This window comes from Pantoea sp. CFCC18179 (genome assembly GCF_059412405.1).
This window is the reverse complement of sequence record NZ_JBNBPM010000010.1, coordinates 57,444-148,370: the sequence shown is the minus strand read 5'-3', so window position 1 is coordinate 148,370 and position 90,927 is coordinate 57,444. Positions and strand designations below refer to the sequence as shown.

Annotated in this window: 79 protein-coding genes and 2 pseudogenes (1 of these 81 cut by a window edge); 24 read left to right on the top strand and 57 right to left on the bottom strand. The window is 54.5% G+C overall.

Features of this window, described 5'->3' with window-relative positions; translation table 11 throughout:
* Positions 1–156 precede the first annotated feature (156 nt).
* The 3 genes from purC to dapA all read right to left on the bottom strand — a co-directional run bounded on the left by purC (position 157) and on the right by dapA (position 2,936).
* Positions 157–870, bottom strand: coding sequence for a phosphoribosylaminoimidazolesuccinocarboxamide synthase (gene purC / locus ACPUC7_RS18385; RefSeq protein ID WP_007884822.1), 714 nt, complete (start codon positions 868–870; stop codon positions 157–159).
* Positions 871–1,014: 144 nt separating this feature from the next.
* Positions 1,015–2,043 carry an outer membrane protein assembly factor BamC gene (gene bamC / locus ACPUC7_RS18380; protein WP_343552468.1) on the bottom strand — a complete coding sequence of 343 codons (1,029 nt, stop codon included), beginning with the start codon at positions 2,041–2,043 and terminating at the stop codon, positions 1,015–1,017.
* A 14-nt stretch (positions 2,044–2,057) separates the two neighbouring features.
* Entirely contained in the window at positions 2,058–2,936 is an 879-nt protein-coding gene (gene dapA / locus ACPUC7_RS18375) for a 4-hydroxy-tetrahydrodipicolinate synthase (protein ID WP_494923977.1), read from the bottom strand.
* Positions 2,937–3,079: 143 nt separating this feature from the next.
* Between dapA and ACPUC7_RS18370 the strand changes: the two genes are divergently transcribed.
* On the top strand, positions 3,080–3,646 hold the full coding sequence (locus tag ACPUC7_RS18370; RefSeq protein ID WP_343552466.1) for a glycine cleavage system transcriptional repressor: 567 nt from the start codon (positions 3,080–3,082) through the stop codon (positions 3,644–3,646).
* Between the two features lie 144 nt (positions 3,647–3,790).
* The gene (gene bcp, locus ACPUC7_RS18365; RefSeq protein ID WP_343552465.1) at positions 3,791–4,258 is read left to right on the top strand and encodes a thioredoxin-dependent thiol peroxidase; all 468 of its coding nucleotides are present in this window, start codon (positions 3,791–3,793) and stop codon (positions 4,256–4,258) included.
* A gap of 32 nt (positions 4,259–4,290) precedes the next feature.
* On the opposite strand, the gene ACPUC7_RS18360 is transcribed toward bcp, so the two are convergent.
* From ACPUC7_RS18360 to ACPUC7_RS18315, 10 genes are all read right to left on the bottom strand, one after another.
* Positions 4,291–5,361: an AI-2E family transporter gene (locus ACPUC7_RS18360; protein ID WP_494923976.1), complete on the bottom strand. Its 1,071-nt coding sequence runs from the start codon at positions 5,359–5,361 to the stop codon at positions 4,291–4,293.
* 66 nt (positions 5,362–5,427) lie between these two features.
* Positions 5,428–7,020 carry a sensor domain-containing diguanylate cyclase gene (locus ACPUC7_RS18355; RefSeq protein WP_494923975.1) on the bottom strand — a complete coding sequence of 531 codons (1,593 nt, stop codon included), beginning with the start codon at positions 7,018–7,020 and terminating at the stop codon, positions 5,428–5,430.
* A gap of 165 nt (positions 7,021–7,185) precedes the next feature.
* Positions 7,186–8,004, bottom strand: coding sequence for a phosphodiesterase (locus ACPUC7_RS18350; RefSeq protein ID WP_494923982.1), 819 nt, complete (start codon positions 8,002–8,004; stop codon positions 7,186–7,188).
* Between the two features lie 115 nt (positions 8,005–8,119).
* Complete coding sequence (locus ACPUC7_RS18345; protein ID WP_494923974.1) at positions 8,120–9,103, bottom strand: ABC transporter ATP-binding protein; 984 nt, start codon at positions 9,101–9,103, stop codon at positions 8,120–8,122.
* Positions 9,100–9,912: an ABC transporter permease gene (locus ACPUC7_RS18340; RefSeq protein ID WP_494923973.1), complete on the bottom strand. Its 813-nt coding sequence runs from the start codon at positions 9,910–9,912 to the stop codon at positions 9,100–9,102. Before ACPUC7_RS18340 ends, ACPUC7_RS18345 begins: the two co-directional genes overlap by 4 nt.
* Positions 9,909–10,766, bottom strand: a complete 858-nt coding sequence (locus tag ACPUC7_RS18335; RefSeq protein ID WP_494923972.1) for an ABC transporter permease — start codon at positions 10,764–10,766, stop codon at positions 9,909–9,911. The genes ACPUC7_RS18340 and ACPUC7_RS18335 overlap by 4 nt, the downstream gene beginning before the upstream one ends.
* Positions 10,766–11,788, bottom strand: coding sequence for an ABC transporter substrate-binding protein (locus ACPUC7_RS18330; RefSeq protein WP_494923971.1), 1,023 nt, complete (start codon positions 11,786–11,788; stop codon positions 10,766–10,768). The genes ACPUC7_RS18335 and ACPUC7_RS18330 overlap by 1 nt, the downstream gene beginning before the upstream one ends.
* Positions 11,785–12,801 carry a LacI family DNA-binding transcriptional regulator gene (locus ACPUC7_RS18325; protein ID WP_494923970.1) on the bottom strand — a complete coding sequence of 339 codons (1,017 nt, stop codon included), beginning with the start codon at positions 12,799–12,801 and terminating at the stop codon, positions 11,785–11,787. The genes ACPUC7_RS18330 and ACPUC7_RS18325 overlap by 4 nt, the downstream gene beginning before the upstream one ends.
* 125 nt (positions 12,802–12,926) lie before the next feature.
* A complete protein-coding gene (locus ACPUC7_RS18320) occupies positions 12,927–13,535 on the bottom strand; it encodes a DsrE family protein (RefSeq protein ID WP_343552456.1) in 609 nt (202 codons plus the stop codon).
* A gap of 23 nt (positions 13,536–13,558) precedes the next feature.
* Entirely contained in the window at positions 13,559–14,164 is a 606-nt protein-coding gene (locus ACPUC7_RS18315) for a DsrE family protein (RefSeq protein ID WP_343552455.1), read from the bottom strand.
* 637 nt (positions 14,165–14,801) lie between these two features.
* Here ACPUC7_RS18315 and bepA point away from each other — a divergent pair.
* Positions 14,802–16,265 (top strand): beta-barrel assembly-enhancing protease, encoded by a 1,464-nt coding sequence (gene bepA / locus ACPUC7_RS18310; protein ID WP_494923969.1) that lies wholly within the window; start codon positions 14,802–14,804, stop codon positions 16,263–16,265.
* Positions 16,266–16,375: 110 nt separating this feature from the next.
* Positions 16,376–16,723, top strand: a complete 348-nt coding sequence (gene arsC / locus ACPUC7_RS18305; protein ID WP_494923968.1) for an arsenate reductase (glutaredoxin) — start codon at positions 16,376–16,378, stop codon at positions 16,721–16,723.
* Here the strand turns inward: arsC and hda are convergent.
* From hda to upp, 3 genes are all read right to left on the bottom strand, one after another.
* Positions 16,720–17,421 carry a DnaA inactivator Hda gene (gene hda, locus ACPUC7_RS18300; protein WP_343552513.1) on the bottom strand — a complete coding sequence of 234 codons (702 nt, stop codon included), beginning with the start codon at positions 17,419–17,421 and terminating at the stop codon, positions 16,720–16,722. The two genes, arsC and hda, sit on opposite strands and share 4 nt — an antisense overlap.
* A 93-nt stretch (positions 17,422–17,514) precedes the next feature.
* Positions 17,515–18,798 carry a uracil permease gene (gene uraA, locus ACPUC7_RS18295; RefSeq protein WP_343552453.1) on the bottom strand — a complete coding sequence of 428 codons (1,284 nt, stop codon included), beginning with the start codon at positions 18,796–18,798 and terminating at the stop codon, positions 17,515–17,517.
* A 72-nt stretch (positions 18,799–18,870) separates the two neighbouring features.
* On the bottom strand, positions 18,871–19,497 hold the full coding sequence (upp, locus tag ACPUC7_RS18290; protein WP_008108331.1) for a uracil phosphoribosyltransferase: 627 nt from the start codon (positions 19,495–19,497) through the stop codon (positions 18,871–18,873).
* Positions 19,498–19,736: 239 nt separating this feature from the next.
* Here upp and purM point away from each other — a divergent pair, with 239 nt between their 5' ends.
* The 3 genes and pseudogenes from purM to purN (ACPUC7_RS18275) form a co-directional block, all read left to right on the top strand.
* Positions 19,737–20,777 (top strand): phosphoribosylformylglycinamidine cyclo-ligase, encoded by a 1,041-nt coding sequence (gene purM, locus ACPUC7_RS18285; protein WP_008108330.1) that lies wholly within the window; start codon positions 19,737–19,739, stop codon positions 20,775–20,777.
* A pseudogene (gene purN, locus ACPUC7_RS18280) lies at positions 20,774–21,337 on the top strand (phosphoribosylglycinamide formyltransferase); the annotation flags it as partial. The gene purM and the pseudogene purN (ACPUC7_RS18280), both read left to right, overlap by 4 nt.
* Positions 21,338–21,457: 120 nt before the next feature.
* A pseudogene (purN, locus tag ACPUC7_RS18275) lies at positions 21,458–21,535 on the top strand (phosphoribosylglycinamide formyltransferase); the annotation flags it as partial.
* A gap of 102 nt (positions 21,536–21,637) precedes the next feature.
* Here the strand turns inward: purN (ACPUC7_RS18275) and pstB are convergent.
* From pstB to ACPUC7_RS18260, 3 genes are read right to left on the bottom strand one after another with little or no spacing between them, the layout of a single operon-like run.
* A complete protein-coding gene (gene pstB / locus ACPUC7_RS18270; RefSeq protein WP_494923967.1) occupies positions 21,638–22,405 on the bottom strand; it encodes a phosphate ABC transporter ATP-binding protein PstB in 768 nt (255 codons plus the stop codon).
* Positions 22,406–22,417: 12 nt separating this feature from the next.
* Positions 22,418–24,016, bottom strand: a complete 1,599-nt coding sequence (gene pstA, locus ACPUC7_RS18265; protein ID WP_494923966.1) for a phosphate ABC transporter permease PstA — start codon at positions 24,014–24,016, stop codon at positions 22,418–22,420.
* Positions 24,013–26,106, bottom strand: a complete 2,094-nt coding sequence (locus ACPUC7_RS18260) for an ABC transporter permease subunit (RefSeq protein WP_494923965.1) — start codon at positions 26,104–26,106, stop codon at positions 24,013–24,015. The genes pstA and ACPUC7_RS18260 overlap by 4 nt, the downstream gene beginning before the upstream one ends.
* A gap of 182 nt (positions 26,107–26,288) precedes the next feature.
* Here ACPUC7_RS18260 and ppk1 point away from each other — a divergent pair, with 182 nt between their 5' ends.
* The 6 genes from ppk1 (at position 26,289) to ACPUC7_RS18230 (ending at position 32,655) form a co-directional block, all read left to right on the top strand.
* Positions 26,289–28,349, top strand: coding sequence for a polyphosphate kinase 1 (ppk1, locus tag ACPUC7_RS18255; protein WP_343552448.1), 2,061 nt, complete (start codon positions 26,289–26,291; stop codon positions 28,347–28,349).
* 5 nt (positions 28,350–28,354) lie between these two features.
* Entirely contained in the window at positions 28,355–29,878 is a 1,524-nt protein-coding gene (gene ppx / locus ACPUC7_RS18250; protein WP_343552447.1) for an exopolyphosphatase, read from the top strand.
* Positions 29,879–29,905: 27 nt separating this feature from the next.
* On the top strand, positions 29,906–30,508 hold the full coding sequence (gene tehB, locus ACPUC7_RS18245) for a tellurite resistance methyltransferase TehB (protein ID WP_494923964.1): 603 nt from the start codon (positions 29,906–29,908) through the stop codon (positions 30,506–30,508).
* A 152-nt stretch (positions 30,509–30,660) separates the two neighbouring features.
* Entirely contained in the window at positions 30,661–30,846 is a 186-nt protein-coding gene (locus ACPUC7_RS18240) for a YfgG family protein (RefSeq protein WP_343552445.1), read from the top strand.
* A gap of 120 nt (positions 30,847–30,966) precedes the next feature.
* Positions 30,967–32,400, top strand: a complete 1,434-nt coding sequence (gene mgtE, locus ACPUC7_RS18235) for a magnesium transporter (protein WP_494923963.1) — start codon at positions 30,967–30,969, stop codon at positions 32,398–32,400.
* A gap of 75 nt (positions 32,401–32,475) precedes the next feature.
* Positions 32,476–32,655, top strand: a complete 180-nt coding sequence (locus tag ACPUC7_RS18230) for a GDFGVC terminal motif YodC-like protein (protein ID WP_343552441.1) — start codon at positions 32,476–32,478, stop codon at positions 32,653–32,655.
* Positions 32,656–32,683: 28 nt separating this feature from the next.
* Here the strand turns inward: ACPUC7_RS18230 and ACPUC7_RS18225 are convergent, their stop codons facing one another.
* The 3 genes from ACPUC7_RS18225 to guaB all read right to left on the bottom strand — a co-directional run bounded on the left by ACPUC7_RS18225 (position 32,684) and on the right by guaB (position 36,731).
* On the bottom strand, positions 32,684–33,460 hold the full coding sequence (locus ACPUC7_RS18225) for a DUF3750 domain-containing protein (protein ID WP_494923962.1): 777 nt from the start codon (positions 33,458–33,460) through the stop codon (positions 32,684–32,686).
* A 151-nt stretch (positions 33,461–33,611) separates the two neighbouring features.
* The gene (gene guaA, locus ACPUC7_RS18220; protein ID WP_343552439.1) at positions 33,612–35,192 is read right to left on the bottom strand and encodes a glutamine-hydrolyzing GMP synthase; all 1,581 of its coding nucleotides are present in this window, start codon (positions 35,190–35,192) and stop codon (positions 33,612–33,614) included.
* A 72-nt stretch (positions 35,193–35,264) separates the two neighbouring features.
* Positions 35,265–36,731 (bottom strand): IMP dehydrogenase, encoded by a 1,467-nt coding sequence (gene guaB / locus ACPUC7_RS18215; RefSeq protein ID WP_343552438.1) that lies wholly within the window; start codon positions 36,729–36,731, stop codon positions 35,265–35,267.
* Between the two features lie 169 nt (positions 36,732–36,900).
* On the opposite strand from guaB, the gene xseA reads away from it, so the two are divergent.
* The 4 genes from xseA to ACPUC7_RS18195 all read left to right on the top strand — a co-directional run bounded on the left by xseA (position 36,901) and on the right by ACPUC7_RS18195 (position 39,984).
* Positions 36,901–38,283: an exodeoxyribonuclease VII large subunit gene (gene xseA / locus ACPUC7_RS18210; RefSeq protein WP_494923961.1), complete on the top strand. Its 1,383-nt coding sequence runs from the start codon at positions 36,901–36,903 to the stop codon at positions 38,281–38,283.
* 78 nt (positions 38,284–38,361) lie between these two features.
* Positions 38,362–39,375: a M4 family metallopeptidase gene (locus ACPUC7_RS18205; protein WP_494923960.1), complete on the top strand. Its 1,014-nt coding sequence runs from the start codon at positions 38,362–38,364 to the stop codon at positions 39,373–39,375.
* Positions 39,372–39,698: a protealysin inhibitor emfourin gene (locus tag ACPUC7_RS18200; protein ID WP_343552435.1), complete on the top strand. Its 327-nt coding sequence runs from the start codon at positions 39,372–39,374 to the stop codon at positions 39,696–39,698. The genes ACPUC7_RS18205 and ACPUC7_RS18200 overlap by 4 nt, the downstream gene beginning before the upstream one ends.
* 103 nt (positions 39,699–39,801) lie before the next feature.
* The gene (locus ACPUC7_RS18195; RefSeq protein ID WP_343552434.1) at positions 39,802–39,984 is read left to right on the top strand and encodes a con-10 family general stress protein; all 183 of its coding nucleotides are present in this window, start codon (positions 39,802–39,804) and stop codon (positions 39,982–39,984) included.
* Positions 39,985–40,071: 87 nt separating this feature from the next.
* On the opposite strand, the gene ACPUC7_RS18190 is transcribed toward ACPUC7_RS18195, so the two are convergent.
* From ACPUC7_RS18190 to ACPUC7_RS18130, 13 genes are all read right to left on the bottom strand, one after another.
* Positions 40,072–42,510, bottom strand: coding sequence for a glucose/quinate/shikimate family membrane-bound PQQ-dependent dehydrogenase (locus tag ACPUC7_RS18190; protein ID WP_494923959.1), 2,439 nt, complete (start codon positions 42,508–42,510; stop codon positions 40,072–40,074).
* A 328-nt stretch (positions 42,511–42,838) separates the two neighbouring features.
* Complete coding sequence (locus ACPUC7_RS18185; protein WP_494923958.1) at positions 42,839–43,066, bottom strand: zinc ribbon domain-containing protein; 228 nt, start codon at positions 43,064–43,066, stop codon at positions 42,839–42,841.
* A gap of 127 nt (positions 43,067–43,193) precedes the next feature.
* The gene (gene der / locus ACPUC7_RS18180) at positions 43,194–44,687 is read right to left on the bottom strand and encodes a ribosome biogenesis GTPase Der (protein WP_343552431.1); all 1,494 of its coding nucleotides are present in this window, start codon (positions 44,685–44,687) and stop codon (positions 43,194–43,196) included.
* A gap of 178 nt (positions 44,688–44,865) precedes the next feature.
* The gene (bamB, locus tag ACPUC7_RS18175; RefSeq protein ID WP_343552430.1) at positions 44,866–46,047 is read right to left on the bottom strand and encodes an outer membrane protein assembly factor BamB; all 1,182 of its coding nucleotides are present in this window, start codon (positions 46,045–46,047) and stop codon (positions 44,866–44,868) included.
* A 19-nt stretch (positions 46,048–46,066) separates the two neighbouring features.
* Positions 46,067–46,684, bottom strand: coding sequence for a YfgM family protein (locus tag ACPUC7_RS18170; protein WP_494923957.1), 618 nt, complete (start codon positions 46,682–46,684; stop codon positions 46,067–46,069).
* 39 nt (positions 46,685–46,723) lie between these two features.
* Complete coding sequence (gene hisS / locus ACPUC7_RS18165) at positions 46,724–47,998, bottom strand: histidine--tRNA ligase (protein WP_494923956.1); 1,275 nt, start codon at positions 47,996–47,998, stop codon at positions 46,724–46,726.
* Positions 47,999–48,103: 105 nt separating this feature from the next.
* Positions 48,104–49,225, bottom strand: coding sequence for a flavodoxin-dependent (E)-4-hydroxy-3-methylbut-2-enyl-diphosphate synthase (gene ispG / locus ACPUC7_RS18160; RefSeq protein ID WP_007884889.1), 1,122 nt, complete (start codon positions 49,223–49,225; stop codon positions 48,104–48,106).
* A gap of 38 nt (positions 49,226–49,263) precedes the next feature.
* Positions 49,264–50,289: a cytoskeleton protein RodZ gene (rodZ, locus tag ACPUC7_RS18155; protein WP_494923955.1), complete on the bottom strand. Its 1,026-nt coding sequence runs from the start codon at positions 50,287–50,289 to the stop codon at positions 49,264–49,266.
* Positions 50,279–51,013, bottom strand: coding sequence for a type IV pilus biogenesis/stability protein PilW (gene pilW, locus ACPUC7_RS18150; protein ID WP_494923954.1), 735 nt, complete (start codon positions 51,011–51,013; stop codon positions 50,279–50,281). Before pilW ends, rodZ begins: the two co-directional genes overlap by 11 nt.
* 75 nt (positions 51,014–51,088) lie before the next feature.
* Positions 51,089–52,258: a dual-specificity RNA methyltransferase RlmN gene (gene rlmN / locus ACPUC7_RS18145; protein ID WP_494923953.1), complete on the bottom strand. Its 1,170-nt coding sequence runs from the start codon at positions 52,256–52,258 to the stop codon at positions 51,089–51,091.
* A 187-nt stretch (positions 52,259–52,445) separates the two neighbouring features.
* Complete coding sequence (gene ndk, locus ACPUC7_RS18140) at positions 52,446–52,877, bottom strand: nucleoside-diphosphate kinase (RefSeq protein ID WP_013510085.1); 432 nt, start codon at positions 52,875–52,877, stop codon at positions 52,446–52,448.
* Positions 52,878–53,043: 166 nt separating this feature from the next.
* Positions 53,044–55,368: a peptidoglycan glycosyltransferase PbpC gene (pbpC, locus tag ACPUC7_RS18135; protein ID WP_494923952.1), complete on the bottom strand. Its 2,325-nt coding sequence runs from the start codon at positions 55,366–55,368 to the stop codon at positions 53,044–53,046.
* 6 nt (positions 55,369–55,374) lie between these two features.
* A complete protein-coding gene (locus ACPUC7_RS18130) occupies positions 55,375–60,255 on the bottom strand; it encodes an alpha-2-macroglobulin family protein (RefSeq protein WP_494923951.1) in 4,881 nt (1,626 codons plus the stop codon).
* A 151-nt stretch (positions 60,256–60,406) separates the two neighbouring features.
* Here ACPUC7_RS18130 and sseA point away from each other — a divergent pair, with 151 nt between their 5' ends.
* Positions 60,407–61,249, top strand: coding sequence for a 3-mercaptopyruvate sulfurtransferase (gene sseA / locus ACPUC7_RS18125; protein WP_494923950.1), 843 nt, complete (start codon positions 60,407–60,409; stop codon positions 61,247–61,249).
* A gap of 50 nt (positions 61,250–61,299) precedes the next feature.
* Here the strand turns inward: sseA and sseB are convergent, their stop codons facing one another.
* The 5 genes from sseB to trmJ form a co-directional block, all read right to left on the bottom strand.
* Positions 61,300–62,067 carry an enhanced serine sensitivity protein SseB gene (sseB, locus tag ACPUC7_RS18120; protein WP_494923949.1) on the bottom strand — a complete coding sequence of 256 codons (768 nt, stop codon included), beginning with the start codon at positions 62,065–62,067 and terminating at the stop codon, positions 61,300–61,302.
* A gap of 46 nt (positions 62,068–62,113) precedes the next feature.
* Entirely contained in the window at positions 62,114–63,400 is a 1,287-nt protein-coding gene (gene pepB / locus ACPUC7_RS18115; protein ID WP_494923948.1) for an aminopeptidase PepB, read from the bottom strand.
* Between the two features lie 62 nt (positions 63,401–63,462).
* Positions 63,463–64,629 carry an IscS subfamily cysteine desulfurase gene (locus ACPUC7_RS18110; protein WP_494923947.1) on the bottom strand — a complete coding sequence of 389 codons (1,167 nt, stop codon included), beginning with the start codon at positions 64,627–64,629 and terminating at the stop codon, positions 63,463–63,465.
* Between the two features lie 88 nt (positions 64,630–64,717).
* Complete coding sequence (gene iscR, locus ACPUC7_RS18105) at positions 64,718–65,215, bottom strand: Fe-S cluster assembly transcriptional regulator IscR (RefSeq protein ID WP_343554276.1); 498 nt, start codon at positions 65,213–65,215, stop codon at positions 64,718–64,720.
* Between the two features lie 135 nt (positions 65,216–65,350).
* Positions 65,351–66,094, bottom strand: a complete 744-nt coding sequence (gene trmJ / locus ACPUC7_RS18100; RefSeq protein WP_494923946.1) for a tRNA (cytosine(32)/uridine(32)-2'-O)-methyltransferase TrmJ — start codon at positions 66,092–66,094, stop codon at positions 65,351–65,353.
* A 120-nt stretch (positions 66,095–66,214) separates the two neighbouring features.
* Between trmJ and suhB the strand changes: the two genes are divergently transcribed.
* Positions 66,215–67,018: an inositol-1-monophosphatase gene (suhB, locus tag ACPUC7_RS18095; RefSeq protein WP_494923945.1), complete on the top strand. Its 804-nt coding sequence runs from the start codon at positions 66,215–66,217 to the stop codon at positions 67,016–67,018.
* Between the two features lie 41 nt (positions 67,019–67,059).
* Here suhB and ACPUC7_RS18090 read toward each other — a convergent pair whose 3' ends face one another.
* Complete coding sequence (locus tag ACPUC7_RS18090; protein ID WP_494923944.1) at positions 67,060–68,040, bottom strand: nickel/cobalt transporter; 981 nt, start codon at positions 68,038–68,040, stop codon at positions 67,060–67,062.
* Positions 68,031–68,657, bottom strand: a complete 627-nt coding sequence (locus ACPUC7_RS18085) for a DUF1007 family protein (RefSeq protein ID WP_494923943.1) — start codon at positions 68,655–68,657, stop codon at positions 68,031–68,033. Before ACPUC7_RS18085 ends, ACPUC7_RS18090 begins: the two co-directional genes overlap by 10 nt.
* A 155-nt stretch (positions 68,658–68,812) precedes the next feature.
* Here ACPUC7_RS18085 and csiE point away from each other — a divergent pair, with 155 nt between their 5' ends.
* Positions 68,813–70,081 (top strand): stationary phase inducible protein CsiE, encoded by a 1,269-nt coding sequence (gene csiE, locus ACPUC7_RS18080; RefSeq protein ID WP_494923942.1) that lies wholly within the window; start codon positions 68,813–68,815, stop codon positions 70,079–70,081.
* Here csiE and ACPUC7_RS18075 read toward each other — a convergent pair.
* Together ACPUC7_RS18075 and glyA are read right to left on the bottom strand one after the other, a co-directional pair.
* Positions 70,078–71,217: a 3-phenylpropionate MFS transporter gene (locus tag ACPUC7_RS18075; protein WP_494923941.1), complete on the bottom strand. Its 1,140-nt coding sequence runs from the start codon at positions 71,215–71,217 to the stop codon at positions 70,078–70,080. The two genes, csiE and ACPUC7_RS18075, sit on opposite strands and share 4 nt — an antisense overlap.
* A gap of 130 nt (positions 71,218–71,347) precedes the next feature.
* Positions 71,348–72,601, bottom strand: coding sequence for a serine hydroxymethyltransferase (glyA, locus tag ACPUC7_RS18070; protein WP_494923940.1), 1,254 nt, complete (start codon positions 72,599–72,601; stop codon positions 71,348–71,350).
* Between the two features lie 339 nt (positions 72,602–72,940).
* Between glyA and hmpA the strand changes: the two genes are divergently transcribed.
* Positions 72,941–74,125: an NO-inducible flavohemoprotein gene (gene hmpA, locus ACPUC7_RS18065; protein ID WP_494923939.1), complete on the top strand. Its 1,185-nt coding sequence runs from the start codon at positions 72,941–72,943 to the stop codon at positions 74,123–74,125.
* A gap of 51 nt (positions 74,126–74,176) precedes the next feature.
* On the opposite strand, the gene glnB is transcribed toward hmpA, so the two are convergent.
* The 5 genes from glnB to purL form a co-directional block, all read right to left on the bottom strand.
* Positions 74,177–74,515 carry a nitrogen regulatory protein P-II gene (gene glnB, locus ACPUC7_RS18060; protein WP_007886217.1) on the bottom strand — a complete coding sequence of 113 codons (339 nt, stop codon included), beginning with the start codon at positions 74,513–74,515 and terminating at the stop codon, positions 74,177–74,179.
* A 77-nt stretch (positions 74,516–74,592) separates the two neighbouring features.
* A complete protein-coding gene (gene glrR / locus ACPUC7_RS18055) occupies positions 74,593–75,924 on the bottom strand; it encodes a two-component system response regulator GlrR (RefSeq protein ID WP_494923938.1) in 1,332 nt (443 codons plus the stop codon).
* Between the two features lie 2 nt (positions 75,925–75,926).
* The gene (gene qseG / locus ACPUC7_RS18050; RefSeq protein WP_494923937.1) at positions 75,927–76,598 is read right to left on the bottom strand and encodes a two-component system QseEF-associated lipoprotein QseG; all 672 of its coding nucleotides are present in this window, start codon (positions 76,596–76,598) and stop codon (positions 75,927–75,929) included.
* A 3-nt stretch (positions 76,599–76,601) separates the two neighbouring features.
* Positions 76,602–78,029, bottom strand: a complete 1,428-nt coding sequence (locus ACPUC7_RS18045; RefSeq protein WP_494923936.1) for a sensor histidine kinase — start codon at positions 78,027–78,029, stop codon at positions 76,602–76,604.
* Positions 78,030–78,623: 594 nt separating this feature from the next.
* Positions 78,624–82,514 carry a phosphoribosylformylglycinamidine synthase gene (gene purL, locus ACPUC7_RS18040; protein WP_494923935.1) on the bottom strand — a complete coding sequence of 1,297 codons (3,891 nt, stop codon included), beginning with the start codon at positions 82,512–82,514 and terminating at the stop codon, positions 78,624–78,626.
* A 270-nt stretch (positions 82,515–82,784) separates the two neighbouring features.
* Here purL and mltF point away from each other — a divergent pair, with 270 nt between their 5' ends.
* On the top strand, positions 82,785–84,242 hold the full coding sequence (mltF, locus tag ACPUC7_RS18035) for a membrane-bound lytic murein transglycosylase MltF (protein ID WP_343554458.1): 1,458 nt from the start codon (positions 82,785–82,787) through the stop codon (positions 84,240–84,242).
* Here mltF and tadA read toward each other — a convergent pair.
* Both tadA and yfhb read right to left on the bottom strand, forming a co-directional pair.
* Positions 84,239–84,733: a tRNA adenosine(34) deaminase TadA gene (tadA, locus tag ACPUC7_RS18030; protein WP_494923934.1), complete on the bottom strand. Its 495-nt coding sequence runs from the start codon at positions 84,731–84,733 to the stop codon at positions 84,239–84,241. The two genes, mltF and tadA, sit on opposite strands and share 4 nt — an antisense overlap.
* 64 nt (positions 84,734–84,797) lie before the next feature.
* Complete coding sequence (gene yfhb, locus ACPUC7_RS18025; RefSeq protein WP_494923933.1) at positions 84,798–85,436, bottom strand: phosphatidylglycerophosphatase C; 639 nt, start codon at positions 85,434–85,436, stop codon at positions 84,798–84,800.
* Between the two features lie 168 nt (positions 85,437–85,604).
* Between yfhb and ACPUC7_RS18020 the strand changes: the two genes are divergently transcribed.
* Together ACPUC7_RS18020 and ACPUC7_RS18015 are read left to right on the top strand one after the other, a co-directional pair.
* Positions 85,605–86,444 (top strand): MurR/RpiR family transcriptional regulator, encoded by an 840-nt coding sequence (locus ACPUC7_RS18020; protein WP_494923932.1) that lies wholly within the window; start codon positions 85,605–85,607, stop codon positions 86,442–86,444.
* A gap of 55 nt (positions 86,445–86,499) precedes the next feature.
* Positions 86,500–86,748, top strand: coding sequence for a YfhL family 4Fe-4S dicluster ferredoxin (locus ACPUC7_RS18015; RefSeq protein ID WP_343554454.1), 249 nt, complete (start codon positions 86,500–86,502; stop codon positions 86,746–86,748).
* Here the strand turns inward: ACPUC7_RS18015 and acpS are convergent.
* The 6 genes from acpS to lepB all read right to left on the bottom strand — a co-directional run.
* Positions 86,745–87,125 (bottom strand): holo-ACP synthase, encoded by a 381-nt coding sequence (acpS, locus tag ACPUC7_RS18010; protein WP_007886180.1) that lies wholly within the window; start codon positions 87,123–87,125, stop codon positions 86,745–86,747. The genes ACPUC7_RS18015 and acpS overlap by 4 nt on opposite strands.
* Complete coding sequence (pdxJ, locus tag ACPUC7_RS18005; RefSeq protein ID WP_343554453.1) at positions 87,125–87,856, bottom strand: pyridoxine 5'-phosphate synthase; 732 nt, start codon at positions 87,854–87,856, stop codon at positions 87,125–87,127. The genes acpS and pdxJ overlap by 1 nt, the downstream gene beginning before the upstream one ends.
* Positions 87,857–87,927: 71 nt before the next feature.
* Positions 87,928–88,656: a DNA repair protein RecO gene (gene recO / locus ACPUC7_RS18000; protein ID WP_494923931.1), complete on the bottom strand. Its 729-nt coding sequence runs from the start codon at positions 88,654–88,656 to the stop codon at positions 87,928–87,930.
* Positions 88,657–88,660: 4 nt separating this feature from the next.
* On the bottom strand, positions 88,661–89,566 hold the full coding sequence (gene era, locus ACPUC7_RS17995; RefSeq protein WP_343554451.1) for a GTPase Era: 906 nt from the start codon (positions 89,564–89,566) through the stop codon (positions 88,661–88,663).
* A gap of 49 nt (positions 89,567–89,615) precedes the next feature.
* Positions 89,616–90,296, bottom strand: a complete 681-nt coding sequence (gene rnc, locus ACPUC7_RS17990) for a ribonuclease III (protein ID WP_036620136.1) — start codon at positions 90,294–90,296, stop codon at positions 89,616–89,618.
* Positions 90,297–90,416: 120 nt separating this feature from the next.
* On the bottom strand, positions 90,417–90,927 hold the 3' portion of the coding sequence (gene lepB / locus ACPUC7_RS17985) for a signal peptidase I (protein ID WP_494923930.1). Its footprint extends 461 nt past the window's final position; 511 of the gene's 972 nt are visible here — the last part of the coding sequence; its start codon lies off the right edge, out of view; it ends in the stop codon at positions 90,417–90,419.

Here is a 90,927-nt window from a genome sequence, read left to right as displayed (position 1 = left end):
CGGCATCGAGAGCCTGACTGAGTAACATAAAAAAATCCGTAATCCCTGATAGATTACGGATTCTTGCAGAACTGCCGGATCGTTCAACCGATCATTTTTGGCTTAACTGATCGGCATTACGTCATAAATGACGACCCTACGAGAAAGGTGTGGAAATTAATCCAGTTTCACGCCCAAACGCTGCGCCACTTCTTCGTACGCTTCAACCAGGCCGCCGAGGCTCTGACGGAAACGGTCTTTATCCATTTTGTCCATGGTGTTTTTGTCCCACAGACGCGCGCCATCTGGCGAGAACTCATCGCCCAGCACCACTTCGCCGTTGAACAGACCGAACTCCAGTTTGAAATCGACCAGAATCAGGCCCGCATCATCAAACAGCTTGCTCAGCACGTCGTTGGCTTTGAAGGTCAGCTCTTGCATACGCGCCAGGTTGGCTTTGCTGACCCAACCGAAGGTTTCGCAATACGATTCGTTGACCATCGGGTCGTGTTTGGCGTCATCTTTCAGGAAGAGATCAAACAGCGGTGGATTGAGCACGATGCCCTCTTCCACGCCCAGACGTTTTACCAGCGATCCTGCCGCACGGTTGCGCACCACGCACTCAACCGGCACCATCTCCAGCTTTTTCACCAGCGCTTCGTTATCCGACAGCAGCGCTTCCATCTGGGTCGGAATGCCCGCTTCCTGCAATTTGGTCATGATGAAATGGTTAAACTTGTTGTTGACCATTCCTTTGCGATCAAACTGCTCGATTCGTGCACCGTCTCCTGCTGACGTATCGTTGCGGAATTCAAGTACCAGCAGATCCGGATTATCGGTGCTGTATACGGTTTTCGCTTTACCGCGATACAACTCAGCTCGCTTTTGCATCTTGTTAACTCCAAACATGAAAGAACCCGTGTTCAGCGGTGTTTCACCGCGCGCCGACTGCGTGACGCAATCGTTTACTTCGCCGGGCGCTATTATGCCAAATCCAAAACAAAAAGGCCGGAGAATCTCCGGCCCTTTGGCAATTTATTTCAGCGCGCCTTGCATCACGCCGACCAACGCATCGTTTTGCGCCTGCGTTAGCACGTGACCTTTCGGATCGATGAACTGCAGACTGCTGCGGTTATCCAGATCGCCAACCTGCAATTTGTAATCGCCGTTTGGTAATTCAGGATCTTTCGCACCAATCGCATCAAACGCGCCGCTGCCCGGCTGTTTGTAAGTGACTTTCAGGCTGCCCTGCGAGCGGTTGTCATCGGTCACTTCCATGCCGATACGCTTCAGCGCCGCTGGCAGACGCTGCCAGGTGACGTTGAACGGTGCACGCAGCACCAGCAACGGTAAACCGGTATCATCCGCGCCGCTCTGGACGTCAATTTGTCCGGTTGCACGGCTAGCAGCAGCATCCTGGCTGGCTGAATCCACTTTATCCAAACCAGTGCTGATGTCGTTCAACATCTGGCCGGTGTAGCGTTGGATCTGCGCCGGAGACGTTACCGCCTGGCCTGACTGTTGCAACTCAAGCAGACGCACGGTCAGCACTTGCTGATAGCTCTGATTCTGTACGCTGATCTGATAACGACCACGATACTGGTTATCTTCGTCAGCACGGTTCCACTGCACCCAATCGGTGGTCAGTTGCTGTGCAGCATCATCACGTTGAGCGATTGGGAACTTGTAGGATTGAATCACGCCAACCACTTGTGACCAGATCGAACCACGGCTGCTTTCTACTGCCAATACGCCGGTGTTGCCAGTGAACTGAGCACGCGTGCCGTTCAGCAGCGCCAGAGGCTGAGCGGGCGGACGAATATCCAGCTCTTTGCCGACTGCGCCTTTCGCCACGTTATGTGGCACATCGTAATCACCGTTTTGCAGCGGCAAAATCATGCCCGCTGGTGCTTTTAAATCATGCAGTTCAGGTGCTTGCAGATAAGATTCATCACCGCTGACCTGGCGCTTATAACGCTGATCGCTAGAACACGCTGTGAGCAGCATCAGGGTGGAAAGGCCCACTACCGTTGCCAGCGTCGAGCGCTTAACTGAATAACTCATTGATTCTCCCTAAATTATCGCAGACCCGCTTTAATCAGCGCTTGCGCCGTTTTCGCCTGACCGGCTTCGGTCAGTGGCGTCATTGGCAAACGCAGCGTGTCATCCGCGATTAATCCTAGCTGTTTTGCTGCCCATTTCACCGGGATTGGATTGGGTTCACAGAAAAGAGTCTGGTGCAGGTGCATCAGACGCTGGTTCAGGCGACGCGCTTCGGCAAATTTGCCTTGCTGCGCTAAGGCACAAAGCTCAACCATTTCGCGGGCGGCAATGTTTGCCGTAACCGAAATGACGCCTTTGCCGCCCAGCTGCATGGAGTCCAGCGCTGTGGCGTCATCGCCGCTAACGATAATGAACGCATCATTAACCAGCTCTTGGATCTGTGAGATGCGTGATAAGTTCCCGGTGGCCTCTTTGATTCCGATAATATTTTTAATTTCGGCCAAACGCGCGACGGTTTCCGGCAGCATGTCGCAACCGGTACGCGAAGGAACGTTATACAGCATCTGTGGCAGATCGGTACTTTCGGCAATGGCTTTAAAGTGCTGGAACAACCCTTCCTGAGTTGGACGGTTGTAATAAGGCGTGACCGTCAAACAACCGACCACACCGCTGCCGGTGAAGCGTTTGGTCAGAGAGATGCCTTCAGCAGTGGCATTGGCGCCGGTGCCCGCGATAACCGGGATACGGCCATCCGCCAGTTCTAGCGTCTGCATTACCACATCACCGTGCTCTTCATGGCTGAGCGTGGCGGATTCGCCGGTGGTGCCAACAGAAACAATCGCCGCGGTGCCGCTGGCAACATGATAATCAATCAGTTTTTTCAAACTTTCGCGGCAGACATTACCTTTTTCATTCAGTGGCGTAATGAGCGCAACAATACTTCCGGTGAACATGGGCTATCCCCTCGACAAACAAGTGCCTCATGTTACGTTTTACATCGAAAGAAAAGCAAGCGAGCCACGCCATTCCTGCCCTTGTCAGCAGTTTTTTTTATGTTTACCTTATGGTTATTAGCGAACGTACAGGAAATGCCATTTTGCCGCAGTCACAGCCCCACCATCTGGTGATCACCGCACTGGGCGTTGATCGTCCGGGAATCGTCAATACCATCACCCGTCACGTGAGTAGCTGCGGCTGCAATATTGAAGACAGCCGTTTGGCGATGTTGGGTGATGAGTTCACCTTTATCATGCTGTTATCCGGCAGTTGGAACGCCATCACGTTGATTGAATCCACGCTGCCAATGAAAGGTGCCGAACTGGAGTTGCTGATTGTGATGAAGCGCACCAACGCGCGCGTCACGCCGCCAATGCCCGCCACCGTGTGGGTACAAGTTGAGGTGCCGGATTCACCGCATATCATTGAACGCTTTACCGATTTGTTCGATAAACATCAAATGAACATCGCCGAACTGGTTTCACGCATTAAACCGGCGCAAGACGATGTTGCGCCCACGCTCTATATTCAAATGACAGCACACAGCCCGGCCAATCCTGTTAGCGCGCCGATTGAGCAGGCGTTCAATCAGCTGTGTGAAGAACTGCATGCACAAGGCTCAATTCGTCTTTATAGTGTGACCGACAGTGCCAACAGCACCGTTTAATCTGGCTCCGGGTTATTTCGCCACACACTCTGCCCCACGCGGCAAACCGTGTAGTGAAATAACCCTGACGGTAAACACAACCTGGCACTCCCGCTCAGGATGGTGTATTACCCACAGCATTGAAGAAAAAAATGGAGAGTTGTGATGAATCCACTGAAAGCCGGTGATACCGCACCGAAATTTAGCTTGCCCGATCAGGACGGCGAACAAGTAAATTTGGCCGACTTCCAGGGACAGCGCGTTCTGGTCTATTTCTATCCGAAAGCCATGACGCCGGGTTGCACCGTGCAGGCTTGCGGGCTGCGCGACAACATGGATGAGTTGAAAAAAATTAGCGTCGAAGTGCTGGGCATCAGCACTGACAAACCTGAGAAGTTGTCACGTTTTGCCGATAAAGAGTTGCTGAACTTCACCTTGCTCTCTGATGAAGATCATCAGGTTTGCGAGCAATTTGGCGTGTGGGGTGAGAAGACCTTTATGGGCAAAACCTATGACGGCATCCACCGCACCAGCTTCCTGATTGATGCTCACGGCAAAGTCGAAAAAGTGTTTGATGATTTCAAAACCTCAAACCACCACGACATCGTGTTGGATTATTTGAAATCAGCCTGATAGAAACGGGTGCGCAGGTCGCACCCGTTTTTTTATCTGATGTTGTCATCCAGCGCAGGCGTTTCTGGCCAGGCGCGCACCACCGCTTTCACCAGCGTCGCCAGTGGAATGGCAAAGAACACGCCCCAGAATCCCCACATCCCGCCGAAAATCACCACCGACAGAATGATCACCAAAGGATGCAGATTCACCGCTTCCGAGAACAGAATTGGCACCAGCACGTTGCCATCCAGCGCCTGAATCACTAAATAGATGCCGATCATCGTCCAGAAATCGCTGCCCAATCCCCATTGGAACAGGCCCACGCCGATCACCGGAATGGTCACCACCATCGCGCCGATATAGGGAATCAGCACCGAAATGCCCACCAGCACCGCCAGCAGCAGCGAGTAATTAAGGCCTAACATCAGGAAGGCCAACCAGGTGACAAAACCAACCGCCACCATCTCCAGCACTTTGCCGCGAATGTAATTGGTGATTTGCTGATTCATCTCCTGCCACACCACGCCCGCCAATCCACGATTGCGCGGCAGTACGCGACGTACAGCATTCAGCATCTGCTCTTTGTCTTTCAGCAGGAAGAACACCATCAACGGTACCAGCACCAGATAGATCATCAACGTCATCAAACCGACTAACGACGCCAGCGAGTACTTCACCAGCGATTCGCCCAAGCCGGTTAAGCGGCTGCGCAGGTTTTCAACGATGATATCAATGATGCCGGCATCCACCAGCGCCGGATAACGCTTTGGCAGGCCCGCCGCGAATACATACAACTTGTTCAACATGTTCGGTAAATCGCGCGTTAAATTGATGCCCTGCTGCCACGCCACCGGCGCTACGATCAGCACCATCACCAACAAAATACCCGCGAACACCACCAGCACGGCGCTGGTTGCCCAGGTTCGGCTGCAACCGACGCGCTGTAAACGCACCGTCGGCCATTCGAGCAAATAGGCCAGCACCAACGCCACTAACAGCGGTGCCAACAGGCCACTTAAGAAGAACAAAATACAAAACGCCGCCAGCAGAATCACCAACAAGCCAATGGCCTGTGGATCGCTGAAACGGCGTTTGTACCATTGATAAAGCAGAGCGAGCATGTTTACTTCCAGTTGAACGTAGGGCCGCCATTAATGGCGGCCGATTGATGAATGTGATGGCGGGGATTAATGCGAAATGCTGCTGACTAAGGCATCCTGACCAGAAATCATCACGCAGTTGCGCCCGGCATTTTTCGCCAGATACAGCGCAGCATCGGCTTGCTTGAGACTTTGCTCCTGCGCCCCGTTATCCGGTTGCCAATCAGCGATACCGACAGAAAGCGTGATATTGCCAACTTGATCAATCCAGTTATCGGCAATGCTAACGCGCACGCGCTCAGCAAGAATACGCGCATCTTCCACCGAGGTGGCAGGCAGCAGCATCAGGAACTCTTCCCCGCCATTGCGGCACACCACATCAGTTTGCCGCGCGCTTTGTCGTAAAGTACGCGCCACATGCTTGATCACCTCATCGCCGACATCATGGCCGAAGGTATCGTTGACGCGTTTGAAGTGATCGATATCCAGCGCCAGCACTGAGAACGGTTGGCGCATGGTGGCGAAGTAATCCAGCACCGCACTCAAACCACGGCGATTCAGCAAGTTGGTCATCGGATCGGTTTGCACTTCCGACTTCAAACGGCCAATTTTGTCCTGCACTAAACCGATGCCGGTCAGCAGCGCACGCTTGACCTGCGCCGCCTCGAAATACCACGCACGAATGCCGCCGATTTCGCCGGATACGCCTTGCGAATCCATTTGGCTGGCTTTGCGCGCCAGTTGCCACAGCGGCAATGCGATCAGGCGCGCCAGAATCACCGCCACCAGCAAGGTTAACAGCGCAAACGGCACCGAATTTTTTAGCACTTTCAATAGCAAACCGGAGAGCGGAGCCAGCGTGACATCCGTCGGTTTCAACGCCACCACCATCCAACCGGTGGTCGGCACAATGGCGTAACCAGCCAGTTTTGGCGCATCTTGCTCGGTTAGCTGCACTTCGCCGTTGGTTTGTTCTTCACGTTGATGATCGCTGATGATGGCTGGCACCACTTTGCCAATCAACTGACTGTTCTGGTGATATAGCACCTGATTATTGCGATCGGTGACGTAGACTTGCGTACCATCACGATAGAACTGCTCGCCAAGCAGCGCATTGAGAATACTTTTCTTTTTCAGATAGATAGTGCCACCAACGTAACCTAAATAGCGTCCGTCTTTGCTCCATATCGGCCAGGAGACAAACACAATCAGGTTATTGGCGGCGGAAATGGTCGGTTTGCTGACCATCGGCTGACGCTGCGCCAGCGCTTCACGTGATGCCTGGCTGGTGAGCTGCATGCCTTTCAGCATCAAGGATTCCGGCGAAATCGCCTTGACGATGCCGTCACTATTGACCACGGCAACCGAGTTAAAGCTGTTGGTTTGCTCACGCAGACGATTAACTTCCTGCTGCGCCAGCTCGCCATTATCGAAATCATTACCCAACTGCGTTGCGCTGTAATGCAGCTGCGACTGAGCCAACTGAAAAAAGACTTCAGTGGTGGCGGCCAGCTTGGTGGCGTAAGCGCGGTTGGCTTCGAGGGTGCTTTCGATCAGGACCATGCGTTGCACGCGCCAGGTCGCGTAAAGCGTATTGGCGAGCGTGATCACGATGCTAGTGATCGCCAGCAACGCGATCAGCGTGCGCAGGTCAGTTTTTGGCCGCAGGCGCATCAACATGGCGCACCCAGCCTAACGAGTAGATTCATAAATTCGTGTGCCTGACAGTCTTGTTATTGTTGGATTCACTTGCCCTGGTGAGGGAACGAGCAATTGTACACCCACAAGTCAAATTGAGCACGATGCATCCTGTCAGGCCACGACAATTCTTTTCAACCGCTGACGCTAATCGATCAATCCATTGGCATCGTAAAACGGCCACGGGCCGGGATAATCACCGATGGCGCACAAATGCGTCGTCATGCCTTGCTGTGGCTGCCAGCGATGCAGCAAAAAACCCGGTGGTTCCAGCACAAAGTTGGCGGGCGCATTTTCGGCCAGATCAAATGCCACCTGATGCGACACGCCTGGCGCGACGCACGCCAGCGTACCGGCAAAACGCGCCTGTACCGAACGATGCAAATGGCCACTGAGCACACGCTCGACCTGCGGATGTTTTTGGATAATCGCCGCCAACGCAGCGGGATTGCGCAGCGGTTGTTGGTCCATGTGTTCGATGCCGCAGATAAACGGCGGATGATGCAGCATCACCAATGTCGGCAGCAGTGGTTCGCGCGCCAACTGCTCATCCAACCATTGCAGCTGCGCTTCATCTACATAGCCCCACGGTTTCTGCGGCACGCTGGAATCCAGCGCCAGCAGTTGCAACCCATTAACCCGCATCTGCCAGTTCAGCGTCTCGCCGTGTTGCAGATAATGATGTTCTGGAAAAGCGTCGCGTAACGCCTGGCGATCGTCATGATTGCCCGGCATTAGCAGAAACGGGATGTGCAGACCAGCCAGCGCCTGTTTTAGCGTTTGATACTCTTCCGGCGTGCCGAAATCCACCAGATCACCCGTGATCACCACTTTATCCGGGCGAGGCTGCATCGCGTTTAAGGTGGCGATGACACGCAACAGCGCGGCTTGGGTATCGACTTTTTTATACGACAGGCGACCATGCGCCTTGATGTGTAAATCGCTTATTTGCGCGATCAGCGTCATTGCTTCAGACACAACAGAGTTCCTCGGAATAAATAGCGCTTTTTGGTCACCATAAATGGCGCCCCTACAACGACTCACTATTCTGTAGGGTCGCCATTCATGGTGACCTGGAAAATTACGAAAATTGCAGCGCGGCGTCTTGCGCCAGCGTCCAGCTCACCGGCTGTCCGGCATGCCAGGCTTCACGCGCGTGGCGATCGACCTGAATCGGCGTTGCTAAGCCAATGTCGATCATCAACCGCTGTGACGCGCCCAAAAAGGTGCTGGAGAGAATAAAGCCCTGGCGCGCATAACGATTATCTTCGGCCAGCAACACATCTTCCGGGCGGCAGAAACGTTGCGGATTGCCGCGCGCATCCACATCGACGCAGTTGATCGCGCCAACAAAATCAGCAACAAATTTCGATGCCGGATGTTGATAGATATTTTGCGGCGTATCGATCTGTACCAAGCGGCCCTGCTCCATCACCGCAATCCGATCGCCAAGCGCCATCGCCTCTTGCTGATCGTGGGTGACATACACCGCGGTAATTGCCAGCTTTTTCAGCAGTGAGCCGATTTCCAGACGCAGGCGATCGCGCAGTCGTGCATCCAACGCCGCCAGCGGCTCATCGAACAACAGCACTTTGGGCCGTGCGGCTAACGCTCGCGCCAGCGCCACACGCTGTTTCTGCCCGCCAGAGAGTTTGTCGATGCTGCGCTGCGACAGCGCAGTGAGATCCACCAGCTCCAGCATCTCCTGCACGCGCGCTTCACGTTCGGCACGCGCCACGCCCTGCACTTTCAGACCATACGCCACGTTCTCTGCCACATTGAGATTGGGGAACAGCGCGTAATTCTGGAACACCATGCCGACGTTACGTTTTTCAATTGGCAGCGCCGTCACGTTGCGATCGTCGAACCACACTTCACCGCCGACATCGCAACTTTCCAGCCCGCTGATAATGCGCAAGGTGGTGGTTTTGCCGCAGCCGGATGGCCCGAGCAGCACCAGCGTTTCACCGGCATGCACGGTGAGATCCAGCGGTTGCAGCGCCTGATGATGATTAAAATGACGCGAGCAACCGTGCAGCGTCACGGTAACGGCTGAAGGATTCATGCCGCCTCCTTGTTTGAGCGCGAAATCGCGCGGTTGAGCCAGTGATTCACGGCATTGAGCATCAGCAGCAGCGGCAGAATCATCAAAATAAATATCAGCGTGTAGGCGGAACCCACTTCCAGACGCATTGAGGCGTAGCTGTCAGCAAGGCCCACCGGCAGGGTTTTGGTCAGCGGCGTATGCAGCATCCAGGTGATATTGAATTCACCCACCGACAGCGTGATCACCATAAATGCACCGGCCAGAATGCCGTTGCGGCAGTTCGGTACCACCACGGTAAAGAAGCGCTGCCACATGCTGGCCCCCAAGCTGGCGGAGGCTTCTTCCAGACGCGGCATATCCACCGCCTGCATTACCGCCAAAACCGGGCGCATCATGAATGGCAAGGTAAACAGCACATGACCAATCAGGATGAACAGCCAGCTATCGCGCAGACCAGAGAATTGGCCGTACAGCAAAATGATGCCGAGCGCGGTGGCTAAACCGGGCAGCGCCACCGGCAACATCAAACACTCTTCAATGCGCGCCGCCCAACGTCCCGGCGCTTTCAGCAAGCCCCACGCGGCGGGCACGCCAATCGCCAGCGTGACTAGCAAGCAAAACAGCGCGATCAGCAGCGACAGCCAGAAGGTGTCGGCGTACATCTCCCACACCTGCTCAACCCACTTCAGCGTTAAGCCGCTGCGCAGGCCGATAAAATAGTTGTTGGTGACGCCCGCCAGCATCGACAGCAGCACCGGCACGATCATAAACAGTGCGGTGATCGCCGTGACCAACAGTTGCAGGCTAAACATACCGCGACGTTTCATGCCGCCTCCTTATGCGCCAAACGGCGCGCCAGCATCAGCGCCAGCCAGGCAAATCCGCCCATCACCACCGACAAGGCGGCGGCAGTAGCGAAGTTGGCGTAATTAGTGAACTCGCCGTAAATGGTTAGCGGCAATACCGCCAAATCGGTGCCGAGGGTAAATGCAGTACCAAACGCGCCCATGCTGGTGGCGAAACACAACGCGCCGGTTGATAGCAATGCCGGTTGCAGGCCGGGCACAATCACGTCCCAGGTAATGCGCCACTGGCTGGCACCAAGCGAACGCGCCGCCTCTTCCAGCGAACGATCGAGTTTTTCACTGGCCGCCACCAACGTGACGATGGCGCGCGGCAGCGAGAAATAGAGATAACCGATAAACAAACCCGCCAGCGAATAGGCCAGCGTCCAACGTTCATGCACCAAATTCATGCTGACTTGCGCCAGCAAGCCCTGACGACCGGCCAGCATCACCACTAAAAAACCCACCACTACGCCCGGAAACGCCAGCGGGAAAGTGAGCAGCGCCAGCAAGGTGCCGCGTCCGGTGAAACGTTGACGCGCCAGGAAACAGCCAACAATTGCGGCAATCACTAACGTCACCAGCGTTACCGCCAGCGACAACAACACGGTGTTCAGCAAGCTCACCAGATAATGTGGCTCGGTGATGACCGTCCAGTAACCGCTGTGCTGGGTGCTGCGATCGTCCTGCATACCGATTTGCAGCAGGCGAGCAAACGGCAACAACCAAAACGCGCAGAAGAACAGCAATGCGGGCAGCGTCAGCCATAACCAACGGCTGCCCGGCAAGGCGCGCATCTGGCGGCGCGAGGCCGCCAGCGTGTCAGACATCGACATTAACGAATCTCACTCAGGTATTTCGCCGAGAAGGCTTTCTGTGCATCGGCCATTTGCTGGTAATCAACGGTTTGTGCACGCGCATAATCGCTATCCGGCAGGAAGTATTTCTTGGCATCAGCCGACATCGCCGAGGTGCGAACCGGGCGCAGGAAGGCGTTGGCCCAAATTGCCTGACCTTTATCCGACAGCACATAATCGATGACTTTTTTGCCGTTGGCTTCGTGCGGTGCGTTCTTCACCAGGCTGATGACGTACGGCACCGTTACCGTGCCTTCTTGCGGAATAACGAAAGCCACGTTGGCGTGATCTTTATATTTGGCGCGATAGGCGTTGAAGTCGTAGTCGAGCAAGATTGGGATCTCGCCGGAAATCAGACGCGCATACGCGGTTTGTTTCGGCACGATCGGCTGGTTGGCCTGCAATTTTTTGAACCAGTTCAGCGCTGGCGTGAAGTCCTGCATGTTGCCGCCCTTCGCCTGGTTCACCGCCACCGCCGCGACGTAGCCAACAAAGGCGCTGGCCGGATCGAGGTAGCCGACCATGCCTTTATATTCTGGCTTCAGCAGGTCATCCCAGGATTTAGGCACTGGCGCGCCGCCCAGCGCATCAACGTTAACCATAAAGCCCATGGTGCCGGAGTGCAGCGCCACCCATTTGCCGTTCGGATCTTTCATTCCGGCTGGGATTTCGTCCCAATGTGCTGGCTTATAGCTGGTGATGACACCGGCGCTGTCCGCCTGGATACCAAAACTGACGCCATAATAAACCACATCTGCCACCGGATTACCCTGCTCCGCCACCATCTGCGCCAGGGCTTGACCGGAGTTTTTATTGTCTTGTGGCACTTGAATGCCGGTGTCTTTGGCAATGGCTTTAAGCTGCGTACCCCAATCTGCCCATTCGGGGGGACAGTTGTAGCAAATCGCCGTATCGGCAGCATGCGTAAAGGTACTGAACAGCGAACCGGCAGTCAGCGCGAGCGCACCGGTTAAAACTTTTATTTTTTTGTGCAGTTTCATGATGGTTCCCTGGTGTTGGTAAACAAAGAAATGGGTGCTGCGATGCTTTCGCCGATGCACAGCCGGTGCGCCAGTACGCGGGTGCCGCGGCTGGCTTGTTGTAACAGCATGTCGATAGCGCCCGCGCCGAGCATGTCAGCAGGCTGCGTGACGCTCGCCAGCGACGGCGCCATCTGCTCACCAATATCAATGCCATCAAAACCCATCACCGAAAGCTGCTGCGGCACGCGCACACCGGCGCGAGTGGCGGCACCAATCAGGCTGATGGCAAGCAAATCATTGGTGCAGATCACCGCGCTGAGCGGCACATCGCCTTGCAGCTGTGACTGCAACAGCGCGAAATCAGATTGGGTATGGCTGTGCATTTCAATGACCGGCAGCGCCTCAAGTCCGGCTTGCTGCATGGCGTCGCAATAGCCTTGATAGCGCAAACGCGCGCGATCCGATTGCAGCATCGGTCCGGCCACCATGCCGATGTGGCGGTGGCCGAGATTGAGCAGATGTTCAGTGGCTTCCTGCATCGCCTGGCGGTTATCGACGCAAATCGCCGGCCAGTGGGTTTCCTGCGGCACGTTATGCGTCAACACAAACGGCATATTGGCTTGATGCAAGGTTTGTAAAATCGCGCTGTTATCGGCGTCGGCAACTGTCAGCACCAAACCTGCCACACGCTGATTCAGCATATGTTCGACAATGGCCGCTTCACGTTCAGGTTGATAATCGCTGGTCGCCACCAGTAAACCGTAACCGGCCGAGCGCGCCTGGCGCTCCATCGCTTGCAGCTGGCGGGCGAAAATCGGATTCAGCAGCGACGGCAGCAACACGCCGAAGGTGGTCGAACTCTGCGTACGCAATTGACGAGCAATATGATTGGGGCGAAAGCCGAGTTGCTCCGACGCGGTTAGCACCTTTTGCAAGGTATCCGGTCGCAGCAAATGCGGATCAGAAAATGCGCGCGCCGCCGTGGCGCGTGATACGCCAGCTAACTTCGCAACACTGATTAAATCGGACATGTTCGCCTCGTAAAGTGCTAATGAGATCGATCTCATTGGCGCTTAAATTAACGGCGAACTGTGACAGCAACATCGCGGGGAAATGACAAACAGATGACAGCAGCGCGAACTGCTGTCCGGGGGAATTACAGCATCAGGAACGCATAACCTTCGTTTTGCAGCGAAGCCACGGTAGTACCGCTGGAGAGCGTGTGCGTTACGCGGGTATCAATCCAATCACGCTCCAATTGATGGAAGGCGACCGACTGATCGCAAATCGTCACTTTGACACCGGCTTTTTTCAGCTCATCAATCAACTTCAGGTTTGGGTTATCGCTGCCGTAGGCTTTGCGGAACTGTTCGTTGTTCAGCGCAGCAGGAACGGCATCACTGTTGATCGACACCACAAACTTCAGCTGATCGAGCGGAACGCCCGCCGCGTAATAAAGGTTAGTCACGCGCGCAACACGCTCCAGACCGAGGTTGGCCTGATGGATATCGCCTTCACTGCGGTTAATCTGGAAGACGATTTTGTTGCTCAAACCCGGCGTGTTGGCGGGGTTGTAATCCGGCACGCTAACGAAATGGATTTTGCCGTAACCGTCGATGGCTGGCGTGCTCCAGAAATCGGCCGGTTCGGTTTTCTTATCAGCAAACTTGTCGCTGACTTTATCCACTAAGTCTGGAAGCTGTAACACATTGCCGCCGACAAAACCTGCCAGTGCGGCGATAACAATATAGGATGCTGGACGCATTTCACTTCTCCTGTGCCTGTGACTTACATCTGTAAGAGTGCATAACCCTGGTTTTCCAGCGTCGACACGGTGGTCGGGCTGGAGAGTGCGTGAATCACTGATTGGTCAATCCACTCTTTGGGGAAGTGATGGAACGCCACTGACTGATCGCACACCGAAACTTTGACGCCCAATTTGTTAAGCGCGCCAATCAGCGCCAGATTGGGATTGTCGGCTTTGTAGAACTGTTGAAAATGCGCGTTATCCAGCATTGCAGGCGTGGCATCGCCGGTCACCGACACCACAAAATGCAGGTCGTCGGCTGGCACGCCAGAAGCGATATACAGATTCACCACGCGCGCCACGCGTTCTAAGCCAAGATTTGGGCGCTTCATATCGCCTTCGCTTTTGGTGATTTGAAACACCACTTTGTTGCTCAGGCCCGCTACCGGTTTAAACGCGGCATCCGGCTCATAATGGATTTTGCCGTAGCCATCCACGGCGGGCGTGCTCCAGAAGCCGTCAGGATCGGTCGGTTCAGCAGAAAAATGGCTGACAACACGCTGATACAGGTCATCACCTTTGCTCACGGTAGCGCCAACAAAGCCACCCACAATCGCAATCAGGGCATAAGAGACAACAGAACGCATAAACACTCTCCGGTATACGCTGCCAATTCACAGTCCGTTTGAATAAAGTGCTTTATCTATACCACAGCGTGCGAGGTGCAAAAGTCCTGTAGTGACGGACTGTCCGGGCTTTTCCTTGCGGGAAAAATAATTGGATTGGCTAATTAAATAACAGCTTCGATTGATAGTTTGCGGGGAGTCTTAAATAGGTTGGATTTAATTTTTGATGGGTAATCTATTTGGCTTAAGAGATAAATTGCCTATGTTGTGACCAATAATTATTGCAGTTGCTGCTAAGGCGATATGACACACGATTAATATCATTGATGGATAAAGCGGGCCAAAGCCGCGCTATTCCTGCTACTTTTCAGAGTAAACTTGGAAAAGTTCATGCCAGCTTCAGTAATTTTGAGCAACTTTACGTAACTTTAACTTCAATATGGATTTATCGCCGATTTCTAAGCGGATGACTATTCAATTTTTTGCGGCAATTTTGGCTATTTTGTAACTGTTTCGTCATTTAATTGTCTGAGCGTGCAACCATTTGCTTGTTGCGTGTCTCTGGCTAAGATAGAGCCGCTGCATAAACGAATAAAAAGTGCAGAACATTTGAACCACTTACCTGTCCAATTTCGGGTGACATTTACAGGATCAAGGCATGTTTAACCGGTTGAAAAAATCAGTGCTGGCGGCCCTTATTCCTACGCTGCTGTTAACGCCCGCGCTGAGTGCGCGTGCGGATGTGACTGACAATCTGCCTGATATGGGCACCACAGCAGGTTCAACGCTGTCGATTAATCAGGAATTGCAGATGGGCGACTTCTACGTGCGCCAACTGCGCGCCAGCGCGCCGCTGATTAACGATCCGCTGTTGAATCAATATATTAACGAGCTGGGTCAGCGTTTAGTGGCGCATGCCAACTCGGTGCGTACGCCGTTCCACTTCTTCCTGATTCAAAATGACGAACTTAACGCTTTCGCCTTCTTCGGCGGCAACGTGGTGCTGCACTCTTCGCTGTTCCGTTATACCGATAATGAAAGCCAATTAGCCTCGGTGATGGCGCACGAAATTTCGCACGTCACTCAGCGCCATTTGGCGCGTGCGATGGAAGAGCAGAAACGTAATGCGCCGCTAACCTGGGTTGGCGCGTTGGGGTCAATTCTGCTGGCGATGGCCAGCCCGCAAGCGGGCATGGCCGCATTGACCGGTACGCTGGCGGGCGCGCAGCAAGGCATCATCAGTTTCACCCAAGGCAACGAACAGGAAGCCGATCGCATTGGCTTGCAAGTGTTGCAGCGCGCCGGATTCGATCCGCAAGCGATGCCCACTTTCCTGCAAAAGTTAGCCGATCAAAGTCGCTTCTCCTCTAAGCCGCCGGAAATTTTACTCACGCACCCATTGCCTGATAGTCGACTGGCCGATGCGCGTAACCGCGCCAACCAGATGCGTCCGGTGGTGGTGCAATCGTCGCAAGATTTCTACATGGCGAAAGTGCGCTCGCTCGGCATGTATGCCACCGGACGCAATCAGCTCACCGATGATTTGCTGAATGAATACACCAAAGGCAATGTGCGCGAGCAGCAAGCTGCGCAGTACGGCAAAGCGGTGCAATTACTGCAAGCCAAGAGTTTTGATAGCGCGAAAAAAGTCATTGCGCCGTTACTGGCAAAACAGCCGGATAATATTTGGTTCCTCGATATCATGACCGACATCGACATTGGGCTGAATCAGCCACAGCAGGCCATCAATTTGCTGAGCAGCGCCAAAGACAACAAAACCAATCCGGTGCTGCAACTGAACCTGGCGAACGCCTACGTTGAGGCGAAACAACCGGCCAATGCCAGCCGCATTCTCAATCGCTACACCTTTGCCCATCCTGATGACATCAATGCATGGGATTTGCTGGCGCAGGCTTCCGCAGCGCAGGGATTACGCGATGAAGAGCTCTCTGCGCGCGCCGAAGGTTTGGCCCTGAACGGACAGCTCGATCAGGCAATTACCACCTTGAGTAGCGCCAGCGCGCAGGTGCCGCTCGGCAGCCTGAAACAGGCGCGTTATGACGCGCGTATCGATCAGTTCCGCGAATTGCAGAAGCGCTTTAAGGTTTATCAGAAGGGATAATTTCCCGGTGCACATGAATGCGCACCCTGCAAAATCCACACCGGTCACGCGTAGGGTCGCCATTTATGGTGACCGCCTGTTCAAACACATTAAAAGGAACGCCCGCAGCCATGGTCAGCATTTATCACAATCCACGTTGCAGCAAGAGCCGCGAAACGCTGGCGCTGCTCCAGCAAAAAGGCATCGAACCTGACGTGGTGCTGTATCTCGATACGCCGCCAGACGTGCCGACGCTGAAAAAACTGCTTAATCAACTCGGCATGCACAGCGCGCGCGAATTGATGCGGCGTAAAGAAGATCTGTATAAAGAGTTGCACCTGGCGGAGGCGGATTTAAGCGAAGATCAGTTGCTGCAAGCGATGGTGGATCATCCGAAGCTGATCGAACGTCCAATTGTGGTGAATGGCGAGCAAGCACGCATTGGCCGCCCGCCGGAAGCGGTGCTGGAGATCGTTTAAAGCCCCAGCGCTTCTTTAACAAACGGAATGGTGAGTTTGCGTTGCGCGGTAATCGATGCGCGATCTAGACGATCTAGGGTATCAAACAGCGTACGCATTTCCCGATCGAGGCGTTTCAACAGGAAGCGCCCAACATCTTCCGGCAACTCAAATCCACGCAAGCCCGCACGCAGCTGCATCGCCTGCAATTTGTCGTCGTCGGATAACGGCTGCAAGCGGTAAATCTGCCCCCAATCAAGGCGTGATGCCAGATCCGGCAAACCTAAATTGAGCTGGCGCGGCGGTCGATCGCCGGTAATCAGCAAACGGGTTTTGCCAATTTCCAGAATGCGGTTGTAGAGATCGAAGATCGCCATTTCCCATTCAGGATCGCCCGCGATGCATTCAATATTATCGATGCACACCAGCGCCAGATTCTCCATGCCTTCCAGCACTTCCGGTACAAACCAGGTGCGTTTATCCAGCGGGACATAGCCAACGGCTTCACCGCGCGCCGACAATTCTGCGCACGCCGCGTGCAGCAAATGGCTGCGGCCGCCGCCTTCGCGTGACCAAAAATAGAGATAGCTGCCGTGTTGCTGTGAAAGTGCGCCTTGCAGCGCCGCCAGCAGAGACGGATTTTCCCCCGGCCAGAAACTGGCAAAGGTTTCATCATCGGGTAAATAGAGTGGCAATGAGAGCTGTGCCGGCGTGTTCAGAAGTACCTCAACGGATGAGCGGGCAGAAAACCGCGCAAGTTTATCACGATCTTTGCTGGAGATGAACCGGGCTTCCCTGCCCGGCTGAACGCGTTAAACGTCGCGTTTCTCTTGCGCATCCAGCACCACTTCTTCTGGACGCAATACGTTGATTAGACGGAAGATCAATGCCAGGCACACGCCAACAATGGTTGCCAGCGCCATGCCTTTCAATTCCGCCGCGCCGATGTGCACTTTCGCGCCGCTGACGCCAATGATCAGGATCACTGAGGTCAGGATCAGATTCTGCGCTTTGTTGTAATCCACTTTGGATTCAATCAACACACGGATACCCGAAGCACCGATTACGCCGTACAGCAGCAGCGACACACCGCCCATCACTGGCACCGGAATCGCCTGAATCGCCGCCGCCAGTTTGCCGACGCAAGAGAGCAGAATGGCAAAGATCGCTGCGCCGCCAATCACCCAGGTGCTGTATACGCGAGTAATCGCCATCACGCCGATGTTTTCGCCGTAAGTGGTGTTCGGCGTCGAACCGAAGAAACCGGAGATCATGGTCGATAAGCCGTTGGCAAACATCGAGCGATGCAGGCCAGGATCGCGAATCAAATCTTTCTTCACGATATTCGCCGTTACCACCAAGTGGCCGACGTGCTCCGCAATGACCACCAATGCCGCTGGCAGAATGGTCAGCATCGCCACCCATTCAAAGCGCGGAGTGTAGAAGGTTGGCAGCGCAAACCACGGCGCGTTTTCCACGGTGCTCCAGTCCACAATCCCCATCACGGAAGAGAGCGCGTAACCGACCAGCACGCCAATCAAAATCGGGATGATGGCGAGGAAGCCACGGAACAGTACCGAACCAAATACGGTAACCGCCAGCGTCACCATTGAGATGATCACGGTTTTGCTGTCAGGCGAAGTGCCATCAGCCGGCAACAGGCCCGCCATATTCGCCGCCACACCGGCCAGTTCCAGACCGATGACCGCCACAATTGCGCCCATCGCCGCTGGCGGGAACATTACGTCGAGCCAACCGGTGCCGGCTTTCTTGACGATCAACGCCACGATGCAGAACAGCAAACCACACAGAATAAAACCGCCCAGCGCCACTTCGTATCCCAGCGGCAGCAGCAGTAAAACCGGTGAAATAAAGGCAAAGCTCGAACCGAGATAAGCGGGGATTTTGCCTTTACAGATGAACAGATACAGCAACGTACCAACGCCGTTGAACAGCAACACCGTGGCCGGGTTGATGTGGAACAGAATCGGCACCAGCACCGTTGCGCCAAACATGGCGAACAGATGTTGCAGGCTGAGTGGAATGGTTTGCAATAACGGTGGGCGTTCGCTAACGCCTATCGCGCGACGAGTCATTATTTCTTTATCCCCTTGAGTCTTGATGTTTTTTTGCCAAAAAAAAGCCGACTCTCTGGCCGGCTGGTTTCTTTATTTGGTTCCGAAAATCTTATCCCCGGCATCGCCGAGTCCTGGAATGATGTAGCCCTTCTCGTTCAATCCCTGATCGATTGACGCGGTGTACAGCTCAACATCCGGATGCGCTTTCTCCAGCGCGGCGATGCCTTCTGGTGCGGCCACCAATACCAGCACTTTAATACTGGTGCAGCCGGCTTTCTTCAGCAGGTCGATAGTGGCGATCATTGAACCGCCGGTTGCCAGCATCGGATCAACCACCAGCGCCAGGCGCTCTTCGATGTTCGACACCAACTTCTGGAAATACGGCACTGGCTCCAGCGTCTCTTCATCACGGTACACGCCTACCACGCTGATACGCGCGCTCGGTACGTGCTCCAGCACGCCTTCCATCATGCCAAGACCGGCACGCAGGATAGGCACCACGGTGATTTTTTTACCTTTGATTTGATCGATTTCTACCGGACCGTTCCAGCCTTCGATCGTTACACGTTCGGTTTCCAGATCGGCGGTGGCTTCATAGGTCAGCAAGCTGCCCACTTCCGAGGCCAGCTCGCGGAAACGCTTGGTGCTGATATCATGCTCACGCATCAGGCCCAGTTTATGTTTGACCAGCGGGTGTTTGACTTCCACGATCTTCATGATTGTTCTCCCGGAATTGAGTTGAGCTAAAAAAAAATCGCGGGATTATACCGCCTTTTCGCCGCCGCGCCACATGTCATCGGTCAAAGGCCCGATGGATTATGCGTAGAATAAGGATTAGCGAAAATTCAGTGCCGTGCAAAGGCACCGTGAGATGGGACTCGCAAACGTTTGCCTGCGCTGTTAGAATTGCGGCGCTTAATTTTTGCCACCAACCGCAATCGCGTGGGGATTCCGCAGTGACCGACAAAACCTCTCTCAGCTACAAAGACGCCGGTGTTGATATCGATGCTGGTAACGATCTGGTTGACCGTATTAAAGGCGTAGTGAAAAAAACCCGCCGCCCGGAAGTGATGGGTGGACTGGGCGGCTTTGGCGCGCTGTGTGCGCTGCCGCAGAAATACCGCGAGCCTGTGCTGGTCTCCGGAACCGATGGCGTCGGCACCAAGCTGCGTCTGGCGATGGATCTCAAACGCCACGATAGTATCGGCATCGATTTAGTGGCGATGTGCGTGAACGACCTGATCGTACAAGGCGCTGAACCGCTGTTCTTCCTCGATTACTACGCGACCGGCAAACTGGATGTGGATACCGCATCGTCAGTGATCACCGGCATCGCCGAAGGTTGCTTGCAGTCGGGTTGTGCGCTGGTCGGCGGTGAAACCGCAGAGATGCCAGGCATGTACCACGGCGAAGATTACGACGTGGCCGGTTTCTGCGTTGGCGTGGTGGAAAAATCAGAAATCATTGATGGTTCGAAAGTGCAGGACGGCGACGTGCTGATCGCGCTGGGTTCCAGCGGCCCGCATTCGAACGGTTATTCTCTGGTGCGTAAGATTCTGGAAGTCAGCCAGACCGATCCTGCGACCAAACAGCTGGATGGCAAATCTCTGGCCGATCACCTGCTGGCGCCAACTCGCATCTATGTGAAAAACATCCTTAGCCTGATTGAACAGGTTGATGTGCATGCGATTTCACATCTGACCGGCGGCGGTTTCTGGGAAAACATCCCACGCGTGCTGCCAGACAACACCCAAGCGGTGCTGGAAGAGAGCAGCTGGCAGTGGCCTTCCGTGTTCAGCTGGTTGCAGCAAGCAGGCAACGTCAGTCGTCACGAAATGTACCGCACCTTTAACTGCGGCGTGGGCATGGTGATTGCGCTGAGCCCAGCAGAAGCCGATAAAGCGGTACAGTTGATGACTGATGCAGGCGAAAAAGCGTGGAAAATCGGTGTGATTAAAGCGTCTGATTCCGAAGAGCGAGTGGTCATCAATCCATGAAAAAACTGGTTGTACTGATCTCCGGCAACGGAAGCAATCTTCAGTCCATCCTCGACGCCTGCGCAAGCGGGCGTATCAACGGCAGCGTCGCTGCCGTTTTCAGTAATAAAGCCAGCGCTTATGGATTGACGCGGGCGCAAGAAGCCAATATCCCGCAACATGCGTTAGCTGCCAGTGATTTCGCTGATCGTGATGCTTTCGATCGTCAGTTGATGCAAGAGATCGATGCCTATGCGCCGGATTTGGTGGTGTTGGCCGGTTATATGCGCATTCTGAGCAGCGCGTTTGTCGCGCATTACCACGATCGTCTGGTGAATATCCATCCTTCGCTGCTGCCGAAATATCCGGGTTTGCATACCCATCGTCAGGCGCTGGAAAACGGCGACGAAGAGCATGGCACCTCAGTGCATTTTGTTACCGACGAACTGGATGGCGGACCGATCATTTTGCAGGCGCGCGTACCGGTATTTGCTGGCGACAGCGAAGACGAGATCAGCGCGCGCGTGCAGCATCAGGAACACGCGATTTATCCGCTGGTGATCAGTTGGTTTGTTGACGGGCGTTTGCAGATGCNGGCGCGCGTACCGGTATTTGCTGGCGACAGCGAAGACGAGATCAGCGCGCGCGTGCAGCATCAGGAACACGCGATTTATCCGCTGGTGATCAGTTGGTTTGTTGACGGGCGTTTGCAGATGCGCGATGGAAAAGCCTGGTTAGATGGGCAGCAACTGCCGTCTGAAGGTTACGCGCACGATTAATGCTATGCACATTCCGTAGCGGCGCGATTTATCGCGCATTTTTACCGCGATGAAAAGGTCAAAAGAGCGCGATAAATCGCGCCGCTAAGAATCGCAGATCCATCAACCAAATCGTCCAGTAATATAATCCTCCGTGCGCCGTGCTTTTGGCGAGGTGAAAATCCGATCGGTTTCATCAAACTCCACCAGCTGACCGTTATGCATAAACGCGGTGTAATCTGACACACGCGCCGCTTGCTGCATGTTATGCGTCACCAGCACCAGGGTGAAATGCTGCTTGAGCGTGGTCATCAACTCTTCAATCACCAGCGTTGAAATCGGATCGAGCGCCGATGTCGGTTCATCCAGTAACAACACTTCCGGTTCGATAGCAATGGCGCGCGCAATCACTAAACGCTGCTGCTGACCGGTGGAAAGCGTTAGCGCATTCTGCCCCAACTGATCTTTCACTTCGCTCCACAATGCCGCCGCACGCAACGCACGTTCGCAGGCTTCATTGAGCACGCGACGATCGCGCACGCCCTGCAAGCGCAAGCCATACACCACGTTTTCGTAGATCGATTTCGGGAACGGATTCGGTCGCTGGAAAACCATGCCAATGCGCCGACGCAGCGCCGGAAGATCCTGATTCGCCTGCATCACCGCATAGTGATCGAGCATGATTTCGCCTTCAATGCGGCAGCGATCAATCACATCATTCATACGATTAAAGCAGCGCAACAGCGTCGATTTGCCGCAACCGGACGGCCCAATCAACGCGGTGATGCGATTTTTCGGGATCTGCAAATCAATATTGTTTAGCGCCTGGCGTTCACCGTACCACAGCGATAGCTGATTCACGGTAAGCGCGATGTCGTAATCGGGCGTCATCAAAAAACCTTTTTAGTGCGTCATAAGCCGGTAACGCTCACGCAGCCGATGGCGCAGCGCCATCGCCAGCAAATTGAGCGACAGGATGATCGCCACCAGCAGCAAGGCAGTGGCGTAAACCAACGGGCGATCAGCATCGATGTTGGGGCTTTGGAAAGCCAAATCGTAGATCTGAAAACCGAGGTGCATAAATTTACGATCGAGATGCAGATACGGGAACACCGCATCAACCGGCAATTCCGGCACCATTTTTACCACGCCCACCAGCATCAGTGGCGCAGTTTCACCAGCAGCACGAGCTACCGCCAGAATCAATCCAGTCAGCATGGCTGGCACTGCCAGCGGCAACACCACGCGCCACAGCGTTTCCGCCTGCGTTGCGCCCAGCGCCAGCGATCCCTGCCGCAGATTATCGGGAATACGTGACAATCCTTCTTCGGTGGCGACGATCACCACCGGCAAGGTCAGCAACGCTAACGTCAGCGCCGCCCACAGTAAACCCGGCGTGCCAAAGGTGGGATTGGGCAAGGCGCTGGAGAAGAACAATTGGTCGATGGTGCCGCCAATCAGCCAGACAAAGAAACCCAGACCAAATACGCCATACACAATCGATGGCACACCCGCGAGGTTAACCACCGCGATGCGCACCAGCCGCGTGAGCGCATTGCGTCCGGCATATTCATGCAGCCACACCGCCGCGATCACGCCGAGCGGCATAACGATAATCGACATCAGCAGCACCATCAGCACGGTGCCAAAAATCGCCGGGAACGCCCCGCTTTCACCGCCGCCTGACGTCGGTGAATCGCTGACAAATTGCCAAATCTGACTAAAGAAGTGTTGGATTTTGTCGCCCACTGACATGGCATTCGGATACCAGGCATCGACAACCTGCGCCAGCGGAATGCTGTGATCAACGCCCTGCACATCGCGTAGCACCAAGGTGTCACGCTGACTTTCGCGTTGTAAGTGGGTAAGTTGCTGCGCCAACGCATTGAAGCGACGCTGCAATGCGCTGCGATTGGCGGCAAACTCGGATTGCACTTCGAGGCTGAATGTTCCTTTGCGCTGTTGCTCATCGGCCTTCTGTTGCAGATCTTCCAGCTGCGCATTGAGGCGCGCCATCTCAATACGGCGGATTTTGCTCGCCTGGCGCAGAAGCTCATGCACCTGCTGCAAGCGCTGATCGAGCAATGCATTGCGATCGCGCGCGGTCATCACTTCATTATCCTGGCGCAGTTCCACCAACCAGCCGTAGGCATTACCGCCATTGCGTCGCTGCAATACCAACGCATCCACCGGACGACGCGTTTTCGCCGCGTTCTGGCTGTACAGCACGCGGAAATCCGGCGCAGCAAAGTCACGGTTGCCGGTTTTCACCACGTAGCGCCAGTGTGCGCCCTGCTGTTGCCGTTGTAGCGTTTCACCCAGCACCATCACTGCGCTGCCTTCTGGCGGCTGGAATTGGTATTGATCGACCGGTTGCGGCCAGAAGGCGCGCACACCTTGCCATCCCAGTAAACCAATCAGCAAAGTAAATGCCAGCAAACACACCGCAACCGCACCGGCGGTGAGCCAGCGCCAGCGATCGTTTTGTTGCATCGCACTCATCCCTGGCCCTCATGCTGGCTGTAACGTTGGCGCAAGCGCTGGCGGATTAATTCGGCAATGGTGTTGATTACCAAGGTAAAGATCAGCAGCAGCAATGCGCTGAGGAACAGAATGCGGTAATGCGCGCTGCCCGCCGCCGCTTCCGGCATCTCGATGGCGATATTGGCCGACAGCGCACGCAAACCGGCAAACAAACCGCCTTCACTGACCGGCGTGTTGCCGGTCGCCATCAGCACGATCATGGTTTCACCGACCGCGCGGCCAAAACCAATCATCAAGGCAGCGAAAATACCCGCCGATGCGCCCGGCAGCACCACGCGCGTTAAGGTTTGCCACGGCGTGGCGCCTAATGCCAGCGAACCTTGTCCCAGCGCGCCCGGCACGCTGAACAACGCATCTTCCGATAAAGTAAAAATCAGTGGCACCAACGCGAATCCCATCGCCAGCGCCGCCACTAATAAATTGCGCTGTTCGTAATGCGCCAGGCGCGCGCCAATGTCCGGCCACAGCAAAGTTGGCAACCACAGCGTTAACAGTGTCACCACCAGCAAAACCGGCAGTAGCAGGATCACTTCAAAACCGGGACGTCGCCAACGCGCCGGAAGACGCGGGCTGAACACGCCGCACAGCAACAACGTGGCGGCAAGTACCGGCGGCAGCAGCAACACGCCAACCAGCGCGGTGCTGATATGCGGTGCCAGCCACACGCCCGCAATCAAACCAATCACCACACTGGGCAGCGCGCCCATCATTTCAATGCCAGGTTTCACCCAACGACGTAAGCCCGGCGACATAAACCACGCGGTGTACATGGCGGCAGCTAAGGCCAGCGGCGTAGCAAACAACAGCGCCAAGCTGGCCGCTTTGAGCGTGCCGAGCACCAATGGCATCAAACTAAACTTGGCTTGATAGCTGTCGCCCGCAGCGGTGGATTGCCACACCCAATCTTCATGCGGATAGTTTTCGTACCAGATTTTCTGCCACAGATTGCGCCAGGTGAAATCCGGCCACGGATTATCCAGCGCGAACTGTTGCCAAACACCTGCGCGCTCAACAATCAGCGCATCACCGCGCGGCGAGAAAGCCAGCGCCTGAATGCCTGCCGATAACTGACGGGTTAAAATCGGCCCCGGCTGCTTACTGGCGAACAGCTGCACCTTGCCTTTTGCATCCCAAGTGGCAAATACACGGCGCTGCGGCTCAGTGGTGATGCCGGAAACATCTTTACTGCCGCTAAAGGTGTGAATCTTTTGCAGTCGCGGCCCGTTGTCACCGGCGATGGCAAACCATTGCTGGATGCCATTGGCATTCTGCACCAACAACGAGCGACCGCCCGCCAACATATGCAGACTTTGCGCCGGTAAATCGAGGGTTTGCGTCTCGCGCAATTGCGCGCCTTGTGGCGTAATCTGCCAAACGCGCAGTAAGCGCCCGCTGCTGGTATAAAGTAAGGTTCCATCGGGTGACAGCAATAAATGATCGGCCTGCTGATGCGGCAGCAGAATCTGATTAACCTGCTGCTGATTTTGCAGCGTCAGCACGCTGATGCCCGCCGCCGTTTGTGCCGCAACCAGCCATTGCGTGTCATTTAGCGACGCCAGCGCCATAGCGGTCACCGCGCCTTGCGGCAAACGCAGTGGGCGATCGCCCAGCGGAAAACGCCATTCGCCGCTGCCGTGATGGATAACCGGTTGCATTAACAGCAGTTCGCCCTGCATATTGAGCAGCACGCTGCGGTTATCACTGCTGATTGTTGCCGCATCAGGTTGGCCGTTAAGCGCTAATGCCGGCGCGGCGGGTTGACCATCGAGTGGGATAAAACGCGCTTCATGGCGACTGATGCGCCAGCCAAGCTGGCCGTCGCTGCCCATCGACAGCATTGGGGCTTTGTCCCACAGTTGCTGCGTGGTGGTGGCGTGCATGCCGGGCGCGCTGAACAGCGGTAAAACCACCCAGATCAACCAGAAGAACAGCAGCAACATCAGCAGTAAAATTCCCACGCCACAGGCGGTGACCATGCGGCGCACGAACGTATCGGTGGCGCGTCGGCGACGATCGCTAAAGTGGACGGGAATACGGTTTATGCTCATGCAGGCCAGGTAAGAGGTGAAAATAAGTCGCTATGTTGCCCGTAGCTGATTGATAAGACAACCTTTGGCGTTGGACAAGCTTGCCATACTCTCGCCATAATGATGACGGACACTGAACGGTAACGCATTTTTGCGAATTTTCCGTCGGACGTTCCGTCCAGTAACAGCATCACGGAGTCAGAATGGGTCAGGATAAGCTGTACATCGAAAAAGAATTAAGCTGGTTAAGCTTCAATGAACGCGTGTTACAGGAAGCATCGGACAAAAGTAATCCGCTAATTGAGCGCATGCGCTTCCTGGGAATCTATTCCAACAACCTTGAAGAGTTCTACAAAGTTCGTTTTGCCGATTTAAAACGGCGCATTTTGATCAGTGAGGAGCAAGGGAAGCCGACTTCACTGCGTCATTTACTCAAGAAAATTCAACTGCGCGTGCAGAAATCCGATCAGGAATTTGATGCGCTGTATAACGATTTGCTGCTGGAAATGGCGCGAAATCAGATCTTCCTGATCAACGAACGCCAACTCTCCCCGAATCAGCAAGATTGGCTGCGCTATTACTTCAAACATCAATTACGCCAGCACGTTACGCCGATTCTGATCAATCACGACACCGATTTGATCGAGTTCCTCAAAGACGATTACACCTATTTGGCGGTGGAGATCATTCGCGGCGACGATATTCGTTATGCGCTGCTGGAGATCCCGTCCGACAAAGTGCCGCGCTTCATCAACTTGCCAGCGGAATCGCCGCGTCGTCGCAAGCCAATGATTCTGCTCGATAACATTCTGCGTTATTGCCTTGATGATATTTTTAAAGGCTTCTTCGATTACGACGCGCTGAATGCTTACTCGATGAAGATGACGCGTGATGCCGAATACGACTTAGTCACGGAAATGGAATCGAGCCTGCTGGAGCTGATGTCATCCAGCCTCAAACAGCGTCTGAACGCCGAACCGGTGCGCTTTGTTTATCAGCGCGATATGCCGGATGCAATGGTGGAAATGCTGCGTCATAAGCTGTCGATCGACAACTACGATTCGATTGTGCCGGGCGGACGCTATCATAACTTCAAAGACTTTATCGGCTTCCCGAACGTCGGTAAAAGCAATCTGGAAAACCGTCCGCTGCCGCAGATTCGCCACATTGGCTTTGACGGCTTCCGCAACGGTTTCGATGCCATCCGCAACCGCGATGTGCTGCTCTACTATCCGTATCACACCTTTGAGCATGTGCTGGAATTGCTGCGCCAGGCGTCGTTCGACCCGAACGTGCTGGCCATCAAGATCAACATTTACCGCGTGGCAAAAAACTCGCGCATCATGGATGCGATGATTCATGCCGCGTATAACGGCAAGAAAGTCACCGTGGTGGTGGAATTGCAGGCGCGCTTCGATGAAGAAGCCAACATTCGCTGGGCGAAACGCCTGACCGAAGCCGGCGTGCACGTGATTTTCTCCGCGCCAGGCCTGAAAATTCACGCCAAACTGTTCCTGATTTCCCGTCTTGAAGGCGAAGAAATCGTGCGCTATGCGCATATCGGCACCGGAAACTTCAACGAAAAAACCGCGCGCATTTATACTGACTATTCATTGCTGACCGCCGATGCGCGCATCACCAATGAAGTGCGACGCGTGTTCAACTTCATTGAAAATCCGTATCGTCCAGTGACCTTCGAGCATCTGCTGGTTTCGCCGCAGAACTCGCGTGATGTGCTGTACAAGCTGATTGATGCGGAGATCGCCAACCAGCAGCAAGGCAAGCCGTCCGGTATTACGCTGAAGATTAACAACCTCGTCGATAACGGCTTGGTTGATCGTTTGTATGCGGCGTCATCTGCGGGCGTGAAAATAAATCTGCTGGTGCGCGGCATGTGTTCTCTGATCCCTGATTTGCCGGGCATCAGTGAAAATATTCGCATCACCAGCATCGTTGACCGTTATCTTGAGCACGACCGCGTCTATATTTTTGAGAACGGCGGCGAGAAGAAGGTGTTCCTCTCTTCTGCGGACTGGATGACACGTAACATCGACCATCGAATTGAAGTTGCCGTGGCGATTCTCGATCCAGGCGTGAAGCAGCGCATTCTGGACATTATCGCCATTCTGTTGAGTGATACGGTGAAAGCCCGCATCGTCGATAAAGAGCTGAGTAACCGTTATGTTCCGCGCGGCAACCGTAAAAAAGTGCGTTCGCAGCTGGCCATTTACGACTACATCAAGAAACTGGAACAACCCGAATAACGCCTATGCCAATTTCTCATAAAAGTACGCCGAAACCTCAGGAGTTCGCGGCCATTGACCTCGGCTCCAACAGCTTCCACATGGTGATTGCCCGTGTGGTCGATGGTGCCATGCAAGTGCTGGGACGACTGAAGCAGCGCGTACATCTGGCCGATGGCCTCGATGCGCAGAATCGCTTGAGCGAAGAAGCGATGGAGCGCGGGCTGAATTGTCTGGCGTTGTTCGCTGAACGTTTGCAGGGCTTTAGCCCGACCAACGTGACGATTGTCGGCACGCACACGCTGCGTATTGCCTCGAACGCCGAAGAGTTTTTGCAGCGCGCGGCGGAAGTGATTCCCTATCCAATCGAAGTGATTTCGGGCAATGAAGAAGCGCGTCTGATCTTCATGGGCGTGGAGCACACCCAGCCAGAAAAAGGCCGCAAGCTGGTAATCGACATCGGCGGCGGTTCTACCGAGCTGGTGATTGGTGAAGACTTTGAGCCGCAACTGGTGGAAAGCCGCCGCATGGGCTGCGTCAGTTTCGCTAATTTGTTCTTCCCGAAAGGAGAGATCTCGCCGGAAAACTTCCGTCGCGCGCGCCTTTCGGCGGCGCAAAAACTGGAAACCATGGCGTGGCAATATCGTCTGCACGGCTGGCAATACGCGTTAGGCGCATCTGGTTCGATCAAAGCCGCCTGCGAAGTGCTGTTGGCGATGGGCGAGAAAGAGAAGCTGATTACCCCAGAAACGCTGGAATTGCTGGTCACCGAAGCGCTGAAACATAAATCGTTTAACGCGCTGAGCCTGCCGGGTTTGTCCGAAGAACGTAAAGCGGTGTTTGTTCCGGGATTAGCGATTTTGTGTGGTGTGTTTGATGCGCTCGCGATTCGCGAACTGCGCCTTTCCGATGGTGCGTTGCGCGAAGGCGTGTTGTACGAAATGGAAGGTCGTTTCCGCCATCAGGATATTCGCAGCCGTACCGCACAAAGTCTGGCCAATCATTATGCGATTGATAGTGATCAAGCACGTCGCGTACTGGAAACCACCGAACAGCTTTATCTGCAATGGGTGGATCAAAATCCAAAGCAAGCCAATCCACAGTTGTCCGCCTTGCTGAAATGGGCGGCCTTGCTGCATGAAGTCGGTTTGACCATCAACCACAGCGGCATGCAGCGCCATTCGTCCTACATCCTGCAAAACTCCAATATGCCGGGCTTTAATCAGGATCAACAGATGCTGTTGGCAACGTTGGTACGCTATCACCGAAAAGCGGTGAAGCAGGATGAGATGCCACGTTTCACCTTGTTTAAAAAGAAACAGTTTCTGCCGATGGTGTTCCTGCTGCGTCTTGGCACCTTGCTGAACAATCAGCGCCAGGCGACCACCAAACCTGATTCGCTCAAACTGAGCACCGATGACGGTCATTGGACGCTGACTTTCCCGGCTGGCTACCTGAGCCAGAATACGCTGGTTCAGCTGGATCTGGAGCGCGAGCAAGCTTACTGGAATGATGTCACCGGCTGGAAACTGATGCTGGAAGAGGAGTAAAACGGGCTGCTGGCCCGTTGTTTGGTTATGACAACACGCCCCGATAACTATTTCGCTGAAAAATACGGCCTGACGCCAACCCATTCCGAAGTGCTTGCCGCCCTGCCTCATCTTGAAGTGGGGAAAGCGCTGGATTTAGGTTGCGGTCAAGGCCGTAATAGCCTGTTCCTCAATCAGCACGGCTTTGACGTAACGGCTTGGGACAGCAATCCCGTGAGCCTTGAGCGTTTGAACAGCATCATTGCAGAAGAGCAGTTGCAGCATATCCGCACCGAATTGTGCGACCTCAATAGCGTACGCTTCAACGGTGACTACCAGTTTGTGCTGTCGACGGTGGTAATGATGTTCTTGCAACCGGAGACTATCCCGCAGCTGATTGCCGACATGCAAGCCAGCACGCGCAAGTACGGCTACAACCTGATTGTGGCGGCGATGAACACCGACGATTATCCCAACACGCAGAACTTCCCGTTCGCGTTTAAATCCGGTGAATTGAGCCATTACTACCGCAACTGGCATATCGTGAAGTACAACGAAGATGTCGGTGAACTGCATCGTCGTGATGAAAACGGTAACCGCATCAAGTACCGCTTCGCCACGCTGCTGGCGCAGAAAGCCAGTATCAAGTGAAAACGGCCGCCCTGTGCGGCCGTTTTATTGTCTGATATCGATCAATTGTTTTAGCGTTTTTTGCTCATTTTTCACACAGCAATTGATTTGATGATCTAACTATGCCTAAATACCGCTTCCGCCCAGTTGGGTAATGATAGGAACCACCCCGCGTGAACAGCGCTATATCTGCACGAAGACGTCCGAAAACCGGCACCATGACCCGCGTGGTGTTGCTGGTCAGTTTCTTAATCTTGTTTGGCCGCCTGCTTTTCATCATTCCTGGTGCTATCGAGCATCATCAGCAAAAGAATGCCACTCCTCAGCCAGTTTCACAGAGCAGCAGCGATTCGCGTTAAATAACGCGCGATTTCTCGTCGCTTACGCACATTACTCATTGAGATAATGCTGCTTTTTACGCCCTGTTACCCGCAACGCGCTACACTGTGTGCTGACTTTACAGACACAAGGAACGCGTTATGTCTGCTTCGCATGCACAAAAACTCGCTGAAACCCGTCATCACATCCTGACTTTACTGCTCAATGAGCATGATTTAGTCGATGTTCTGCTGGATAAATCGGTCGATCTCAACGCGGCTGAGTTGCGTGACATCACCGATTGGCGTCATCAGCTGGAGAATGAACTTCAGCAACTGCACGCCGCGGATTTGGCCGACATTCTTGAAGCCTTGCCGGAAGAGGAGCGTCAGGCGCTGTGGCGTTTGGTGCCGACTGAACAGCGCGGTCGCGTGCTGGTTGAGGCCTCGGAAACCGTTTGGGCCAGCCTGACGGAAGAAATGTCTGATCGCGATATTCTGCTAGCAATTGAGCCGCTGGATATCGACGATCAGGTATATCTGGCGCGCTATTTGCCGCGTGATTTAACCGGTCGTCTGCTCACCACGCTGGAACCGAATCTACGCGCACGTTTGCTTAGCGTGATTGAACTGGATCGCGATCGCGTTGGGCAAATCATGGATTTCAACATCCTGACGGTGCGCTCGGACGTTACCTTAGCTACGGTGCAGCGCTATCTGCGTAAAGGCAAAAAGATGCCGGATGGCACCGATAAAATCTTTATTACCGATGAGCAGAACCAGTTGGTTGGCGAGTTAACGTTGACCGATATCTTGCTTAACAAGCCGAAAACTCTGGTTGTCGATGTGATGAACTCGCATCCCACCACCTTCCAACTCAACGATAAAGCCGAAGACGCCGCCAGCGCCTTCGAACGTTATAACCTGATTTCCGCCGCTGTGACCGATGCGCAAGGCAAGCTGATTGGCCGTATCACCATTGAAGATGTGGTCGATTTGGTTAACGAAGAGAACGAAAGCAACATCCGTAAAATGGGCGGGATTAGCCAGGGCGAAGACGTATTTGCGCCGGTACGTAAAGCAGTTGGCAAGCGCTGGGCGTGGTTGGCGGTGAATCTGTGCACCGCGTTTGTCGCTTCGCGCGTGATCGGCCTGTTTGAAGCCACTATTTCCCAGTTGGTCGCGCTTGCCGCCTTGATGCCGATTGTGGCTGGCATCGGCGGGAACACCGGCAATCAAACCATCACCATGATTGTGCGCGCGCTGGCGCTGCATCAGGTCGAACCGGGAAATTTCTCGTTCCTGATCATGCGTGAACTCGGCGTAGCATTAATCAACGGCCTGTTCTGGGGCGGCATCATGGGCGGCGTCACCTGGCTAATGTACGACAACCTGCAATTGGGCGGCGTTATGATGCTGGCAATGGTGCTCAACCTGTTGCTAGCGGCGATGATGGGCGTGCTGATCCCGTTAATCATGACCAAAATGAAACGCGATCCGGCGGTCGGTTCCAGCGTGTTGATCACCGCCATCACCGACACTGGCGGATTCTTTATCTTCCTGGGTTTAGCGACAGTGTTTTTATTGCATCACTAGCGCACAAAATCAGGCGCGCGCAGTGCTGAGCGCATATACACTTTGGCAACAACCTTGACCTGATGGAGAAGATGCATGTTTAAAGTGGATGATTTTGTGCAGTCAAAAACCGGTGGACCGAAGATGTTAGTGCAGCGTGTAGAAGGCGATACGTTGTGGTGCGCGCGCATTGATGATCCGATCAAACGCGAAATTGAAGTGAAAGCCGATACCGTGAATCTGTATCACGAAGACGGCGATTTTGGCGTTTGCTAAAAATCCGGCCCCATTGCGGGGCCGTTTTTTAAGGATTGTCGCGCTGCACATTATCCTGACCAATACCGCCGATAAACGGCAGACGCAGCCGGAAAGGCGTGAAATCCAAGCCCATATTTAAACCGAGTACGTTCACTTCTAAGCCCTCCTCCGCTCCAACCGTCACGCCCAGTACACCGAGCAATGAAAGCTGCACGCCGCGTCCCGATGGCGGCAATCCTACTGGATTCAGTAGCGAGCGATAATCTTTGCCAAGTGCATTAGCGGGCAGATCGAGTTTCAGCGCCGGAACTTCACGGCCAATGTGCGCCATAAAGGTGTTGCTGTTTGGCCCCGGCCAGGCGTGATAAGTGGTGGGCCACGGATAGGATTTAATCGCTGCTTCGATCTGCGGAATCATTGCTTCAGCACTTGCGCCACGATGATCAACCAACAAGCGCGGCTTGGCGCCATACCAATAGCCATCAGGCAGATTGCTGTTGCGACGCACCTTATCGCCGCTGCCCCAGCTAATCACTTCATAGCGGTTGTAATGCGTTTCACCGGCGCGCTTAAAGATGATCCACGGATGCACCGCCACTGCGCCCTTCCAGCCATAAGTCGGCGCGGCGTAAACCTGCACAATGGCTTCGCTGGCGTAACGCTGTGGATTGGGTGCGATGCCCGCCGAATCACGGCGCGCAGATGCCCAACCGCCGCGTTCCGAGGTTAACTCACCGCTGCGCGTTGCCTGCGCCAAACTGGCACCTAGCGAGAGCAAAATGACACAAAGAAAAGTGATCAGCACAGCTTTGAAAGGCAGCATCGACAGCATCCTGATGAGTAAAAAATCATCGGCTATCTTGCTACGAAACGGGGAAGTTTGTATTCACTAACTATGCGATTGCTGGTTTTAGACTTATGAAAGAAAAAAAGCCCGCATCAAGCGGGCTTCGTAGCGAACAATCAGAGCAAAATCACTCCCACTCAATCGTCGCCGGTGGTTTGCCCGAAATATCATAAACCACACGGGAAATGCCGTTAACTTCGTTGATAATGCGATTAGAGACGCGGCCGAGGAAATCGTATGGCAGGTGCGCCCAATGCGCGGTCATGAAGTCGATGGTTTCTACTGCGCGCAGTGAAACTACCCAATCGTATTTACGACCGTCGCCCATGACGCCAACAGAACGTACCGGCAGGAACACGGTGAAAGCCTGGCTAACTTTGTTGTAGAGGTCAGCTTTATGCAGCTCTTCGATGAAGATCGCATCGGCACGGCGCAGCAGGTCGCAGTACTCTTTCTTCACTTCGCCCAGCACGCGCACGCCCAAGCCTGGACCTGGGAACGGGTGACGGTACAGCATGTCGTACGGCAGGCCGAGTTCCAGACCGATTTTGCGCACTTCGTCTTTGAACAGCTCTTTCAGCGGCTCAACCAAGCCCATCTTCATCTCTTTCGGCAGACCGCCCACATTGTGGTGCGATTTGATCACGTGTGCTTTGCCGGTCGCTGAAGCCGCCGATTCAATCACGTCAGGATAGATGGTGCCTTGCGCCAGCCACTTAACCTCTTCCAGACGCAGCGCTTGTTCGTCGAACACTTCAACGAACACGCGACCAATGATCTTACGCTTGGCTTCTGGATCGTTCTCGCCTGCCAGCGCATCGAGGAAACGCGCTTCAGCGGCAACGTGCACAATGTTCAGACCGAAGTGGTCGCCGAACATCTCCAGCACTTGCTCCGCTTCGTTAAGACGCAGCAAACCGTTATCCACGAACACGCAGGTCAGACGATCGCCAATGGCGCGGTGCAACAGCATCGCGGTGACAGAAGAGTCCACGCCGCCAGACAGGCCGAGGATCACTTTGTCTTCGCCAACTTGCTCACGAATGCGTTCAACCGCGTCTTCGATGATTTTGGCTGGCGTCCACAATGCTTCGCAGCCGCAGATGTCACGAATGAAACGCTCCAGCATGCGCAGACCTTGACGCGTGTGCGTCACTTCCGGATGGAACTGCACGCCGTAGAATTTCTTCTCTTCGTTAGCCATGATGGCGAACGGACAGGTTTCGGTGCTGGCAACGGTTTCGAAGCCGGCTGGGATAGCGGTGACTTTGTCGCCGTGGCTCATCCACACATCCAGCAGCGGTTTGCCGGCTGCGCTGATGGCATCTTCGATGTCACGCACTAAAGCGCTCTGCGTCAGAACTTCCACCTGCGCATAACCAAATTCACGCTCGTTCGAACCTTCAACCTTGCCGCCCAACTGCATCGCCATGGTCTGCATGCCATAGCATACGCCCAGCACTGGCACGCCAGCGTTGAACACGTATTCCGGCGCACGCGGGCTGTTCAGCTCGGTGGTGCTTTCCGGACCGCCAGAAAGAATGATGCCGTTCGGGTTGAACTGGCGAATCTGCTCTTCGGTGACATCCCACGCCCAGAGCTCGCAGTAAACGCCGAGTTCGCGCACGCGGCGCGCAACCAGTTGCGTGTACTGAGAACCAAAATCGAGGATCAAAATGCGATGTTTATGAATATTTTCAGTCGTCATTGAGGCGTTTCCATTGGGATGGACTTAATAATAAAAGCGCCCGGCGGGTGCCGGGCGCTAAATTTTACGGGATTATGAACCCATGCGGTAGTTTGGTGACTCTTTGGTGATGGTCACGTCGTGCACGTGGCTTTCGGTGATGCCCGCGCCGCTGATGCGGACGAACTCCGCTTTAGTACGCAGATCGTCAATGGTGGCGCAGCCGGTCAGCCCCATGCAAGAGCGCAAGCCACCCATCTGCTGGTGCACGATCTCTTTCAGGCGACCTTTGTAAGCCACGCGGCCTTCGATACCTTCTGGCACTAATTTATCCGCAGCGTTATCGGTCTGGAAGTAACGGTCTGAAGAGCCTTTAGACATCGCGCCCAAAGAACCCATGCCGCGATAAGATTTGAACGAACGGCCCTGATACAACTCGATTTCGCCCGGAGATTCTTCAGTACCCGCAAACATGGAGCCAACCATTACGGCAGCAGCACCCGCAGCGATCGCTTTGGCAATGTCGCCAGAGAAGCGAATACCGCCATCAGCGATAACCGGAATGCCAGTGCCTTCCAGCGCAGCAACCGCATCTGAAACCGCAGTGATCTGTGGCACGCCAACGCCAGTGACGATACGCGTGGTACAGATTGAACCCGGACCGATACCGACTTTCACCGCGCTCACGCCAGCTTCGGCCAGCGCTAATGCGCCTGCGCCCGTTGCCACGTTACCGCCGATGATTTCGAGATTTGGATATTTAGCGCGGGTTTCACGAATGCGTTGCAGCACGCCTTCTGAATGGCCGTGTGAGGAGTCAATCAGCAACACGTCAACACCCGCAGCTACCAGCGCATCAACACGCTCTTCGTTGCCAGCGCCCGCACCCACCGCAGCACCGACACGCAGACGGCCTTCAGCATCTTTACAGGCGTTAGGTTTACGCTCAGCTTTCTGGAAGTCTTTAACGGTGATCATGCCCAGCAGATGGAAGCTGTCGTCCACCACCAGCGCTTTCTCAACGCGTTTTTCGTGCATTTTGTGCAGCACAACTTCGCGTGCTTCACCCTCTTTCACCGTTACCAGGCGCTCTTTCGGTGTCATCACCGCAGAAACCGGCAGGCTCAAATCGGTAACGAAACGCACGTCACGGCCAGTAATGATGCCGACTAATTCGTTATCGGTGTTCACCACCGGATAGCCAGCAAAGCCGTTACGCTCGGTCAGCTCTTTCACCGCAGACAACGCGGTAGTCGGCAACACGGTTTGCGGGTCAGTGACTACGCCGCTTTCGTGTTTCTTAACTTTACGCACTTCGTCAGCCTGGCGCTCAATCGACATATTTTTGTGAATGAAGCCCAAACCACCTTCCTGCGCCAATGCAATTGCCAGACCGGCTTCGGTCACGGTATCCATTGCAGCGGACAACATTGGGATGTTCAGACGGATGTTTTTCGTCAGTTGAGTGCTGAGATCAGCCGTGTTCGGTAAGACAGTGGAGTGAGCGGGAACGAGCAGAACGTCGTCAAATGTGAGGGCTTCTTTAGCGATTCTTAACATTGCAATATCTCCACCTGGGGGCGATTAAAACAGATAAAATATTGCCGCGGCATTATACAGGCCGAAACCGATTGCCTCCAGTGTTTTTTCAGAAAAAGTCTTGATCCTGCGAGCCAGAAAGGTAGTATCGGTTAATTAACCCTCTGATTTAAAATTTGATCTACATCACATGTCGCTACCGCCAACCGCCAATATTTTTACTGTTAGTCGCCTGAACACCACGGTGCGTCAACTGCTGGAAAATGAGATGGGCCTGGTGTGGCTCAGCGCTGAGATCTCAAATTTTACCCAGCCCTCTTCCGGCCATTGGTACTTCACGCTAAAGGATGATGGCGCACAAGTGCGTTGCGCGATGTTCCGCAATAGCAATCGCCGCGTCACCTTCCGTCCGCAACATGGTCAGCAGGTTTTAGTGCGCGCCAGCATTACGCTTTACGAACCGCGCGGTGATTATCAGCTGATTATCGAAAGCATGCATCCGGCTGGCGAAGGCTTACTGCAACAACAATTTGAGCAGCTTAAAGCGCGCCTGGCGGCGGAAGGTTTGTTCGATCAGCAATTTAAACAGCCGTTGCCGGATCCGGCGCGTCAGGTAGGTGTGATCACGTCCGCGACCGGCGCAGCGCTGCATGATGTGCTGCGCGTGCTACATCGCCGCGATCCCTCATTGCCGGTCATCATCTATCCCACCGCCGTGCAAGGTGAAGACGCGCCGGCTGGGATTGTGCGCGCCATCGAACTGGCTAACCAACGTGATGAGTGCGACGTGTTGATTGTTGGCCGTGGCGGCGGTTCGCTGGAGGATTTATGGAGTTTCAATGACGAACGCGTGGCCCGAGCGATTTTCGCCAGCCGCTTGCCGATCGTCAGCGCGGTGGGACACGAAACCGATGTCACCATCGCCGATTTTGTTGCCGACCTGCGCGCGCCAACGCCTTCTGCGGCGGCCGAGCTGGTGAGCCGCAATCAGCTAGAACTATTGCGCCGCTTGCAGTCACAACAGCAGCGCATGGAAATGGCGATGGATTACTATCTGGCGCAGCAGCAGCGGCGCTTTACCCGCATTCAACATCGCTTGCAGCAGCAGCATCCGCAACTGCGTCTGGCGCGACAGCAAACCGCGCTGTTCCAGCTCCAGCGTCGTCTCGGCGAAGCGATGGATCAACGCATGAGGCTCGCCAATCGTCAGCAAGATCGTCTGCTACAACGCCTCAATGCGCAGCAGCCGCAAGGCCGGATTCTGCGCGCCCAGCAACAATTGCAGCAATGGCATTATCGTTTGCAGCAAGGCATGGAAAAGCAACTCAGTCATAATCGCCAACGTTTTGGCAATCTGGCGGCGCAATTGGAAGGTGTAAGTCCTTTGGCGACGCTGGCGCGTGGTTTTAGCGTCACCACTGACAATCAGGGCCAGGTGGTGAAGAAAACCAGGCAGTTGCATAAAGGTGATTTGCTGCGCACCCGATTGGATGATGGTTGGGTGGAAAGTCAGGTAACAGCACTGGAGCCACAAAAAGCGCCGCGCCGTAAAAAGCCTTTAACCGACGCTTAAACGGCCGGGCCAAGGCCGCCCCGATATGATCGCGCGGGTCTATACTTTCTGGTACATACATCAGCCAGGGAGTTTGGTATGACTCACAGCGTTATTCCTCCGTACATCCTGCGTAATATCATTGCTAACTGCTCTGGCGCGCAACAAGACTACGCGCGTCGCACCCTCACCCACGTGCAACAACTGATGGGCGAACATAATCGCCAACCCGCCAGTGTAACCACCGCCCAGCCCGGCACCGTGCTACGCGCTATCTACGATGGTGAAGGCACACAAAATCTACCCGGCACCTTGATTCGCGACGAAGGTCAACCGAGCAACGGTGATATCGCCGCCGAAGAAGCGTGGAATTATCTCGGCATCACCTACGATTTCTACTGGCAAACCTTTCAACGTAATTCACTGGATAACAAAGGGCTGAAGCTTGATGGCACCGTGCATTACGGCAAGGAGTATCAGAACGCCTTTTGGAACGGCCAGCAGATGGTGTTTGGCGATGGCGACGGTGAGATTTTCAATCGCTTCACTATCGCGCTGGACGTGGTGGCGCATGAACTCACGCACGGCGTGACGGAAACCGAAGCCGGATTGATCTATTTCCAGCAGGCCGGCGCCTTAAACGAATCAATGTCTGACGTATTTGGTTCGTTGGTGAAACAGTTCCACCTTAAACAAAGCGCCGATCAGGCCGACTGGATTATCGGTGAAGGTTTGCTGGCAAAAGGCATCAATGGCAAAGGATTGCGATCGATGTCGGCTCCCGGCACCGCTTATGACGATCCGGTGCTGGGCAAAGATCCGCAGCCTGCCGATATGGCGCATTACATCGAGACGCGCGATGACAACGGCGGCGTGCATCTCAATTCCGGCATTCCCAATCGGGCATTTTATCTTGCGGCTAAAGCGTTGGGCGGCTTTGCCTGGGAATTGGCGGGACGAGCCTGGTATGACACGTTGTGCGATAAAACGCTGCCACAGGATGCCGACTTCAGCACCTTTGCCAGCTTCACGGTTAAGCACGCCAGTACGCGCTTTAATCAATCAGTGGCGGACGCCATCCAATCCGCCTGGCAGCAGGTAGGCGTAAAGTGAACATTCAACTCACCGATGACGCGATCATCGAACTGGCACGTGAAGGCGGTATCGCTTTTATCCCCAAACTACGCGGCGAACGACGCTTTGCGCTGGCGCAATTGCCAGAGCCGCAAAAACAGCGCGTTTGCGAGGTGCTCGAACAAGCGCTGCCGCTTGGCGAGCCGGAAGATCAGGCGGCCAACATCGGCCGAGGCGATCAACGTTATTACCGCATTCAGATTACCTATGCCACCCATCACGAAGCCGGTGCGCTGGTGATTTTGATTCCGGAACAGTCTGCGCCCGCCGAGCTGCAAGCGTTGTGGCGCGATGGTGAATAGCTTCTCAGAGATCTCTCAAGGCAGGACCTAACTTACTGACTATACTCAGTAAGTGGCTAGCTAGTCCACGTCGAAGAAAACACCCTTAGATGAGGTCTCTGCTATGACACAAAAATCGCAACGAGGTGGTGCCGGGAACTTTGCAGAAGACCCGGAGCGCGCCAGGGAAGCAGGTAGTGCTGGCGGCAAAGTCAGCGGGGGTAATTTCAGAAACGATCCTGAAAGAGCCAGGGAAGCTGGAAGAAAAGGAGGTCAAAAAAGCCGTCGTCCCTCCAAGCAGCAGTAAATAAGGTACCTTAATGGAAGGTGTCTGCCACGGATGGTGATAAAAAAAGGCCGACATCATGATGTCGGCCTTTCTCATGCTTCGAACTTACTTGCTGTCTGGCAGCGCGTAAGCAATCACGTAATCACCACGGTCTGGCGACTGACGCGCGCCACCCGCTGAGATCAGGATGTACTGCTTGCCATTTTCTGGCGAAACATAGCTGATTGGACCGCCCTGGCTGCCCACTGGCAGACGCGCTTTCCACACTTCTTTACCGGTTGAGCTATCGAAGGCGCGCAGATAGTAATCCTGCGTACCCGCGATGAACACCAGGCCGCCCTGTGTAGCCAGCGTGCCGCCCAAGGTCGGCATACCGATTGGCATCTGCGCATGCATTTTGATACCAAACGGACCGGTATCCTGCACGGTACCCACTGGCACCTGCCACACGATTTGACGGGTTTTCATATCAATCGCAGACAAAGTACCGAATGGCGGAGCCTGGCATGGAATGCCCAGCGGCGACATGAAGCGGTTTTTGTTAACCGCATACGGTGTGCCTTTCAGCGGAACTGCGCCCATGCCGGTGTTGATCGCTTCGCCACCGTTGCTTGCCGCAGATTTGCTGGTGTCTTGTGGGATCATCTGTACCCACAGGCCCAAACGCATGTCGTTAACGAACATGTATTGGTTATTCGGATCGAACGAGATACCGCCCCAGTTCATGCCACCCAGTGAACCTGGGAAGCTGAGCGACATATCAGTATCCGGTACCGTGAACAGGCCATCGTAACGCATACCTTTGAAGGCAATACGGCACGCCAGCTGATCGAACGGCGTTGCGCCCCACATATCTGCTTCGGTCAATTTCTGATTACCGATGCTTGGCATCTCAACCGAATGCGGCTGAGTTTTGGTGTACTGCTCGTTCGGGATATGGCCCTGCGGCATTGGCAGCTCTTCAACTTTAGTCAAAGGCTTGCCGGTCAGGCGATCCAACACCCAAATCATGCCGGTTTTGGCCCCGATAACCACGGCCGGCTTGTTGGTGCCGTCCTTCATCGGGAAGTCTACCAGGCTCGGTTGCATTGGCAGGTCGAAGTCCCACAGATCGTTATGTACGGTCTGATAAACCCACTTCTGCTTACCGGTAGTAGCATCCAGCGCCAGGATGGACGCGCCGTAAGTGTGATCCAGTTTGGTACGGTTCGCACCCCACAGATCCACTGACGAGCTACCCATCGGCAGGAACACGGTGTTCATTGCCGGATCGTAAGACATTGGTGCCCACGAGTTCGGCGTGCTGCGGGTGTAATCTTTACCCGGCATCAGCACCGCATTTGGATCGTCATTGCCTGGATCAAACGCCCAACGCATTTGGCCGGTAATCACGTCAAAGCCACGCAATACGCCGCCAGGCATGTCGGTTTGTACGTTATCGGCAACTCGACCGCCGACAACAACGGTGGTTCCGGCCATCGCTGGCGGTGAAGTCAGCTGATATTGCGGGTCTGGCGCTTTCCCTAAACCGACTTTCAGATCCACCACACCGTGCGTACCAAAGGTGTCACACAGTTCACCGTTATCGGCGTTGATAGCAATCAGGCGCGCATCGATGGTGTTCATCAGGATACGGCGCTGGCAGGTATCACCCGCAGGTAATACTGCCGCGATAACCGGCGTTGAACCCGGCTGCGACGGCTGCTGCAACGGTTTGGTGGCATCGAAGTAGGCTAAACCACGGCAGCGGTTCCATACTTCGGCCTGTGCGTTGATTTCACGTTTCCAGATTTGCTTACCGCTGTCTGCTGCCACCGCAATCACGTTATTGTGCGGGGTGCACAGGTACAGCGTGTTGCCAATCTGCAAAGGTGTTTGCTGATCTTCCGCACCGTTACCGGTTGGGCTGATTGGCGTATCGCCAGTATGGAAGGTCCAGGCAACCTGCAAATCTTTAACGTTGTCGCGCGTAATCTGATCGATGGCGGCGAAACGGTCGCCACCCGGCGTACGGCCGTAGTTGCTCCAGTCTTGCTGCGGTTTAGATTTATCGACAGGAATCAGCGGCAACTCTTTACCGGTGAACGCCACGGTAGGATGCGGCTGGAACATCTGTACAAAGGTCGCCACCATGCCTACGACGATTACCGCCGACAGCGCATAAGAGACTTTCGCCAGAGAGCTTTTGCCTTCGCTTTTACGCAGTGCTGGCCAGGTGATGAAGGCCAGCAGCATCAAACCAGCCGGCACCATCAAACGAGAAACCAGCTGCCAGAAATGCCAGCCCGCATCAAACAGCGACCAAATCAGCGTGCCGACGAACACCAGGATAAACAGAGTGACCGCAGATGATTTGCGACGGAAGAATTGGATCGCCGACAGCAACATCACGATACCGGCGATGAGGAAGTACCAGCTGCCGCCCAGTGCGACTAGCTTGCCGCCACCGATGGCGAAGAACAAGCCGACTGCCAGCAGGACCAGGCCCAACAGTACAGACCAGATGCTCAACCCTTTACCGGGACGAGCGGAATTTTCTGCCATAACAAAAACTCTCCTGAAAAAATAATGCGCTGGCGCCGGTAAGCCTTAAGCAGCCGGTGGTAATGCTCCAACAGATGCTGGAGACATGAACTAATCCGTTACGCTTTATTTTATATCTATTGGTACGGGTGCAATGCCCGTGATTCGGCGCTTGTGAGCGAGGACACAACGCAGGTGAGAGTGATTCTCGCTACAAGGCGGCAGGATTGTACCACCTGGTACATTAAAAAGTGAATATCCATAACGAGGGAGTTACTGCTCAATAGCATTTTTGCTACAAATCCAGCCGTAACTTGTTAATAAATATAGCCGGGCATAACGTAAATTCTCAAACCGCTTGGGTATCAGGAACGAATTCGATGCGTTTTTTCGAGATCAAACCGTCGCCATGCTGGCAAAAGTAATCCACCGCACCGCAGGCTTTCAGCACTTGCAGCGGGCGATGGCAATCAGGGCATAAGGCGATGGGATTGAAATGGCGGTTACAGTGAAGACAATCAAAACCGTTTTCAGCGTGAGTAAGTGGTTGCTGACAGATTGGGCAGTAAGAATTCATTTATCATCCTCTGCGGTGTGTATTGGTCACCATAAATGGCGACCCTACGTAACTTTGCCACGATTCTCGTAGGGTGCGCATTCATGCGCGCCGACATAAAAAAGGGCCCGCTTGGGCCCTTATCATGTTAACGCTTGTTCTTTTTCAGATGTGACATCAAACGTTGACGTTTACGCTGCTGGGTTGGCGTCAGCAGGTTACGTTTGCCTGCATACGGGTTGTCGCCTTCTTTGAACTGAATGCGAATCGGCGTACCCATCACGTTGAGTGAACGACGGAAGTAGTTCATCAGGTAACGCTTATAGGAATCCGGCAGATCCTTCACCTGGTTGCCGTGAATCACCACGATTGGCGGGTTATAACCCCCGGCGTGCGCATATTTCAGCTTCACACGGCGACCACGCACCAATGGCGGCTGATGATCGTCAGCGGCCATAGTCATGATGCGCGTCAGCATTGCCGTGCCCACACGCTTGGTGGAGCAATCGTAAGCTTCGGTTACCGATTCAAACAGGTTGCCGACGCCGCTACCGTGCAGCGCAGAAATAAAGTGGATACGCGCGAAATCGATAAAGCCCAGGCGGAAGTCCAACATCTCTTTGACTTCATCCCTGGCTTCCTGCGTCATGCCATCCCACTTGTTGACCACGATCACCAGTGAGCGCCCACTATTCAGGATAAAGCCGAGCAGCGACAGATCCTGATCGGAAATCCCGGTACGAGCATCAATCACCAGCATCACCACGTTGGCATCTTCAATCGCTTGCAACGTTTTGATTACTGAAAACTTCTCTACGGTTTCCGTTATCTTTCCACGCTTACGCACGCCTGCAGTATCAATCAGAACATACTCGCGCTCATCGCGTTCCATCGGGATATAGATGCTATCGCGCGTGGTGCCCGGCATGTCGAAAACCACAACACGGTCTTCGCCAAGAATACGGTTGGTGAGCGTTGACTTACCCACGTTTGGACGACCAACAATCGCCAGTTTGATCGGCAAGGTTGTCGGGTCAAAATCCTCTTCTTCCTCTTCTGCCAGCGCCTTTTCGGTCTCTTCTTCTTCTAAAGCGGCCCAATAGGCGGCGTTCTCTTCTTCTTCCGTGAGCTCGACTTCAGGAACAATTTCATCCATCCACGGTAACAGCGCGGTTTCCAGCAAGCTGTTGACCCCACGACCGTGCGAAGCGGCAATAGGGTGAATTTCACCTAAGCCCAGCGCATAGAAATCCAGCACCGCAGCTTCAGGATCGATACCGTCAGTTTTGTTAGCGACAACAAAAGTGGCTTTTTCACGTGCTCGCAAGTGATTGGCGATTTGCTGATCCGCTGGCATCACGCCCGCGCGCGCATCCACCATAAACAGCACCACATCGGCTTCTTCAATCGCCAACAGCGATTGTTCCGCCATGCGGTTTTCGACGCCTTCTTCGGTGCCATCGATACCGCCGGTATCAATAACAATGAATTCGCGCCCTTCCACTTCGGCGCGACCATATTTGCGATCGCGAGTCAGCCCAGGAAAATCCGCCACCAGCGCATCACGAGTGCGTGTTAAACGGTTAAAAAGCGTAGATTTTCCCACATTGGGACGCCCAACCAGCGCGACCACAGGTACCATAAGACTTGCCTCAGTTTTAAAAATAAATCGCCCGAATGGCGTGATTATAACGACATTTGCCGTCAGGCGTCAGGCGGAAGGCGCAAAGAATACCATGCCTGACTAAAAACGAAACGGCCCCTGACGAATCAGGAGCCGTATAAGCGAGCGGGAAACAGATTCCCGCAAAGCCAAAACCTTAACGCGTGATGGCGTAAACCTCACCACCTTTCGCCTGGATCAGCAGCTTGTCACCGGCAACAACCGGTTCAGTCTGGAAGCCGTCGCTATCCAGTTTCTGCTGCGCCACGAAGCGACCATCAAGGGTATTAATCCAGTGCACGTAGCCTTCGCTATCGCCAACCACCAGATAACCGTTGAACAGCACCGGTGAAGTCAGGTTGCGATGCAGCAGATCGCTTTGACGCCAGATGGCCACGCCACCGTCAGCATTCAAGGCAATCACGCGGTCATCTTGATCAACCAGATAGATGCGACCGGCATCCACCACCATGTCTTTCACGCCGCCGATTTCACGTTTCCACAACACCTGACCAGAACGCAGTTCCAGCGCGGTAAGATCTCCGTTATATGCCAATGCATACACCACGCCGTTAACTACCACTGGCGTGGTATCAACGTCGCTCAGGCGATCGATTTCAGTGGCGCCGCTTGGCTGCGAAATACGCTGCTGCCAAATCAGCTGGCCTTGATTGACGATAACTGCGCTCACGCGACCATTGTCACCGCCAACAATGGCACCACCAAAGGCGACAGTCGGTGCGGATTCGCCACGCAGCGACAACGCAGGCATATCAAGGTTGACGCTCCATTTGATAGCACCAGTGCTCTGATCCAGACCTTGCAACATGCCGTTGCTGGTGTGAATCAGTACTAAACCATCACTGACCACAGGACGCGACAGCGCTTCACCGGCGACTTTAGTCTGCCAGGCAATGCCACCATCGCTGGTATTCAGTGCAAACACCTGACCACGTTCGCTACCGATGTAGATGCGGTCGCCATTAGCGGTTACGCCGCCAGACAGCAGTGCGGAGATGTTTTTAGAGAAGAAACCGGTTTTCTCAGAGAGATTAACTTTCCATTTCTCTTTGCCGTTGCTGGCATCCAGCGCTTTCACCACGCCAAAACGATCGGCTGCGTAGACGGTGCCGTCCAGCCAGGCTGGGTGCAAGTTGGAATAGAAGTCACCAACGCCATCACCTACGGAAGTGCTCCACGCAGTCTGCGGCGTAAACTGGTTTTCCACTTTTGGCAGCGGGGCCATTTTCACTACATCTTCTTCGCCGCTGAACAGCGAGCAACCGCTGAGCAGAGTGACTGAAATCAGCCCCGGCAGCAGGTATTTACGTAATTCCATGTGCGCTCTCTTGACTGGCTTAGCTTAAGTTATTCATCTTCATCTGCAGCATTTGCTTCAGCGCAGGAGAAGCCTGCGATTCGGCACCTTTGCTCCAGGCATCGCGTGCGCCCTGCTTGTCGCCTTTGCTCAGCAGTGCTTCACCACGAATATCCGCCACAATGGCTGTCCAGCCATCACCCTTAACATTGTTAAGCGTAGAAAGTGCGGCATCGGCCTGACTTTGCTGCAATTGAATGCGTGCCAGACGCAGGTTAATCACCGCCTGCAAGTTGGCATCTTTGGTATCTTTCAATCCACTCTGTAACAGAGTGATGGCTTTATCTAACTGATTGGCTTCAACGTACTGCTTAGCCAGATCCAGCGAGGCCAGCGCACCGTAAGTGTTGCTATTTTCGCTGGCGAATTTAGCCACGGCTTCCAGCGTTTGCGGCTGATCGGCCTGCATGGCGCTGGTCAGCTGCTGATACTCTGCTGATGCCGCTTTATCTGTTCCTTCCTGATGGCTGGACCAGAAACGCCAGCCACCCAGCGCAGCGATACCGATGATTACGCCAACGGCCAGAAATTTGCCATTGTTGGCAAAGAACTGACGCAGCGCGTCAACTTGTTCGTTTTCGTTGCTGTAAACTTCCACGCAATCCCTCTCTTTAATATGGCTGTTGCAGTGCTGCGCTTACTGCAGCAGCGTGCGCAACGTCGCAGCGGCGTCGCTCTGAGCCAGCGTTTGTTGATCGCCGGTACGCAAGTCTTTCACCACAACCTGGCCCGCTTTCATTTCATCTTCGCCCAGCACCAGCGCAATGCGTGCGCCCCACTTGTCTGCACGGGTAAACTGCTTCTTGAAGTTGCCGCCACCGAAGTTGGTCATCAGCTTCAATGCTGGATCAGCATCACGCAGTTTTTCCGCTAGTTGCATCGCGGCGGACTGAACGCCCTGCCCCGAAGCGATAACATAGACATCAACAATGCGCGTCGGTTCAAATTCTGGATTAACCGCTTGCACCAGTAACACCAAACGTTCCATGCCCATAGCAAAACCGACCGCTGGCGTCGCACGACCACCGAGCTGTTCAACCAAGCCATCGTAACGTCCGCCGCCACAAACAGTACCCTGCGAGCCGAGGCTGCTGGTCACCCATTCGAATACGGTGCGGTTGTAGTAATCGAGGCCGCGCACCAGACGCTGGTTGATACGGTATTTGATACCGGCGTCATCCAACATGGCGCACAAACCGCTGAAGTGTTCACGCGACTCTTCATCGAGGAATTCACCGAGCGTTGGCGCATCGTTGAGCAGTTTCTGGATATCAGGATTTTTGCTGTCGAGCACGCGCAGTGGATTGGTATACATGCGGCGTTTGCAATCTTCGTCCAGCACGTCCTGATGTTGCTCAAGGAACGCGACCAACGCGCTGCGGTAATTGGCACGCGCATCCAATGAACCGATCGAGTTCAATTCCAGCTCGACGTGATCGGCGATACCCAGCGCTTTCCACCAGCGCGCGGTCATCATGATCAGCTCTGCATCAACGTCTGGGCCTTGCAGACCAAACACTTCGACACCCATCTGGTGGAACTGGCGATAACGACCTTTCTGCGGACGCTCGTAACGGAACATTGGGCCGGTGTACCACAGACGCTGTTCCTGATTGTAGAGCAAACCATGTTCGATCCCAGCACGCACGCAACCTGCGGTGCCTTCCGGGCGCAGCGTCAGGCTTTCGCCGTTGCGGTCTTCGAAGGTGTACATCTCTTTTTCAACCACGTCGGTGACTTCACCGATGGCGCGGCTGAACAACGGGGTATGCTCAACGATTGGCAGACGGATTTCACTGTAGCCGTAGCTGGCCAAAACCTGCTTGAGGGTGCCTTCAATACGCTGCCAAATCGCGGTATCCGCCGGCAGATAATCGTTCATCCCGCGAATCGCTTGAATATTCTTCGCCACGTTAGAATCTCTTAAGACAAAAAAACCTGTCCGGCATCATACCTTATGAGGATGAAACCGCACAGGTTCAATCACAAACTGGCACGCGACAGGCGCGCACCGCTTTTATTTTTCCAGCTGTTGCACGTTGATACGGCGGCTTTCATCCAGCATGGTCGCCTTGGCGCGAATACGCGCTTCCAGCTGATCGATCATGTCATTGTTATCCAGACGATCGCGCTGGCGTACACCATCTTCGTAGAAGCCACTTTTCTTAGCGCCGCCGGTTACGCCGAGCGTTGACACCGTAGCTTCACCGGGACCATTCACCACGCAGCCGATAATGGAGATATCCATTGGCGTGATGATGTCTTCCAGACGCTCTTCCAATGCATTCACCGTGCCGATGACATCAAATTCCTGACGCGAACAGGTCGGGCAGGCAATAAAGTTGATGCCACGTGAACGGATGCGCAGAGATTTGAGGATGTCGTAGCCGACTTTCACTTCTTCAACCGGATCGGCGGCCAGTGAAATACGCAGCGTATCGCCAATCCCTTCGGCCAACAGCAAACCTAAACCAATGGCTGATTTAACCGAACCGGCACGCGCACCACCGGCTTCGGTGATACCTAAATGCAACGGCTGATCGATGGCTTTCGCCAGCAGACGATAAGACTCAACGGCGAGGAAAACGTCGGAAGCTTTAACACTGACTTTGAATTGATCAAAGTTGAGGCGATCGAGGTGATCCACATGGCGCATCGCGGATTCGAGCAGCGCCTGCGGCGTTGGCTCACCGTATTTTTCCTGCAGATCTTTTTCCAGTGAACCGGCGTTGACGCCGATACGGATCGGAATATTGTAATGGCGCGCACAATCCACTACCTGGCGGATACGCTCATTATTCCCAATGTTGCCTGGATTGATACGCAGGCAATCGACGCCATACTCGGCCACTTTTAAGGCGATACGATAGTCAAAGTGAATGTCCGCGACGAGCGGCACGTTGACCTGTTGCTTAATCAGTTTGAAGGCTTCAGCCGCATCCATGGTTGGCACGGATACGCGAACAATATCAACACCGACGCGCTCAAGCTGGCGAATCTGGTTGACGGTCGCGTCCACATCAGTGGTACGGGTGTTGGTCATTGACTGAACGGCGATGGGCGCACCATCGCCAACTGGCACCTTGCCGACGTAAATCCGTGTTGATTTGCGACGGATGATGGGTGCTTCGTTATGCATATTCTCTCTCCACAATTACCCGGAAAGCGCGCTGCGCGTTATTGCGCACCCAGCGTCAGACGGGCAACCTGGTTATTACGGATAAAGCGACTTAAATCAACTGGCTGATTCTGATATTGCACGTCAACCGCACTCGGTGCGCCAATTTTCAGACGATACGGAGCCGTACCGGACAAACTCAGCTTACCGCCGCTACGTTGCAAACCACTGAACAACTTTTTGCCGGTCGCATCGGTCACTTCCAGCCAGCAGCCGGCTTTAAAGTTCATCACCACCGCATTCGGATCACCCGCTGGCTGGCTGACTGCAGCATTAGCCGTCGGCATTTGGCCGGCTGGTACGCTGTTCGCCGGTGCTGGAGAAGTCGCCGCAGGCGGCGCATTATCAATTGGCGCCTGGCTTGGTGAAACCACGGCATTGTCGCTGCCGTTGGTTGCCGCAGGAGCACTGTTGTTTGCGGCAGACGCGCTGTTTGCTGGCGCGCTAGCGTTTGGTGTGGCAACTGCACCGGCACCGTTATCCACTGGCGTGCCCGCAGCGTTACTATCCGCATCGCTATTGCTGTCGCTGCTGTTTTCGCCCAACGGAATAGATTGGCTGTCGCCACCGCTGCCGTTTTGGTCGGCCATGTTCACCAGATCGGCCTGCGAAGCTTTATGGTTCTGCCACCACCACGCACCGGTTAAGCCAACCACGACGAAGATCACCAACCAGGTGAAAATCATCAGCCAACCATCACGCTTTTTACGACGCTTACCCAATGAGAAGCTCTGCATTGGCTCGATCTTGGCTGCGCGCACAGGAGCCTGCTTTGCCATCATCGGCAACAGATCATCCTCTGGCACATGCACCAAACGGGCATAAGAGCGAATGTAGCCGCGCAGGAAAGTCGAAGCTAAATCAGCAGGTGATTTGTCCTCTTCAATATCACGCACGGTAGAAAGTTTCAGGCACAGGCGTTCAGCGACGTTTTGCTGGGTCAGCCCCATCTGCTCACGGGCCAGACGCAGGCGTTCACCTGTGGAATGTACTGCAGAATTCTCTTGAGTGGCTTCAGTATTCATTAGCTAAATAACGCTGGTACTGTATCGATTGTGGAAAACTTCGCGCCAACCGGTCGCCATAACGTGTAACGTCAGCAGCGTTTCCCTGTTGCGCGGCGAAACGTATCTGTAACCATGTGCTGTCTGCCGTTGCCGGCAAATGCTGATGGTACACTTCTAAAAGCAGCGGAACTGAGTTCTGTTCCTGCTGTTCAAGCCGCCTTTCCACTTCCCTTAGCAGTTGCTTGCCCTGCTCAGGTGCGGCATCCAGCGCGTAACTTAACTGCTCGCGCGCTGCGGCACTCTCATCAGCTTGCAGGTAACAATAGCCCGAAAACAGAAATGCATCCTGACGAGCCTCGATTTCCTGCGCTTCAATTGCCAGCTTAAACTGTTGATGCGCTTCGTCATACTGCCTTAAACCGCAAAGAAACGCACCGTAATTGTTAGCCACATAGCCATTGAGTGGCGCTAACTGCTGCGCACGTTGAAAATGGCCGCGCGTTTGCGCGTGATTTTGCTGTGCCAGCGCCACACGAGCCAGCGCCAATGGCACACGATAATCATCTGGCGCAGCCTGCTGCGCACGCAACAAATTGCGCTGCGCGGCGGCATAATCTTTCACCGCCAGATACTGTAAACCTAACTGCAAACGGATATCTGCCGCGCTTTGTCGGGCTGGATGAGTGACACAACCGGTTACAACTAAGCTGGCCAACATCGCCGCGAATAATCCCTTACGCATTTCAGTCTCTCCATAAAAATTGTGCGGAGAGACTGACATGAGTTACGCCCGGTGAATATCACCAGGCGCAGAGTTTCAGAGCGCCTTCACAGAGATGGCTTCGCCCGCCATTTTCTTACGCAGCGTGCGTTTGGTACGGTCAATCACATCGCCCGCCAACTGACCACAAGCGGCATCAATATCGTCGCCACGGGTTTTACGCACAATGGTGGTGAAACCGTAATCCATCAACACTTTAGAGAAACGGTCGATGCGACTGTTCGAGCTGCGGCCATACGGCGCGCCCGGGAACGGGTTCCACGGAATCAGGTTGATTTTGCACGGCGTATCTTTCAGTAATGCCGCCAGCTCGTGCGCGTTATCGGTGCTGTCATTGACGTGATCCAGCATCACATACTCAATGGTCACGCGGCCCTGATTGGCGTTGGATTTGCCAATGTAACGCTTCACCGCGGCAAGAAACGTCTCGATGTTGTACTTCTTGTTGATCGGCACGATTTCGTCACGAATAGCATCATTAGGTGCATGCAGCGAGATCGCCAGTGCCACATCAATCATGTCGCCCAGCTTATCCAGAGCCGGAACCACACCTGAAGTCGACAGCGTGACACGGCGTTTAGACAGGCCGAAACCAAAGTCATCCAGCATGATGTCCATTGCTGGCACCACATTGTTCAGATTGAGCAGCGGCTCACCCATGCCCATCATCACCACGTTGGTGATCGGGCGCTGGCCAGTGATTTTCGCGGCACCAATGATTTTCGCGGCGCGCCATACCTGACCAATAATTTCGGAGACGCGCAGGTTGCGGTTAAAGCCCTGCTGCGCAGTCGAACAGAATTTGCACTCCAGCGCACAACCAACCTGCGAGGAGACGCACAGCGTTGCACGATCGGCTTCCGGGATATACACGGTTTCCACCAATTGGTCGCCAACACGAATCGCCCATTTGATGGTGCCATCGCTGGAACGCATCTCTTCCGCCACTTCCGGTGCACGGATTTCAGCGCGCTGCATCAATTTGCCGCGCAGTACTTTATTGATATCAGTCATCTGCTCGAAATCATCGCAGCAGTAGTGATACATCCACTTCATGACCTGATCGGCACGGAACGGCTTTTCGCCCATATCAAGAAAGAATTCGCGCATCTGCTGACGGTTAAGATCCAGCAGGTTAATTTTTTCGTTTTTTGGGGAAACAACCACGGGGGAAGCGGACGGCGGCGTCACAATCTGTTCGGACATAATATTCTCTGGCCTCGTTGTTACACGTTACGGCTCTGGTTAATAGTAGATAAAAAACTGCGCCCTCGCTGAGACTGGCTCAACAAGGGCGCATAATTGTACTACATCTGCTGCATGATGCCAGGGGGAAGCGCCTACAGTTGTTGAAAAGCTGTAAACACGCGTGTCCGCTTAGGCATCAACGCACTTAGCGAGTGCGTGGGCAGACTTCGTTTTCAGCGAAGAAGTAAGCGATTTCACGTGCTGCAGATTCAGTTGAATCAGAACCGTGGGTCGCGTTCTCGGTGAAGCTGTCAGCGTAGTCAGCACGCAGAGTACCTGCCAGCGCGTTGTCTGGGTTAGTTGCACCCATCAGATCACGGTGACGCTGAACGGCGTTTTCGCCTTCCAGTACAGAAACCACAACTGGACCAGAAGTCATGAATTCAACCAGACCATCAAAGAATGGACGACCTTTGTGCTCAGCGTAGAAGCCTTCAGCCTGCTCTTTGGTCAGGTGCAGCATTTTCGCGCCAACGATTTTGAAGCCCGCGCTTTCAAAACGGTTGTAGATAGCACCAATCACGTTCTTAGCGACGGCGTTTGGTTTCACGATTGAGAAAGTACGTTCGATTGCCATGTTGACCTCTAGTTAGCATCCTGAAGAATCCGGGAGTTCCTCCCGGTAAGAAAACGCGCCGATTATAGGGACATCATGGCGCGTTGCCTATTGGCGATTGGTGGAATTATTGAAAATAATTGATTTTTGTCGGGGCAAACACGCAAAAAATATGCCATACACGGACTCAATTTCGGCTAAATGCCACCGATGACAATTGCCCTGCTTCATCCATTACCACCAGTTGATATTGGCCCGGTTCATCCAGCACTAATGCCGCGCTACTTTTCCCCGCATCTTGTTCGATAGGTTTGCCATTCAAAAACCACCAGCGTTGTTCACCTTGCCCACCTTGCACCGCCACCGGCATCACTAACACCACTTTGCCTGGCAGCGGCTGCACATGCTGACCGTTAATTACGCCGGTAATGACCATCGGCGGCGCGCTGCCTTGATTGAGCGGCGGGCAAGCCGGATCGATGGGCGGTAAGCGTTGCGCACGCCGTTCTGCAACCGGCAGCCAAGGTTCTAACGGCAATGGCCACATCATTCGCTCATGACTTTGCGCATCAGGACAATCTGCCGCCACGCGCAATCCCTGGCTGTTTTGCCAATAACGCTGACGTAAACCGCTGACGCTTTCCTGTCCCGGTGCCAGCAGCGTTGGTGGCACGGTTTGATTCAATACCCAACTTTGACGTCGTTGACGACAATTCTCGTCGCCGATTGGCAACGGTTGACCGCCGGGCCAACAGATACTCATTGCGCTAACGGATACCGGACGCGGATCGCGCGGCGCACCCGTGATGGGCATATGCCCGGCGAGGATATGGTTAACTTGATTCATCACCGGTACTGCCGAAGCAAAACCAAACTGCCCAGCAACCGGCGTAGCATCGGGCCGACCAACCCACACGCCGATGAGATAACGTGGCGTGATGCCAATCGTCCACGCATCGCGATAGCCATAACTGGTGCCGGTTTTCCACGCTAGCGGCACAATATCAGCCACCGCTCCACTCCCCGAGGGTTGCGCTTCACCGGCCAAAATACGACGCACAATCCATGCGGCACCCGGCGACAGCAGCGGCCTTTGCTGTAACGGCTGCGTTGTCAGCCAACGCAGTTGCGCGGCATTGCCTTGCCGGGCGAAAGCACTGTAAGCCGCGACGATGTCATCAAGACGCGCGCCGGTACCGCCAAGCACCAGCGACAAATTGGGTTCGGATCCCGCCGGAAAACGCAGATTTAGCCCGACGTTACGCAAGCGTGCCGCCACGGTTTTTGGCCCTAATGCATCCAGCAGTTGCACCGCCGGCAAATTTAACGATCTCTCCAGCGCCTCGCTGGCGCTGACCGGACCGTGAAAACCGGAATCAAAGTTACCGGGACGATAATCGCCAAAACGGCGCGGCACATCTTGCAACAGGGATTCGCCGTGGATCAGCCCATCATCCAGCGCCATACCATAGACAAACGGCTTCAGCACCGAGCCAGGCGATCGCACGCTGGAGATCATATCGACATGGCCAAAACGGCTATCGTCATTAAAATCCACCGATCCAACGTAGCCGCGCACTTTCATGCTTTGATGATCCACCACCAACAGCGCCATCGAGGTACGCGGCGGCAGGTTGCTTTTTAGCGACGCGACTAAATTCTCCAATTCGCGCTGTAGCGACAGATCAATGGTTGAGGTGATTTTATTGTCGGGCGACAGCGACAATAAACGCCGAGCCAGCAATGGCGCATGTTGTGGCATCTGGCGCGGCGGCAGCCACACGCTCTCCTGTTTGATATCGGCGACATCCTGCGCGGACCAAACCTGATATTCCGCCAGTCGATCCAATACCTTATTGCGAGCGACTTCGGCGCGTTGTGGCCAGCGATCGGGCCGCAAACGACTTGGTGCCTGGGGCAACACCGCCAATAATGCCGCTTCGCCTTTGGTAAGTTGCGAGGGTGGTTTGCACAGCCACATCCAACTTGCCGCGCCCACGCCTTCAACCGTGCCGCCAAACGGCGCACGATTGAGATACAGCGTAAGAATGTCGCGCTTGGAAAGGTGATATTCAAGTTGTAGTGCGCGCCAGGCTTGCACCACTTTGCCACGCAAGGTGCGCGGTTGCGGATCAATCAGCCGCGCCACCTGCATGGTAAGCGTGCTGCCACCAGAGACAATGCCGCGATGTAACACGTTCTGCCCAACAGCGCGCACCACCGCCATCGGATTGATGCCGGGATGATGCCAGAACCAGCGATCTTCGTAGGTGAGCAATGCCTCGATGTAGGCTGGTGATACCTCGTCCAGCGTCACAGGATAGCGCCACACGCCTTGCTTGTCGGCAAAACGCCACAGCGGCGTGCCATCTTCCGCCACCACCACCCGTGCTGGTTGCATTTCCTGTAACGGCAGCGGCGACAGGCGATCCAATAGCCACAACGCAGCCAAAAACAGTAGTAAAAAAAGCGGCAGCCAGCGCCACCGCTTTAGTTTTATCGCTAGCTTCATCAATGCTTAACGCACATTGATTTTTTCTGGCGTGCTACCAATCGCCCGCCATTCCGGCACGTACATTGATTCCACCTGCGGCGGCGGCAAGCGATAACTGCCTGGCGTTACGGCGCGCGCCAGATAGAGCAAGGTGCCCGGCGTATAACCATCCAGCGCTAGCGCGGCCACAAAGCGATCGTCGCGGAATTCGATGTGCTTAATATTGGCCTGCTGCATATCCATCATACTCTCTTTCAACGCATCGGCGCTGTCGCCTAAACTGGCGCTGCTGTCGCTGAGGTTTTGGTTCTCCAGTTCAAGCCCGGCAGGCAGCAGATCGACCACCAACGCATCGCTGACGCGTTCGCTGGCCGCAACTTTCAAACGCACCACTAACAGCTCACCGCTTTTCAGATTAGTGAGGTCGGCAGGTTTGCCATCCAGCGTGAAGTATTCACGGCTGATTTTCAGCACGTTGCTGATTGGCGACGGTGCGGTGCGAGGATAACCGACCACATTCAGCGTGCCGTAAAGCGGCGATGCGTTGTCGCTTTTCACCGACAGGCCTTGTCGCAACTGTTGTTCATCAATGCCGATATTCAGCATCTGGTTGCTGCTCAGCGGTTCTGATTTGCCTTGCAGTGTCGCCTGCCAGTTTTCACCTTTATGCTGTTGCAAGGTGCGAGCGGCGAGGAACAAGGCGTTGTTCTCTTGAGTGGAGAACCAGCGTTGTCCATGCACCACTTTTGCCAATTCAATTAACAATGGGCCTTGCATCTCTGGCAGCAGTTGGTTTTCCGTCAGCAGCGACAATATCAATGCGCGATCACGCACCGGGCTGCCGTAATCGCCAAGCCAGCTGTTAGGTTTGCGCTCCAGCCCAATGCCTTGCGCCAGCGCCAATTGCGCGCGTTGTTGATCGCCCATCAGCTTCAGCGCTACGCCAAGTTGCACCAGCGCCAGACCCGATTTGGCCTGCTCACGTTTTTCATACAACGCACGCAGTGCACCCAACGGAGCTTGCTGCTGACGCGCTAGCACCAATCCAGCGTAGGCTTGTACGCTAAAACGTAAGCCATCGGCATCGCTGCTCCAGCTGGTTTCAATCTGTGCCGGATCCTGTAAATAGCGCAGCAAACGTTCATCGGCACGGCTGATGACACCCTGCGGAATGCTGTAACCGGCTTCACTGGCGCGCTGCAGGAAATCCGTGACGTAAGCAGTTAGCCAGAACTCTTCCTCGCTCTCTTTGCTCCACAGACCAAAACTGCCGTTGCCACGCTGCATGCCCGCCAAACGTGCGATGCCGGTATCAATCGAGGCGCGACGCGCTTCGTCGCTGCTGGTTTTGATGCCCATCGCCGTGAGCTGTGCGTGATTGGTGAACACTGACGGCCAAATACCGCTTGTCGTCTGTTCGAGACAACCATACGGGTAGGCGTACAGTGAACTGATAAAGCTGGCAATATTCAGCGGCGGTCGGTTACTCAGAGAAAGCTGTCCGCTCAGGGTGTCGGGCTGCAAGCCGTTAAAGGCGCTGGCCATTACCTGCCAGTTTTGACCAGTTTGCATCACGTTATCAAAACTCAACGTTTGTGCCGGATAGGGCGGACGCACCCCAATTTTCCATGTGCGCTCGCTAGGTCCCAGCTTTTCACCCGGCAAACTCATGCCGGAGACATTGACCTGCACAGCACCGTCACCAAAACCGCCCTGCGCTTTAACCGGGATTGGCAACGTGGTGCGCGCGCCTTTTGCTAACTGCACGCTGGTTGGAACCTGCCCGTTCAGCGCGATCTGCCCGCTGGCAGCGACAGTGATTTTTAACGTCTGCGCTTGATCGGTGAGGTTGGTAAGATCCAGCGCCAACGTGGCTTGATCGCCATTAGCAAGGAAACGCGGTGTCGCCAGTTCGCTGATCAACGGCGCGGCCACCACCAGCTTATGATCGGTCGATCCAAAGCTGTCGTCGCTCCACACTTGCGCCATCAAACGCAGTTCACCGTTGAAGGCCGGAATCGGCAGTTCCAGCGTACCTTCGCCGTTGGCATCCAGCGTGACGGCTTGCAATTGCTCGGCCACGATCTGCACGTCCGTCACCGGTTTTTTGCCGCCACGCGACAACGCATCGCTGTCATCGCCGTCGCCACCAAAGCGCAGCGCTGCAAGTTTGCCGCCACCTTCGATCAACTGACCAAACACATCGTATTGATCGGCGTTGTAACGCTTACGACCAAAAAACGCCTCCCACGGATTCGGCGTTTTGTAATCGGTGATGTTGAGCACGCCGCTGTCCACAGCAGAGAGCAACACCTGAACCTGCTGCGGCAATGCGCCGCCGTCGCGGCTGGCTTTCACCTTCACTTTTAAGGTTTGCTCAGGGCGGATTTTATCAGGCGCTTCGATTGTCAGCCCAAGGCGACGCGCTTCCGTCGCCATCGGCAAATGCAACAAGCCAACCGCACGTTTCGGCGTGGTACCGCTGGTTTTGTCGCCGTCACGCACCACAATGGCGCTGAGATAGAGATCGTGGCGCTGCCAGCTGTCGCTGATCGGCACATCAATGGTTGCGCCTCCGACTGGCACATCCAATGGTTGCCACCACAAGGTGCCGGTGCTGGATTCCACCATCAAATAGCCTTTTCCGGCTGCCGGTGATTCGACTTTTACATGCGCGGTATCGCCCGCATGATAAGCAGTTTTGTCGATTTTGAGTTTGACCTGATCCGGACGCAGCGCGCCGGTGCCGTTGGTGTTGTCCTGCCACCAATAACCGGCCTGGAAGCGCACGCTGCTGACGATGTTGTCACCGGCATGCACTTCTAAACGATAGGTGCCCCACTCAACCGGGAAACTGACTTTCTGACTGCCACCAGCGGGGATAGTGATGCGCTGCTGCTCTTCTTGCAGATCTTTTTGATCGAAGCGCGATTGCCAGCCTTCGCTGTCGGAGAAACTCCAGTAATAGTCACGGCGTTCGTGAATCAGGCGCACATCCAGATCTTGTGCTGCCAGCTTTTCTCCCTGGCTGTTGGCATACACCACGTCGAATTCGGCGAGGCTATTTTCTGGCACGGTCGGCTCGTCGTGATAACGATCGCTGCGATAGTCGTACACCGATTCGCTGTTGAATAATGGACGAATCGCCGGCAAGGCAGGTGCAGGCCAAATCGCTTGTGTTACGCGGCGCGTCACCGGACGACCACCGGTTTCGAGCAGGCTAGCTTGCAGGATCAAATTGAGTGGCGAATGACTCTCCTTCCAGCTGCTTTCAACATTGAGTTGCAACTTACCGCTGTCGTCGAGCTTTTCATCCACATCATCCAGCGAACGTTTCAGGTCGTCGGTGATGTCGCCAAATTGATAGCCCGGCAGTGCAGCGACCGCTTCACGCGCTGGGCGCAGGAACAGCTGCCCTTGCAGCTCGTTGCCAGCGGCGGGCGCGCCGTAAAGATATCGACCTTCAATATCAAAGGTGACATCCGCATCCGGTGTCAGCGGCTGCGCGTTGCTGTTCAGCGACAACGCCATACGCTCCGGCAGAAAATCTTCAACGTGGAACGGCCAACTGCGTGGCTGATTGTCGCCACTGTTAATACGCAGCGTCCATTCGCCCGTCATCGCTGAAGCGGGTAAAGCAAAGCGTTGTTGATAAACGCCATTTTCAGGCTGCCAGACAAAAGTTTGCGTCACTTCGCCATTGGGTTGCACCACTTCGGCTTTCACCGGTTGCGCAGGTAACGGTTTGCCATCGGCATCACGCAACAGCGCGTTGACGATCACCGTTTCGCCCGGACGATAAAGATCACGCGGACCAAACACGAAGAATTGTTTGTCGTAGCCTTGCGGACCATCAATCGGAAACTCAGCCAGATCCAGCGCCGGGCGGTTAAGATCGATCAGCGACGTTTGGCCCTTTTGTGTCGCCAGCAGCAGTTTTCCTTTGGCATTAGCCGGTAAACGCAGGTGACCGTTATTGTCGCTGCTGCCGCTCGCCAGTTGTTTGCCCTTCTCATCCAGCAGTTGCACGTTCACATCATCAAGCGGTGCGCCACTGGCGAGACTTTGCGCAAACAGTTCAAGTTGATCCGGGAACTGATGAAGCGACAAACCGATGTCGCTCAAAGTAAACAGTGTCGCCGGTTGCGTGTAGTTGTAGGTTCCGGCCTGTTTCATCACCGCCAAATAGACGCCGGGCTTTTGCAGCGCATCGACATCGCCCAACGGCAACTGCATTTTTTCACGGGTATTGCGGGCAGGATTGAGATCGAAACGTCCGCTGTAAACCAAATCGGCATTCTTCAGCAGATCGCGTGATTCCCAGTACGACATATTGTTGCCGTAATTCCACTGAGCGAGGAAATCCGCTAATGCGGCGCTTTTAACCCGGAAGAAATCAACGTCGACATTATTCACATTCAATGCCAACACCGGTAAGCCTTGCGTTAAGCGCAGCGGCAGCAATGAACCGCGACTGGCGAAACCGACCATCGGTTGGATATCGCGCGTAGTGAGTGTTTCGCTAAAAGGCTTAGATAAGGTGCTGCCATCCGCGGCTTGCAGGCTGGCATCAACGGTAATAGTCAGTTTGCGCGAAGGTTCCGGATGACGAAAACGCAGAACTTTACCGTTTTGCGCCAGCTCCCAGGCGCCATCGACGTTGCCGCTTTTGTCGTCGATGATTTTCACCCGCGAGGCAAAATCTTGTTTGCTATCCAACGGCGTGTTGAATGTCAGCACCAACGCGGCGGCGCCATCAAGTTGCAATTCAGACAGGTCGATAACATCCAGCGTTTGCTGCTTCACTACCGCCGCCGGCGTGTTCGCCGCGTGCAGAGAAACGCTGTTTAGCAACGCCCCGCCGATCACCATGCTGAGCAGCAGTCGATTAATCGTTTTTGCCATGGTAAATCCCTCACCAGTCCCAGATTTAGAGTATTGAAGTGCTAAGTTGCGCAATTTCACCTCAAGCCACCAACTTTAGCAATCATGCCCTTGAGATAGCGTTCACATTCCCGGACACTGGACGTTTCCCGTTTGCTGAGAAGAGGTTGCTATGACAGCCATGTTTGTGTCCGCTGAATGGTTGAATGAACATTACAACGAAGAAACGTTGCAAGTTTTAGATGCGCGGATGTTGCCGCCGGGTCAGGAAACGATGCGCGATATAAAGGCAGAATATCTGGCGGGTCATCTGCCCAATGCGCCGTTCTTCGACATCGAAGCCTTGTCTGACCACACCAGCCCCTACCCACACATGATGCCGCGTGCAGAATCTTTCGCTGTGGCGATGCGCGAACTGGGTGTGAATCAGGATAAACATCTGGTGGTCTATGACGAAGGCAATTTGTTCTCAGCACCACGCGCATGGTGGATGCTGCGCGCCTTCGGTTGTGCAAATGTGTCGATTTTGGCCGGTGGATTGCAAGGTTGGAAAGCCGCAGGTTTTGATACCGAAACTGGCCCCGTTAGCCTGCCAGAAGGCGAATTTGAAGCCAGCTATGATCACACGCAGGTTAAACGTCTTAACGATGTCTTGTTGATCAGCCACGAAGGTGGCGCGCAGATCGTGGATGCGCGTGCCGCCAACCGTTTCAACGCCGAAGTGGATGAACCGCGTCCCGGCTTATTACGCGGGCATATCCCGCACAGTCTCAACGTGCCGTGGAACAGTTTGGTGGTGAACGGTGAACTCAAACCGGCAGCAGAATTGCGTGATCTGTTTGCACAAGCGGGCGTGAAATTGGATCAGCCGATCGTGGCAAGTTGCGGTTCTGGCGTAACGGCCGTAGTGGTGATTCTGGCCTTGACGTCGCTAGGCGTGCGTGATGTGACGCTGTACGACGGTTCGTGGGGCGAATGGGGCAGCCGCGACGATTTGCCAATTGAGAAACCATAAGTTACGCGGGATGAACGAAACGGTCGCCAAACAAGGCGACCGTTTTTTGATTAAATAATCCGCTGACTGCCTTTGAAATCGCGCAGGAAACTGCCCCAGCGACGTTCGTAGAATGGCGTGATGTGGGCGGTGAAGAAATGGCTAACGCCGCGATCCTCATTCACTACTTCACAGATATCAATTGGCGCGTCATCCTCCAGCGTATCCGTAGCAACCCCACCTGCCGCCTGAATGATCTCATCAATATCACTGTCCGCTTCAATGCCAATCAGCAGGTTCGGTTCTTCATTGGCATTTTCACGAATGCTGGCGATATAAGCGCGACGCACCTGTTTGTATTTAGCAAACAGCTGAGTGAGCGAATCAACCATCTGCGCAGGCGGTTCAGCCACTTCAGACAACAGCAGCGCCTGGCCGCCTTCCAGCACGGTTTGCTGACTCAGCGCGCTGCCCTCTTCGCCGATCAAATGGGCAATTTCACCCGGCGAAAACTCTTTGCCTGCAGGCAATTTCGGATTGAGGAACAGCGTTTCGCCCTGAGTGATTTCAAACAGCGTACGCACCGGCATGCGCAGATAAGGCTGTTCATCTTTGATCGCCTCGCCCATCGCTTCTTCTGATGTGAAGAACGGAATCACGCTGCCGCCGCCCTCTTTTTCCCAATGCTGCAATTCCACTGGCGAAGTGGCATCAAACTGTTCAGCAGGACTTTCGCCTGGCACCCAAACATCGGCTTCCAGCAGCAGTTGGAAAAATTCCGGACGGTGCGCAGGCTCAGTGGCGGCCAGTTTCAGCACCTCTTCAAGACGGTTACTCATTTATCACTTCCAAAAAGTGGCAGGCCGACGCCTGCCGTGATGAGGATTATTTCAGTAACAGATTGGCAACTGTGCGCACACCCAAACCGGTTGCGCCAGCTGACCACTGATCGACCGCGCCTTTGCGATAGGTGGCTGAACAGTCAATGTGCAGCCAGCCTTGCTGATATTTGCTAACGAAATGCGACAGGAACGCTGCTGCGCTGCTGGCACCGGCGGGGTGCGACGGGCTGGCAATATTGTTCAAATCGGCGAAGTTGGATGGCAAATGGCTGCGATGGAACTCGGCCAGCGGCAAGCGCCAGAAAGCTTCGTTTTCACCGGTTGCACTGCCCAACAGCGATTCTGCCAGCACATCATCAAAGGTAAACAGTGCGTGGTAATCGTTGCCCAACGCGGTTTTCGCTGCACCGGTTAAGGTGGCGGCATCAATCAGCAATTCTGGATTCTGTTCGCTGGCATCGATCAAACCATCAGCCAGCACTAAACGGCCTTCGGCATCGGTATTCATCACTTCAACGGTTTTGCCGTTGCGATAGCGAATGATGTCACCGAGACGGAACGCGTTACCGCTGACCATGTTGTCGGCGCAGCACAGGAACAGTTTTACGCGCTTGTTGAGGCCGCGCGAAATCGCCAGCGCCAATGCGCCGGTTAAGGTCGCCGCGCCGCCCATGTCGGACTTCATCGAGTCCATAAAGGCGCTCTGCTTCAGGCTGTAACCGCCGGTATCAAAGGTGATGCCTTTGCCTACAAGGCAGGCATAAACCGGCGCATTTTCGTCACCGGTTGGATTGAAATCCAGCGCCAAAAATACCGGAACGCGTGAAGAACCACGACCAACCGTGTGAATACCGGCATAACCTTGCTCGCGCAGATCTTCACCTTTAGTGATGCGATAGCTCACCGCTTTGCCGCCCACTTCGTTGATCAGATCCACCGCGTTGTGCGCCAGCTGCTCTGGGCTAAGATCTTCAGCCGGCAAGTTGATGGTGTCGCGCACCCAATCGACGATCTTCAAACGACGATCAAATTCGGCTTGATCGGCTTCATTCAGTTCTGGCCATTCCACCTGGCGCTGGCCTTTCGGGCTGCGATAGCCTTGCCAGAATGCCCAGCATTTTTCCAAATCCCAGCCTTCGCCGCTTAATGCCACATGGCGAATGCCCTGGCCGTCCAGCTTACGCCCCGCACGCTGGATGCTCATCAGCGCATCAGCGCCAGTCAGGTGAACGGTCATGCCACTGTCATTGCTGCTCAGCAACGCTTTCTCACCCCAGCGCGCATCGGCGGCCTGGGAGCTGAGCGTAATTGTCATCGGTTGTGTTGTCATCGCGTGGCTCCGTTTGCGTTAGGTGTCACCTTGCGCCAGAACCGGCGCAAGGGGTGCAAGATTTAGCGGGTCGCAGGCGATAAAGCGCGCAAACGCGTTACCGCTTTGTTAACCAGCTCAATAGCGTAGTCAATTTCCTCTGCTGTGGTGAAGCGTCCGAGTGAGAAACGCAGCGAACTGTGTGCCAGTTCCTGCTCAACGCCCATCGCGCGCAATACATAAGAGGGTTCGAGGCTTGCCGAGGTACAAGCCGAACCAGACGACAGCGCCAAATCTTTCAGCGCCATGATCAGTGATTCGCCATCGACCTGGGCAAAACTGATATTCAGGATGTTCGGTGCGCCCTGCTCCAGCGAACCGTTGAGATTTACCTGGCCTAATTTATTGATGCCCTGCCACAGACGCAAGCGCAGTTCAGCCAGACGCGCCATTTCCGTGCTCATCTCTTCACGTGCGATGCGATAGGCTTCGCCCATGCCGACGATCTGATGAACCGGCAAGGTACCAGAACGCATGCCGCGTTCGTGCCCGCCGCCATGCATCTGTGCATCAATTTGCAGTTTTGGTTTGCGACGCACCCACAGCGCGCCAATGCCTTTCGGGCCATAAAGTTTGTGCGCCGAAAACGACATCAAATCCACTGGTATCGTGCTGACATCAAGCGGCAATTTGCCGACGCTTTGCGTGGCATCGACGTGAAACAAAATGTCGCGCGCACGACACAGCGCGCCAAGTGCGGCGATGTCCTGAATCACACCGGTTTCATTGTTGACGTGCATCAGCGACACCAGCACAGTGTCATCACGCAAAGCGGATTCCAGCATCTGCGGCGTGACAATGCCGTCGCTGCCAGGCTGTAAAAAGGTGACATCAAAGCCTTCGCGCTCCAGCTGCAAGCAACTGTCGAGCACCGCTTTGTGTTCGGTTTGGCTGGTGATGATGTGTTTGCCGCGCGCCTGATGGAATTGGGCTGCACCTTTGATTGCCAGGTTATCAGCTTCGGTGGCGCCGGAGGTAAAAACAATTTCACGCGGATCGGCATTGACCAGCTCAGCAATTTGATTGCGAGCGACATCAACGGCTTCTTCAGCCTGCCAGCCAAAACGGTGAGAACGGGAAGCGGGGTTACCGAAGGTGCCATCCAAGGTGAGGCATTGCATCATTTTGGTGGCGACACGCGGATCGGCAGGCGTGGTGGCCGCGTAATCCAGGTAAATCGGTAATTTCATTGCGCTACAACTCCGTATAAAAAATCATACGTCTTTATAGCACATTCGACCTTTCCCGTATGAACAGGAAAGGCCGAAGGAGAACAGATTAAGCGCGCAGATTAACGTTGATGGTTTCTTGCACACGATGCTGCTGGAAGCGACGGTTATCGACAGTGTTCTGACGATCGGCGACTTCGAGGATTTCTTGATTGTTGACCAGTTCCGCCAACGTGATGTTATTGAGGAAGTCGCTGATGCGCTCGCTCAGATCACGCCACAAGACGTGAGTTAGGCAACGCTCGCCGCCCTGGCAGCCTTCTTTGCCTTGGCATTTGGTAGCGTCGACAGATTCGTCAACGGCGGTAATAACCGCGCCCACTGCAATCGCGCTGGATTCTTTGCCTAACAGATAACCGCCACCTGGACCACGCACGCTGGCCACTAAGCCGTGCTTACGCAGACGCGAGAATAACTGCTCCAGATAGGAGAGCGAAATGCCCTGACGCTCAGAAATGTCAGCCAGCGGCACCGGGCCCTCATTCGAGTGCAGTGCAACGTCCAGCATAGCGGTTACGGCATAACGTCCTTTGGATGTCAGTCTCATAGCATACAACCTCGTAAGCGTCCGTCCGGTTATCGGCGGGTTATCTGATGAATTGCATGCAGTCTGACATTCCTGAGTAAAACGGTCAACTATTTAACCGAGTAATTTGCTCAACTATTTAACCAAGCGTTTTACTCAACTATTATCCCCATTACCTTTGCGCTTTTCGAACGAAGCCATCATGCCGCGCAGGATGTTGAGTTCATCACGCTCTGGACGTGCACGCGTATATAAACGACGCAATTTGCTCATCACCTGGCTCGGCGTGCCTTCGCGGATAAAGCCGCTGTTCAGCATCATCAGCTCGATATGCTGATAGAAGCGCTCCAGATCGTCCACCAGCGGATACGGCGACTCTTCAGGTTCGGCGGTTGGCGCGGCTTTCTCTTGCGCATCCAGCCATGCCATGCGCACTTCATAAGCGATGATCTGTACTGCCATCGCCAGGTTCAGCGAGCTGTATTCTGGATTGGCTTGAATCGCCACGTGATAATGACACTTCTGCAACTCTTCGTTGGTCAGGCCAACACGTTCGCGACCAAACACCAGTGCCACCGGAGCTTGCTGGCCCTCTTCCACGCTTTTCACGCCACATTCACGTGAATTGAGCATTGGCCAAGGCAGCGAACGCGAACGTGCGCTGGTACCAACCACCAGACTGCATCCGGCGATGGCTTCATCCATGGTATCGACAATGCGCGCATTACCGATCACATCGCTGGCACCGGCAGCGAGCGAGATAGCCTGAGAATCAGGTTTCACCAGCGGGTTCACCAAATAGAGGTTGGTTAAGCCCATGGTTTTCATGGCGCGCGCGACAGAACCCATGTTGCCGGTGTGCGAAGTTTCTACCAGTACGATTCGGATATTTTGCAGCATAATTAGAGGCGGTCAGGAAATGATGGCGCGCATCCTAACATAAAAAGAGGACATTTGCTGAACACACTGATATACTCCGCGCCGTTTTCCCCGTTCTTTAACATCCAGCGAGAGATACCGATGCATCCGATGCTCAACATCGCCGTGCGCGCAGCGCGCAAGGCCGGAAATTTAATTGCCAAGAATTATGAAACCCCGGACGCAGTTGAAGCTAGCCAGAAAGGCAGCAACGACTTCGTTACCAATGTTGACCGTGACGCAGAACGTCTGATTATCGAAGTAATTCGTAAATCGTACCCGAAACACACCATCATCACCGAAGAAAGCGGTGAACTGGCGGGCGAAGATCAGGACATTCAATGGGTAATCGATCCGCTGGATGGCACCACCAACTTCATCAAACGTCTGCCACACTTCTCAGTTTCTATCGCTGTGCGCATCAAAGGCCGCACCGAAGTCGCTGTGGTTTACGATCCAATGCGCAACGAACTGTTCACCGCGGTACGCGGTCAGGGCGCACAGCTGAATGGCTATCGTCTGCGCGGCAGCACTGCTCGCGATCTGGATGGCACCATTCTGGCGACCGGTTTCCCGTTCAAGCTTAAACAGCACGCAACCCCTTACATCAACATCGTTGGCAAACTGTTCACTCAGTGTGCAGACTTCCGTCGCACCGGTTCAGCTGCGCTGGATCTGGCTTACACCGCTGCGGGCCGCGTTGATGGTTTCTTCGAGATTGGTTTGAAGCCTTGGGATTTTGCGGCTGGCGAACTGCTGGTGCGTGAAGCGGGCGGTCTGGTAACTGACTTCACCGGCAACCACGGCTACGTGATGTCAGGTAACATCGTTGCCGGTAACCCACGCGTAGTGAAAGCGATGCTGGCAACCATGCGCGAAGAATTGAGCGAAGCGCTGAAGCGCTAAGCATGAAAAAGGCGGATGTGATATCCGCCTTTTTTTTCGTCTTAAAACGGTCTCAACCCGCTGCTCATCATCGGACGCGCGGCTTGCCACAGCACCATTCCCGCCAGTACCAACAACGCACCACCGGCTAACGCCAGCAACGACATCAGCATTTTCACCCGCAGTGAATTGCCATTGCCTGCGCCGAGTTTTTCCGCCAGCCGGCGCGAGCGTTGTACCAGTAAGCCCATGGCCGAAACCGTCAACGCCGTGCCGATCGCCATCGCTACCGCCGACGCTACGCCCCACGCATACACGCCAATCACCTTGGCAAACAGCAGCATCATGATCGCGCCAGAACAAGGGCGCAGTCCCATCGAGAACACCACCAGCGCCTGAGTTTTGCCACTGACGGCTTGATCCATTTGCGCGACACTCGGCAGATGCGCATGGCCGCAGCCGCAATGTTCGTCGTGCTGATAATGCGGGCGAAGCGCATGAATCTGCATCTTTGGCGCGGGACGCAATAATTGGCGCAAGGTACGTAATGCTCGCCAACCGACCCAACATCCCAGCGCCATCACCAGCAGATAACTGCCCTTCTCCAGCCAATAGCTGCCGAGATGCATCTGGCGTGACGAGGTTTGCAATATCACCAACATCACGGTGACCAATCCAATCGCCACGCCACCTTGCAGCAGCGCCGCCAGCAACGTCAGTTTCATACTGGTTTTCAATTTGGCCGGATGTGTGGCGAGAAAAGTACTGATCACCACTTTGCCATGTCCCGGCCCCAGCGCGTGCAACACGCCATATGCCAGACTGAACAGCATCAACGTCACGCCCGCCTGGTGTGGTTGTTCGGCGACTTGCTGCAGCAGTTGCGTCATCTCGCGATTCAGGACTTTTTGCCATAACACGCTTTGCAGCAAAATCTGCGACCAATGCTGCCACAGCAATACGCCAGCCAGCAGCAGCAACGCCGCCATCAGCCACAACGGCCATAAACGACGTGAAACGGCAGGAAGGGAATTTAATGACATGTCAGCGTAACCGTTTGAGCGAATTGCTGGCCGAGATCCATTTCTTCCGGCGGCGCATCAGCTTTATCCAGTGAGAGCGCATATTGCTTGAGCGAATCATCCGGCTTGGGCGTGTGCAGATCGATTTGGCAATGCGCTTTCACGCTGTCATCCATGGTCAATGCCTGCGGGTTGTCGTAATACATATCCACGAAATAGCTCGTATCAAAGGTTTGAATTCGGTACTGCTTAGCGCTCAATGACTGCGGCTCGCCGAGCGGCACGATAAATTCCAGCACCGCTTTGTTGCCGCTGCGCGACAGGTTGTACTCTTTCGGCAGATTGAGGAACTTCACCCGATTTTTGTCCTGCCACACTTCGGTGAAATAGTGCTGCCCCATTACGTTCGCCATCACTTGTGCCGCCAGCTTTTTCCATACCACATCGCCCGGCTTGGCTTTGCCCGCATCGTAGAGCAGATCGGCCGAGGTAATTTCATCCATGGTCCAGACCATTTTCATGCCGCTTAAATGGTCATTTTCACTGATGAACTCGGTTTTCATATCAATAAAGCTGTGCGGATGTGACCAGGCTGCCGTGCTGAACAACAGCGTAATGGTAATGAGTGCAATTTTCATGTGTTATAAAGTAACAATTTTAAAGTGAAGTGTAGAGTGGTCCAAAAAAATTGTGACCCGCCCTAAAGCTCTGAACAAAAGTCACGACAAAGTGCAAGGTTACCGCAAGGAGTTAGCTATTCTTAGCTCAAAAATGACCTGCGGATAAACCCTTGATGAGTTCTGCAACTTCTTCTGCACCACTCTTCAGCCGTTCTCAGCGTCGCTGTCATTTGTTACTGCTGCTATTTCTGCCCGCTCCCGCGTTGACGCTTGAAAAGCTCTGCCAGTTAAATGGTGTGGCGCCTGTTGTTGCCCGACAGGATATCGCGGATGTGGGAGAGGAGATACAGCGTTACTACCAACTGGAACTGCATCAGATGGTGGATGGCAGCTTCCGCATTCATGGGACGGAACTGGACAGGCGGCTATGCCTGATCCATTGGCTGCGACGCGCACTGCGCTTGTCGCAGGATTTTGTCTGCGAGCATTTTGCGCCGGTACTGCGTCAACGGTTGAAAGTGCTGAAAATCGAGAAAGCGTTGTGGGATGAAACCAACCTGCAAGCGTTGATTCAGCACTGTAGCCTGCGGCTGGCGCGCGACTTCACGCCCCGCGATCGCCTGTTTCTGCAAATCTTCATGAAATACGCACTGTGTCAGCGGCAAAATGCCCTTTTCAATGCTGATCAACGCAGCTGGTTAGCGGAAAAATTCGAGCGTGGCGCGGCGGATGACGTGATTCACCATTGGCAGAAACGTTGCCATTTAGCGCCCGATGTCAGCGAGACCGATTTCTGGACGCTGCTGTTCAGCCTGATTCATGCGCCGGATGCTACGCAACTTGATCATCCGCAAGCGGTAAAGCTGATGCAGTCGGTGGAGGCGTTGATTAGCCACTTTGAACAATTGGCGCAGACGCAATTCAAAAATCGCCATGAGCTGACTCAGCAGCTATTCACCCATTTGGCGCAGGCGTTGGATCGCAGCCATTTTTCTATTGGTATTGATAACAGCGTGGCGCTGGATGTGGCGCGACTTTATCCACGTTTGCTGCGCACCACCGAACGCGCGCTGGAACATTTCAGCCGCGAGTTTGCGACACGTTTCAGTAGCGAAGAAGTGAGTTTGGTGGCGGTGCTGTTTGGTGCCTGGCTGATGCAGGAGAGCGCATTGCAGGAAAAGCAGGTTCTGCTGCTGACCGGCGCAGATGCTGCGCTGGAACAGTTGCTGGAGCAGCAACTGCGCGAAATGACGCTGTTGCCGATCAACATCTCTTATCAGGACGTTTTGCACTTCCAGCGTGAAGGCGCGCCGCGAGATATCGCGCTGGTGATTACGCCATATGCGATTTCATTGCCACTATTCTCGCCACCGCTGATTCACGCGGAGCTGCCGCTGAGTCACCATCAGCAGCAGCGTATTCGCCAATTGCTAGAAACTTAAGCCGCGCGGGGTCGCAGGAACAAAGCTGGCAGTGCGACGCAAGCCATCACCCAGAACAGATGGCCTTGTAGATGAGCGAACAGCACGCCGCAGATCATCGTCATCACTGCAATCCCGCCGCCCATCGCCAACGCCGAGTAAAGCGATTGCAGGCGAATCACTTCCGCACCTTTGCGTGCCGCGATAAACCGCATCGCCGCCAAATGGCAGACGGTAAAACTGCCGCAGTGCAGAATCTGCGCCACGATTAACAGTGGTAATGCGGTGCTTGATCCCAGTAGCGTCCAGCGCACAATCGCACACACGCCAGAGAGCAACAGCAGATCGCGCGCGCTCCAGCGGCGGAACAGTCGGCTACTGAGGGCAAACACGATGATTTCAGCCACCACGCCCAATGACCATAGATAGCCAACTATCGATGCGGAGTAGCCGCTTTCTTGCCACCAAATGGCGCTGAAACTGTAGTATGCCGCGTGCGCGCCTTGCAACAACGTCACGCAGACCATAAAGCGCCATACCGCGTTTTCGCGCAATAAAACGCGCCACGCTTGCCAGCCGCCATCGGTGGATGTCTGCCGTTCGCTGCCCTGCGGTTGCGTAGCGGGCGTCAGCATCATTCCGGCTAACATGCTGATCGCACCGAAGGACAACAGCACTAAAATCGCCTGCGACGAAAACGCACTGACCAGCATGCCGGTTAATGCAGAGCTGATGACAAACGCCAGCGATCCCCATAAGCGCACCGGGCCGTAGGCCAGACCAATTTGCTGCGTCCAGGTCGCCGCTAACGCATCACTCAGTGGAACCAGCGGCGAGAAAAACAGGTTGAAGCCCACCATCACCAGCAGCAGCCACATCCACTGTTGTCCGACCCAATATCCGATGGCGAACAAACAGGTCATCAGCGCCAACAGGCGCAATGCGGTGATCAGCTGTGAGGGATTTTTCACCTGTGAGGCAATCAGTAAACTGCCGACAAAGCGCGCCACCATGCCACAACCGAGCAGCAGGCCAATTTTTTCGGCGTCGAGTCCGGTGCCTTTCAGCCAGACGCTCCAAAAAGGCAGGTAAATGCCGTAACAAAAGAAGTACGTGAAGTAGCCTAATCCCAGCCATCTGGCCGATCCGATTGCCATAATCCCTCCAGCAAAAATGCTGCTCAGCAGCACAAGTGGTCGCTACTTTGTCAGAGCAATGTCGTAGCGGCAATAAAAAAAGGATGGCTTGCGCCATCCTTTTTTAATGCTGCATCAGCAGGCGTAAACGTTACGCGTAAACCGGCAGGCGGCTGCAAATATCCAGCACTTTCTGCTTGGTGCGTTCGATGGTCGCTTCGTCGTTGATGTTGTCCAGAACGTCAGCGATCCAGCCAGCCAGTTCACGCACGTGAGCTTCTTTGAAGCCACGACGCGTTACTGCTGGAGTACCGATACGCACACCAGAGGTCACGAATGGGCTCTTCGGATCGTTAGGTACGCTGTTTTTGTTCACGGTGATGTTAGCGCGGCCCAAAGCGGCATCGGCTTCTTTACCGGTCAGGTTTTTGCTCACCAGATCAATCAGGAACAGGTGGTTGTAGGTGCCACCAGAAACGATGTTGTAACCGCGCTCCAGCAGAACTTCCACCATCGCTTTAGCGTTCTTAGCAACCTGCTGCTGATAAGTTTTGAACTCAGGCTCCATCGCTTCTTTGAACGCTACCGCTTTACCAGCAATCACGTGCATCAAAGGACCGCCCTGACCACCAGGGAACACCGCTGAGTTCAGTTTTTTATAAAGCTCTTCATCACCGTTTTTCGCCAGGATCAGACCGCCACGTGGACCCGCCAGGGTTTTGTGCGTGGTTGATGTCACGATGTGGGCATGTGGAACCGGGTTCGGATAAACGTCTGCAGCGATCAGACCAGCAACGTGCGCCATGTCAACGAACAGGTACGCGCCAACGCTATCAGCGATTTCACGCATTTTGGCCCAGTCGCACACGCCAGAGTAAGCAGAGAAACCACCGACGATCATTTTTGGCTTGTGGGTTTGCGCCAGTTCAGCCAGTTCGTCGTAGTTGATTTTGCCGGTTTCATCGATGCCGTAAGGAATCACGTTATACAGCTTGCCAGACAGGTTAACCGGAGAACCGTGGGTCAGGTGACCACCGTGCGCCAGGTTCATGCCCAAAATGGTGTCGCCCGGTTGCAGCAAAGCGGTGTAGACCGCGAAGTTGGCCTGCGAGCCTGAATGCGGCTGCACGTTAGCAAAATCAGCACCGAACAGCTCTTTCGCACGGTCAATCGCCAACTGCTCAACGATATCAACGTATTCACATCCGCCGTAATAGCGCTTGCCCGGATAGCCTTCGGCATACTTGTTGGTGAGCTGTGAACCTTGCGCCTGCATTACGCGTGGGCTGGTGTAGTTTTCAGAAGCAATCAGTTCAATGTGCTCTTCCTGACGCACTTTCTCTTGCTCCATAGCCTGCCACAACGCGGCATCATAATCGGCAATGTTCATATCACGCTTTAACATCCGGACTCTCCTGACTCAGCTAACTTTTTAAAGGCAGTTTAGGCCCCGGTAAGGGGGCGAAGGCGAACAGTGTAAACGGTTTTGACAGGTGACGGTAGCGCCAACCCCCACTTTTTGCGCAAACGTTTGGCATGGCGCTGGAACGGGTTTTTTACGCTTTTTTGCAAGCCTAAAAATCACGATTTTTCCTCACAAACAGCAGGAAAAAATTTCAGCTTTGCGGCGCAGATTCCAACTTTTCTGCTTAACCCCTAAACAAATCGAGGGATTTACAGACAGACGCAATGGGAATAACATGCATTTAAAATACATGTTTAAATTCACCTTGAGGACGTCACTATGCTCGACGCGCAAACCATCGCTACCATCAAATCCACGCTGCCTGCGATTGCTCAGATTGGACCGCAGCTGACCGGTCATTTTTACCAGCGCCTGCTAACGCAGCACCCTGAACTGAAGAATGTCTTCAACATGAACAATCAGCGCAGCGGCAATCAACGTGAGGCGCTGTTTAATGCCATCGTTGCCTATGGCAGCAACCTGGAAAATCTGGCGGTATTGCTGCCTGCGGTAGAGAAAATTGCGCAGAAGCATACCAGCCTGAACATCCAGCCTGAGCAGTACGCCATCGTTGGTGAAAATCTGCTGGCGACCATTGATGAACTGTTGCATCCGGGTGAAGAAGTGTTGACCGCGTGGGGCAAGGCGTATGGCGTACTCGCCGATGTATTTATTCAGCGCGAAGAAGCGATTTATCGCGAATCCGAAGAAAAAAATGGCGGCTGGCGCGGTGCGCGAGACTTCCGCATTCGCACCATTAAGCAGGAAAGCGCGGTAATCAAAAGCTTTGAACTGGTGCCCAACGACGGCCAACCTGTTGCGACATTCCTGCCAGGCCAATATTTGGCAATTAGCCTGCACCCTGCAGCAAGCGAGCACATCCAACATCGCCAATACTCTTTAACGCACCAGCCGAACGGCAAATCCTATCGCATTGCGGTAAAACGCGAAGAGTTGGGTAGCGTGTCCAATTGGCTGCACGATAACGCCCAAGTGGGTGATATTGTGCAATGCGCCGCGCCAGCCGGAGATTTCTTCCTGCAAGCACAACCGACAACGCCGATTACACTGATCTCTGCGGGCGTCGGCCAAACCCCGATGCTCGCCATGCTGGCGAATCTGGCAGAGCAACAACATCCTGCCGCGGTGAATTGGTTACACGCCGCCGAAACAGGTGCGCAGCATGCCTTTGCAGAGGAAGTAAAAACTCTCGGCGCGCAGTTGCCGAACTTCGCCAGCCACGTGTGGTATCGCCAACCAAACAGTGAAGATGCGGGACGCTATGATGCGCAAGGCTTGATGGATTTAGCCAGCGTTTCTGAGACGTTAAATCAGAGTGAACGCCAATTCTGGCTGTGCGGCCCGCTGGTGTTTATGCAGTTTGTTGCGCGCCAGTTGGTTGATGCCGGTGTCAGCGTCGATCGTATTCATTACGAAGTGTTTGGCCCGCACAAAGTGCTGTAAAAGAAAAAAGCCTGCGCAATGCAGGCTTTTTTAGGCAACACGCGAAGGGGCTTAGATCGCCTCTTCGTCCTCTTCACCGGTACGAATACGCACCACGCGCGCAACGTCGAAGACGAAGATTTTACCGTCACCAATTTTGCCGGTCTGCGCGGTTTTCATAATGGTTTCAACGCAGGTATCGACGATATCGTCACCTACCACCATTTCGATTTTCACTTTTGGCAGAAAATCGACCATGTATTCAGCGCCGCGATACAGTTCGGTGTGGCCTTTTTGGCGACCAAAGCCTTTCACTTCACTGACCGTCATCCCGGTGATGCCGACTTCAGCAAGCGCTTCACGCACATCATCGAGTTTGAATGGTTTAATAATTGCATCGATCTTTTTCATGACAGATCCTTTTTTTACTCCCTCCATGATGGACGGATAACTATAAGTATACGTGTTCCTGACGCTGGCGCAGCAGGCTACTCTTTAAATTCGCTGGCATCTAGCTCATGGCGTGACAGCAGCTTATAGAATTCTGTACGGTTGCGTCCAGCCAGACGCGCTGCATTCGTCACATTTCCTTTGGTCATTTGCAGCAGCTTGCGCAGATAATTCAGCTCAAACTGATTACGCGCCTCAACGAAGGTCGGTAGCGCGGTATTTTCACCCGCCAATGCCTGCTCAACTAACGCATCACCAATCACCGGCGCTGTGCTTAACGCCACACACTGCTCAATCACGTTGACTAATTGCCGCACATTGCCCGGCCAGGCGGCACTGACCAAACGCTTCATCGCATCCACCGAGAAGCTGCGCACAAAGGGTTTATGGCGATCGGCGGACTGACGCAATAAATGGTTGGCTAATAACGGGATATCTTCCGCGCGTTCATGCAGTGCAGGGATCTTCAGGTTCACCACGTTGAGACGATAGTAAAGATCTTCGCGGAAACTCTTCTTCTCCATCGCCTTTGGCAGATCACGATGGGTCGCCGAGATAATGCGCACATTGATATCGAGATCGCGGTTGCTGCCCAGCGGACGCACTTTGCGCTCCTGCAATACACGCAGCAGTTTCACCTGCAACGCTTGCGGCATATCGCCGATTTCATCAAGGAATAACGTGCCGCCTTCCGCTGCCTGGAACAGCCCTTCACGTGCGCTGACCGCGCCGGTAAACGCCCCTTTAGCGTGACCAAACAGCTCCGATTCTAAAAGTTGCTCCGGCAACGCACCGCAGTTAATCGCAATAAACGGTTTGGCGGCGCGCGGACTGGCAGCATGGATCGCCTGCGCCAGCACCTCTTTACCGGTGCCGCTTTGGCCATTGATCAGCACACTGACGTCGGATTGCGCCACCATATGCGACTGCTCGAGCAAGCGCAGCATCAGCGGATTGCGCGTCACAATTGCCTCGCGCCAGGCGTCATCGCTGATCGGTGCACGCTGTGCCAGCGCTTCATCAATCGCCTTATACAACGCATCACGATCAACCGGTTTGGTCAGGAAACTGAATACGCCTTGCTGCGTGGCGGAAACGGCTTCCGGGATGGAACCGTGCGCGGTAAGAATAATCACCGGCAAACCGGTATGCCGTTTCTGGATCTCCCCAAATAGCGCCAATCCGTCCATCTCATCCATGCGCAGATCGCTGATCACCAAATCGACTTTCTCTTTTTGCAGATGACGCAAGGCTTCCGGTCCGCTGGCCGCGGTTGCCACCTGATAACCTTCGCTGCTTAAGCGCATGCCAAGCAGTTTGAGTAAGCCCGGATCGTCATCCACCAACAGTAAGCGTGCGGCCTGTTTCATGGTCACTGATCCTCACTTTGCGCATCGCTGGCACCATGCGATGTGTCACTGCTGTCGGGGGCTTTACGCGATGATAACTGGCGTTCGATGTCAGTAAGACGTTCCAGTTTACGTTGGGTATCGGCCAGCGATTGGCGCAGTGCAGTTTGCTGCTGACGCAGCGTATCCATCTCAGCATCATTGCTCTGCTGCAGCGCAGCGTAACGGCCACGCGCTTCACTGAGTTCCAGTTGTGCCGCCTGATTACTGCGCCAAAGCTGTAATAAAGGCCGCACCGCCGCCGGATAGGACATACTGTAACCGTCTAAGGTCGCGATGTAATCGCGGCGTTCCACGGGTGTGATATTGCCGTTGGCCAGCAAGATGCCTTGTTTGAAGGCGCGCGCCCAGCCTTGTACCGGCCAGCGTCGCGCCTCTGCGCGTGCTTCAGCAGGCGATAAGCGTTCGCCACAATCAATCGCACGCTGCCAATAAAGGGGGTTGTTCTGCGCGGCAGGCGTTTCAATCTGCCAGACGTTTTGGCAATCGGTCGCCAGATAATCCGCCAGACGCATGTCGGGTTCTGGCAAGCTCGCACCATCGTGCTGGGCACGATCTTGTGAAGGTGTTTGGCAGGCACTGAGGCCAAGCGCCATCAACGCGCAGGTCACAAATTTGAGTGGGGATAGTTTCATTGATCAGGCATTCCCGGCGCTGGTAGTCAAAATGATACGAAAACAAACATCCGCATCCTTGCGCGTCACCAACTGCAAATCGCCGTGCATCCTGCGCAGACAATCTTTTGCGATACTCAGGCCCAGTCCGCTGCCTTTAACCGGCCCTTTGCGCTGTTGGCTGCCCTGGTAAAAGGGCTCAAAAATCATCGCCTGTTCTTCAGCCGGAATCGGTGTGCCGGTGTTTGCCACCTCAATCCACACCTGGTTGCCCTTCTGCTGGCTGTGCAGCCAGATGTTACCGGATTCGCTGCCGTAGTTCACGGCGTTCGAGTAAAGGTTATCGATCACCCGCTGCAATAAGGTCGCTTCCGCCAGGCAGTGATGCACTTGCAAATCAACGTAGGTTTTCATTGCACGCGCATTCGCGGGCAATGAATGGACTTTAAGCACTGAATCGATGATGTCGGCTAACGCCACCGATTTCAGCGCCAGCGGCCCATCCGCCAGCTTGCGGTTGTAATCCAGTAACTGTTCGATCAACCGCTGCAAGTGGCGACTGCTGGTATCAAGAATCGCCACCACTTCCTGCTGTTCGGCATTGAGCGGACCTGCAACCTGATCGGCCAGTAACTCGGTGCCTTCGCGCAAACTAGCCAGCGGCGTTTTTAGTTCATGTGAGAGATGGCGCAAGAATTCGTGACGCTGCTCTTCCAGCCAGCTAAGACGTTCGCTCAGCCAGACAATACGTTGTCCCAGCGAGCGGATTTCGCGCGGGCCACCAAAGTTACCGCTTTCGCCTAACGCTTTGCCTTCACCTAACCGATTGATCATGCGTTCAACACGCTTGACCGGCCCGATAATCATGCCAGTGAACAGCAGCACCAACACCAGGCTGATCAGGAACAGAATCAACGCTTGCCAGCCAAAAAATTGGCCGCGATCGGCAATTTCTCGTTGCAGTTGCAGGCCGCGTGAGAACACTACTTCACGCGTTTCCTGCACCATTTGCGTATTGGTATCCGAAAAACGCTCCAGCACATTCGCGGCCTGGGCGACAGGATTGCCGTTATCACATTGAATTTGCTGCAACGGCGGCAAGGTGGTTTGCAGTACTTTGAAAGAAGGCAGGTCAGGCAAGCTGGCGGCGTGACTGTTGAGCATTTGGCCGTAGCGCGCCCACTGCGTTTGATACAGCTTTGCGAGTGAAGCATCGCCGAGCACGCAATATTGTCGATAGCTGCGCTCCAGCTCCAGCGCGGTGCGTGCCATTGCTTCGCTGCGGCGCACATCGGTAAAGGTATTGCGATTGGTATCCGCCGCCTGATTACTCAGCGCCGACAAACTTTCCCACGCTTGCCACGCCAGAACCAGCAACGGCAACAGCACCAGCAAGAACGCCAGCAAGACTAATTGCCGCAGGGATCGGGGGAACAGACGCCATTTCTTCACAATCACGCTTCCTTAAATGTGAGCTGCTGGCATGCTAGCGAAGTATCAAAAGGGAAGAAAGGTCAGAAACGAAAACGGCAGACCTTTTGGTCTGCCGTGAGAGCGACGCCGCAGCATCGCTTGCAAAATAGGTGGAGCCTAACTCAACGTTGCGTCCGATGCTTGATAACGTTGCAAAGCAAGCGATTATCGGTGAGGTGGACGACAGGCTCCGTTTGGTGCGTCATTCTAATTTTATGAGCTCAGCCGCAAATGCGGGGCAATCATAAACAGGCGAATGAGCCACGTAATAAGTATAGCAAGGATCATGCCAGGAAATAAATAGTGAGGATTATCAGAGGAATGCTTACATGGCAGCGGCACTTAGGGCGAAAACAGACCGAACGGTCAGTTAAATGTGTCGCTGATCAGCAACGGGTTTAGATTACGAATTTTCTTAGCATTAAAATCAACGAGTTAAATGTCACCTTTTGGCGACACTCTCATGGACATATTGTCGCTAATTTCCGACATCGGTTGAATATCACTCAGGTCACCATGAATGGCGACCCTACAAAAAGAAAAAGGCCGCTAATTAGCGGCCTTTTAGGTGGGTTATCCCAACTGCTTACGTGCGTTACGGAAGATACGCATCCATGGGCTGTCTTCGCCCCACTCTGCCGGATGCCACGAGTTGCTCACGGTACGGAACACGCGCTCTGGATGCGGCATCATGATGGTCACACGACCGCTTTCGTTGGTCACCGCGGTGATACCGTTTGGTGAGCCGTTCGGGTTCGCAGGATAGCTTTCGGTAACTTTGCCGAAGTTATCAACGAAGCGCAGCGCGACCAAACCTTTACTCTCCAACTGCGCCAGATGCGCGCCATCACGCACTTCAACAAAACCTTCACCGTGCGAAACGGCGATTGGCATGTGCGATCCGGCCATGCCGTCCAGCAGCAGCGATGGGCTTGCTGCCACTTCTACCAGGCTGAAACGCGCTTCGAAACGCTCGGACTGGTTACGCACAAAGCGCGGCCACAGTTCGCTGCCCGGAATCAGTTCACGCAGGTTCGACATCATCTGGCAACCGTTACACACGCCAAGTGCCAGCGTTTGTGGACGATGGAAGAAGTTTTCGAACTCGTCACGCACACGGCCGTTGAACAAGATGGATTTCGCCCAACCTTCACCCGCGCCCAGCACGTCACCGTAAGAGAAGCCACCGCAGGCGACCAGCGCCTGGAACTCTTCCAGACCGCGACGACCGGCCAGCAGATCGCTCATATGCACGTCAACCGCAGTGAAACCAGCGCGATGGAAAGCGGCTGCCATTTCTACGTGTGAGTTGACGCCCTGCTCACGCAGCACCGCAACACGCGGACGCGCGCCCGTGGCGATCATCGGTGCGGCCACATCTTCTTCTGGCTTGAAGGTCAGATGGACGTTGAGACCTGGGTCATTATCGTTTTTCTTCGCTTCGTGCTCCTGATCGGCGCAGGCTGGGTTATCACGCAGGCGCTGCATCTGCCAGGTGGTTTCTGCCCACCAGGTACGCAACGTGCTACGGCTTTCGCTGTATACCGCGCTGTCGCCAGAACGAATTACGAAACGATCGCCCGGTAAGGCTTTACCAATTACATGCACGTTGCTGCTCAAACCGTGGTCAGCGAAGATTTTCTCAACCGCAGCACGATCGCTGGCGTTGATTTGCAGCACCGCACCCAGCTCTTCGGTGAACAACGCGGCCAATGCATCGCTGCCCAACGCGGCGATATCTGCTTCGATACCGCAATGGCCGGTAAAGGCCATCTCTGCCAGCGTCACTAACAGACCGCCGTCAGAACGGTCGTGGTAAGCCAGCAATTTCTGCTCGGCCACCAGCGCCTGAATGGCGTTGAAGAAGCCGGCCAGTTGCGCGGCATCGCGTACGTCAGCAGGTTTATCACCCAATTGACGATAAACCTGTGACAGCGCAGTCGCACCCAAGGTGTTCGCGCCATTGCCCAGATCCACCAGCAGCAACAGGTTGTCTTGATCAGCTTGCAGCTGTGGCGTCACGGTACGACGGACATCTTCAACGCGCGCAAAGGCGGTGATCACCAACGACAGTGGCGAAGTCATCTCGCGCTGTTCGGTGCCGTTCTGCCAGCGGGTTTTCATCGACATGGAATCTTTGCCGACTGGAATGGTGATACCCAATGCTGGACACAGTTCTTCGCCGACCGCTTTTACCGCTTCGTATAGGCCAGCGTCTTCGCCCGGATGCCCCGCAGCCGCCATCCAGTTTGCTGAAAGCTTGATGCGTTGCAGTGAACCAATCGAGGTGGCAGCAATGTTGGTGAGTGCTTCGCCGACGGCCAAACGACCGGATGCCGCGAAGTCGAGCAACGCCACTGGCGCACGTTCGCCAAGAGAGAAGGCTTCGCCATGATAGCTATCAAGGCTGGCGGTAGTCACCGCGCAGTTAGCCACCGGAATCTGCCACGGACCGACCATCTGATCGCGCGCCACCATGCCGGTTACGCTACGGTCACCAATAGTGATCAAGAAGGTTTTTTCTGCTACGGTCGGCAGATGCAGCACGCGATTGACCGCGTCTGCCACGGTGATGCCATCACGTACCAACGCATCACCTTTGGCTTGCTGGCGCGATACATCACGCGTCATCTTCGGCGTTTTGCCCAGCAGCACATCCAACGGCATATCGATAGGTTTGTTATCGAAATGTGGGTCGGCAAGATTCAGATGCAATTCTTCGGTGGCTTCACCGATCACTGCATACGGTGCGCGCTCACGCTTACACAGTTCATCGAACAGCGCCAGTTGCGCCGGCGCGACGGCCAACACATAACGTTCCTGTGATTCGTTACACCACACTTCCAGCGGGCTCATGCCTGGCTCATCGCTGAGGATGTCGCGCAGATTGAAGTTACCGCCACGGCCGCCATCGCTCACCAGTTCTGGCATCGCGTTAGACAAGCCGCCCGCGCCCACATCGTGAATGAACAGAATCGGGTTGGCTTCGCCCAGTTGCCAGCAACGGTCGATCACTTCCTGGCAGCGACGCTCCATCTCTGGGTTGTCACGCTGGACAGACGCAAAATCAAGGTCAGCATCAGATTGGCCAGAAGCCATAGAAGAGGCTGCACCGCCGCCCAAACCGATATTCATCGCCGGGCCGCCAAGCACGATCAGCTTGGCGCCAACCACAATCTCGCCTTTCTGCACGTGATCGCCACGGATGTTACCGATGCCGCCCGCCAGCATGATTGGCTTGTGATAGCCGCGCAACTCAACGCCGTTATGGCTGTTAACGCGCTCTTCATAGGTACGGAAATAGCCGTTCAGTGCGGGACGACCAAATTCATTGTTGAACGCCGCGCCGCCCAATGGGCCTTCGGTCATGATATCCAGTGCAGTAACGATGCGTTCTGGTTTGCCGAAATCTTCTTCCCAAGGCTGTTCAAAACCAGGAATGCGCAGGTTGGAAACCGAGAAACCGACCAAACCAGCTTTTGGTTTCGCACCACGTCCGGTTGCGCCTTCGTCACGGATCTCGCCACCGGAACCGGTCGCAGCACCCGGCCACGGTGAAATCGCGGTTGGATGGTTATGGGTTTCTACTTTCATCAGGATGTGTGCGGCTTCCTGATGGAACTCATATTCGCCCTTCTGCGCATCAGCGTAGAAGCGGCCAACCTCAGAACCTTCCATCACTGCCGCGTTGTCTTTGTAGGCCGACAACACGTGCTCAGGATTATGTTCGAAGGTGTTTTTGATCATCTTAAACAGCGACTTCGGCTGTTTTTCGCCATCGATAATCCAGTCAGCGTTAAAGATCTTGTGACGACAATGCTCGGAGTTTGCCTGGGCAAACATGTAGAGCTCGATGTCGTTCGGATTGCGGCCCAGTTTAGTAAAGGCGTCGAGCAGGTAATCGATCTCGTCATCGGCCAGCGCCAGACCCAAGGTGAGGTTGGCCTGCTCCAGTGCCGCGCGGCCTTCACCCAGCACATCAACGCTCTTCAGCGGCTGAGGCTGATGATGGGCAAACAGTTGCTGCGCATCGTTGAGGTCGGCAAATACCGTTTCCATCATACGATCGTGCAGCAGGCTCGCCAGTTGCTGCCACTGCGCTTCCGTCAGTTCAGGGGCTTGCACATAGAACGCCATACCACGCTCAAGGCGCAACACTTGCGGCAAATCGCAGTTGTGCGCGATATCGGTGGCTTTCGATGACCAGGGAGAGATGGTGCCGGGACGCGGCGTTACCAGCAACAGACGCCCTTGTGGCGCATGCTCGGCGAGAGAAGGACCGTATTTCAGCAGACGTTGCAGGCGGGCTTTTTCATCCGCGCTGAGCGGTGCACTGACATCGGCAAAATGGACGTACTCGGCGTAAATATCACTCACTGGAAGGTGAGCGTCCTGAAAGCGGGTCAGCAGTTTGTTTACACGAAATGCCGACAGAGCGGGCGAACCACGCAGAATTTCCATCATTAAAGATCTCTCGTCTTTGAAGTGCCGGGCGACGCTTCATTGGGCGCAACAGGGGAAAACGGGCGGTATTATAGAGAAACGTCACCGGTTACGAAACCGTTTGCGCATAAATTCTGGCACTTGGCATTTGGCTGATTTTTGCACAATTCTTGCTATAAAAGTTGCCCTGCCCCGCTTTGTTGCGCAAAATGCCCCTCGCTCTGGGAGTTAAAACAACACAAATACTGCCTTTAAAAGACAGAGGCCTGTGAGCCATTACGAGATAACTATTTGAAACGCCTAAAAATAAACTATCTGTTTATCGGTCTGATCACCGTGCTGCTTGCGCTAGCATTGTGGCCATCCATCCCGTGGTACGGGGGCGGAACAGACGCGCTATCACAGATCAAATCACGCGGAGTGCTGCGCATCAGTACCGTAAACTCTCCGCTGACTTACTACACCATCAATAATGCACCAGCGGGCATGGACTATGAGCTGGCGAAGCGCTTCGCCGATTATCTTGGCGTGAAACTGGAAGTGGAGGTGCGTCCTAACCTCGGCGACCTGTTTGATGACTTGGATGATGGCAAAGCCGATTTGCTGGCAGCCGGCCTGATTTATAACAGCGAGCGCCTTGCGCACTACCAAAGTGGCCCAAGCTACTATTCGGTGTCGCAACAGCTGGTGTACCGCATTGATAAGCCTCGACCGAAAAACCTCGGCGATCTTAAAGGCCGCCTGATTGTGCAGTCCGGTTCGGCATATCTGTCAACTTTACGTTCCGCCAAAGCTGACAGCTATCCCGATCTCGACTGGGCGATTTCCGCCGATCAAGGCCAGAAAGCGCTGCTCGAAGCGGTGGCCGACGGCAAACTCGATTACACCGTGGGCGATTCCGTCACCATCGGCCTGTTGCAACGTATTCATCCACAGTTAGCCGTGGCGTTTGATGTGACGGATGAAGAGCCGGTGACCTGGTATTTACCGCGTAACGATGACGATAGCCTGAATGCGGCGATGCTCGACTTCTACAGCCAAATGGGCGAAGAAGGCACCATGGCCCGGCTGGAAGAGAAGTATCTCGGCCACGTAGGCACCTTCGATTACGTGGATACCCGCACCTTCCTGCGCGCGATTGATAGCACCTTGCCGGATATCAAACCGCTGTTTGAGAAATATGCAGCCAGCATGGATTGGCGCTTGCTGGCGGCGATCTCGTATCAGGAATCCCACTGGAATCCACAGGCAACGTCGCCCACCGGCGTGCGCGGCATGATGATGCTGACGCGCAATACCGCCGACAGCCTGGATGTTGACGATCGTCTCGATCCGGAGCAAAGCATCCGTGGCGGCAGCGAATACCTCAAACGTATGATGGAAAAAGTGCCAGACACCATTCCAGAAGATGAACGTATCTGGTTTGCTCTAGCGGCTTATAACATGGGCTACGCGCACATGCTGGACGCGCGTAAGTTGACGTCAAAACAGGGCGGCAATCCGGATAGTTGGGCGGATGTGAAGCTGCGCCTACCGATGCTCAGCCAGAAGCGTTACTACGCGCAAACCACATACGGCTACGCGCGCGGGCACGAAGCCTACAACTACGTTGAGAACATCCGTAAGTATCAAATCAGTCTGGTGGGATATTTGCAGGAGCAAGAGAAGCGCTTAGCGCAGCAATCGGCGCTGGAAGCGGAATTAGGCGCCGGTTACCCGGCGGTGGAACCGAAGATTGCGATGAATTAATCTGCGCGCTGCGCCTGACGCAGCGCCTTCTTTTGCTCACGACGCATACGGAAGAAGTCACTTAACATCCCCGCGCACTCTTCTGCCAGCACACCACAATCAATTTGAATTTGATGATTCATACCGGGATGACCAATCACATCCAGCAGAGAACCGGCCGCGCCGGTTTTCTCGTCTTTCGCGCCATACACCAAACGTGTAATGCGGCTGTGCACCATTGCACCGGCGCACATCACACAGGGTTCCAAGGTGACGTACAACGTAGTATCCAGCAGACGATAGTTTTCCAGCACTTTGCCGCCCTGACGCAGCGCCATGATTTCGGCATGCGCCGTGGGATCGTGCTGACCAATCGGCCGATTCCAACCTTCGCCAATCACTTTGTCGCCTTGCACCAACACCGCGCCAACCGGCACTTCGCCCTGCTCCCACGCACGTTTAGCCAGTTCCAGCGCAAAACGCATCCAATATTCATCAGTTTGTGGGTTCACCAGACAACTCCTGCGGGCAATTAAGGCGGCGCATTATAGCCATGCTGCTAGCGGAATCGAAGCGTTATTCCAGTTGTTGCAGCTCGCCGCGCGGCGTTACGCGCCAACGATGCTGGCAGAAGAACAACAGCGGGTTGTCCTGCTTACTGTCGCTGTAGCCGCTATACAACTGCAATGGCGTGCCGATTTTCTCCTCCAGTTGCGCCACTTTTTCATGACCGAGACAGCGCATCGCCAATAAACGTCCGCCGCGTCCCGGCGTCATCTGGCTCGCGATCAGTTGCACACGCGGCAAAAAGGCGGAATCGAAGTAGACTTGTTCCACCAGCGATTGCGGCGAACCGGTGATCAGCCAGACATCGGCATCGTTACTGCTGAGGTAATCGGTGAGACGCTGCTGCACCACCGGAAAAGCCGTTACGCGTTGGCGAAACCACTCAGCGAACTCGGCTTCACGCTGACGCAGGCGCTTTTCACTGTGACCGAAGGTAATCGCCCACAGCAGCAAACTCATCGGCCAGCGCGCCGCACGTCCTTTAATCAACATGCCCAGCCCAATCACCGGCAGCAGCGGGATCACCAGCAGCAGGTTGAGAGGCTGGCGTCGCAGTAAATAGCGCATAAAGGTGCCAAACATGTCCTGCTGATGCAGCGTGCCGTCGAGATCGAAAAACACCACGCGTCGTTGCGTACCCTTAGTCAAACAACACTCCTTCTCAATTCTTTGCGGTTTCTGCCCTACAGTGTAGCCAGCTTCACGGCTCGCAGCGAAAGCTGCTATTTTTAATTCCAATGACTACAATGCCAGCTGAATAGTTTATTCTTTTGGGTTTACGCGCTGCTAGCAAATGAAAGAATTAAGGATCGAACCATGAGTTCATTGCTGCGAATTCGTCAGCTCTACCCACGACTGGCTCTGAATGAGCGTCGCCTGGCGGATTTTTTGCTGTCGCAGCCGGATCGGGCACGGCATTTGAGTTCACAAAAACTGGCCGAAGAAGCGGGCGTCAGCCAATCGAGCGTGGTGAAGTTTGCTCAGAAGTTGGGTTACAAAGGCTTCCCGGCGCTGAAACTGGCATTGAGCGAATCGATGGCCGATCGCGATGCGATTACCGTGCATAACCATATTCTCAGCGACGATCCGCTGAAAGTCGTGGGTGAAAAGCTGCTGACCGAGAAGATTTCAGCCATCCGCGCCACCCTGGATATCAACACCGAAGAGAAGCTGCTGCAAACCCTGCAACTGCTGAAAAATGCTAATCGCATTCTGCTGGTTGGCATTGGCGCTTCCGGTTTGGTGGCAAAAGATTTTTCCTGGAAGCTGATGAAGATCGGCATCAATGCGGTCGCAGAGCAAGATATGCATGCGCTACTGGCCAGCGTGCAAGCGATGGCGCCGGGCGATGTGCTGCTGGCCATTTCCTACACCGGCGAACGGCGTGAAATCAATCTGGCGGCACAGGAAGCGGCGCAAATTGGTGCTGATGTGCTGGCATTCACCGGCTTTACGCCCAACTCATTGCAACAATGTGCCACCATTTGCCTGTATACGGTTGCCGAGGAGCAAAGCACGCGTAGCGCCGCCATCTCCTCCACCAGCGCACAATTGGCGCTGACCGATTTGCTGTTTATGGCATTGGTGCAGAACGATCCGGAACGTGCATCCAGCCATATTCGTCATAGCGAAGAGTTGGTGAAAAAGCTGGTCTGATGAGCTGAGGCGCGTATAATACCCGCGCCTTTTCTGCTGTTATTGGACGTCCGCTATGGCCCTGCTGATCACCACCAAATGCATCAATTGTGATATGTGCGAACCTGAATGCCCAAACCAGGCAATCAGCTTAGGTGACGCGATCTATGAGATCGATGTTGACCGCTGCACCGAGTGCGTGGGCCATTATGATGTGCCGACCTGCCAAAGCGTCTGCCCAATTGATAACACCATTATTAGCGATCCTCAGCACCCCGAAAGCCGCGAAGCACTGTGGGATAAGTTTGTTCTACTACATCACTAATTTTCGATAATTACGGTTGCACAGGCGTAATGACGTTCATCGGCCAACGTGACATGCACATGCTGCACGCCAAGTTGACTGGCAATCACTTTGGCCTGCTCAAAGAAACGTAACCCCGGTTTGCCCAGCGCATCGTTGTACACTTCGAACTGATTGAACGCCAAGCCGCCGCGAATGCCGGTGCCAAAGGCTTTGGCTGCCGCCTCTTTCACCGCGAAACGCTTAGCAAGAAAGCGCACCGGTTGCTGGTGCGCCTGATATTGCTGCCACTCGGCTTCGCTTAACACGCGGCGCGCCAAGCGATCGCCTGAACGTTCAATCACGCCAGCAATGCGCTCGATCTCTACGATGTCGCTACCGAGTCCGAGAATCGCCATTAGCGACGCGCTTCCCGCATCAGTTGCTTCATCTCGCCCACCGCATCCGCCAGGCCGCTGAACAGTGCACGACCAATAATGGCGTGGCCGATATTCAGCTCATGCATTTCTGGCAGCTCAGCAATCGGCTGCACGTTGTGGTAAGTCAAACCGTGACCGGCATTGACCTTCAAACCGAGACCGGCGGCAAACGTTGCGGCTTTACGGATGCGTGACAGTTCAGCCTGGCGCTCCAAACCTTCAGGCGCTTCGGCATAAGCCCCGGTGTGAATTTCGATGTAAGGTGCGCCGCTGGCAACAGCCGCTTCAATCTGGCGATGATCGGCATCGATGAACAGCGACACCAAAATGCCCGCTTCGCTCAGCAAGCGCACCGCTGCGTTGATTTTGTCCTGCTGCCCCGCCACATCCAATCCACCTTCAGTGGTGACTTCCTGACGCTTTTCCGGCACCAGGCAAACGAAATGTGGTTTGATCTCGCAGGCGATGTCGATCATCTCGTCGGTGACCGCCATCTCCAGGTTCATACGCGTCTGGATGGTGTCACGCAAAATACGCACGTCACGATCGGTGATATGACGACGATCTTCGCGCAGATGCACGGTAATGCCGTCCGCACCCGCTTGTTCAGCGACAAATGCCGCCTGGACCGGATCGGGATAGTTAGTGCCACGCGCGTTACGAACGGTGGCAATGTGATCAATATTGACGCCTAACAGCAACTCAGCCATGACAATCCTCAAATGTATTCAGTGTGTTTGCAGTGTAACGGGCTTAAGAATACCAGCCGGTACGACCAGCGCTAGTCGTTTGCCACATCGGGTTTCTTTTTTGGCACAAACTGGCGAAACAGTTCCTGGCTCTTCAACGGCTTGCCGCCAAGATAGGGCTTCAATGCCATGCGCGTAAAGCGTTTGGCGGCGCGCAGGCTATCGGCATCCGGGAAATCTCGTTCCCACAGCGCGCGCAGTTGGCGGCCAGTAAAGCTGCGTTGATTGACCACCAAGCTGGCGATAAAGCCGCGCTCTTCACGATAGCTGTACGTCATGCCATCGGCGATCTCTTCGCCGCTGCCAGCACAATGCAGGAAATCAACGCCATAGCCAAGATGTCCGAGCAACGCCAGCTCAAAACGGCGCAGCGCCGGTTCCGGTGAGCCGTTGCCGGCCGCCAGCGTTTGGATGCAATTTAGATAATCAAAGAACAGTTCGGAGAAGGGAATTTGCTGCTCCATTACGCGTGAAAGCAGTTCGTTAACGTACAAACCGCAATAGAGCGTGATGCCGCTAAGTGGCAATGCCAGCGAAACCGCTTCGGCATTACGCAGCGTTTTGACGTCACCGCGTCCGCCCCATCGCACCAGTAAAGGCGTGAAGGGCTGCAATGCCCCTTTCAGTTGGGAGCGGCGCGAGCGGGCGCCTTTGGCAAGGACGCGGACGCGCCCTTCGCTTTCGCTGAATAGATCGAGAAGGAGGCTGGTTTCGCTGTAAGGGCGACTATGCAGCACAAAGGCGCGTTGCCAGCCTTCCATCGAATTAACCTTCGTCGGAGTAACCTAAGCTGCGCAGCGCACGTTCATCGTCCGCCCAGCCAGATTTCACTTTAACCCACAGTTCAAGATGCACTTTCGCTTCAAACATCTCTTCCATGTCTTTACGCGCTTCAATGCCGATGGTTTTGATCTTGGCGCCTTTGTTACCGATCACCATTTTCTTCTGCCCTTCCCGCTCAACGAGGATCAAGCCGTTGATGTCGTAACCCCCGCGATCGTTAGAGACAAATTGCTCAATCTCTACCGTGACGGAATAAGGCAGTTCAGCACCGAGGAAGCGCATCAATTTTTCACGAATGATTTCCGAGGCCATGAAACGCTGTGAGCGATCAGTGACATAATCTTCCGGGAAATGGTGCTCGGATTTTGGCAAGCATTTGCGCGCAATCGCCGCAATCGCATCCACGTTTTTACCGCTTTCTGCCGAGATCGGTACGATTTCGAGGAAGTTCATCTGCTGGCTGAGGAATTGCAGATGAGGCAGCAAAATGCTCTTGTCCTGAATGTTGTCGACCTTGTTTATCGCCAGCACTACAGGCACTTTGTTATCACGCAACTTGTTAAGCACCATCTCATCGTCTGGCGTCCAACGCGTGCCTTCAACGACAAAAATAATAAGCTCAACATCACCAATTGAACTGCTGGCGGCACGGTTCATCAGGCGGTTAATCGCCCGCTTCTCTTCCATGTGCAGCCCTGGCGTATCCACGTAGATCGCTTGATAAGCGCCTTCAGTGTGGATGCCCATGATGCGATGGCGCGTGGTTTGCGGCTTGCGTGACGTAATCGACACCTTCTGCCCCAATAACTGGTTCAGCAAAGTGGATTTGCCGACGTTTGGTCGGCCTACAATCGCGACAAAGCCGCTATATGTTTCGAGTTCGCTCATTCGAGTCCTGACTTGGGCAGCGGCGCTGTCGACGCTGCGATGTGACTATTTATTCGAGACCAAGCTTAATTAACGCCTGTTCGGCGGCGGCTTGCTCGGCTTTACGGCGACTGGAGCCAATGCCCACCACCGGTTCTGCCATGCCACTCACTTGACAGTGAATGGTGAATTCCTGGTCGTGGGCTTCGCCACGCACCTGCACCACCAAATAGGATGGCAGCGGCAGATGACGCCCTTGCAGATACTCTTGCAGACGCGTTTTCGGATCCTTTTGCTTATCGCCAGGGCTGATCTGCTCCAGTCGCGAGTGATACCAATCGAGAATCAGCTTCTCAACTGTCTGAATGCTGCTATCAAGGAAAATGCCGCCAATCAACGCTTCAACGGTGTCCGCAAGGATTGATTCACGACGGAAGCCGCCGCTTTTCAGCTCGCCCGGCCCAAGACGCAAACATTCGCCGAGATCAAATTCACGCGCCATCTCGGCCAGCGTATTACCGCGCACCAGGGTTGCGCGCATGCGACTCATATCGCCTTCATCTACGCGCGGGAAGCGGTGATAAAGTGCATTAGCAATCACATAGCTGAGAATGGAATCGCCAAGGAATTCAAGACGTTCATTGTGTTTACTGCTGGCACTACGGTGCGTCAATGCCTGCTGCAATAAATCCGGATGAGTAAAAGTGTAGCCCAGTTTGCGCTGCAGCTTGTTAATGACGATGGGGTTCATGCGATTCCAGTTGTTCTGTGCGTCTGTCATTCTGCATACGAAACAGGGCTGTGGTTCCAACCTGTTCTGTTTCGTGTGCACTGGCCTCCCGAATGGAAGGCCAACCTTTTTTGAAGCTAATTAGTGAATCCCACCAATGCGGCTAAAGCGCACGCCGGTCGGCCACTGTCCTTCTTGTTTCTCGAAGCTCATCCAGATAGCCACCGCTTTGCCGACCAGATTCTTCTCGGGCACAAAGCCCCAGTAGCGGCTGTCGGCGCTGTTATCACGGTTATCGCCCATCATGAAATACTGTCCTTCTGGCACAATCCAGGTGGATTGCGGCTGGCCCGGCTGCTGATAATACATGCTTGCCTGACTCTGCGCTTCGTTTACCAGCAAGATATCGTGCGTTACGCTGCCCAATGTCTCTTTGCGGGTGCCCAAACGCAGGCCGCCTTTCATGGTTTCGCCCTGCGGTGCCTGGAAGAAGCCGTTACCGGTTTCGTTGCCATCAAAACCGCTAAAGGTCTGAATGAAGTTGCTTGGCTCGATATTAGTGTAAGTCACGGGCAGCGCAGTGTCGCATTTGCCGCTGCTGCAAGCCGGATTAATGGTCAAGGTTTTGCTGTAGGGATCAAACACCACTTTG

Coding starts and splice junctions, on each gene's coding strand:
- purC (WP_007884822.1), bottom strand. CDS start 870: ATGCAAAAGCGAGCTGAGTTGTATCGCGGTAAAGCGAAAACCGTATAC.
- bamC (WP_343552468.1), bottom strand. CDS start 2,043: ATGAGTTATTCAGTTAAGCGCTCGACGCTGGCAACGGTAGTGGGCCTT.
- dapA (WP_494923977.1), bottom strand. CDS start 2,936: ATGTTCACCGGAAGTATTGTTGCGCTCATTACGCCACTGAATGAAAAA.
- bcp (WP_343552465.1), top strand. CDS start 3,791: ATGAATCCACTGAAAGCCGGTGATACCGCACCGAAATTTAGCTTGCCC.
- ACPUC7_RS18360 (WP_494923976.1), bottom strand. CDS start 5,361: ATGCTCGCTCTGCTTTATCAATGGTACAAACGCCGTTTCAGCGATCCA.
- ACPUC7_RS18355 (WP_494923975.1), bottom strand. CDS start 7,020: ATGTTGATGCGCCTGCGGCCAAAAACTGACCTGCGCACGCTGATCGCG.
- ACPUC7_RS18350 (WP_494923982.1), bottom strand. CDS start 8,004: ATGACGCTGATCGCGCAAATAAGCGATTTACACATCAAGGCGCATGGT.
- ACPUC7_RS18345 (WP_494923974.1), bottom strand. CDS start 9,103: ATGAATCCTTCAGCCGTTACCGTGACGCTGCACGGTTGCTCGCGTCAT.
- ACPUC7_RS18340 (WP_494923973.1), bottom strand. CDS start 9,912: ATGAAACGTCGCGGTATGTTTAGCCTGCAACTGTTGGTCACGGCGATC.
- ACPUC7_RS18335 (WP_494923972.1), bottom strand. CDS start 10,766: ATGTCGATGTCTGACACGCTGGCGGCCTCGCGCCGCCAGATGCGCGCC.
- ACPUC7_RS18330 (WP_494923971.1), bottom strand. CDS start 11,788: ATGAAACTGCACAAAAAAATAAAAGTTTTAACCGGTGCGCTCGCGCTG.
- ACPUC7_RS18325 (WP_494923970.1), bottom strand. CDS start 12,801: ATGTCCGATTTAATCAGTGTTGCGAAGTTAGCTGGCGTATCACGCGCC.
- ACPUC7_RS18320 (WP_343552456.1), bottom strand. CDS start 13,535: ATGCGTCCAGCATCCTATATTGTTATCGCCGCACTGGCAGGTTTTGTC.
- ACPUC7_RS18315 (WP_343552455.1), bottom strand. CDS start 14,164: ATGCGTTCTGTTGTCTCTTATGCCCTGATTGCGATTGTGGGTGGCTTT.
- bepA (WP_494923969.1), top strand. CDS start 14,802: ATGTTTAACCGGTTGAAAAAATCAGTGCTGGCGGCCCTTATTCCTACG.
- arsC (WP_494923968.1), top strand. CDS start 16,376: ATGGTCAGCATTTATCACAATCCACGTTGCAGCAAGAGCCGCGAAACG.
- uraA (WP_343552453.1), bottom strand. CDS start 18,798: ATGACTCGTCGCGCGATAGGCGTTAGCGAACGCCCACCGTTATTGCAA.
- upp (WP_008108331.1), bottom strand. CDS start 19,497: ATGAAGATCGTGGAAGTCAAACACCCGCTGGTCAAACATAAACTGGGC.
- pstB (WP_494923967.1), bottom strand. CDS start 22,405: ATGACGCCCGATTACGACATCGCGCTTACCGTGAATCAGCTATCGCTG.
- pstA (WP_494923966.1), bottom strand. CDS start 24,016: ATGAGTGCGATGCAACAAAACGATCGCTGGCGCTGGCTCACCGCCGGT.
- ACPUC7_RS18260 (WP_494923965.1), bottom strand. CDS start 26,106: ATGAGCATAAACCGTATTCCCGTCCACTTTAGCGATCGTCGCCGACGC.
- ppk1 (WP_343552448.1), top strand. CDS start 26,289: ATGGGTCAGGATAAGCTGTACATCGAAAAAGAATTAAGCTGGTTAAGC.
- ppx (WP_343552447.1), top strand. CDS start 28,355: ATGCCAATTTCTCATAAAAGTACGCCGAAACCTCAGGAGTTCGCGGCC.
- tehB (WP_494923964.1), top strand. CDS start 29,906: ATGACAACACGCCCCGATAACTATTTCGCTGAAAAATACGGCCTGACG.
- mgtE (WP_494923963.1), top strand. CDS start 30,967: ATGTCTGCTTCGCATGCACAAAAACTCGCTGAAACCCGTCATCACATC.
- ACPUC7_RS18230 (WP_343552441.1), top strand. CDS start 32,476: ATGTTTAAAGTGGATGATTTTGTGCAGTCAAAAACCGGTGGACCGAAG.
- ACPUC7_RS18225 (WP_494923962.1), bottom strand. CDS start 33,460: ATGCTGCCTTTCAAAGCTGTGCTGATCACTTTTCTTTGTGTCATTTTG.
- guaA (WP_343552439.1), bottom strand. CDS start 35,192: ATGACGACTGAAAATATTCATAAACATCGCATTTTGATCCTCGATTTT.
- guaB (WP_343552438.1), bottom strand. CDS start 36,731: ATGTTAAGAATCGCTAAAGAAGCCCTCACATTTGACGACGTTCTGCTC.
- xseA (WP_494923961.1), top strand. CDS start 36,901: ATGTCGCTACCGCCAACCGCCAATATTTTTACTGTTAGTCGCCTGAAC.
- ACPUC7_RS18205 (WP_494923960.1), top strand. CDS start 38,362: ATGACTCACAGCGTTATTCCTCCGTACATCCTGCGTAATATCATTGCT.
- ACPUC7_RS18195 (WP_343552434.1), top strand. CDS start 39,802: ATGACACAAAAATCGCAACGAGGTGGTGCCGGGAACTTTGCAGAAGAC.
- ACPUC7_RS18190 (WP_494923959.1), bottom strand. CDS start 42,510: ATGGCAGAAAATTCCGCTCGTCCCGGTAAAGGGTTGAGCATCTGGTCT.
- ACPUC7_RS18185 (WP_494923958.1), bottom strand. CDS start 43,066: ATGAATTCTTACTGCCCAATCTGTCAGCAACCACTTACTCACGCTGAA.
- der (WP_343552431.1), bottom strand. CDS start 44,687: ATGGTACCTGTGGTCGCGCTGGTTGGGCGTCCCAATGTGGGAAAATCT.
- bamB (WP_343552430.1), bottom strand. CDS start 46,047: ATGGAATTACGTAAATACCTGCTGCCGGGGCTGATTTCAGTCACTCTG.
- ispG (WP_007884889.1), bottom strand. CDS start 49,225: ATGCATAACGAAGCACCCATCATCCGTCGCAAATCAACACGGATTTAC.
- rodZ (WP_494923955.1), bottom strand. CDS start 50,289: ATGAATACTGAAGCCACTCAAGAGAATTCTGCAGTACATTCCACAGGT.
- pilW (WP_494923954.1), bottom strand. CDS start 51,013: ATGCGTAAGGGATTATTCGCGGCGATGTTGGCCAGCTTAGTTGTAACC.
- rlmN (WP_494923953.1), bottom strand. CDS start 52,258: ATGTCCGAACAGATTGTGACGCCGCCGTCCGCTTCCCCCGTGGTTGTT.
- ndk (WP_013510085.1), bottom strand. CDS start 52,877: ATGGCAATCGAACGTACTTTCTCAATCGTGAAACCAAACGCCGTCGCT.
- pbpC (WP_494923952.1), bottom strand. CDS start 55,368: ATGAAGCTAGCGATAAAACTAAAGCGGTGGCGCTGGCTGCCGCTTTTT.
- ACPUC7_RS18130 (WP_494923951.1), bottom strand. CDS start 60,255: ATGGCAAAAACGATTAATCGACTGCTGCTCAGCATGGTGATCGGCGGG.
- sseA (WP_494923950.1), top strand. CDS start 60,407: ATGACAGCCATGTTTGTGTCCGCTGAATGGTTGAATGAACATTACAAC.
- sseB (WP_494923949.1), bottom strand. CDS start 62,067: ATGAGTAACCGTCTTGAAGAGGTGCTGAAACTGGCCGCCACTGAGCCT.
- pepB (WP_494923948.1), bottom strand. CDS start 63,400: ATGACAACACAACCGATGACAATTACGCTCAGCTCCCAGGCCGCCGAT.
- ACPUC7_RS18110 (WP_494923947.1), bottom strand. CDS start 64,629: ATGAAATTACCGATTTACCTGGATTACGCGGCCACCACGCCTGCCGAT.
- iscR (WP_343554276.1), bottom strand. CDS start 65,215: ATGAGACTGACATCCAAAGGACGTTATGCCGTAACCGCTATGCTGGAC.
- trmJ (WP_494923946.1), bottom strand. CDS start 66,094: ATGCTGCAAAATATCCGAATCGTACTGGTAGAAACTTCGCACACCGGC.
- suhB (WP_494923945.1), top strand. CDS start 66,215: ATGCATCCGATGCTCAACATCGCCGTGCGCGCAGCGCGCAAGGCCGGA.
- ACPUC7_RS18090 (WP_494923944.1), bottom strand. CDS start 68,040: ATGTCATTAAATTCCCTTCCTGCCGTTTCACGTCGTTTATGGCCGTTG.
- ACPUC7_RS18085 (WP_494923943.1), bottom strand. CDS start 68,657: ATGAAAATTGCACTCATTACCATTACGCTGTTGTTCAGCACGGCAGCC.
- csiE (WP_494923942.1), top strand. CDS start 68,813: ATGAGTTCTGCAACTTCTTCTGCACCACTCTTCAGCCGTTCTCAGCGT.
- ACPUC7_RS18075 (WP_494923941.1), bottom strand. CDS start 71,217: ATGGCAATCGGATCGGCCAGATGGCTGGGATTAGGCTACTTCACGTAC.
- glyA (WP_494923940.1), bottom strand. CDS start 72,601: ATGTTAAAGCGTGATATGAACATTGCCGATTATGATGCCGCGTTGTGG.
- hmpA (WP_494923939.1), top strand. CDS start 72,941: ATGCTCGACGCGCAAACCATCGCTACCATCAAATCCACGCTGCCTGCG.
- glnB (WP_007886217.1), bottom strand. CDS start 74,515: ATGAAAAAGATCGATGCAATTATTAAACCATTCAAACTCGATGATGTG.
- glrR (WP_494923938.1), bottom strand. CDS start 75,924: ATGAAACAGGCCGCACGCTTACTGTTGGTGGATGACGATCCGGGCTTA.
- qseG (WP_494923937.1), bottom strand. CDS start 76,598: ATGAAACTATCCCCACTCAAATTTGTGACCTGCGCGTTGATGGCGCTT.
- purL (WP_494923935.1), bottom strand. CDS start 82,514: ATGATGGAAATTCTGCGTGGTTCGCCCGCTCTGTCGGCATTTCGTGTA.
- ACPUC7_RS18020 (WP_494923932.1), top strand. CDS start 85,605: ATGAGTTCATTGCTGCGAATTCGTCAGCTCTACCCACGACTGGCTCTG.
- ACPUC7_RS18015 (WP_343554454.1), top strand. CDS start 86,500: ATGGCCCTGCTGATCACCACCAAATGCATCAATTGTGATATGTGCGAA.
- acpS (WP_007886180.1), bottom strand. CDS start 87,125: ATGGCGATTCTCGGACTCGGTAGCGACATCGTAGAGATCGAGCGCATT.
- pdxJ (WP_343554453.1), bottom strand. CDS start 87,856: ATGGCTGAGTTGCTGTTAGGCGTCAATATTGATCACATTGCCACCGTT.
- recO (WP_494923931.1), bottom strand. CDS start 88,656: ATGGAAGGCTGGCAACGCGCCTTTGTGCTGCATAGTCGCCCTTACAGC.
- era (WP_343554451.1), bottom strand. CDS start 89,566: ATGAGCGAACTCGAAACATATAGCGGCTTTGTCGCGATTGTAGGCCGA.
- rnc (WP_036620136.1), bottom strand. CDS start 90,296: ATGAACCCCATCGTCATTAACAAGCTGCAGCGCAAACTGGGCTACACT.